The organism is Bacillus sp. SIMBA_026, from assembly GCF_046535335.1.
GTDB classification, from domain to species: Bacteria; Bacillota; Bacilli; order Bacillales; family Bacillaceae; genus Bacillus; species Bacillus velezensis.
Genome location: NZ_JAWRWX010000003.1, coordinates 230,686 through 343,742, shown reverse-complemented (window position 1 = coordinate 343,742; position 113,057 = coordinate 230,686). Strand labels below are relative to the sequence as shown.

The window sequence follows — 113,057 nt, the reverse complement described above, 5'->3', positions numbered from 1 at the left end:
ACGCCACTCCTTCTCTCATTTTTTAATCTATACATACTATGTAAAGAAATAACTGCAGCTTGGACTGGTATTATGATGAACCGGCACATTTTAGGGCAATTTTGATTTATCGATACAAACAGATTCTGGATGCTTGAATGATTTTGACGATTATAATAAGCAGCGTAAAAAGGGAGACTGCGAAAAAGGATGCTGCGCGCTGCAGCATCCTTCTGTACCAACTTTTTGTGTTTTTGACTTTTAGTTTGCTTGCTGTGTTTGTTTTACTGGTTCTTTGCTAAAAAGTCCGACAATGTTCCACAAGATAATTGCAGCAGCTATGATCAAACGAGCCGTACTGACTTCTTGGTTAGTAAACAATTTATAGCCATATATTGATCCCAATGCTGCTATGCAAAAAATATTGAACCATTTACTCCAACGCAATTAGAAAACTCCTTATAAAATGATTACATTTCCAAACAATGTATTATAATATTAACAAAATTTTTCAATATTTAACCTTAAATCATTCTTAATTGGTTTTCCTGATCATTTTCTCTAATCGTCATTCGATCTTTTGGAGTTTTGATCGTTTTTTTGTTACAGGCTAGACCCAGACATCATTTTCAGCTGTTTGATCAGTTATTTCCTGCCCGGTATTCACAACACCTTTAGGTTCTGCAAGCAAAATGTGACACTCTGATTCTGCATAAGGTTTATGTTCAACATTTTTCGGAATGACAAACATTTCACCTTCATTTAATTTTACTTCTCCATCACGAAATTCAATGATTAAATTACCCTTAATGACAATGAAGACTTCATCTGTTTCGTCATGCTTATGCCAAACAAAATCCCCTTGTACCTTAACAAGTTTAAATTGATAATCATTCATTTCAGCGATTACTTTTGGAGACCATTGATCTTGGAACGCAGCTAATTTCTCTTGAAAATTAATCGGTCTATATTCCATTCTTTCCCCTTCCCGTGTAAAACTCAATCATTTAACTAGTCCCAAATTAAAGGCCTGTCCACTTCAGCAGTTCTGAGATAGTCTAAAAGCTGACCGGTATGTACGGACTCATGGTAAGCGATTCTTAATAACATGTCTCCTAGTTCGCGAATATATCCAACATCAGACCTGTCAATCTTTATATTTGTTAAATCTGTTTCGTTTAACGATTTGATGAATGTCAAAAACTCGGCCCGATACGGTTTTGCAAATTCTAATTCTTCGGTTACTGTGGTAAACGTTTTTGATTCATATGGGTTTTTAGATTCCTCTGAAGACTCATTCATTTGTTTTAGTAAAATGTGATGATAAAGAAATTCCGCTTCTAATACATGTCTTATCATTTCCTTACACGACATTGCTTCAGAATCCGGGCGCCAGTCCATTTTTTCCTCAGGTATAGCTGTCCATAACTTGATGCTTCGCCGTCTTACTTCTTCAAAATTTAAAATAATAAGGTCAATCGTATTCAAGTGTTTTCCCCCTTTTATTTTTAAATAATTCTCCTTCTTCCCGGAAAAAACCTCTTTAAATAAAAAACGTATTCTTTCCCGACTCGCTGGATTGGTAATTTAAGATAAGAAGATATTCATTCATCCATACAATAGACTCTGGCTGAACATATACTGAATGATAGTTTTCATCAGAAAGGAGAAATCAGCTTTGGCAAAATATCGGATCATGACCTTTGACGGGGGCGGTACCTTAGGTGCTCTAAGTTTACAACTATTGAACAGACTGGCTGAAGAAAATCCAGCATTAATAAGCCGAACCCATGTATTTGCGGGAAATTCAATCGGTTCATTTACTGCCCTTGCATTAGCAAGCGGAAGATCTCCGAAGGAAACACTTCAGTATTTTGAGGATGAAATCCTGCCCGCATTCAGCACTTCCCGGCCGGGCGGACCTGTTTTCAATCAACAATTACCATATTCCGGTTTTATTAAAGCGGTACGAAACTTTTTCCCGCCAGGCCTTCGTCTTAAAGATGTAAGAAAACGAATTGTTGTCCCTTCATTCAAATTATACTCCCCCGCACTGGATCGTTGGACGCCCGTATTATTTCACAACTTTCCCGGCTCTCCCTATTTAAATGAGAAAGTGAGTGATGTCATACTGCGGAGCAGCGGTGCCCCCGCGACGCAGCGAGCCTATCAAAACTACGTGGACGGATATGTAGTGGCAACGAACCCAAGTACGGCCAGTATCGCGTTTGCGGTTGGTAAAGCCAACGTGCCATTGGATCAAATTGCGGCGCTATCCATCGGTACAGGTGAAGCCCCGACTCGGTTAAGAAGAGATACGAGGGGGTGGGGAATGGTAAGTGCGGATAACATACGTCCCGAAAATCTGAAGAACCTTCCTCCAAATTGGGGAGTCCTTTTGGACAGGTCGCCTAATGAACCTTTACTGCCATTTCTTCAGATGATCGCCGGCGGAAATGGCTACTATGAATCCATGGTCAGCGCGAACCTTCTGGGAGACCGCTTTTTCCGGTTAGATCCGCGGATTCCTAACTTCTCCAAAACAGACCCTTCCGTGGTTCCCGCTGTCATTGAAATTGCAAACAAAACCAACTTACAGCCTGCGAATACATTTATAGAGAAAAACTGGAACGACAGCCACTAAGGAAATTCACATCTTAAAACAATGAACAAAAAATACCAAGGGACTCAAAACCCTTGGTATTTTTAATGCGGCTGAGAGGATTTGGACATTCACGGGTTATTCACACGCTGGGATACTGTTTCATTTGAAGCTGAATCGGTCTTCGGTTTTTGCTCTTTTTTTATTTTCACCGTTTCAGGCAGTAAGAAAGTAAATATTGCCGCTCCCAACAAAATAATAATTGAGAAATAAAAAGAAAGATCATAGTTACCCATTTTACTATAGAGAAAACCTGGTACATAAGCTCCCAGCGCTGATCCTATCTGATGGCTCAGGAATAACCAGCCTAAAATAAAACCAACTGAATATTGTTTAAAATATTGCGTGGCTAACATTTGAGTAGGAGCTACAGTTGCAAAATCAACTAGTCCAAACAGGGTGGCAAAAATAAGTAATATGACCGGATGATGACTATATAACAGGATACAAATTGATAATGCGCGTATGACATATAAAAGAATAAGCATCTTTTTACTGCTCCAACGGTCTGCCGCAATTCCTGAGATAATGATCCCCAATATATTAAAACCCGCCAATACACTAACTGCAGCACTGGTTACACTTGTTGAAAATCCATGGTCATGAGAAAAAGGGATAAGGTGAGTATCCATCAGCCCTGTAGTTGTAAAACCGCATATAGCAAAAGGTAATATTAAAAACCAGAATTGTTTCTTGCAAAACACTGCCCAAACAGAAAAGCGGGCCGTATGCTGTTCACTTTCAGCTTCTGCTTTCATAAAACCGCCCATAGGAGATAGCCCCATCTCGCCGGGATGATTCCGTAAAAATAACAGTATGACAGGAAACACAATAACCATTAAAAGCAGACCCAAAATCACTACAGTTAACTTCCAGTTAAACCATTGAATCAAAATGAGAGAGCCGGGAACAAGAAGCATCTGACCCGCGCCAAACCCTGCCTCCATAATTCCAAAAGCAAGTCCGCGTTTTTCATTAAACCAATTTGTAACAACAACTGTTGCGGCTACATTGGATGCCCCTCCAACACCGACTGAGATAACAATTCCGTAAAGGATAAATAATTGCCATGGATGATTTACAAAAGAAGTCAATACAAAGCTAATCCCGACTACGAAAGTGCTGACTGACAAAATCATTCGGGGGCCTAATTTATCAACCAGCCTCCCTATTATGGGCTGAGATATGCCATATATGATAAAACTCAGAGTGGAAATAAGCGAGATTGTTCCTCTATTCATAGAAAAATCTTTTTCCCATGGTTCAACAAAAGCTCCGAATGCAAGACGCGCGCCTTGAACTGCTAAAAAGGTGAAAAAAGTGACAAACACAATAATCCATGCATAGTGATATTTTACTCTCATCTACCTCCCCCCACTTTTATTTATAATTCCAAATCCCAGCGCTCTTCTATTAAATTTGATCCCCATAAACGTTTTTCTTCATGAATTTCTGTAATTTCGAATCCATTCTTTTTATACAATGGCCGGGCTGTTGACATGTCTCTTACCGTCCAAAGAAATATACGCTCGTATCCATTTTCTTTACAATATTGAACAAGTGCCTTAATCAGACGGCTGCCGACACCTTTTCTTTGAAAAGACGGATCGACTAAGAACCACCTTAACTGTCCTGTTTTTTCATCGTCATTCACTAAGCCGATACAACCCGCAAATTGATTCCCGCTTTCTGCCACCCATATTTTTTCAATATCAGCTTTAAACGTATCGTGAAGATAGGATAAAAATGTTTCATCCCAGCCATGGGATTCGGCATAAAATAATCGCTGTTTCTCAATTATGTTTTTGACATCCTCTGAAGTATAATAGTCTCTTATTGAAATCGGAGATTCTTTATCATAAAAAGAATGCTGCAAAATGTTTTGAATGGTTTCCATTGAATGTACAAGTTTTTCTTGTTCCTCTTTGTCTATGCATTCAAGGATATATTCAACTTGCTGATTCGCTTTTTTCTCCAGACTTTTATAAATACTTTCCCCTGATGCGGTTACGTAAAGGAAATGATTGCGTCCGTCTTCTCTGCATTTTTGCTTGTATATGAAGCCTTCTTCTTCGAATTTTCTGACGATTCTGCTCACATATCCTCTGTCCAAGTCTAACCTTTCTTGAATGATTTTTGCTGTACAATCGGCCGTATTATAAATTTCGTATAAAATCCTTGTTTCTGTTAAAGAGAATGGACTGTCATAAATATGTTCATTTAGAAAGCCTAAAATATCTGTATAAAATCTATTAAATTGTCTGAATGCCAAAACACGTTTTGTTTCCAAATTGATGAACCTCCTCCAAAAGATTGACTTAAGCAACTTTTTTCCATCGTAACCGAAACAGTTGCTTAAGTCAACTATTAATTTTCATCCCCTTTCAATTTGATGATTTTCTTACCGTAAAAAACACATTGAAAATAAACGACACTGCTACATCGGAAAACAGCTGCGTACCGCGATAAATTCTTTTTGCCGTCAATATGGACATACAAAAAGTCGCTTCCCATTACGTAAGAAAAGCGACTTTTTAGATTTGATTTTCAAGTTCCTTTTACAAATTTTGAAAAGACCATTGACTATTCAGTTGAACTGTATTAAGTTTAACTATATAGTCAGACTGAATAGAGGATGAGGATATGAAACATAAATTATTACCGCTGTCTGAAACCATGCATTATATTTTATTAGCTCTGCGTGAGCCGCTTCATGGCTATGCCGCCATGCAGAAGATCGAAAAGATGAGTAACGGAACTGTTATTTTAGCGGCCGGCACATTATACGGCGCGATTGAAAACTTGAATAAGCATGGCTGGATTGAACCTGTCGGAGAGTCGGGCCGGAGAAAAGTTTATATGATAACTACGGAAGGAAGCGCCATTTTGAAAATGGAACAAAACAGGTTACTGCATATTTTATCCCTGCACGAAGGAAGTGAATCGAATGAAGAAATTTAAGATGTTTTTTGATATTGAAAAAGAGGAGCAATGGCTGAACGAGCAATTACAAAAAGGCTATCGCTGTACAAATATCAGCGGATTAGGAATATACACTTTCGAAAAAACCGACAAGAAATATGTGATGCGACTGGATTATCAAGATTATTTATCAAAGAAAAAGTTCAAAGACTACAAAGAGATCTATGATGACTTCGGCTGGAGTTATATAAACAGCCCATGGCTTAGCGGAACTCGGTATTGGCAAAAAGAAGATGATGATCAAAATGAAATCTTCTCGGATCGCCAATCAAAGAGTAGTTATTATAAAAGATTAATGAGTTATTCATCTTGTTTTGGTTTACTTTGCTTATTTTATTCTTATTTGATTTACAAGGATTCAGGTTTGTATTTAGCTGAAGGTCTGTGGAGTATGGAAGGCGCAATGTTTTGGAAAGCATTTTTATTTGAAACTCCATTTGCCCTTTTAAGGTCGCTTCCCGCTCTTATGGCTGTTATCTTCGGCATCAGTTACTATAAAGCGTATCGAAAATATTCAATGTTAAAGGAACAATAACACGGGGAAGTTACATTCAAGAAGTAATCGAGGATCATGTATTTGCCGAATCCGGGCGCTTTAACGGAAAAAAAAGCGCCCTGAATTTGCTGATAAATCAGATGACTCACCTTGTTAATGATACATACTTATTTACAATGGCTTGAGCGAGACAAGCTGATGAATCAACAAAGGTAAGTTCGCTTCTTTTTTGATCCGTGACCATATTTAAATCCGTACATGCAATGATAACCGTATCAACCTTTTCTGCTAAGTCACGGTGTAATTCATCATATAATGTACCAGCCTCATCGATTTGACCTTGTTTAATCTTTTCTATTATGTGATCGACATAGATTTGCCAACTATCTTGATGTAAAAAATCATAACCTTCTCTGTTTAACGCTTCTTGAAATATTCCAGATTGAACCGTAGGAACGGTGGCTAAAAGAGCTGCTTTTTTTGAACCTTTAGATATTTTTTTTATGGTTTCATCAACCATGTTTAGTAAAGGGACTGAAAGCGATTTTTTTATTTGATTAAAATAGATATGTGCGGTATTACATGGGATTGCAATAAAATCAACACCCGTTTTTTCAAGCTTTACAGCCCCCTCAATAATTGCCTTTTCCATGTCCGTATGATTGAGAGGTTTATTCATATAGAAAGGAGTCGGACAAGAATAAATCATCATATGAGGGAAATCCATATCATGTACTGCTCCATATATTTTTTGGCACTCGTCTACTACCTTATCTACAAATGGCCCAGTAGATTTTGGCCCCATTCCTGCCAGTATTCCAATCATAATTGTCCTCCTCTGTGAAAATTGTACGAATACGATCACGATGAGTTATTCTTGTGTTACTCACCTGAATCTGCTCTCATTTCTTTTTGGCTGTCTTCTCCTATTTTATCATTTCATTAATTGAATTATGGTTAAAAATCGGTGATTAAATTGTGCCCATATAGATTAGTAAACGTGTCGTTGAAGTCAAGGCATGAACTCCTAAAGGAGATTTAATAACTCATTTTCAACGAAAAACTGATCTCTGTTAATTAGTCGAGATTCCAAGATATACACGGACAAATTGATCTTTCCTTTTTTGGGAATCCCACAGGTTCCCTCTTATTTTGATGTTGTTTTTTAAAAAAGTTATTGACACCAATAAATGACCATGTTATCATTAAAAATTTGATATCTCACTCCATATATGGTAACCTTAAGTTAAGTTCCCATATATGGAGGTGGATTATATGTTTCAAATTGGCGATAACATTGTTTATCCAATGCACGGAGCAGGTACAATTGAAGCCATAGAAGAAAAACAATTCTTGGAGGAAAAACAACAGTATTATGTCATAAGAATGTCAATCAGTAATATGACAGTTATGATTCCAACGCGTAAAATATTGAGTTCAAGTATACGGCCAGTTACTGATATACGTGCATTAAAACACATTATACACATTTTTCAGCATGGTGAATCAGATAGGTTACTGCCATGGAAGCAAAGGTATGTAGTAAACACGAACAAAATAAAAACGGGTGAAATACAAGAAGGCGCTGAAGTTGTACGTGATTTAATGCGAATGAAGAAAGAAAAAGCACTTAATTCAAGCGAAAAAAAAATGTTGGATCATGCATATGAATTTTTGATTAGTGAACTGGAAGTCATTAAAGGAATCACTGAAAAACAAATAAAAAGTTTCTGCTAAGGTTAATTTTAAATAATGGTTTGCATTCCAAAAAGCACCCACGAGTTTTCGGAATATTACGATTAAAATATTTCGAAGACGCTTAACTTCATCAACTTACTTTTAGAACATTAACCTCTTTTATTATTCCTACAATCTAATCTGTTTTATTTTTTTCTTCAACGAACACTTGAATTCTCGATGAAATAGTCACTTGATTTTTGTAATCCTGATTCACACTGGCACGGACAAGGAGCCGTAAGGATGGAAGAGAGGCAGGGCTTTCATTGTTTTAGGTCTAAGTGATTATTTCCGGAAGAAAAAACAACCACTTCCCTCTTTATCTTTAAGAATTTCTTACATCTGCTTCCACAGTGAATAGCAGTTGTTTATCTTCTTTTCATAAAAGAGATATGCGAATTGTAACAAAGAATAACATACAGTTATATTGAGAACATAAAAACAAATCATTTATATATATTCCACATATCGTCAATCCGGTATGTTATACTGTAAACAATCCTTTGAGGTTTTAAACCTTTTTCTTACCTTGTAGCAACTGTCCCTACTCGAACGTTGAGTAGGGTTTTTTTATTCAGTATGATACAGAGAACATAAAAAAACAGGCCCTATATAAAGAGCCTGTTTGTATAAACGATTGAAGATTAAGCAGTTTTTTGAACGTTAGCAGCTTGAGCTCCACGAGCACCTTGCTCAACGTCAAACGTTACTTTTTGACCTTCGTCTAAAGATTTGAATCCGTCACTTTGGATTGCAGAAAAGTGTACGAATACATCGTCTCCATTTTCACGTTCGATAAATCCAAAACCTTTTTCTGCATTAAACCATTTAACTGTACCTTGTTCCATTTTTGTTGCCTCCTAGTGTGTTACACATTGTATTACTATCCTTGCCCAAAGTATCATCAAGACGAAAAGTCGATATTCATACTATCCTTTACACGAACAAAAATAATTCTCCTTTATCATATCACGAAACGGAAATAACTGCAAATTAATAATGTGTTCATTCATGTTTTATTTGTTAAACCTGTCGATACCAGTGCAAAATAAGATGCCTATTAATAGCTATGGTTTGAAAACACCGTGAAAATGAATCACGAGTGCCTTCAAACCCAGTACTTCATATTGATTGTTAAAGGTTTCTTTAAAAAGCTCAGCTGTTTCTTGTTCAAGTACAAGATATTCTTGGCTGTTCACTGGTATATCTTTGTTTCTGCACATGTTTCCAAACGATCACTCAGGTATACCCCTATTTTAACGGCATTAACTTGTCATGTTTGTTCCTCAAACAATCAAAGTTTACGGTCTAAATAAACTGATTCACATAGGGGAGCATGGAGAGAGTTTGGCCAGATAAAGAGCTGGGTATAATCTTCATACGCTTTTTGTATCCCGGCTGTCCATTGCTAATAAAGATTTAATCGAGATGGAGATCAGTTTCTGACCTTCAATAATTTTACACAGGATTAGGAAAGATACTTATTATACATGGAGTATGACAGCTGGGACTTCAAAGGCAATAAAACGTTTTCTATACGCAGATTAAGAACATCAGGGAAGGGGAAGCTTTTAAAAATGAATGAACAAAACCTAAGGACTTTGAGAAAACTGGTTACCCCTTATGAAAAGTCCGATTTACAAAAAAGTATTTATCAAATCATTAACACATTGGTACCATTTTTCCTGTTATGGTGTTTGGCCTATAAGAGCTTGTCGATTTCTTATATCCTTACATTAGCGATTTCTGTCGTTGCAGCAGGTTTTTTAGTGAGAACCTTCATTATCTTTCATGATTGCTGCCACTATTCCTTTTTTAAGAACCGAAAGGCGAATCGAATCCTTGGAACAATTACAGGAATTCTGACTCTGCATCCGTTTGATCATTGGGCACACGATCATTCTGTTCATCATGCGACAAGCAGCAACCTGGACAAACGCGGTACGGGCGATATTTGGGTACTGACTGTTGAGGAATATAAAGAAGCCTCAACTAAGAAAAAAATAATGTACCGTTTGTACAGAAATCCGTTTGTTATGTTTATTATCGGACCGATTTACGTCTTCGGGATTACCAATCGTTTTAATCGTAAAGGGGCAAAACGCAAAGAACGGATGAATACATATGTAACCAACCTGGGGATCGTCGCTTTGGCAGCACTTTTATGTTGGGCTATCGGCTGGCAAAACTTTCTGCTGGTCCAGACGCCAATTTTTATGATATCGGGATCCCTCGGAATTTGGATGTTTTATATTCAGCATACGTTTGAGGATTCATATTTCGAAGAAGATGAGCATTGGGAATATGTAAAAGCAGCCGTTGAAGGAAGCTCTTTTTATAAGCTTCCAAAAGTCATGCAATGGTTAACAGGCAATATCGGTTTCCATCATGTTCATCATTTAAGCCCAAGAGTCCCAAACTATAAGCTTGAAATCGTGCATAATAACACTGAACCATTGCAAAACGTTCCGACCATCACACTGGCAACAAGTATTAAGTCGTTAAAGTTCCGCCTATGGGATGAAGAAGGCAAAAAATTTGTTGGTTTTACCCACTTAAAAAAAACTTCTAAAAGCCAGGTATCAGCTCGGGTAAGAACGGATTAAATAAACGCCTATAATCGATGATAATGGGCAGTGTATCTTGCATAATAAAAGTGCAGACTCGCGCAAAGATTTTGTGCAGAGGTCAGCACTTTTTTAATGCCACATGCACTTACAACAAAAAAATACCAAGGGTGTCAAAACCCTTGGTATCATTAGGATGCGGCCGAGAGGACTTGAATCTCCACACGGTTATTCACCCGCTGGGCTCTCAATAAAGTGATTCTTTATTATGAATTACAAAAGCCTATAATATCAGCATTTGTTTATTTTGGTTATGAGTGTTTACTTCGATTTATTTTTTTGGGGTAAAAATGGAGTAGGTTTTCATTTCAAGACAGTTAATGTCTTGTTACTGGTGACATGTCTATTAGAGTAACCGCCTAACTTAATTACATTTCAACATTTTTTATAAGAACAATTGAAATGGCTAGTTCTCCATGTTTTATAATGAACTCCGGCTTGATGATGTTTTTCTATGATTTGATCTAGCTTTTTATCTTTCCATTTTTTAATCAGCAGAACTCGCGGTTTGTAACACCTCATTATTGCCTTTCAAAATCCTTTGCATAAACGATCTCAACTTTTTGACTGCTTTCTTCGTATTCCCCTTAAAATTTAATAATCACTTTCCCTTTTGGCCGTCCATTTGCGACTAGTTCTAGCGCTTCATTTACGTTGTCTATGGTAAATTGTGTTGGATGAATTGCTGGAACAATGTTGTTTTCTTCAATGATTTTGGTAATCTCTTTAAGTTGTGCGCCGTCAGAACGAACGAAGATAAAATGGTATTCCACGTTTTGTTTCTTGGCTTTGCGATCATACTTTGCACCAGCAAGGGAAAATAGCATTTGTTTCCACGATGGGAAATTTCGGTCTTTTCCGAAACGTTTATTTGGTCCTGTACGGAGAGAGAGCAATCTTCCGCCCGGTTTGATGATACTCAATTCACTGTCAAATTCTTTAGGTCCCAGTGTATCAATCACGTAATCCACATCAGACAACAAGTCAACATAGTTTTCTGTTGAATAATCCAAATATTGGTCGACACCCATTTCTAAAGTGCGTTCGCGCGCTTCTGAGCTGCCGCTGACAATGACATTTAAGCCCATTGCCTTTGCGATTGGTACAGCCATTTGCCCAAAGCTGCCTGATCCACCTGGAATGAAAACAGATTTACCTGACTGTGCCTCAAGTTCTTCATGCAGGCCTTGATACGCTGTGAGTCCAGCCAGTGGTGCAGCAGCGGCTTCCACATAAGACAAATTTTTTGGCATGGGTGCAATTGCGGCAGCGTCAATTGCGGCATATTCCGCAAAAGCACCAATTTTTTCGAGGGGGAGACGTGTATAGATGGCGTCTCCTACGTGAAATTCCGCCACATTTTTTCCGACTTTTTCGATAACTCCTGTCAATTCATTACCAAGCGTTAATGGGAATTCATAATCTTGAATCAGTTTCACGCTGCCTGTAATAATTAACATTTCGAGCGGATTGACTGCCGCAGCTTTGACCTTGACCAAGACTTCGTTATCATCGATTTCTGGAATTGGAATGTCATTGATTTGGGCATAGAGATCTTTTGAGTACTTGGTGATCTGAGCTGCTTTCATGAGTGTTTTCATTTTTTTATCAGCACCTCTGTCATATTATATTTATTGGGTTTTTACCTTTTTATATAATCGTTTAGGTGGAGGGGAATCTTACTTTTAGCGAAGTCTGACTTCCAATTTTATGATTAACCCTGCACCTAAACAGTAGTTATTTTTAGAACGATCATTCTCAAATAATTAAATTTTATACAACCGATACTGTGAATAAATGTTTCTCATCTTCCTAGTGTTATTAATATAGAGCATCGTTATATAGGTTTAATAACTTGAAATATTACATCTCTAGAATCGGATAGATTTGATCTCTTAATTGAAATTCATAGTTTCCGTCTACAACTCCTACTACTTGATTACTGTCATAAAGCTCCATCATAAAACTCGCCACTTGCTCAACTGTGTGGTACATCGGGATATTTGCTTTGTAATCATATTCTTTCGTATCAGATGCAGTTTTCATGAATTCTGTTTCCGTGATTGCTGGTGCTAAAACTTTCACCTTCATTTTCGCACCTTTGCGTTCCAGTTCTTTTGCAAGCCCTTCTGTAAATGCACTAACAAAGTATTTAGATGCAGAATAAGTAATACTGCCAACAGCAATTGCATATCCGAGTGCTGATGATACGTTAATTAACTGAGTTCCCTCTACATCCGTATAATCACGTACAAATAGTGTAGAAAGAATCGTTAAGGATTCTACGTTTACACGTAGCATGGTTTCCACTTTATCTAAATTCTGATCCGTGACAGAAGAAGATTCACCAAGCCCGGCATTATTAATCCAAGTCTCAATTTGATATTCCTTTAAATTGTCATACAGTGTGTATGCCTGAGCTGTGACAGATAAGTCACTTGTACGAATAATAACATCCAAATCAGGATTAATATTCTGAATAGCTGATTTAAGCTCTTCTAATTTATCCAATCTTCTAGCTACAATAATTAAGTTTTTGCCGCGAGCAGCAAACGCTAGGGCAGTTTTATATCCTATACCTGAGCTTGCTCCTGTAATAACTGTGTACTTCATATTATTCTCTCCTCGAAAACAAATTTTCTAATTAGTTAATCCATATAACAAAATAGATTCAGTCTAGTGTCGACAAAGTCAAATTAATAATGTTTTCTAATTTTTCCTTATCATTTGTCGTTTTTGCTAACACTCGCACCCCTACGAGTGAATTATGAATGAATTGAGAAAGCCCTTTAATGTCATAGTGTTTAGGAATTTCCCCTTTTTCTTGACCATGTTTGAGCAGATCAAATAATAAGGATTCCGCATTTATAAAAATCTCTGTAATTTTCTTAGCAACTTCTTCATCTATTAGGGATAATTCAACAGCTGCATTAACAGCTAAACACCCTTTTGGCTGATTTTGTTTTGGATATATAACCATTTCAAATAATTTTCGTATAGCCTGCTTAACCGTTAATTCTGTTTTCACTTCATTCTTCATTCGGCCTTCTATTATTTCTACATACTGACTTAAGGCTCGCATAAATAAAGTATGTTTGTCGCCAAATGTATCATAAATACTTCTGCGGTGAATGCCCATATGGTCCACCAAGTCTTGCATGGATGTTTTTTCATAACCCTGTTCCCAGAAAAGATCCATTGCTTTTCTTAATGCTTTTTTTTCATCAAATTCTTTATTTCTAGCCATGTAATCCCACCTTAGAATGTATTACCTCTTTATTCTGAGAAAGGCCTGAGAATCATTGATGCATTCATCCCTCCCTCATTCTTAAATAATTAAAGAACGATTATTCTCATTTGAGTAGCAAAACAGTTAGATTTAACGTGTTTCGAGTATATCAGATTTTAGAACGATCGGTAAAGAATTTAGAATTAAATCATGTGTTTTATATGTCTATGTATGGCTACTACCTGAATTTTAACGAATATCGCTCCTTTTTATTTTTCATCAAATCATTTCTTTAATGTCATTGACGGCAGGTCATAGAGCATACTGGTGTGTTTTCGAAAATACCCCTCATTTCAGTTAAGTCCCCCGCTGGAACATTCACACTTTGGACACGAAATAGGAACTGTAGAAGCGTTTCCCGGATTTTCAAACTAAAGTGTATTAAACAATACGGAGGATTACACTGGGTAACACAGTCAAATAAAAAAGCTCTAACTAATCCAAAAGGTTGCTAGTCAGAGCTTTTTATACATATTTTTTTGGTCCAACTCACTAAGCACCTACTCTATCATCAGCAACGTGAAAAGGAGCTTTGATAACAGGGGCATCATTTGTTAAAACCACTCCTGCGATGCTGTCCAATAAAATGACTGTAAACAAAGTCCGGCTGATTTTCATTAATAATCTCCCTTTTTTTATTTTTTCGTCTCGCTTTAATCTCAGTCGATAATATTCATTGGAACGTGATAAATCCCCTTTTTCATAAAAATAATCAGCTACTCTGATTGCAAAGTTTTCAATGTCTCCGTAGATTCTTAGAAACAAAGGGTACCATTAGCGATGACACTAATGGTACCCCTTTGTTTCTACTCAATCACTTATTCAGCTTCTCCAACAACTGTAAAGCGTTCATTTATATGTTTTGGATTTTCGATTTCATCCAATACTGCAATTGCATAGTCTGCATAGCTGATATAACTTTCGCCTTTCGAATTCACAAGAAGATGATCTTTTCCTGACTGATAAAATCCAGTTCTTTTCCCGTCTGGGTCAAATACCGCTGAAGGACTGATAAATGTCCAGTTAATATCAGAAGTTTCCTTTAGTTCTTGCAAGTTACGACCTTGCCCTTTAGCTGTTGGAATAAAAATCTCCGGGAAATCAGGTGTATCCATTACACTGACAGTTTTATTTTCGTCAACATAAAGACTCCCTGCTCCGCCTACAATTACAGCTCTTGTACCCGTTCCTTTTAATGCCCTAATTAATGCCCGGCCAGCATCTACATGTGCCTGTTCTTCTCCTAATGGAGCACCGAAGGCATTAACTATTACATCTAACTTTTTTAGATCATCCGATGTAAGATCAATTATATTTTTTTCAATGATTGAAATCTTTTCCTCTTTAAGTTTTGCAGCATCTCTTACAATTGCAGTTACTTCATGTCCCCTGCTTACCGCTTCTTTCAAGATAAGACTTCCAGCTTTTCCGGTTGCACCAATGATTCCAATTTTCAATTTAAATTCCTCCTAATCATTCAAAATTTTAAATGTAACCATATTGATTACATGTAATAATTTTAGTTACACCTTATTTATTTGTCAATACTTTTATCATCTTGTTAATTGAGCATATTAGAGTAAAAGAACTTGTAATACATTCAGTTACAAGTGTACTATAAAGAGTGTAAAGTAATTAGGATGGTGAAGAAATCATGTCTATTAGCAGCCGTTTTGCTGTAGGAATTCATATATTGGCTCTTATTGAAATAAATGAAGACGGAATTAGCACTTCTGAATTTTTAGCTGGAAGTGTAAATACAAATCCCGCCTTCATAAGAAAAATTATGGGGATGCTGAAAAAAGCAGGTTTAGTAAATGTTCGGCCAGGTATTGCAGGGGCTGAATTAGCGAAGGATCTAACTGAAATCACCTTACTTGATGTTTATAGAGCAGTTAATGTTGTTCAAGATAAAGAATTGTTTAGTATACATGAAAATCCCAATCCTCAATGTCCTGTAGGCCGGAACATTCAAAGTACAATTGGTCCAATATTTGAAATCGCCCAATCTGCCTTGGAAAAAGCTCTTGGGCATATCACAATTGAGGATGTGGTAAAGGATATTATTGAAAAAGAAAAATTGATCAATAATTGTTAAATGATTCACAGAAAATCTTTTATCAGACTGGGGATAAAAAAATGGCTTTTCATGAACAAAAAAAGAGCAGACATAAAGTCTGCTCCTTTTGATGAAAGATTTAGATTACGGTAAGGGATATAAATATGCTCATGATACAGAGGAAAAATTAACGACAATGCAGACGATGCCAGATTCTTTAATAGGGCGTTGAGTATTACTATCCAACAACTCAAGGTTCAGAAGCTAAGTTCAAACAAAGACTCGAGGAAATCTCGGATTGGTATAAAAGAAACCGCAAATCTTAGTTTGAATGAATATGTTCTGTATATAAAAATAATGAGGTATGGAGTGAATTGATAATGAATTATGATGAAATTAAAGATTACTGCCTAACCTTTCCAAACTCTTATGAAGACCATCCTTTCGGAGATGGTTGGACTGCAATTCGTCACAAAGGGAATAAGAAAATATTTGCACTTATCTTCACTCGCGACGAACACTTATGTGTCAACCTTAAATGCGAACCTGAAAGGGCTGATTTTCTACGTGGTCTTTTTGAAGAAATCAAGCCCGGATACCATATGAACAAGGAGCATTGGAATACTCTTACCTTAGATGAGGGACTCCCAGAGCACCAAATCCATGACATGGTAAAGTACAGCTTTGAACTGACAAAACCAAAAAGTAAAAAGGAAACATAACATCGAAGGATAGAACGCTCATTATAGATATTCATCCGGTGCAATGGTACAGAGGAATATGCAAAAACTTCAAGGCAGCAATGTTTAAATTCGTATTTACGAGATGATTTTTTCGTTATTGTTAGTCCTTTGTTTCTTGACATGGGTTGAACAAATAAAAAAGAGCAGACTCAAAGTCCACTCAATTAATTAAGATGATTGCTCATTTCATCCAGACATCTATAAAAAATGAAAGGTGACGATGATATGCCACAAAGGTCATTTAGCGTTTAATTAATACTGATAACTCACCTTCAAACACTTTTTCCTCTTTCTGATTATAGGTAGATAACAATACAGTAAGTATCCCCGTCTGGCTTTTATTTGGTTTTTTATCAATAACCTTAACAATAGTGTGCAGTTTATCATTAGGGTAAACGGGTGCTAGGAATTTTATATTATTCATTCCTGTCCCAGCAATAATATCGTCTTCATGACGCCCTTCTTCAATCCAAAGCTTAAAAGTAATAGATAACGTTTGTATTCCAGAAGCAATAATTCCATTAAATCTGCCCATTTTTGCTTTTTCTTCATTTAAATGCATGTATTGTGGGTCATACACTTCTGCAAAATTCATTATATTCTCTTTTGTTAATTCAAAAGATTTAGTTTGAAAAACCTGCCCGATGGTGAATTCATCCAATTTCATAAATAAATCTCCTTGAATCTAAACTTTATTATTAAATCTACGTAGCATTTTAACATACTGGCTCTCACACAACAACTTAACGGTAAAACAATTGTTCCCCTATCAGGAATGAACAAGCACATTGTTTTTGTTTCCTTGCCTTTAACCTCTTTATAATCAGGTGTTTTCTTATAAAGACCAAGGCGGTCGCCATCACCATCACCCGGCATATGTGCCATTTCCTCATAAGAATCTCCAAGCTTCTCATAATAAGAATAAGCAGTAAGCTTGCGAGAACTTTCTTCTGGCTGATAAAACGCAAGTTGAATATACTTCCCGTCATCATATACACAAATTATGGCGTTATCTCTTTTGTACTCATCTGAATCTGCTCGCATTTCTTTTCTGACTTTCTTCTCCTGCTTCATCACTTCATTAATCATTATCATATTTACTACCGCCGCACGCAGTCAGCAGAAGGATGAAGGTGACTGACAAATCATACGACCTACTATAAGTAAGTGGACAGTAACAGATAAATTTCTATAAACAAAAAAACACCAAGGGTGTCAAAACCCTTGGTATCATTGATGCGGCCGAGAGGACTTGAACCTCCACGGGTTATTCACCCGCTGGGCCCGCCATCTATATTCATAAAACTATTGCTCAGTTGTCAGCATTTGAAGTAAATTACGAATTTCCTTGTTATAACTTTTAATTTCTTCTTCATTACAACCGGTTTTATCAAATACTGCATTAGGTATCATTGTGACTTTTTCTTTAAACTCATTCCCTTCAGTTGTTAACGTAATAATTACACTTCGTTCATCCTCTTTTGAACGCTCTCTTATAATAAGACCTCGCTCCTCAAGTCGTTTTAAAACTGGAGTTAATGTTCCGGAGTCTAGATATAATTCTTCGCCTAAACCTTTAACAGATATTTTTTCCTTCTCCCATAAAACAAGAAGAACCAAATACTGTGATTAGCGTACAAGTTCTCGTTTTCTGCTTTGGACCCCATATAGAAAATAAAAAGCCAGCTCTCCTTCGGGAGAAGAACTGGCATAACAAAGCTTCTTGCTTCTTATTTTGCTGTATTGCTCGGACCTTTTAATTTCTCTTCGTTCTTGCGTCAATGTTTTATTATTAGGACACAACCAATAAAATAATGACGATCGAAATAGCAACACTGCTTTTGCAAAGCAGTAAGCCCTCCAGAATATAAAAGAGCTGCAGTCATTGCTGCTCGGATAATCCCAGCTTATTCTGAGTCTGTATTTCGAGTAGCCGGTCAATTAAATGGATGTTTTTTTCATTCCTTTTCTGTTTGTTCCATTTTCCACCACAGTGCATCTTTTGGATTTTCAACAGCTTCTTGAAACTCAGCTTTAGAAGCAACTGTTGGGTAAGAACCTTTTAAAGATTTACCTGAAGTATCTTTAAATAAGGTTAACACAACTATTAAGCCAATTAAACTAACTGCTAATAAATAGAAACCCGGCGCCAAATTGTTTCTTGTCACATGGGTTAACCAAGAAGCAACTAAAGGTGTTGTTCCACCAAAAATAGAAACTGATAAGTTGAATGTCCAGGATAATGTACGATATCTAATGTCAGTATGGAACAACGTAGGTAAAGATCCTGGCATAGTGCCTTCGTATACAGATAATACAATACCTAACATTAAAAGTCCTATAAATAAGAATGTTATATTCCCCATATTAAGAAATTGAAAAGAGATAATCGAAAATACAATTCCTAATACTAATCCAATTGATATAACTTTTTTATTTCCTAATTTATCTCCTAGTTTACCGAAAGTTAAAGCGAACGGTACCATAATAATCAATACAATTGCTGTAACCGGTGTACTTATATTATCACTTATACCAAGGTTCTCATCTAAATAAGAAGGCATATAACCTAACAATAGGTAATTGGTTATATTGAAAAACGCCACAAATACGATACATAAAAAGATATCTTTTTTATATGTTTTAATGACTTCTAATAAACCGGGTTGTTGTTCTTGGTTTTCAGAGATGTCATTTTCAAAGATTGGTGATTCATCTAAATGACTTCTCAAATATAAACCAAATAATCCTATTGGAATACTTAAGAAGAAAGGAATTCTCCATCCCCAACTATTCATTTGAACATCAGATAAAGTCCAGAAAAGTACTGTAACTAAAACAGAAGCTACTATATAACCAGATAATGTGCCGATTTCTAAACCGCTGCCTAACCTGATACGCTTATTATCTGGAGAAGATTCTGCGATATATACCATTGCACCAGCGTACTCTCCACCCACAGAAAAACCTTGCAGAATACGAGCTAAGAGTAATAATATAGGGGCCCATACACCAATCTGATCATAGGTAGGAAGCACACCAATTATTAAAGTAGATAAAGCCATCATTAAAATAGTAATTGTTAATACTATTTTCCGACCAAATTTGTCACCAACTTTACCAAAAATAATTCCGCCTACCGGTCTAAGCAAAAAGGCAATTGCAAATGTAGCAAAAGTAAATATTAACTTTAATTCATCGTTTTGAACTGGACTGAAAAAGTTTTTACTAATAATAACTGCCAAATAAGAATATAAAGCAAAATCAAACCATTCCATCGCGTTTCCTATCCCTGTAGCAAACACGCTTTTCTTCGCTTTTTGAATGTCTACAACGTTAATTTTTTTCTTGTTAAACTTCATTTAATAATATCGACTCCTTAATTATCAAATCCACATTATACAAGCGCATAAACGGTCCAAGCATACAGTCCCAGAATGTATAGCGTAATGCTTCTCTAAAAGTCTGGGGGTTTCTGTTTCACCTGATGGAGAGCTAACGGCATAGTGGATGATTGGTTCAACTGTACCTTAAAAGACTAGACTAATATCCATATCAGCGCCAAATAACATTGTAAAACCAGGAAAGAAGGATGAAATTCAGTTTTTTCGCTGGTTTCCTTAATTTATTTTTGCCGATTGGACTAAAAATAATACAAAAAGCAACAAAAAGAGAAACATCCAACAGATAATACCAGCCAAAGCGGTTAGTGATATATCCGTGGGCTGTGGTTGGTATTTTCTGCAGAATATTTGGAGAAATGATTCCCCTTAATACAGCTCTATTGTGAATATTATCACAATCGAAAAAAAACTTTTATTTCTTCAAAGTGTCCTAAACCTTTATTTTAGTTCTTCCATTACGTCTTCCAATATGTTTATTATAAGATTGAGGTCGTTCCTAAGAATTATTTACTGATTCTATCTTTATTACCCCACAATCAGGTGAAACAAAACACTATAAACGTAGCATACCTTTTTAAAATCTGACAAGCCCAACAGGGTGATAGAAACCTGGCTAAAGCCAAGCTAGTCAATGGATAGAAGAAATTTTTTGTTTTTCCCAAGGAATAACCGTCTGTGTTTAATCCAGCCCAATTAGAAAGAAAAAGAGCAGGAGTAATCCTGCTCTTTCATTCAAAACTTTAAATTGCATGAAGAATGTCGTATACCTTTCGACTTTCTTTACCTATTAATCAGTATACAGACTACAACAGAAATAAGTAGTACCGGGTATGAAATAATGGATGCATTTAAACAGGCCAATCACCGACAATTGAATTTATTACATGACACCTAACAAAATTATTTTTTAAATCCAGCTGGAAATAAAGAAACATTTCTTAGGTAATGATTTTATTTTTGATCAATGATTAAATTACCCCCAATGACAATAAAGACTAATAATTACTAAAAATTATAATAAATCCCAATATTCCTTATCTTAATTATTGTTTAACTAATTGGTGATTGTAACAGTAAACTCATATTTATGAAAAGTTATACCATCCGAAAATTTTCCGACTCAAGTCTGTTTAACCAGTTGTGAACCAATGAATTAAATACATCGGTTTGTTCTATTTGCAGGTTGTGACCAGCCATATCAAGCACTGCAAAAGTTGCCCTTGGGTAATCTTCTAGTAGTCGCCACGCATCGTGGTATCCGACTCCATTGTCCTGACGCCCTGTGATAATTAGCGTGGGATACTCAAGTTTAGATGAAATATCGAAGGTAAACCCGTATCCATTTTGACGGATGTTGTTTACGAATTCATAATTTGTTTGTTTAGAAGGAAGTAAAATTTCATCTCGAAACCTCTCCCATTCAGTTTTTCCTTGCACAATCCCCATAGAGCAAAATTCATCCGCCTCCTCTGAAGACAATTGTGACACTACCTAAAATCACTGCAGCCAATAGACACCGGCTGATTTTCATCAATCATCTCCCCTTTTTTAATTTTCGTAGAGAGCATTAAGCTTCCTCGTTCATGAAAATAATCAGCGACTTCAATCGAAAAATTTTCAACATCATCAAACATTTTCCTCGAATTCTTGGTTTTCTTCCTTGCTTAGCAGCACTTTCTCTGCTTTTGCAAATTGGAGTTTGAGGCATTAGTAGCTACCTATAAATGATGAAAATATTTATGCGATGTCTACTGCAGATGACTTACTTTAGGTAAGTGGGCAGTTTGTGGGCAGTAGATCATTTAAAAATAAGCACAAAAAAATACCAAGGATCTCTCTATTACCCTTGGTATCATTGATGCTGTCGAGAGGACTTGAACCTCCACGGATTATTCACCCGCTGGGCCCTCATTAAAGTGGAAGTATATTGTCAGTTACAAAAGCCCGTCATTTCAAGCATTTGAAGTCATTCATCACACTCATTTACACCATTTTATATTCATTTTGGGCACAAAATGGACACTGTTTTTACACGAAAGAAACCACCGAATAATTTTATTAGCTATCCATACGTTACTGTATCATATCTCAATACGCTTTACTTCTGCATAAGACTGCCCCACATTTTGATGGATACACTAAAAATCAAAGCAAATGATATTCCCAACTATAAAGAAACCCGTTTAAACTCAAAAAGATATGTTTAAACGGGTTTATAGAGCTTACCACTGTTGAGCAGTAGGTGTAACAAATACATCATTTATCAATACATCAGAAGGCTGATCGACAACAAAAGCAATTGTCTTCGCGACATGGTCTACATCAATAGCTACTTCATCCAGGTTATTCAATACACCTTTCACGTCGCTGTCTGTGACAGTATCCTGCCAATTAGTAGCTATAACACCAGGGGAAACCATGGATGCCTGTATGTTATACTTAACAGATACCTCTTTGCGCAAGCTTTCAGTTATTGCCTTCACAGCAAACTTTGTTGCGCTATAGACACCATGCCCCTTTCCTACTGCATGTCCTGCAATAGATCCAACATTTATGATTTGTCCTTTTCCTTGCTGTTTCATATGCGGCAGTACTGCTGCAATACCGTACAGAGTACCTTTCAGGTTTAAGTCAATCATTTTTTCCCACTCATCTACATGCGCATTGTCCCACATGGAAAACAACATGAGACCAGCGCAGTTGATTAGCGTGTCAACTCTATCGAATTTTTCAATAGCATAGTCGATTAAGGCTTGGACGTCTTCTTTATTGGTAGCGTCCGTTGCTTTGTATACAGCAATCCCGTTATTACTTGAAATACGATTTACAATCTGCTGAAGCTTATTTTCACTTCTTGCAGCCAATACAACCTTTGCACCATGTTCAGCAAGATAGCTTGCTGTTGCCTCACCTATTCCGCTTGATGCACCTGTAATGACAACAACCTTATCTTCAATATATGACATGACAAAAAAACTCCTTTTTGTACGTGATTCCTTATTTTCACAAACCCGTTTATCCGTGTAAATGAAATACCTTACCAATCACTTTCCATTCTCCATTAACTTTAAGCAACTGATGATAGTCTGTGTAGGACTCTCCGTAAGCATCGTTTTCTAGGCTAATACGAGCTGTGGCAATTGTGCCTTCTACATCTAAAATGTCGATTCTTGACTTGAGATCTGGCGCGGCGCCTGCTTCATCAACAAAATCCCATAAATTCTTAATGGTGCCTCCGAGAAAACCATTAGAATTATATCCATACATTGTCGCATCTTCGTGGAAAGCTGGCTGCATAACTTCTTTCTTTCCAGTCACAAGTCCTTCTACATACTTGCCGATCACCTCAACTATTTGGTTATAATCCTTGATTGGTGTTTTACTCATTTTCTATTCCTCCTTATGTTATAGATTGGAATGAATTAAAAACGGAAACCGTCAGTATACTGTTTTGGTACAGATGTCTCTTTTCTCAATTGTTTAGCAGCTTCAAGAGTCCAGTAAGGATTTCTTAGCATACCTCTGCCAACAGCGATAAGATCTGCTTCTTCATTACCGATGATCGCATTAGCTAATTTTGGATCATCGAGTCTTCCTACAGCGATTACTGGAACTTGTAACGCTTCTTTGATTCTTCTTGCAAGTGGAGCTTGGTAAGCTGCGTGTGTTCCTGGTCGTCCCCAAGCAGCAATCTGTCCTTCACCACCAGAAGAGATATCAAACATATCCACTCCTGCTTCTTGATAGGCTTTAGCGAATTCGATGCTTTCTTCTATGCCATATCCGCCCTCAACATATTCTTTTGCAGAGATACGCATTAGTAATGGCATTTCGGCAGGCATTTCTTCTTTAGCAGTCTGGATGATTTCTCGACCAAATTTAGTCAAGTCTTTACCATATTCATCATCTCTTTTGTTTGTAAGTGGAGAATGGAACTGATGAATCAAATAGCCATGCGCCCCATGGATTTCGATCGTATCAAAACCAGCTTTGATTGCACGTCTTACCGCTAAACGGAATTTTTCTACCATTCCTTTCACTTCTTCGGTTGAAAGCGCTCTTGGTGTTTTAGATTTCTCATCAAAAGGGATTGCGGAAGGTGCAACCGGTACATCTGCATCTTCAGCTTTACGACCAGCATGCGCAATCTGGATCCCCACTTTAGCTCCATGCTTATGAATAGCTTCGACAATTCTTGCAAGTGCCGGGATTTGTTCATCGGACCACAAACCTAAGTCATAGTCGGAAATTCTTCCATCAGGTTCTACATCGGTCATTTCAATCATGATAAACCCAGTTCCACCAACTGCACGGCTTACGTAGTGCAAATAATGCCAATCAGTTGCAACACCGTCTTTCTTGTCGACAGAGTACATACACATCGGAGACATGACAACGCGGTTCTTCAGCTCCAAATTCTTAATTTTAAAAGTACTAAATAGATCTTGCATGTTTAAACATCCTTTCTCCCTAAAATAAATGTATGTGTCATACATATAAAATAACATATGCATGCATCATGCATACAATTTATCTCTAAATCGTTAAAAAGTCAAATCAAAGAGCTTTTAAAATTTCAAGCCCTTTGACAGATAAAGCTGTTTATAGTTCATTTATTAGCTCTTTCACTATTGTATCCAAGTTATGCGTTTTTAAATGCTTTTGTAAGATCTCATGGAAAACCTGAAGACTTTTCTGAAGTTTATTTTCCCCCAGTTCCGTCAATCTGGTATAGGTGCCCCTACGATCATCTGAACAAATATGTTTCTCTAAGGCACCACAACTGTTGGCCTCCATGTTCCCCACCAGTCTGGAAAGAGCACTTTGGCTTAAACCTATCTTTTCCTGCAACTGTTGCAGCCTAAGGCTTTTGTCCGGTGACTTAGAAAGATAATAAAGAACATAGAACTCTTTAATCGAAAGGCTGAATTCAGCCTGTAATATGCTTTCCAATTCCTTTTTTATTGTATTTTGTATAGTATCCAGCGATAACCACTGATCCATGAACTCATTTGTATTCATAACTTAACTTCCCACCAGTCGCTCAAGTATATTCTTTTTTAAGTATATGACAAGCAGACTTTTTACTCAAATCATTAATTATATGTATGCAGCAAGCATATATTTTGATACATTTGTATTTACATGGGATATTGGAAACAAATGAAGGAAAATCTAACTTTAAGTTCTTCTTGGGAAGGTATGCTAAATTCATTTGAAATGAGGGATTAATTTGAGCAAGGTATTCATTATTGGAGCGAACGGGAAAGTTGGTAAAAATCTAGTCAATGTCTTGAACGAAAAAAAGGAACATGATGTAGCCGTCGGATTAAGGAAAGAAGAGCAATTTTCTTACTTTGAGGATAAAAGTGTCCAACCAATTCACCTAAATTTAGAAGACGATATAGAAACAATAACCGAAGCCATCAAAGGGTTTGATGTTGTTGTCTTCACAGCAGGATCTGGCGGACATACAGGTCCAGATAAAACACTTATGATCGATTTAGATGGAGCAGCAAAGGCTGTTGAGGCAGCTGAAAAAAATGCCGTAAAGCAATTCATTATGGTCAGCAGCATTGATTCAGACCGGCGGGATTATTGGAAACCAGAGAGTATGAAACCTTACTTTATTGCGAAACATTATGCTGATAGAATTGTTAAAGAAAGTAATCTGAACTACACCATCTTACGACCAGGTGTTCTTTCTGACGAAAGAGGAACTGGAAAGATAACCACTGACCCTGCTGGTTCAGAGACCTCTCGTATATCCCGAGAAGATGTGGCACGCGTTATAGAAGCATCAATTGGAAACGAGAGAGCATACAGAAAAATCGTAACGCTTTTAGAAGGAGACACACCCATAGAATCATTGTACAAATGATTTAAAATACTTGGGAAAAAGGGCCTTATGCTGGGCTCTCTTTTTCTGATGATATAAATAAATGATTATCTCAAATTCTTTTAATACTATACACTAATTTCAACCTTGGTTGGCTTAATATAAACTTTCAAGGGGATTTTGTTATGAAAACTACCTGTTCTTTAGAAACGCTATATTATCTTACAACTGAACAGAAATCACTTCTCTCGAGATGCTATCCATTGTGGGTGAATTGTCTAATAACAAGCAGGGATTTTGCTAACAAGCTAAAGGTAACAAAAGCTTGTTTTGAAGAAATCATCACGGTTTACGATTCTCTTGTATAGTTTACCAATTCTGATAATACGTAAGATAGGCTAAATTCTGAAAGTCCGTAAGACAGAAAAAGCAGAAATAAGGATATGCTTAAAACCATTTCAAACTTTCTAAGGAGGAAAAGTTATGGAGGACATTAACATTTACACAGTGCTGCTTGTCATTTGTTTTGGTTTTTTAGCTGCGTTTATTGATTCTGTTGTAGGAGGAGGCGGATTAATCGCATTACCTACATTGTTATTCTTAGGATTGACCCCAGCTCAGGCTGTTGCTACAAACAAATTAGCTGGAACAATAGGATCATTAACAAGTACATTTATGTTTTACCGTTCTGGAAAGATTGACTTCAAATCCATTTCCAAGTTATTCCCACTCGTTTTCATCGGTTCTATGGCCGGGGCATGGACAGTCCATTTAATGGACCCCGAATTGCTTAAACCTTTAATGCTGGTTATGCTGGCAGCTGTCGCAGTTTATACCATCCTTAAAAAGGATTGGGGAAGTATCTCAACCTATAAAAAACTATCTGTCCGCCATTTTATTATTTTTATCCTTTTAATTTTTGCAATCGGTTTTTACGATGGATTTCTCGGACCAGGAACAGGTTCATTTTTAATGTTTGCTTTCTTAATGATCGGATTTGATTTTTTAAAAGCAGCAGGCAATGCAAAGTTTTTGAATTTCGGCAGTAATATTGCTGGCTTGCTGATGTTTATGTACCTAGGGCAAGTCAACTATACATATGGTTTGCTAATGGGACTTGCACAAATTGCTGGCGCAGTTTGTGGCTCAAAGTTTGCAATTAGAAGAGGTAGTAGTTATGTGCGTACTTTATTCATTGTGGTAACCTGCTTGCTGTTAGTTAAAAATGTGTATGATTATATTCATTGAAAGTCTCTCGTTACTCAATAAAAGAGGCTTTCTCTTTCAAAAAGGCAACGCCCCTTTTTTTAATACAAGGTCTTCTAATTGCACTTATTTTGAAAAATACGCCATAGACCTTTCATTTGCGTACTGAATAATTTACGACAAAGCAAGCAACCTCTAAATCCTTCAATATGGTTGAAGAAGGACACTATTTCAGTATTTCGTTCAAATAAAAGAGGAAGGGTTCTAATCCCCCTACCTCTTTATGCACCAACTCGGTCTGCTGCAATATTGAAACCACCATTTGAAGCATTGTCTGTATCTGAAAAGTGAGTAAATGCTAAGATGCTACTTAACACCATTACTGTCAATAGAATTCGGCTGATCTTCATTTATAATCTCTCCTTTCTTTATTTTTCATCTCGCCTCAATACTAATACGATAATACTCATTTGATAGCTCTAAATTCCCCCGATGATGAAAATAATGCCCAATTTCGGTTGCAAAATTTTCAACGTCAGCAAACATTTTTCTGTCTGTAAGATAAGAAAATGCTTCATTAATTAAATGATATTCACCATTAGAAAAATAAAGTCCTTCCAAAATTTTAAACTTTGCTATGTATTCCTTATCCTTATTCTTTTCAGCTACCTCTTTACCCTGCAAGTAATACTCCTGAGCAACATTAAAATTATTTCTTTTCGCCTCAACATGAGCCATAGCAAATAAAGCTTTCGTTAAAAAGTGGCAAAGTTAAGAGATTACCTCTAAACCATAAAAAAATGAAGTTTTGGAGACCTGAAGAATTCAAAAAATTTATTAGTTTCATTCCTGACGATCAACTATTGTTTAAAACATTTTATACAACAGCTTACCTGACAGGATTAAGATGCGGCGAAATGTTAGCTTTGCAATGGAACGATATAGACCCCTACATAATGGAACTGGATATTCGAAAGTCAGCCACTCTTATAAAAGGTGAATTTATTGTTACTAAACCAAAAACAAGGAATGGCTTCCGGCGTATAAGTATAAACCAAAAATTATTACATCTATTAGAACATTGGAAACGACACCAAAAAGAATTATTCAAATCATTGATGATTCCTCATTCAGAAAACACTTATGTATTTCAATATAAGGATACACCATCATCAAAGGATATTTTCAGCCGAAAGATAAAATATTTTTGCAGAGACACCGACCTAGAGCCAATCAGATTACATGATTTTCGACACTCACATGTTGCTCTTTTAATAAATCAAGGTGAAGACTACATCACAATAAAAGAACGTCTAGGTCACGCTTCAGTGAAAACAACGATTGACGTATATGGCCATTTATATCCTAACAAACAGAAAGAAATGGCTAACAAATTAGACGACTTACTATAAGTTAGTGGACACTTTTGGTCACAAAACACATTTTTTTAAAAGAAATAAAAAATACCAAGGGAGTCAAAACCCTTGGTATCATTGATGCGGCCGAGAGGACTTGAACCTCCACGGGTTATTCACCCACTAGGCCCTCAACCTAGCGCGTCTGCCATTCCGCCACGACCGCGTGCTATGAAGCTGTCTTTCCACTAAGCATATAAGCTAGTGATGATGATCAGCACTTTGAAAAGAAAGTGCGGGTGAAGGGACTCGAACCCCCACGTCGTAAGACACTAGATCCTAAGTCTAGCGCGTCTGCCAATTCCGCCACACCCGCGTGACAAGTGGTGAGCCATGAAGGACTCGAACCTTCGACCCTCTGATTAAAAGTCAGATGCTCTACCAACTGAGCTAATGGCTCGCTCTAAAAGTGATTCAAAATTTTTAAATAAAATGGCTGGGCTAGCTGGATTCGAACCAACGCATGACGGAGTCAAAGTCCGTTGCCTTACCGCTTGGCTATAGCCCAACGAAGGTAAATGGTGACCCGTACGGGATTCGAACCCGTGTTACCGCCGTGAAAGGGCGGTGTCTTAACCGCTTGACCAACGGGCCGTCTGGTTGAGAACTTATCTGGCGGAGAAGGAGGGATTTGAACCCTCGCGCCGCTTACGCGACCTACACCCTTAGCAGGGGCGCCTCTTCAGCCACTTGAGTACTTCTCCATATGGCTCCACAGGCAGGATTCGAACCTGCGACCGATCGGTTAACAGCCGATAGCTCTACCACTGAGCTACTGTGGAATAATCAGACTTTCTTCATTATAAATGATGCGACATATTGTGTCAAGAAGCAACATTTATTTTTTTTGAGAAAGTATCGTTGTCTCTCAACGACTTTTATAATTTAACATAGAACATTAAAGTGAGTCAAGCCTTTTTAAAAAATTCTTTTGATTTTCCCTCTGCATTTTCCGCAGGCATATCTTTCCGGGTTCATTGCCCGCTTCTTTATATACTGTTGGCCGCAGGCCGCGCATCTATACATATATGTTTTCTTTTGTGTCTTTTTGGTTTGCAGCGGCGTGCAGAATCTCGGCGCTCCGACTTTCTGAAGCAGTTCTCTGAAGTCCTTGTCTCTGTGCTTGTACCCTTTTCCTTCAAGGTGAAGGTGGTAATGGCACAGCTCGTGTTTAATGATTCCTTCCAGCTCGCTCTGACCGTGTTCGAGAAGATATTTTCGGTTTAATTCGATGTTATGGGAAGACAGCATGTACCGCCCGCCTGTCGTTTTCAGCCGGTCATTGAAAAAGGCCCGGTGACGGAACGGCTTTCCGAAATCTTGTGCAGAGATGTCTTCCGTCAGCTTTTGAAGTTGTTCGTTATCCATATGTGCACCCCGCTTTAAAAACATTGAACGGGACAATTCACCGTTCGCATACAATGAGTTAAAACCGACCTCTAACTAAAAGCTGAGGAGGAATGAGCCATGCCGAATTGGCTGATGAAACAAATGCAAAAAGCGTTTTTAGAAAAGGACAATTACCAAATCAAACTGCTGAACCAGTGCTGGTATTTCTACAGAAAAAAACACTGCTCGTAAGCAGTGCTTTTATTTTACCATAGACAGCGACACTCTGCCTTTTTGCACGTCCACGCCTTCGACCCATACGGTGACGATGTCCCCGACCGATACGATGTCGAGAGGATGTTTGACGTATTGATTGCTCAGTTTTGAAATGTGCACAAGCCCGTCCTGCTTGACGCCGATATCGACGAAAGCGCCGAAGTCTACAACGTTGCGGACGGTGCCCTGCAATTCCATTCCTTCCTTTAAATCCTCAAGCTGCAGAACGTCTTTTTTCAGCAAAGGCTTCGGCACTTCGTCACGAGGATCTCGCTCCGGCCTTGTCAGCTGCCCGCAAATATCCGCAAGCGTAATTTCCCCTATACCAAGCTCTTCAGCCGTTTCAGACAGTTGCAGTGCGCTTATTTTCTCTTTTGCGTCCGCGCTTCCGATCTGATCCGCAGTGAGCTGCAGTTTTTTGAGCAGCGCCTTTGTCTCTTTATAGCTTTCCGGGTGTATCCCGGTGCGGTCGAGCGGCTCCGGTCCCCCAGGCACTCTCAAAAAGCCGATGCACTGTTCATATGTTTTTGCGCCGAGACGCGGGATTTCTTTCAGCTCTTTGCGATTTGTAAATTTTCCGAGCTCTTCCCTTTTTTTAACGATATTACCGGCAACGGTTTTGGATAACCCGGCTACATATTGAAGCAGCGCGGCTGATGCTGTATTGACATTCACCCCGACTTGGTTGACGACGGTCTCTACGACAAAACGGAGTGATTCATTTAAATGCTTTTGGCTGACATCATGCTGGTATTGCCCGACGCCGACGGATTTAGGATCAATTTTTACAAGCTCGGCCAGCGGGTCCTGCAACCTCCGCGCGATGGAGACGGCGCTGCGCTCTTCGACCTGAAAATCCGGAAATTCTTCACGGGCGATTTCTGACGCGGAATACACGCTTGCTCCGGCCTCATTGACGATGACATAATAAATGTCCCGCTCTGTTTCTTTCAGCACATCAACGACGAATTGCTCTGTCTCCCGTGATGCCGTGCCGTTTCCGATCGCCACAACCTCGACTTCGTACCGGTCCAGCAATTCTTTGATTTTTTTCCGGGCTTCCGCTGTCTTTTTTACGGGAGCGTGCGGGTAAATGACGTCGATTTTCAGCACCTTTCCCGTCTCATCAACAACTGCCAGTTTGCACCCCGTACGGAAGGCCGGATCGACGCCGAGCACAACTTTCCCCTTCATCGGCGGCTGCAGCAGGAGCTTACGCAGGTTTTCAGCGAAAATATGAATCGCCTGCGCGTCTGCTTTTTCTGACAGCTCTTTGCGGATATCGCGCTCAATAGCCGGCTGGATCAGACGTTTGTAACTGTCCTCAATGGCTTCTTTCAGCGTTTCTTTCACAGGCGTTTCACGGTGTTTGATGATTTGCTTTTCTAAATAAGCTTTTATCTGATCGGCGGGCGGTTCGATCGCAATCTTTAAAATGCCTTCTTTTTCACCGCGGTTCATCGCAAGTACTCTGTGAGGAACGACCTTTTGGATCGGCTCTTCGTACTCGTAGTACATTTCATAGACGTTTTTCTCGTCATCTGCGGCTGACTTGCCTGTTGCGGAAGTGAGAATTCCTTTTTTATACGTTTCCTGGCGAATCCACTTTCTGAAATGAGGATCATCCGAGATTTGTTCGGCTATGATGTGCTTCGCGCCTTCGATGGCTTCCTCTCTTGAAGCGACTTCTTTTTCTGCACTGATATATTGATCAGCGATGTCGTGAAGGCGGTTTTCTTTCGGGAGAGAAAGTATATAGTCCGCAAGCGGTTCAAGGCCTTTGCTTTTGGCGACGGTGGCTTTTGTTTTCCGTTTTTGTTTGAAGGGACGGTATAAATCCTCGACTTCCTGAAGCTTGACCGCTTGTTCGATTTTTTGCTTCAGCCCTTCCGTCAGCTTGTCCTGCTCAGAGATCAATCTGATGACTTCTTCTTTCCGCTGCGTCAGGTTTTGTATGTATTGCCACCGCTCGGAGATTGCCTGAATCTGCACCTCGTCCATTGAGCCGGTCTGCTCTTTTCGGTACCGCGCAATAAACGGGACGGTATTGCCGTCTTCCAGCAGGCGGATGACACTTTCGACATGTTTTTGGGATAACGCTGTTTCTTCAGCAATTTGTTTTTTCAAAAGGGCTAACGTTTCCATATCACAAAAGCCTCCATCTCTTCATTCTTTCTCTAGTGTATCAAAAAACGGCGGAACATAAAAAAAGCAGCCTTACGATAAAAGCTGCCCTAGAATATAGGTCAAATCATCACGTCTGGATGTTGTGTACGGATGAAGTGATTTTGATATATCTTCTATTGAGTGTCCCTGCTTTAAGCAGGTGCGGATATGCGGAACCTCAAGCCCATCCGTGTAGATGATGAACCTCGCCCCTTTTTCGTATGATGACGTATACGTTTTGTATCTTTGCGGTTTGCCTGAGAGGTAACCCGAAATCGGCAGCGGATGAAAGACTTCGCCTGATGGGGAGTGCAGGAAGAAACGGACATTGCCGATCGAGCAGTATGTCAATTCCCTTTTGATGAAATTGATTTTTAAGATGGAGGCAGTCGCCCCTCTTTTGTTTTTCATCGCTTGATTGCAGCGCTCAATGATGCTCTCCACATCCTCATCCGCATACGTTTCCACGATGTCTTTAATGGCTGACGAGGATTCGTTGGCAAGAGATCCGCTGCCGAGACCGTCCGCTACCGCGCAAACTAATTCTTCTTCATTCGCCTTCATAAAAAAGCTGTCGCCGCATATGGACTTGCCTTCTTTATTTAATTGGTATACAAGAGTTTGAACATGTTCATTTTCTTCAACCTGAATCATTACATTAGCTCCATGGAGGGATCTCCAATCAAGGCCTCTCTCAGTTTTTTCACCGCTTTCCGCTGCAGGCGCGAGACGTGCATTTGAGATATTCCGAGAATGTCCCCTGTTTCTTTTTGGCTTTTATTTTGCACAAATGTTAGATCGATAATCTGTTTTTCGCGGTCGGACAGCACATGAAGCACGCTTTTGAGCATCATCTGCTGGTTGACGCGTTCGTATCCTTCCTCCTGCGACCCGACGATATCTAAAATTGTGACGGTGCTTCCGTCCGCATCCGCTTCGATGCTGTGATCGACAGACAGCGCCTGATAGCTTTTTCCCATCTCCATCGTTTCAAGCACTTCCTCTTCTGACACATCGAGAAAGGCTGCGATTTCTTCGACTTTCGGCGACCGCTGCGTCTCTGTCGTCAGCTGATCCACCGCCATTTTAATGCGCGGCCCGAGTTCTTTAATCCGTCTCGGGACGTGTACGCTCCATGTTTTATCTCTGAGGAAGCGTTTGATCTCGCCGATGATGGTCGGAATCGCAAATGCTTCAAAGGATTTGCCGACCTCGGGATCATACCGTTTAATGGCTCCGAGAAGTCCGATCATCCCGACCTGGCGGAGATCTTCATGAAAGCTTTTTCCTTTTGAATATTTCTTTGCCAGCATTTCGACGAGATTGGTATACACCTCGACGAGTGTTTCCTGGGCTTCTTTATTATCATGTGTTTGAAAGTCGCGTATGAGCCGATCAACTTCATCTTTAGTTAGTTTCGTAGTTTTTGATGGTTGTGCCATGATCAACTCGCTCCCCATTTAAATACTTTGTCATCGCCACGGTTACGCCAGAGTTGCTTTGAACTTTGACTTCATCCATGAGCGTTTCCATTAAATACAGACCGAGCCCTCCTTCTGACAATTGATCGACTGTGTGCGAAGGTGTGTACGGCCCGAGATCCTGCTGCTTCTGATCAAAATCAAAGCTGTCTCCCTGATCGGCGACAATGACCTCCAGCCGATCCTCAAACACACCGAACCGCACGGATACTTCTCCCTTATTTTCATCATTGTATGCATGCTGGACAGCGTTTGTACAAGCTTCGCTGACAGCGATTTTTAAATCTTCAATGTCATCATAGGTATAGCCCATTCTGCTTGCGACACCTGATAACGTAAGCCTGACGATTCCTACATATTCCGGTTCAGCCGGAATTTTCATCTCTATATAATCAACTGATGTACTCATTGCACGCCACCTTCTGACTTTGCCGAAATGTCGATGATGTCCTTAAGCCCCGTAATTTCAAACAGACGGACGAGCCGGTCGGAAAGATTCTCAAGCTTGAGAGAGCCGCCTTCCTTGCTCACCGTTTTAAACACGCCTACAAAAACGCCTAAACCCGTACTGTCCATATAATTTACATCTTTTAAGCAGATTCTCATGTCCTTCCCCTCGTTTGCCAGGGGCATCAGCTTTTCACGAACCACCGGAGCTGAGTATACATCGATTTCTCCAGCGATATTGATTTGTATATCTGAAAGATTCTCCTTCATATCTACCGTTAAATTCATCGTATCACCTCTGAAAGTTATCCTTACTCGTGCTAATGGCTTTTTACCCGTGCTGCTGTTTTTTTAAACCTTTCTTTTCAAAACAATTAACGTAAAATCGTCATGAAGCTGAAAGTCCTGGAGTCTCAGCAGGCTGTCGTAAATATTTTTGACCATATCCTGCGCGGAGCAGTCCATATGTTCTTCCAGCATGCGCTGAATGTCGCTGCGTTCTAAGAAACCGTTTTCGGTACGGCATTCGGTGACGCCGTCAGAAAAAAGAACGATCATGTCTCCTTCGTCCATGTGCTGTTCATATTGGCTGTAATCAAAATCCTGAGAAATTCCCAGCACCAATCCTTTTGCCTCCAGATCATAAAACTTTTTTTCTTTTTCAGAGTAGTAGAAGCCCGGTTCATGCCCCGCAGAGGCATATGTAAATTGGTGATTTTTCGTATTGTAGTTTGCGTAAAACATGGTGATAAACATGCTTGAGTCCACGTTCTGTTCTACAACGCGGTTAAGATTTTTCAGCACTTGGGAGGGGTGAATGCCGGTCTCCGGAAGAGAGTCCATGGCATACTTGATCATCGACATGCACAATGCGGCGGGTATTCCTTTTCCGATGACATCGGCTATCGCGATGTTAATCGATTCCTTGTCTTTGACAAAGTGATAATAGTCCCCGCTCATCTGTTTGGCGGGGACGCTGATTGCCCCGATATCCAGGTCTTCTTCTTCAGGAATTTTTGTGCCAAGCAGCGTCTGCTGAACATTTGCGGCAATTTCAATTTCTGAACGAAGCTCCTGCTGGATATCTCTCAGACTTTGATGTTCCTGATAAGCCATCCCGTAGCCAATCATGACTTCTATTAAAAAATCCAGCGAATGAAAAACATCTTCCGGCAGATCCGGATACAGTTCCTTTACTACTTTTCGGTGGATGCTGATGATCTCCTCCGGAGGAACCTGATGTTCAATCGTTTTTCGGCTGAATTTTTGGGCTTGATATAAAGATGTTTCTGTTAATTCGGCTATATATCGGCTAAGCAGCTGATGATACCGCTGCTCTATAACCTCCCTGAAATCCACGTTCTAACCTCCTACCGAAGCCATTTCACGGCTTGAATCTCTGTTCCTTCCCCTGCAACAGATTGCAGGCTGAATTCGTCCATCAGCCTTTTGACGCCCGGAAGTCCCGCTCCCAGTCCGCCTGACGTTGAAAAGCCGTCTTCCATCACTTTACGGATGTCGGGGATTCCGGGTCCTTTGTCTTCTGCTATAATTTTAAGGCCTTTTTTCCCTCTGTCGTTTACTTGTTCTATGCTGACCTGGCCCTTGCCTGCATATAAGTAAATGTTTCTGGCCAATTCTGAGATAGCCGTCGTGATTCTGGCCTGGTCCACCGTGCCGAAGCCTAATTCCTTCGCAACGTTGCGGCCAAGCTGTCTGGCGGCTACGATATCCCATTCTGTCATGATTTTCACACAGGATTGGTCGTTCATCGCTATTCCCCCAATTCCCGCTTCAATGTCTCAAGCCCTTGCTCTAAATCGAGCGCCGTTTCAATTTCCTCAAGTGAGATTCCGAGTTCAATCAATGTGACCGCCACAGCCGGCTGAATTCCCGTCAATACGACATTTGCGCCCATCAATTTAGACATGGTGATGACATCGCCGAGCACTTTCGCGATAAATGAATCGATCATGTCAACGGATGTCAGGTCAATGACGACCCCGTTTGCGCCGGTTTCATAGATTTTGTTCAGCAGATCTTCTTGAAAATGCAAAGCTGTCTGGTCGTCAAGTTCCCATTGGATGGATACCAATAAGCAGTTATACAGTTTCAGGATCGGGATTTTTGGATGTCTCACAATGTTATTCCCCCAATGAAACGATTTTTCGATTTGTCATTTCAAGCGCTGTTTGAATTCCTTTTTGAAGGGTATTCTTCGTAATAACCTGCGACAAATCAATTCCCAGATTAACGATCGTCTGCGCGATTTCCGGACGGATTCCGACGAGCAGGCATTTCGCGCCGACAAGCCGCACCGCTTCCGATGCCTGGATAATATGGTGCGCCACCATCGTATCAACGACCGGCACGCCCGTGATATCAATTAATACAACCTGTGAACGGTGCTTTACGACGCCGTTTAACAGATTTTCCATAATGTGCTTTGCACGCTCCGTATCAATCGTCCCGACAAGCGGCATGACCGTTACATGCTCAAATACCGGGATCAGCGGAGCCGACAATTCCTGAAGCGCGATTTTTTGCAAAGTAACCGTTTTTTCCCAGGAGATAGAATACTGATTTAAGATCTCCGTGTTGATCGGATTGAAAAAGCTGTCTATTTCCAAAATCAAATCTGCTCTGTCCTGATCGGCCATATTAAGGTCGACCATCGTTTCGTAAAGCAGTTTCCAAAACTCTGACAGGGTGGCTGAAAGAAGTTTCAGTGACAGGCCGAGCTGAACGGCGCGCAGTGCGAGTTCACTGATCTGCTCTTCCGTAGCCTCGTCATTTTTAGTCGATAATAAAAGAATGTCTATATAGTCTTTACAAATATTTTCACATATGTGATTCGTAAGCTGATAGTCTTCCTGATTGCCTACTTCTTTTAGTTTGGCTGTCCAAGTATCAAGCAGTTCATCATGCTGATCAATGATGAACTGATACACTTTCTGATTCGACATGGGTTTCACTGACCTCCCGACACAAAACAACAAATTTTGTTTGATTATCTCTTTATTATAGCGCTTATGTTTTTCGAAAACAAAAAAAGTTGCTCCATATGAGCAACCAAAATATGACTAAAAATCAATGAGTGCCAAACTGATTTGCAAGGCTTCATCAACCTTATCCATCATTTCATCATCCAGATGAGTTATTTTATCCGTTAATCTTTGCTTGTCAATCGTCCGAATTTGCTCCAGCAAAATAACGGAATCTCTTTCAAAACCGTAGCGTTTTGCATCAATTTCGACGTGGGTTGGTAATTTCGCTTTCTGTATTTGGGCTGTTATGGCTGCAACAATAGCAGTCGGGCTAAAGCGATTTCCGATATCATTTTGGATCACTAAAACCGGGCGTACGCCGCCTTGCTCTGAGCCAACAACAGGAGATAAATCAGCAAAATAAACATCGCCGCGCTTTACAATCAAAATGATTATCCTCCGCTGACTAAGCGCTCAACGGTCGTTTCTGCTTCGCACTCAGCATAGTGAGCCTCAGAAGAGATATTCAAGTTGATTTTCGCCATTTCCATATACCCGCGTCTCATCAAATCACGGTTATGGCGAGTTGTCCGTTCGCTGACATACGCTCTCACTGCTTGTGATATCAGTTCGTTTCTGCTTCGTTTCTCCCGCATCGCTACACCATCCAATTCAGCTACTAAGTTTTCAGGCAAGCTGATTTTCATTTCGGTTCTTGCGCTGGATTCAGACAAAAAACATACACCTCCACCAAACTTACGGATACGACCAATACATCCATCCAGACATAATGATACCATTATTCAAACGTCAAGCAAAGCTGTTTTATAAATTCTCTTTTTCCGGATGACGGCTACTTGTTTGTATTATCTTGCAGTAAAGGATTTCTTACTTCCATTATACTCTCATTTTCCAAAAACATACGGGGAACGCGGGAACTAATGGTACAAGGGACCTCGTAATTAATCGTCCCAAGCCGCCCTGCGATTTCATCCATCGTGATCGTTTCTTCCTTCTGGCTGCCGATCAGGGTGACTTTGGTGCCCGGCGGATAAGATTGATCTAATTCGACCATCAATTGATCCATGCAGATTCTTCCCGCGATGTTCATCCGTTTGCCTCCGATCAGCACAGACGTGCCGCTCAGCTTGCGGAGCCACCCGTCCGCATAGCCGATGGGAACCGTTCCGATCCATTGATCCTTCTCTGCCGTATATGTTGCGCCGTAGCTGACGCTTTCCCCTTTGCGGATCTTTTTCACATGGGATAAAACAGAGTGCAGCGCAAAAGCCGGTTTTAATTGAAACGGAATTTCGCTTTGGATGTCAGCAGAAGGACGAAGCCCGTACATACTGATGCCGAAACGAACCGCGTTAAAGAAGCCTTTTTTAAGACGAAGTCCGGCAGCGCTGTTCGCGCAGTGCACCATCAATTCTTTTAAAGGAAGCGGAGCGATCAATTTTTTAAAGCGGTCAAACTGGAAGAGGAAATAATCTCTGTTTTTCTCATCCGCGGTAGCAAAGTGGGTGAATACGCCTTTACAGACTAAACCGGGATTTTGGCTGAGGATTTTTAACACGCTTTGGACTTCTTCCTCCGTTTTGACTCCGAGTCTGTTCATGCCGGTGTCGACTTTCAGATGAAACGGCACTGTTTCACTTCCGAGGTGGCGCGCAGCTTCCTGAAGCCATTCAACAGAATACCCCGTGAGTGTTACGTCATACTCAGCAGCTGCTTGTACATATTCGGGCGGCACGGCGCCAAGCACGAGAATCGGCGCTGTAATGCCCCGTTTTCTCAATGAAATTGCTTCATCCAGTATGGCTACGGCAAGACAAGAGGCACCCGCTTCAAGCGCGGCTTTCCCAACTTCCAAATCTCCGTGGCCGTAAGCGTTCGCCTTTACAACCGCCATGAGATGGACGTTTTGCCCGATGTGTTTTTTCATATGCGTGACATTTTCTTTAATCGCGGACAGGTTGATTTCCGCCCACGTTTCTCTGTAAAAGGATGCTGTGTTCATTCGATACACTTCCTAGCATTATTTTCAATTCATATTGTTATTATCATACTAAAATTATTCTGCAAAGTGAAATGGAATCAAAAAAGAGACCGACAGCGGCGGCCTCTTTTTTGACGTTATTTTGACGACTGTCCCTGCATGCTTTTGGCGGCGGCCACCATTTCATCTTTTGTCAGATCCTGTGATGACAGAAGATAATCCACTCCGTCATATGTCCACGTTAAAGACGTATCAGATAATGCGGCCACCGTGAAGCCGAGATTAACCGGTTCGCCTTTCAGCGTGACGGCAGAGGCGGCTTTTGCGATATGGGCTTTTTCTTGAATAAGGGTGAATGATTTTTCTCCGCCGTAAGTCATGACGATCCGTTTGCCGTCCGCCGTTGAAATATCTTTCTCTTCAAGCTTTTTGACGCCGGCCGGCACTTGAAGCGGTGTTTTGACCGCAAATGAATCAGACGGCTTAGCGCTTGTGGCGACGTCCATCTGGGAAAGCGTCATATTTTTCTTCTCGTCAAAAGAGTCTTTATCAAACGGCTTGTTGAATTCAAAGCTTTTGAATTCGACTTTTACCATCACTTTCCGGTCTGTATCCATGACTTTGACGAGCGACGGGCTCATGTCCTTTTTGTTGAAAGTGATTTCCTGAGTCGGCAGCATTTTGTTGTGCTGATAGTTTGTTTTTGTTTCAAACGTGTACTTTTTATCTTTGGCGGAATAGACGGCGTCTTTGTCATGCTGCACGTCCTTTACAAGTGACTCAAACAAATATACTTGGCTGCTGTTATTCGGCCAGTCGCTTTGGAAGCGGAAGCTCTTATTTAGAGACGGCGTGAGGACAAAGACTCCGTTGGCGTTCCGTAAGATGACTTGATTTTGGTCTTTTTTCGGATTTTCCAAATAGACCCGGTACAGGGAAGGTTTTTTATGCCAGATTTCCACATTGTATACTTGCGGATCACTCCCCGTTTCGATGGTCATTTTGGCTTTCGCTTTGTACGAGGTGTATTCTTTCGCCTTCTTATCTAAACCGTTCACGATATCTTCCTGTGATTTTTGGCCGCAGGCCGAAAGAATAAGGACGGCAAGCAGTCCCGTTAAAAGCAAAACAAAGCTTTTTCTCACCTTTTTTCAACCCCTTCTTCTCAATTGATGTAAAAGGAAGAAATCGCTTGTTTGACTTTAACGGTACGCCCTGAACGGACGGACGCGTACCATAAAAGCCTCAAACAACTTGTCTCCCTTAATGCACTATCAAATATATGAAGGGGTTCCGGCTAATATGCAGACTAGCGTGACAACCTTTCAATCACGACCTGTGCCGCGGCGTATTCTTTTGTATGGGTAATGGAGACGTGAACCGCCGCGCCGTCAAGCTTGGCGCAGGCCAGCACAGGCTTTCCCGCCGTGTCGTTTCCGGTTTCAATATCCTGAAAGCTGAGCTCTTTGCCGATACCTGTGCCGTATGCTTTCGAAAAAGCTTCTTTTGCCGCAAATCTTCCCGCGATAAATTCAATTTTCCTTTTGTCCGACAGCAATGTAAAACGGGCGTATTCAGCCTCCGTCAATATTCTTTGCGGAAACCTCGTCTGCCGGCTGAGCATGTTTTCAATTCTGTGCAGTTCAACGATGTCGATTCCGATTCCGAAAATCATGTGAATTCCTCCTAAAAGTCCGTACTAAAAAACGGTTTATGTCATAAACGTGTTACTATATATGTAACAAATCAGATGCAAAGGGGCTTGCGATGTTTATACGAACGGAAAATTTCCAGACTTTTATCAGACGTTATCCGGCCGTCAGCTGTATCTTGGCGCTGCAGGCGTTCTTGTGGCTGTTTTTCAGTATGCCGCTTCATTCCGTCATGATGTGGTCAGATGCTGTGACCGGCTATAATTACGGCGTTTCCTCGGGAGAATGGTGGCGGCTGGTGACACCGATGTTTTTACACGCGAATTTCACTCACCTTTTGTTTAACTCCATGTCTCTCTTTTTATTCGCGCCCCCGCTTGAGCAGATGCTCGGAAAAGTCCGTTTTCTGATTGTGTACATCGCATCGGGCATCATCGGCAATATCGGCACGTATCTTGCCGAACCGCTTGATTATGTGCATGTCGGCGCATCCGGCGCGATCTTCGGACTTTTCGGCGTGTATGTGTTTTTGACTGTTTTCCGCAAGGAGCTGATCGGCCGGGATCAGTCGAAAATGATTATGACCCTGCTTATCATCGCGGTGCTGTCGACGTTTATCAACTCTAATATTAACATTATGGCGCATTTGTTCGGACTGGCAGGCGGATTTTTGCTTTCCTTTTTATGCGTGCAGCAAAAAAAGCGGCGGTATTAACCGTCCGCTTTTTCATATGAATACCAGCGCCCGATGCGTTCGGCATCTTCCTCGCTGACATCCTTCAGCATGACATGCTCCATGTGGTGAGCTGATTTCACTGCGGTAGCCACAGATGCGAGCCGCCTTCTTTTTTGCAGAAAGGAGCGGCTGACTTCAAACATCTGCATTCTTCTTCTCAGCATAATCGTGGTCGTCTTCCCGATAAGCCTCGTGGTGATCTGAAGCCTGCCGCCGTTTATGCACCATGACGCTGTCCTAAACGAGGCATATCCAAGCACTATTTCGACGGGAAGCACAAGGAGCGATGCATATCCCCACGGTTTAAACAGAATACAAAGCGGGATGATCACGAAAACCGAGAAGATTATGGATCGGAATAAATACCGGCGCAGCGCCCTTTTCGGCAAATGATTCCGATTTTCTTCCAGCACGTAATCCGGTGTGAAACCGTTCAGCATCACTCCGAGCTTTGATTTGCGGATGATCGGAAACAGAATCGTCTGTGCTCCTTCTTTCTCATTCCCCGCACTGCCGGCGCTGACAATCGCAACCGTCGCGTATCCGAATAATTGCCTGATCACATTTTCTTTCATTTTAATGGCTTGGATTTTACGGAGCGGGATCGTCACTTGATGTTTTTCAATAATTCCTCTGGTAATGACCAATTCGTGTTCTTTTTTTTCTATCTTAAAGTTGGCATGCTTGATCATCATACCGGCGATGCTTAACAGCCAGGCGATGAACAATCCTATGAAAATCATCACGGCGTATATGCCGATGCTCGCATGCTTGAGAAAAGAAAACCTGTCATAGAGCCAGTCCATCGGAAGTACTTCATCAATCTGAGAAAAGAGGGCGAATACCGCTGAGATGATGACACCGATTCCCCCGGATGTTGAGGCGGCCATAAGCAGCTCACCTACAGACAGGCGGTAAACGGATTGCACATCTTCCCCGCGCATCGGCTCCTGCTCTGCTTCGGTCTCCCCTCGTTCTTCTTGCTCCGCTTTTTGCTGAAAAACAGCCGCTCTGATCCGTTCCGCCTCTTCCACAGTAATGGCGGATAAGACGGCTTCGGCGTTTTTCCCGTCGCCGGCCGTTTCGATTTGAAGCTTAACAAGCTTAAAAAGCTGCTGAATGATGCCGGCACTCGTATTCATTGATTGAATCCGGTCAATGGAGATGTATCTCTTTTTCGTAAAAAACAAGCCTTCTTCAATTCTGAATTCTCCGTCCTCAATCCGGTATGTAAATTTTCTCCACTCGATCACACTAGCCGTAATCAGCCAGATAAGCAGGACGGCGAGCGCAATGCCTCCGTAAAAGCGGATGAAGTGGTTGGAGTTTACAATATAGACGAGAAAAAATGGCAGAATAATGTTTTTAATGGTTTCGATAATAATATGGAATAAGTTCAAAATCACGGCCGCCGGGTGCAGACGTTTCGGCTCAGACATCATCTTCCGTCACCCTTGCCAGACGGGAAATGGAATCCCTCAGCCGGTCAGCTTCCTCCATATCAAGCGCCGGAATGGAATGAACAGTTGCCGCCGTGGAGATTTTGACTGAGGCCAGACGATACCTTCTGAGGAGCGGGCCTTGTGAAGTATCTACGTGCTGCACCCTCACCATCGGCACAATGACCCGTTTGACAATAAAAATGCCGGATTGAATATCAATTTCATTTTCATGGACTTCATAGCGCCAGATCCTGTGCCTGATTTTCGGTATGGCATAGACGGATATCACTGAACCGAATATCCAAATGATGCCGAGGACTCCGGTGATCCAATACGGCCAATGGAAGAAATGGCTTAAAACAGCTGCTGCTATAACGGCCAGAAGACAGAAAGCGGACAGGATGATTTCCTGAAGACGCCAGACTTTTAAGCCGCTTGGACTGATTCGATTTTTTGGCTGTGCTCTCAACATAGCTACCTCCCATTTTTTATCATACATACAAATACGGCTGATTTGCAAAAAAGATTCACTTTCCGGCATATCAAAAAAAAGCGGACCCCGTAAAAGGGTCCGCTTCCTGTGTTTTAGTATGATTTTTTCTGGCGTCTGTCACCTGAAGAACGGCGGTCGCTTGAGCGTTTTTTATCGTAGGAAGAACGGTTGTTGGTTTTCCCTTTGCCGCCGCGGTAGCCGCCGCCTTGGCCTTCTCTGCGCTTAGAAGTACGCTGGTTTTTATAGCGTTTGCTGACCATCGGCGCTTCATCAGTGAGGCGTACAGGCGTGCTGTCCGGCTCTTTTGTCGCCATTTTAATGGCTGCAGCCACAACTGTCACTGCATCATGATCTTCTAACAATTCCGCAGCTGCCGTCATGTAGAAGTTCAGGTTGTTTTCGCTGATCGCCGTGCGCAGACGGTCAACCGTCATCTGCTGCTGACCTTCTAATGCTTCGTCAAGCGTCGGCTCTTTCATGCGGTCCATTTTGCGTTTTGTCGTTTGTTCGATCGCGCGAAGCATGTTTTTCTCACGCGGTGTGATAAACGTCATCGCCATACCCGTTTTTCCTGCGCGTCCCGTTCTTCCGATACGGTGAACGTAGCTTTCAGGATCTTGAGGCACGTCAAAGTTGTAAACGTGGGTAACGCCTGAGATATCAAGTCCGCGGGCGGCAACGTCAGTCGCTACAAGCACTTCGATCGCACCTTCTTTAAATTTACGAAGCGCAACCATACGTTTCGCCTGCGTTAAGTCGCCGTGAATTCCTTCGGCCGCATATCCGCGAAGGTTCAGGGCTTCAGCAAGCTCATCGACACGGCGTTTCGTACGTCCGAATACGATCGCAAGTTCCGGAGACTGAATGTCAAGAAGACGAGTCAGGGTATCGAATTTTTTGCGCTCCTGCACTTCCAAGTAGAACTGCTGAATGTTGGACACAGTCATTTCTTTCGCTTTTACTTTTACGTGTTCCGGCTCAGTCATGAAACGCTCTGCGATCCGTTTGATCGGCGCAGGCATTGTTGCTGAGAATAAGAGCGTTTGGTGCTCGCTCGGTACATTTGAGAGAATGGATTCAATATCATCAATGAATCCCATGTTCAGCATTTCATCAGCCTCATCCATGACAACCGTATTCACGTTGTTTAAACGGATCGTACGGCGGTTGATATGGTCAAGAAGACGCCCCGGCGTACCTACGATGATATGCGGGTTTTTCTTCAATGCGCGGATCTGACGTCCGATATCCTGTCCGCCATAAATAGGCAGCACTTTCGCACGCTTATCTTGTCCGATTTTATATAACTCTTCAGATACTTGAATGGCTAATTCACGGGTTGGCGCGATTACGATTGCTTGAATATTAGGAGACTCGGGGTTCATTTTTTCAACAAGGGGTATACCAAACGCAGCTGTTTTACCTGTACCTGTTTGCGCTTGTCCAATGACGTCTTTATTTGAAAGTCCGAGCGGAATCGTTTGTGCCTGAATCGGCGTTGCTTCTTCAAACCCCATACGATTAATTGCCTTCATGAGATCAGAACTTAATTGAAAATCTTGAAACGTTATAGTCAAATTATTCAAACTCCTTCTAATTGCTGTTTCAGTAATGTCGTGATTTACCACTAAAAACCGCCCTTTCATCCAAAGGACAGGATCATACGTATACAAAGCCCGAATTACTTTACGTTTAATCTTACCATTACACTATGTGTTTTTCAATAAGGCGAGATGGTCAGGCGGCCGGAAGCGGCCTGACCGGATTCTTCCCGCGAACGAGGCCGGCCCCCGCGCCGGACGGGATTTCCCAGCCGGCGGTCTTTCTTTTTCATACGGACAGAATTATTTCACCCTGAATTAGTTTCTTCATTTTTGTATATTTTTATAATGCTGATCAGTATTTTTTCAGTTCTTCTCTAATAAATCTTTAACGATTTCTTCGAGCTTCATACCTCTCGATGCTTTAAACAGAAGGAGATCGCCGGAAGCGGCCATTTCCTGTATGGCGTGAAGCAGTTCTTTTTTGTCAAGATAATGGCTGACGCGCCCTTCTTCAAAATGCCGGCGCGCTCCGTCAGCGATGAATGCGCCGAGTGTGCCGTAAGTAAATACATGGTCGATTTCCGCCGGATTGACCGCAGCTCCGCATTCTTCGTGGAATGCTTTTTCTTCATCACCAAGTTCAAGCATATCACCGAGCACGAGCATTTTCTTCCGATAGCCTTTCATCGTTTCGATTAATTCTACCGCCGCTTTCATTGACGTCGGGCTCGCATTATACGCGTCGTTTACGATCGAGATGCCGTTGTCCGTTTTGACCAGTTCCAATCTCATCCCCGTCACCTTCAGGCGGCTCAGTCCCAGAGCGGCATTTTCCGGCGTAATGCCGAAATAGATGCCGGCGGCGTATGCGGCCATGGCATTCATGACATTATGTCTGCCGAGAACGGGAATAAAGAAAGAACGGTCGATCCCGTCGATATTAAAGTACGTGCCTTCTTCCGCCTGTTTTATTTCTTTCAGGCGGAGATCGTTGTCCGCGCCTGCGCCGTATGTCGTTGTCCGGCAAGTGTACGCCTTTTGGCGGAGCAGCGGCTCATCCCCGAAATAAAACAGAACGCCGTCTTCCCGAAGTCCGTTTATAATTTCAAGTTTCGCCTCCGCAATTCCTTCTCTTGAGCCTAAATCCTGCATGTGGGATTCGCCGATATTGGTAATGACGGCAGCTTCCGGTTCAGCAAGACGGCTCAGAAAATCAATTTCGCCCCTCGCGCTCATTCCCATTTCTAAAACGGCGATTTCTGTATCTTCAGGCATGGCAAGCACAGTCAGCGGCAGACCGATATGATTGTTGAAATTGCCGGCGGTTTTGTGAACGCGGTACTGAGTGCCGAGAACGGCGTGAAGCATGTCTTTCGTTGTCGTTTTTCCGTTGCTTCCGGTCACCCCGATAACCCGTGTGCCGAGCTCTTTTAAATAAGCTTTTGCCAATGTTTGCAGCGCCTCCAGCGTGTCATCGACCAGGATGACAGCACGCTCTTCCGGCGGATTCGGTTCAGAGCGGTCCCACAATACCGCGGAAACGCCTTTTTCGAATGCTTGCGGCACAAAGGTGTGGCCGTTAAAATGCTCGCCTTTTAAAGGAATGAACAGCTGATTTTTTTCCAAAGTCCGCGTATCGGTTGCGGCGCCCTCAATCATTGTTTGTTCAAATACGGGATTTGTCAGTGTGCCTTTGACCATGTCTGCGATTCGCTTTACAGTTCGCTTTATCAAAGGTGGCACCTCGCTTTCTGAAAATGTTGTCTGTTACGGGAAAAGACACTGCCCCTTCAGGCAGTGTCCGTCTTCATTAAAATGTATGTTTAATCAGCTGTTTTTCGGCATGGCGTTCTTTTGCCAGCTCAACCAGCTGTTCGATCAGATCACTGTAATCTACGCCTGCTTCTTTCCAAAGCAGCGGGAACATGCTGAATGGCGTAAAGCCCGGCATTGTGTTCACTTCGTTAATGAGCACTTGACCGTCATTGGTCAGGAAGAAATCGGCGCGGACAAGGCCTGATCCGTCAATCGCTTTGAAGGCTTTAATCGCCATTTCGCTGATTTCCGCATATTGTTCATCCGTCACTTGCGCGGGAATCATTAAATCCGTGTCGCCGTCTTCATATTTCGCCTTGTAATCGTAAAAGTCGGTTTTCGGCGCGATTTCACCGACGGCGGAGCATTTCGGTTCGTCATTTCCGAGTACGCCGATTTCGATTTCTCTTCCGGCGATTCCTTCTTCCACCACAATTTTCCGGTCATACTCAAAAGCCAGTTCGAAGGCTTTTTCAAGCTCTTCACGGTTTCGGCATTTGCTGATTCCGACGCTTGACCCGAGGTTCGCCGGTTTGACGAAGCACGGATATCCCAGCTCCTCTTCAACCTGCTGTAAGCAGCTGTCCGGCGTCTGTTTCCAGTCCTTTTTTAAGAAAGCGGCGTACTTCGCCTGCGGAAGCCCCGCTTGAGCGAACAAATGCTTCATGATGACTTTATCCATGCCGGCTGATGATGCAAGCACTCCGTTGCCGACATAAGGAACGTTCAGCAATTCCAGCAGACCCTGAATGGTGCCGTCTTCACCGTTCGGTCCGTGCAGAAGCGGAAATACGACATCGATCGGCGCCTTTTCGTCAGGCGACGCTTCAGGAAACATTTCCCGGTTCAATGCTGATAGAGCAAAACTTTCACCGTTTTGTTCCAGCTGAAGCATTTTCACGTTGGAAACCGGCTCAGTCAGCAGCGGGCCTCTTTGCCATTCTCCTTTTTCAGTGATGTAAATCGGATGTATATCAAACTTCTCAGTATTAAGCGCTTTTGTTACAGCTAATGCTGTCTGCAGCGATACATTGTGTTCGGCTGACTTTCCGCCGTACACCAATCCTAGACTTGTTTTCAATGGATATTCCCCCCACAACAATTCATCTTTACTATCTTATCACTTTCCTCAGAAAATGATCTAATTATTTTTGGGCATTCTGAATATGAAAGCATTTGTATGTAATTCCTTTTTATTTTATATTAAAATGGCATGGAAAAGGAGATGTGTCATATGAAAAAAATCAGTACAACAGAACAATTTAATGAACTTATTCAATCCGACAAGGAAATCATCGTGAAATTTTTCGCTGACTGGTGCCCTGACTGCACGCGCATGAATATGTTCATCGGCGATATTTTGGAAGAATATAATCAAAATGATTGGTATGAGCTGAACAGAGACGAGCTCCCTGAGCTTGCCGACAAATATCAGGTAATGGGCATCCCGAGCCTTCTGATCTTTAAAAACGGCGAAAAGAAAGCGCATCTTCACAGTGCAAACGCGAAAACGCCCGAAGAAGTCACAGAGTTTTTATCACAGCATATTTAATTCGTTTCACGATCTTTGTTTATGACTTCAGGCTCTACATGAACATGGACATGAGTCACATCATGTTCATGTTTTATTGCATATTCGACTGCATCGGCTACTTCATGGCCTTCTTTCACAGACAGTCCAGGATCTACCGTGATGACCATTTCCACATGTACCGTGCTCCCCAAATACCTTGCTTTCACATCCTTCAGCCTGCTGACCTCTTTTATTTCTTTCACCGTGTGTTTATACGGCTCCAAATCTTTCAGATCAAACCCGTCCGTCAATGAGTGGGAAGCATCTTTGAAGATGTCCCATGCCGTCTTACAGATGATGATCCCGATCAGAAAAGCAATGACCGGATCAATCCACGGCAGATGAAGCCGGGCCGTTAAGACGCCTATAAACGCCCCAATACTGACATAGGCGTCAGAACGGCTGTCTTTCGCCGCCGCATGAAGCGCAGAACTTTTAACCCGATCCGCAAGACGGCTGTTATACACATACATGCCGTACATTACAATCGCGCTTCCGAGCGCCGTCCATGCCGCAATGAAGCTCGGCTCGGCCTTCGTTCCGCTGACAATCGCCTTTGCTCCTCCGATCAGCACTTCAATACCGACCGCCATCATAATAAAAGACGCAATTAATGAAGAAATTGTTTCAGCCCGATAATGTCCGTAGGCATGATCAGTGTCAGCGGGGCGCTGGGAAATCCGGAGCCCGACCAGCACAGCCAGTGATGCGACAATATCCGTGGCATTATTTAACCCGTCCGCTCTGAGCGCTTCAGAATGATAAATAAGACCGATCACCAGTTTGACGGCGGCAAGGATGAGGTACGCGGCGATATTAAGAATCGCGCCTTTCTCACCCCGTTTTAAGTTTGCCGTTTGATCATTCATGTAAGGACTCCTCCATTCTCATTCATAGTATGGATGGAAAAGCGGAAAAATAGCAGCTTTGATCTGTCAGAATCAAATCAATTCGACAGCATTATTCCCCGGGAAACTTTTTGTCGAAAAATTGGCGGTATTTTTCCTTTACATATGAATATGCCCATTGTATACTTTCATTAATTGATAATGATTCTCAATATCATTTGATTAGGAGGGTAATCATGAGGTCTTCTCCTCAGCTCAGATCATCAGTTGAAGGACGAAAAAAACATCTGATCCATTTGTTGATCAATAACGGAATATACAAAAAGTCGGAACGGCATTTATATGAATTATCGCTCGGAGAATTAGAAAGCGAATACAAATATGTAAGGAAGGTGCGGACTTATGGCGAAACGTAAAATAAAAACATACGAACAGCTGATAAAAGAAAACAAGGCGGCCATTATGAATAATCAAAAGCTGATGAATGTGATCTATGACAGAATTGACCGCAAGCATCAAAAACTGCTTCGGCACAACAGCCATACATAAAAAGAGCCTTTTTCAGGCTCTTTTTTTTATTGCTCAAAGGCTTCCGCCGCTAATTTGCCGATGACCGCATCGTCCATCGGCGGATTGTGAAGGCCGGCCCGGGCATCCCGATAATACCGCTGAAGCGGATTGTTTCGCTCAAGGCTTTTTGCGCCGGTGATTCTCATTGCTTTATCAACAACAGAAAGGACGGCATTTGTCACAATATGTTTTGCGGCGCCGAGCTCGCTTTTGATGAAAGGGCGGCGTTTTGGGTCATCATACATTTGCGCCGCCGTGAAGAGAAACTGTCTCGCTTTTAACAATTCAAGCTCCATTTCCCCGACACGCTGCTGAACGGCCGGCACGTCTTTAATCGGTCCGTTCAGGCTGTTCGGCGAATATTCGGATGCAAACCGGACGGTATAGTCCCTTGCCGCTTGAGCGATACCCAGATAAGCAGCGGGAATGTGAAGCAGCCAGCCATTCACTTTCGCCGCTCTCGGCCCGCTGATAAGCTCCACAAGCCGCTCGTCACTGACCGTGACATGATCTAAAAGGAGATCATGGCTTCCGGTCGCCTTCATGGCAATCATATCCCATGTTTCTTCGACCGAGACGCCTGCCTGATCTTTATGAATGAGAAAAACACCGGTCGTTTGTTTTTCTTCAATCCATGCCGTCACAAGCATATAATCTAAAGTCAGCGAAAGGGTTGTAAAGGTTTTTCGGCCGTTCAGCACCCATTTTCCGTCTTTTTTGACAGCGGAAGTGCCCGGTCTTCCTCCCCTCGTCGGACTGCCGGTCTGCCGTTCCGTCGCTGCCCTGTTCAAGACAGCTCCCTTTTTCACCTCTTCTGTGATAAATGAAAAGACATCTTCATCCCAGCTGTTTCCTTCTCCGAGCTCACCCATGACGGATAAATGCCAGCCGATTCCGAGAGCAACGGCCGCGTCTCCCCGCGCCAGCCGTTCCTGAAACAGCACCATATCATAAACGGAAATGCCTGCGCCGCCGAATGCCTCAGGTACCGTTAATGCCGTATATCCTGCGTCGCGCAGTCTTTGAATTTTCTCCGCGGGAAAACGGCCCGCCTCATCATCAAGCGCGGCTGTTTTTTGAAATTCGTCTGCAAGCAGGCCGATTTTTTCCATCCATTCCCTCTGCCGTTCATTCTGTATCCATAAAGACACTGGAATCCCCCCATTATAATTCCGATAAAGTTAATAAGTATTATAGAGATTCAAGTCTCGTTTCGCAACTGTGAGGCTGTACAAAAAAAACGCGCTATTCCATGGAATAGCGCGTTCAGACTGCTTCCGGGCCGCGGTCCTGCTTGAGCCCGAGATAAATCAGCATATATGTGAGATAACCCATCGTCATCACAAGCCCGCCAAAGAAAAAGCTTGAAAAAATCGGCTCTTCAAACGCGGTAACCGCCGCAAGCACGATCCAGCTTGCATACAGGTAGATGATGAAATAACGGAATCCCGTCTTCAATTTATATAAGAGAAACAGCCCCACTGTAGAAAACAATCCCAGCGCAAGTCTGAAATAAACAAGATGTTCGAATTGGAACATGAATGACACAAAGGAAAAACCAAGCAATAACACAATCGGTAATGCGGTAATAAAATTTCTCAAGTGAGCACCTCCGTCATTACCTTTATTATAAATCAAAATAGCATAAATTATTGATTTATCGTGATCTTTTTCACAAAAATGTCATTCCTTTACTTTATACCCGAACATCGCGTTTGCAAAAGCTCCACCAAGCGACGGCTAAGAAGAATACGATATGGATAATGATAATGCCTGCGGAAAATAACGGCGTCATTCCCGCAAACAGCGGTTTCGCCCCGCTCATATATTGCGTCAGGTCAGTATTTGCGAACAGCAGAAAACTTCCCCATTTGTTTCGGAAGAGCGACATAATCGTCACGAGTGATTTTGCGCCGTACAGCACGATAAATGACAAAATGACGGCCGTTGCGCTGTTTCGGAATACAGAAGAACACAACAAGCCAAAACATGCCATCGCAAACGCCTCGACCCAGTTCGTGCCGATTACTTTCAGGGTGTTCATAAGAAGCGTCCCTGATTCAGATGTCACCGACACACCGAAGAAAGCCATGCCGAACAGCAGAGACAGAATATAGTACGCCGCATACAGGTACAAGCTGACCAAAAATACGGTAATGAGTTTAGATACAAAAATCCGCTCCCGCTTTACCGGGCGGATTAACAGAAATTTGATCGTTTTCTTATCAAATTCAGCGGAAATGATCGTTGCCGCGATCACGATTGTTAACGCCTCAAGCAGAATATTCAGCCCGGGCGCGTACGCCATATAGCCGATGAAATTCTCATCCGTTCCGGAACTGATGACAAGCCGTTTAATGACAAGCGCCATAATAAATTGGAGAACGGCCATCAGAATCAGCGCCACTAATGAGACTTTTCGGTTAAAGAGCTTCATATGCTCATTCGCTGTCAATTTAAACATTCGTCTCCCCCTCCTCTTGAAGCGCCGTCGTCACTTTCATGAATTCATCCTCCAGCGATTCCGCATACGGCATGATGGAATACACGAGAAAGTCTTGTCCGACGAGCGCACGGTTTAATGCCGGGATGTCCTTCTTCGCTACGGTGACGGTAATGCTCCCGCCGTTTTTCTCCGGAACAAACTGCTGTTGGGACAGCCATTCGAATGCTTCATCAGCCGGCTGAATGTCGAGGATGGCTTTTTCTTCTTTTTCCTCAGCGCCGCGCAGAACAACCTCTGTTTTGATCTCACCTTTTTGAATGATGATGACACGGTCGCAAAGGTCCTCCACTTCACGCAATAAATGCGTCGCAAAAAGGATGCTCGTCCCTTCAAGCTCCGCGAGTTCCTTTAAGTGATCGCGGAAATCCTTCATTCCGCCGGGATCAAGCCCGTTTGTCGGTTCATCTAAAATGAGCAGATTCGGACGGTGAAGAATGGCCTGCGCAATCCCGAGACGCTGACGCATACCAAGGGAATACGTTTTAACTTTGTCATGAACGGCATTGGTGAGCCCGACCCGCTCGATGACTTCCTGAAGCCTGTCCTCTTTGATGTTTTTGTGCATGTTGGCAAAGTGCTTCAGGTTTTCCCACCCCGTCAGGTACGGGTAGAATTCAGGATTTTCCACGATCGCTCCGACGGATTCAAGCGCTTTTTCGAAATCAGCATCGTGCTGAAAGCCGTTAATTGTAATCGTGCCGCTGTTTTTCTTTAAAAGGCCGACGATGATTCGGATAAGTGTGGTTTTTCCCGACCCGTTCGGACCGAGCAAACCGATGATCTCGCCCTGCCTGACATCCATGCTGATGTTTTTTAAAATGTGCTTTTTGCCTATTGTTTTGTCAAGGCCTTCAATATGTAAAATCGGCTCAGTCATACAGCCTTCCTCCTTTTTCACAAAAAATAAACAGTGCCCGTACATAGGCACTGTCTGCATTATAACATTAGTCATATATTCGTGAAGAGCCGGAGCCGACGTTATGTCTTATCCGGGACCGGTCCGTTTTTTTCCTTCTCTTCATTATTGACGACATCCAGAATATCAAGCAGGAACACAAAAATCGGAATTCCGATAATCAAGCCCCAGATACCGAAGAAATGTTCCGAGAAAATCAGAACCGTAAAGGTAAAAAAGATCGGCAGTTCCGTTTTCGCTGACATCAGTTTCGGATTAAGGAAGTACGTCTCAATCGCATGGATGACGAAAATGACCAGCACGATGTAGATGACATACGCTGCGCCGCCCGTCGTATACGCGATGATGCTGAGCGGAATGAGCGAAATCACCACACCCGCCACGGGAATGAGCCCGAGGAAAAAGACCATGATTGAAAGGCCGAACAGCTGCGGAAAATGCAGAATCGCCAATGCGATCAAGGTGAGGATACAGTTCACCAGCGCGATAATAAATTGGGCTTCAAGCACTTTGCCGAATGTTCTCGCAAATTTGCTGCCGAAATAAGCAAGTTCGTAGTAAAAAACAGACAGCTTGCTATGCTGAAATTTTTTCATAAACTCCGTGAGCCGCTTTTTCTCGAACAGGAAAAACATGCTGAGAATCAGTGACATCACGACCTGCAAACCGAAAGTGCTGATATCGGCCAAGTATGTATACAGTACATTAAAACCTTCTTTTACATAGGAACCGATATTGATATCGCCGAACACGCTCGATATCTCATCATAAAACGGAATGACATCGGGATGATACGCGATGTGCTTGATCTGCTTAATCAGCTGTTCAATCTGCTTGGCAACAATCGGGTAAAAGACAAAGCCTCCGACAGTCGCTCCGACAGCCAGCGCAATATATAAAACGGTGATGACCACCCTCTGGCTGATCCGGAAAAAATGGTTCAACACGTGCCGGATGACAGTCTCCAGCCGATCCATCAGAAAAGTAAAAATAAACGTAAGCAAAATCAAATTAATCATACTTCGGAATACAACTAACACCCCAGTCAAAACAAGAAAAACGGAAAAACGTCTGACACCCGGATGCTGAAAAAATTTAAAAATAGCCGCCATTTATACACTCCTGCTAGGACAAAAAGCCCTTAGATTTCATCTTTCACTCTCTAATTGTAAATTATATAACAAAATGACGCTAAGGTCTTTGTCCACCTCCTAATAAATTTAAACAAATTTATCTTTTTTACTCATGAAGGCCGAAAAAAAGAACGGCATGCCCGATGCATGCCGTTCCTTTCCTTTTATACCGCCGCTTTCATTTCTTTTACGGCCTGTGTGCTTTTCGTTTCGTCAAACTCATTTTCGCTCTTGGCTACGATGATGGTGGCGATTCCGTTTCCGATCAGGTTGACGATCGCCCTTCCTTCACTCATAAAGCGGTCGACGCCGAGGAGGAGCGCCAGTCCCTCCAGCGGGATAACCTGAAGCGCCGATAAAGTGGAGGCGAGTACGATAAATCCGCTTCCGGTTACGCCCGCCGCGCCTTTTGATGTCAGCATCAGCACGAGAATGATTGTAACCTGCTGGCCGATGGTAAGGTCAACGCCGAACACCTGCGCCAGAAAAACCGTCGCCATGGAAAGATAAATCGAGGTGCCGTCCAGGTTAAAAGAATATCCCGTCGGAATGACAAGGCCGACAACCGATTTGGAACAGCCGTAGCGCTCCATTTTATCCATCATCCGCGGAAGGACGGACTCAGAAGAGCTTGTGCCGAGAACGATGAGCAGCTCATCTTTAATAAAACGGAGATAGTTCCACAAGCTGAAACCGAATAGTTTGCAAATGATATTCAAAGCGACAAATACAAACAGGAACATCGTAACGTATACAGACAGCATCAGACTCGCCAGCGGCTTGATGGAATCAAGGCCGAAGTGCCCGATCGTATAGGCCATGGCCCCGAATGCGCCGATCGGCGCCGCGCGCATGATGTAGCCGATGATTTTGAAAAAAACGTGCGACAGTTTATCAAAGAAATCAATAATGCTTTTGCCTCGTTCACCGAGCGCCGCCAGGCCGACACCGAATAAAACAGAAAAGAATAAGACCTGAAGAATGTCGCCTTTTGCGAAAGCGTCAACCATATTTGACGGAACGATGTGAGTGATAAACTCAATCCAGTCAATCCCCTGTCCCCCGTTTTGAGTGTACTGAGAGACATCCCCTTTTTCAAGCTTGCTGTAATCAAGGCCCTCACCGGGTTTCATGATATTGACGACCAGAAGTCCGATAATAAGGGCGATGGTGGTCACGACTTCAAAATAAATAAATGCTTTTCCCCCGACTTTGCCGACTTTTTTCATGTCTCCCATCTTGGCGATGCCAAGCACGATCGTCAGGAATATGATCGGTGCGATAATCATTTTTACCGCATTGATAAATGTATCGCCGAGCGGCTTCATCTGCTTCCCGGCCTCTGGCCATACGAGTCCGACAATGACGCCGATGATCACCGCCGTGATGACCTGCACCGTAAGATTTTTGAAAATTTTCATCCCTACTCCCCCTTGCCTCTCGCTGCGTCTATACGAAAATGATAGCGTTTTCATACAAAGAGGGGAAGCTTATGATCATAACGGACATTTTGGTCTTTTTGGTCTCGGCTAGCGGACGAATTTGTAGCGGTTAACCGGCCGGCCCACCCCCCCGTATTGAATGTCGAGCTTAATCTGGCCGTCTTTCTCAAGAAAATCAAGATAACGCCGCGCCGTCACCCTTGCGATCCCGAGCGCTTTGGCAGCTTCTTCAGCTGAAAGCGGCTCCATCTGCTGTTTCATATAGGTCAAAATTTCATTCATCGTAAAATGATTTAACCCCTTCGGCAGATCCCGGGACGGACTTTGCGGAATTTTAAGCAGCATGTCAAGCTGCTCTTGCGACATGGTGTCATGCTCTTCAATTTTCCGTTTATATTGTTTATAGTTTTCGAGCGCCTGTCTCATCCGCTCCAGCTTAAACGGCTTCAAAATATAGTCGGCCGCACCGTTTTGCAGCATAAGCTGGATTGTTTCTTTGTCTTTTGCGGCCGAGACGATGATGACGTCCACTTCGAGCTTTTGTTTTCTGATTTCCTGGAGCGTTTTAATTCCGTCTTTTTTCGGCATGTATACGTCTAATACCACGAGCCCGGGGTGCAGATCTTTTATAAGCCTGATTCCCTCGTCTCCGTCAGCGGCCGTGGCGATGACGCTGAACCCCGAAACACCGGTGATAAATTCTTTATTCACCTCCTGTACCATCGGATCATCTTCAATAAGCAGCACCTTGATGTCCATCGAATGATTCCTCCCCCTTCATCGGAAATAAAATAGAAAATGCCGTTCCCTGTCCCTGCCGTGTGTCGACTTCAATGACGCCCATCCCTTTGTCGACGATTTGTTTGACGAGGTACAAGCCGTATCCCGTTCCTCCCGTTTTATTGACGGTAAACCCTTTGTCATAAAGGCGCGGGATGTGCTGATCGGAAATCCCGCTTCCGTTGTCTTCTATTAATATAGCAAGCACCTCATCATTTTGCTCGATACTGATGTCAATATGTTTGTCCTCCGTGTCCGCTGTTTCGAATGCGCCGAACGCATTTTCAATTAAATTGCCGAGCAGGACGACGATGTCATGCTGGTCGACATGCTCCGGAAATGCCGAGAAACTGCTGTTTTCATCAATTTTCACAGAAATGCCGAGCTCTTTTCCTCTTTTGATTTTGCTTAACAACAGCCCCGCCGCAGCGTCATTCTGAATGGCCTGATGAAGAAAATCGGTGACGCTTTCTTGTTCTGACGATTCCTTAAAAGCAAGCTGGAGCGCTTTTTCTGATTTTCCGAGCTGAATCAGTCCCGCGATGGTGTGAAGCTTGTTCATATGTTCATGATTTTGAACTCTGAGCGCATCGACAAAATTTTTCACACCGGTCAGTTCTTCCGCCATTTTCGCCGCTTCCGTCCTGTCCTGAAAAATGGCGACGGCTCCGATGACCTTCTTTTTCATGACGATCGGAATTCTGCTGCTCATGATCACCTTTCCGCTGACTTGGATTTCTTCATTATATACCGCTCGGTTCCGCTCGACGATCTCAGGGAGGCGGGAATCTTTTAACACGTCCCAGATCAGCCTGCCATCGGTCTCTTGTCTGACATTGAATATCTGCTTTGCTTTTTCATTAAAAATGGTGATGTGATGCTGGTTATCGATCGCGATGACGCCCTCATTCATTGAATGAAACGTAGCGGTCCGTTCCTCATACATTCTCACGATCTCATGGGGCTCCAGCCAAAACATTTGTTTTTTGATGTGGCGGGCCAGTAAAAAGGAGCCGGCCAGTCCGAACCCGAGCGCCAGCAGAACGATAAACAGTATTTCATGTTTCAGCTGAAGAAGAATTTCACCGAATCCGGGCAGCGTTTTACCGGCCAGAACGACGCCAATCTGATTCAAATCCCGGTCTTTGATGGGATAAAAAGCGCGGACGGCGGTGCCGATCTCTCCCTTTGCTTCGGAAAAATAAATGTGCTCGGCGAACGCCGCGGCTTCGTCCTCACCCCTTGAACGCTTTCCGATCATTGTGCTGACGGGATGTGAATAGCGGATATGATCCATATCCATGACGACGATGTAGTCCGCTTCATTGATGATCCTTATTTCTTCGACCGCATGGCGCACGTCTTCCCTTTGTTTTTTCTGCTCGAGGGCGCGTTTGACATCGGTCATCTCAGATACCGTCCGCGCGGTATTCATCAGCCGTTTTTTCAGCTCGCGCTCCTCTGTATGCTGAATATTGCCGATCAGCACGATGCCGACGATCAAAAAGGTAAAAAGCACGACGATATACGAAAGTATGGTGATTTTCCAGCGGATGGTGAGCTTTTTTTTCGTCATTGGCCTCTTCCTTTCCGTCTCTTTACGAAAACGGCCCGCCCGATTATGCTTGTTATAGAAAATGGCGGAGGGGGTTTTCGATGAAAAGCTTGCTGACTTGTCTCAGCCTGATGGTACTCGGTATCGGAACCGCTTTATTCATCGGCTTTCATGATCATTTCTCAACGGAAGAACCGTATTATGATGACGAACAGGAAGGCCTGAAAGATCAAATCGTTTTCAAATTCAGCCATGTCGTTGCTGAAAACACGCCTAAAGGGCGGGCGGCGAATAAGTTTGCCGACCTTGTCTATCAAAAGTCCGGCGGCACCATTAAAGTAGAGGTGTTTCCAAACGGGAGCCTCTATTCAGATAATGAAGAAATAAACGCCCTCCAAAACGGGGATGTGCAATTCATCGCTCCCTCCACCTCAAAGCTCGGATCACTGTCTCCCGAATGGGGTGTTTTGGATCTGCCGTACGCGTTTACAAACTATAAAGCCGTGCAAGAAGGCCTCAACGGCAAAATCGGCACACGCCTGTTCGCTTCATTAGAAAAGCATCATTTGAAAGGACTGGCGTACTGGACGAACGGATTTAAGCAGCTTACGTCAAATAAAGGACCGATCTTCACTCCGGACGATTTGAAAGGACAGGCGCTCAGGATCATGCCGAGCAGCGTGATCGAAGACCAATACCGTCTGCTCGGCGCGCACCCGCGGCAGGATTCCTTTAATTCCACGTTTCAGCTCTTGGAAAGCAATCTTGTAGACGGAGAAGAAAATACGATTTCAAATATCTATTCTAAAAAATTTTATAATGTTCAAGATTATTTGACAATCAGCAATCACGGGTACCTCGGTTATGCCGTGATGACCGACGAGCATTTCTGGAATTCACAGACAGAAAAAACGAGAACCATCTTAACGGAGGCGATGAGAGAAACGACGGAATGGAACGAAGCCTCCGCTGAGAAAATGAATAAAGACCAGCTTGAAGAGATAAAGAAGAATTCATCCATTCATATTCATGTGCTGAGCAAAGCGGAAAAGAACACATGGATGAAACGCCTCGACCCGATTTACGGACAATATGAACAGGTAATCGGCCGCGGGCTTGTGCAGGATTTGTTATCCTTGCGCCGCGAGCCTTAGCAGGACCAATACGCCCATCTCCGTTTCATCCCTTTTCCCGCCGGGGAAGTAAATAGGGACAGAGCAAAAAAAGGAGATGGAGACATGTTTACACATACGAAAAAACTGCAGCATCCGGCTAAACCGGATCGTCCTGACCCGCTGTTCGCAAAAAAGATGCAGGAAATTTTAGGGGGACAATACGGGGAAATATCCGTCGCCATGCAATATTTGTTCCAAGGATGGAATACACGGGGCAATGAAAAATATAAGGATCTTCTGATGGATACCGCGACGGAAGAAATCGGCCATGTCGAAATGATCGCGACGATGATTGCGAGACTGTTAGAAGACGCCCCGCTGGCAGAGCAGGAAAAAGCGGCTGATGATCCGGTCATCGGGTCCATTTTAGGCGGGATGAATCCGCATCATGCAATTGTCTCAGGACTCGGCGCAATGCCGGAGAGCAGCACGGGCGTTCCGTGGAGCGCAGGCTATATCGTCGCAAGCGGAAACCTTCTGGCAGACTTCCGCGCCAATCTGAACGCCGAATCACAAGGAAGGCTTCAAGTCGCACGCCTGTATGAAATGACCGATGATAAAGGCGTGAAAGATATGCTCAGCTTTTTATTGGCCCGTGATACCATGCATCAAAACCAATGGCTTGCGGCCATTAAAGAATTAGAAGAACAAGAAGGTCCGATCGTTCCTTCCACATTCCCGAAGGCGCTGGAAAAACAGTCATTCTCCCATAAGCTTATTCATTTCTCAGATGGCGGAGAAAGCGCTGAACAAAATTGGCTGAAGGAAACAGCGCCGGACGGAGAACCATTTGAATACGAAAAGGAACCGAAAGCGCACGGCGAAATAGCTAAGCTGGATCCCGTCCCGCCGTATGTCCACAACACGCTTCCCGGCCGCGAGTAAAGACACAAGCCCAAAACAAACTGTTTTGGGCTTTCATTATGCCTTCTGAACCGTCCAGTCCGGTTCGTACCGGATGTCCGGGTGATGTAACAGCTCATGAATGAAAGGTTCATCCTCTTCGTACAGCATCACTTCTATTGAAAGAATCGCAGCCTTCTGCTCGTTTTCTTCGTATATGCGGTCATGTGCGTTCTCCATAAAATCATCATAGGCCTGTCTGTTCTCCCAAACGCTGATGATCTCTGCGATGAACAGGCCGTCTGCGTTTTTCCGCCAGCCGCCGGCCTGTTTGACGAAGCCATTTACACATGATAATGCTCCCCACCTTGACTGTGCTTGTGCAAATGCTTCAGCGTTTGCAGCGTCTGTTTCACATACAATCTTCTTGATCAGCATGACCGTTCCTCTGTGATGACTGTTTTCGCATGCGTATGCTCAACACAGAGATTCACGGTTCTGACGTATGAGCGGGTGCGGTGAATCGTGCCTTTCGGGATGAGCAGGCTGTCATTTGCTTTGAGCACTGCGGTTTCTTTGTCCTTAAAATCGATCAGCAGCTCACCTTCCAGAACGATGAACCATTCATCTGAGTCAGGGTGATGGTGCCAGTCATATTCTCCCGTAAACACTGCGAGGCGCACACAGTGGTCATTGATCTCCGCGATTGAAAAATTGTCGTGTTTTTCTTTGACTTTATTGGCGATAGCGAGCAAATTCAGCAGTTCAGACACGAGTGAAAAACCCCTTTTTCATTTTATTGTATCGCAAAGGCGGCTCAGATCAAGATTTCCCCAAAATAAAAAGCGATCCAGCTGGTGCGCCGGATCGCTTTTGATCTGCAGGTTGTCTGCCTTTTATGCTTTTATTAGCTGCTTCGTCTGTTTCCGCCTTTTTGGCCGATTTCCTTATAAAAATCTTTGTCATGATTTTTGCTTGTTGCTTCTCCGCCTTTTTGGCCGATTTCTTGATAGAAATCCTTGTCATGGTTATTGCTAGTGGCTTCTCCGCCTTTTTCACCGATTTCCTGATAGAATTCTTTGTCGTGATTTTTGCTAGTGGCTTCTCCGCCTTTTTCACCGATTTCCTGATAGAATTCTTTGTCGTGATTTTTGCTTGTGGCTTCTCCGCCTTTTTGACCAATTTCCTGATAGAATTCTTTGTCATGGTTATTGCTTGTCGCTTCTCCGCCTTTTTTACCTGCTTCTTCTCTGCTCATTTTGTTATTATCTTGTGCCATTTTTGAATTCCTCCTTTAATTGGTGTTGGTTGTTGGTTTCCCGATTTCAGAACTGCTAAACAAAGAAAACACATTGAATGTGTTTTCGGGTGGTTTTTTATCATTCTGTATCGTCCAGGCGTTTTAGAATCCGGCGTTTTTTATAAAGCATGATGCCTGTTTCCGCGATGCTTTCTAAAGCTGAACGGTTGGCGGCCGCGCCGAAGATGATGCCCGCGACCGGAACCATTTGCAGCAGTTTTTTCGCAGCGAACGTATCGCGGTAGCTGTAAACGACTTCCCGCCAGCCTTGGATTTGCGAGGCGACGCGCTGATAGGCGCTGTCGTTTTGATCATATTGCCGTAAATCTTGCAGGATCGCTTTTTTTCCGATGACGTCACTGGATGCAAGCTGGAGCAATTTGACGATAAACACGCGTTCTTTTTTGTCTTTCGGATCAAAGCCGTAAGCAACCGCGATATCCTGCAGCGTCTTTAAGGACAGGCCGAGCATCGCCGGAATGTCTGCCGCCAGCGTGAATACGCCGCCGACTCCCGTTGCGGCTCCCTGCACCGTCGCGGCCTTTACGCTTGTACGCGCTATGGCTTCTGCGATTTCGTCCATGACGGCAAGCGGCGCATTGCGGATGTCGCGAAGCGTTTGACATGTACCATGCGGCAGCCGTTTTTGAAACTTTTTCATGATGCGCTTTTCTGATGTCAGGTACTGTCCGCCTGACTGAATAAACGTTCCCGTTTCATCGAGAATGAGTCCGATTTTCCTCTGAATAAATTGCGGTGTCAGCTTGTCCAAAAGCTGAAACGGCAAGCGGGTGAATGTTTGCCAGAACATCACCCTCTGCTGCGCCTTTTCCCATTTTTGAATGTCTCTCAGTTGTCTTTCCAGGTCTGTCCGCTCTTCTGTCACCCGTCCTGCACGTCCTTTCTGATTTCTTTGTTCATAGTATACCTTTATGGCGTTTTCTTTTTACACCCGGCCGGATTTTTTATCCGGAAAACATTCCATTGTTTAATTTTCTTCAAATTCTATATATTGTATAATTCTGAATAATACGATTGAAGGAGAATGTTGAATGCAATGGATTTATTTAAGTTTAGCGATCATTTTTGAAGTATTGGGTACGGTCAGCATGAAATTATCAAATGGATTTACAAAACTTGTCCCAAGTGTTTTATTATTATTGTTTTATATCGGCAGCCTTTGTTTTCTTACTTTGACTTTAAAGTATATAAGTGTCTCCATCGCGTATGCGGTCTGGTCGGGAATGGGGATCGTGCTGATTTCCGCGATCGGAATTTTTTTCTTTCATGAACAGTTCTCTGTCATAAAAGCTGTCTCTGTTCTTCTGATCATCATCGGTGTTGTTTCCTTAAACTTTATTTCTGAAAGTGAAACGTCATCAAACGGCATCAGCGTTCATACGGACAGAAACAGATGATGAAAGGGTTAAAGGTTCTCTTCCTCATCACAGATATTGGATTTATCGTTTATTGGATTGTTACTTTTTTTGAGTGGATTCCAAAAAACATGGTGTTTAAAGATTATGATAACGCCATGATAATGGCCTGGAACTGGTCATTCTTTCCCTTAGATATTTTCATTTCGATAACCGGGCTGTACAGCTTGTTTCTTTATAAACGGAAACATGCGTTATGGCGCTCTTTCGCATTAATATCACTTGTGCTGACCTTTTGTTCAGGCCTGCAAGCGATTGCCTTTTGGGTATTTATCGGTGATTTTGATTTTATGTGGTGGGCATTCAATCTGTACTTGCTTCTTTATCCTTTATATTTTATTCGGAAATTGCTGGTCTCTCGTAAAAATAGCTGTCATTCTTTTTGATGAGGCGGTTTTCTTTTTCTTCAGGCGGGAAACACTTTTCATAAAGGAGTGATAGACATGCCTTGGTCTATGAAGGATTATCCGCAATCATTGAAGAATCTCGAGGAACCTGTGAAGAAAAAAGCGATCGAAATCGCGAATGCGATGACAGATGAGGGTTATGAAGAAGGACGGGCCATTCCCATTGCGACAAGTCAGGCGAAAGAGTGGAAAAAAAACGCTTCTAAAGAAGAAATTGATCAGCTGATGAAACACGATGATGAAACGAAACGCGGAAATTGAATCGGTTAAAGGAAAAACCCCGCTCTCAAGAGAACGAGGTTTTTCTGATTATAAACCGTAATAATAAGATAGTGTGGTGACTGAAACGTAGCCTGTCGCTCCTGCATACGTGACTTTCAGCCATTTATTGGAATTCGTGTAGTGGCCTTGAACATATTCTCCGGTTACCCAAGAACCTGTAATTTTTTTACCGCTTGAGAATGTTGTGATCGTTGAACAGCTGACCTTAGAGCATGAGCGCATATTAGCACCGTAAATACCGACTGTGCCCCCGCTGGCTAAAATGGAAACGTCCGGTTCAGCTTTAGGTTTGAAAGCTGCTGCTGATGCAGAGCCGCCAAAAGCGAATAAAGAAACAGCAAAAATCATGGCTAAAGAAATGATCGACAAACGACGTACCAAGAAAATTCCCCCTCTTTTATCATATGGCTGGAAAGCTTTCCTGACGTTATTATACTTTTTTGCCCGGGAGACTGAAATAAGTCTAATGCTCCAACTTCTTTTCTCGCAAGTGACCATGCCGATTCTTTATTTGATAAATAACAGCGGTTTATTGGACTGGAATCACTGATATATCGTTGATTCAAACGTTTATTCAGAGCGGCCGGAGTTTTTCCGGAGGTCATTTGAATGGTACAGAAAGGTTTTATCTTCCAATGGAAAGAAACATTATTATTCTATTTACCCGGGAAAACGGAGGAAATACAGCGTCTTTTTCTCAGGATCAGTTGGGCGGACAGAAAGTTGTGAAGTGATATGAGCAAGTGTCCTCTTTTCATCTTTTTAAAAGAACGCTCAACGCATCCGCGCATGATGGACGCGGAAACACGCTTTGCGAACGGCATCGCTTCTTTCCCGGAACGATGCCGTTTTCATTTTCGGACCTTTCTTCGGCGGGATACATATCATAGATAAAACAGGGCATCAATGTGCCGGTTTATTGAACATAAAGAACTTGACATCTCATAATAGCGGATTTATGATGTAGATAAAATAATTTGCATCTAGGAAACTTTTTGTTATTTAGCTAAAAATCTATCGGAATTTAGGTGAGACATAATGAGCAAAGACATCTCAGCACAATCACTGCAAGCAAAAGCCGTGCAGGATGCACTTGACGGCAAAAGCAAGGGATTCAAGCGGCTTCTGCCTTTCTTAGGCCCAGCCTTTATCGCGGCGATTGCCTACATTGATCCGGGAAACTTCGCTACGAATATCTCAGCTGGTTCGAAATTTGGGTATATGCTGCTGTGGGTCATCCTCTTTTCAAACTTGATGGCTTTTTTAATCCAAGTTCTTTCCGCGAAGCTCGGCATTGCCACGGGTAAAAACCTTCCGGAAATCGCCAGAGACCGGTATCCGAAATGGGTATCAGCCGGGCTGTGGATACAGGGTGAACTGGTGATTATGGCAACTGATCTGGCAGAATTTATCGGGGCGGCGCTCGGACTCAACCTGCTGTTCGGCATACCGATGGTTGAAGCGGCCATTATCGCGGCGATCGGATCATTCGCGATTTTAGAGCTGCAGCGCCGGGGTTACCGGGCGCTGGAAGCGGGCATCGCCGGACTTCTGTTTGTCGTGGTGATCGCCTTCGCTCTGCAAACCTTCTTTGCCAAACCTGACGCCGCTTCCGTTCTCGAAGGGCTGTTTATCCCGAAAATTGACGGAATGGACAGTGTGCTTCTGGCAACCGGGATACTCGGCGCAACCGTGATGCCGCATGCCATTTACTTACATTCCGCACTGACACAGCGCCGTGTCGTCGGAAAAACGGATAGTGAGCGGAAAAAGATTTTTAGATTCGAGACGATTGACATTCTCATCGCGATGGTGATCGCCGGGGCGATTAACGCAAGCATGCTCATCGTCGCTGCCGCGCTTTTCTTCAAGAACGGGCTGTATGTAGAAGATTTAGACGTAGCTTATCAACAATTCGGCCACTATATCGGACCGGCTTCAGCCATTCTCTTCGGGATCGGGCTGCTGGCCGCAGGGCTTTCGAGCTCTTCTGTCGGCACATTGTCAGGCGATATTATCATGCAGGGCTTCATCCGTTACCGTATCCCGCTTTATTTGCGGCGTTTCATTACCATCATTCCGCCGATGATCATCATTATCTCGGGGGTCAACGCCACAGAAGCGCTCGTATGGAGCCAGGTCGTTCTTTCATTCGGCATCTCCTTTGCGCTCGTGCCGCTGATTATGTTTACAAGCAATAAACGCCTGATGGGCGCCCTGACGAACCGAAAATGGGTGACGGCTCTCGCCTGGCTGATTGCGGTTTTGGTGATCGCGCTTAATCTGTTTGTGATCTACGATTCATTCCGTTAGAAAAAAACCGGCCATAGCGGCCGGTTTTTCTTTTGACGCCGGGTGCCGTTCGTATCTTTTTCCGGGCGTTTTTGGTATGATAGAAGAAAAATCGGAGTTTTGCTTATGTCAGTATTTATCCTTTTTTATCTGTGGATTGTGCCGATTGTCATCGGCATCTTCTGTTCTCTTATTGCTTATCGGACAACGGGTAAGAAACGTCTGATTCCCGGCTTTTTCATGATCGCATTAAGCATCGTTTCCTTAATCACGGGGCTTTGGATCGGCGGGGTGAACTATCATGTGTTCATCGGGGGCATGTTTTTATTCGGTACGTTATTGGCCGGCTCCGCCTTCCCGTTTTTCTTCGCTCTTTCACGCAAACGAAAATAAACAGGCATGCCGCCTGTTTATTTTTATTCATTAACCCTAAATTATAAAACCGCTCCGATAATGTGATTCCGCCTCAATCAGCCTGTACATGTGTTATATAGGCTCCAGCCCATGTCCCATCATCGAAACTGCAGCCAAAATGAATCCTGCTAAAGAAGATTTTGAATTATAAGAAAAATACTGTATTAAAATCCTATTTACCCCAAAAATACCTATTGATAGAATGGTATCTGAGAGGGGAAAATGTTCAAAGCGGATCATATCGGTCCCGCCTAATACATAGTCTTTCATTTCTCTCTACACTACATTTCTAAAGGAGGATTTCCCATTAAACACGCAGCTAAAGGCATTCTGTTTGCCGCATCTTTAGCCCTTGTAACTACTGCTTTTGTCCCCGCATCCTTAGCTAAAGAAAATCATAATAATACTGCCAATGCCACTGAAACGGCCAAATCATTTTTTTATCAGACTGATACGCAATTTTCCTACGGACTTAAAGCACAAAGCGATGCATCTGTGTCAAAACCAGTCAAAGATGTAATCAGAGAAGTGCTGAAAAATAAAACAAAATTATTCAATCTTGTTGAAAAATTAGCAGGAAAGAAAATAAGAAATGAACTCGAATCCGTTTTCAATGAACACATAGAACCGGTTTTAAAGAAAATGCTGAACGAGTATGTCGCCTTAAGCTGGGCTGACGTGGAAAAGAATCTTTATCTTTCACTTAAAAAGTCCGGACTTTCTGACAGCCAGGCTAAAAACCTCGCTCAATTGACAACTTTAGCAATGAAAGCATTTTAAAATCATTCATAAATGATCGTCAGGAAAATACGTATGAAGTAATGCAAAGTGCTGTTAGATTCACTCTAATAGCACTTTTTCATTGGAGATGTCACATGACTGTCTTTTTTACTGTTCTGCTCACTTTCTTATGCTGCCTTGTGATTTCATCTCTTATTTTTATGATTCTATTAAAAAAAGAGATCGTGGATACACCGCCAAACCGCTTAGCTCATGCAGCATTCATAGGGCTTATTGGATTCTCCCTGTTCTTCGCTATAACTGTACCCAGCCTAGTTATTTATTTTACAGCTATAACTGTAAATCATTTTTTCGGAGAATATATCATCTATGGTTCACTTTCAGACTTATACATATTTTCTGTCGTCGTCAGTATTTTAGCTTTAGTTTATATGCTAATCCTTACGGCAATTGTAAAAGGAATGACTCATGTTTTGACATTGCCTGCTTGGTCAGCCTATATCCTTGAATTCATTTTTGCATGGGCTGCTGTTTACTTCTCGATTCAATACGTTTCCAATCATATCATTGAGAACATATCTATATTTCAAAGTGGAGAAATTCTTCTTTCTTTGTTCATCACTTTCTTATTTTCGGGATTGGATATCCTTTTCACTAATTTGGATAAGATCACAAAAGAGAAATTAGGCTAAGGGGGTAACAAATATGAGGATCATGACATATATATCCTATTTTTCTATTTCTTTAGTTTTGCAGGTGATATGGCTGCTGTTAATAAAAAGAACCTCTAATATATCTCTGATAGATATGATTACGGTGTCCTTTTTATTCACTCTCTTTATGTTCATCTTGGATCAAATTTTCAAAAAAAAGCGGACAAATTAGGGACTGTTTTCTTAATAATCCTCGGGCTTCTCTTTCGTTTTGAAATGATTCCGGACCTGGAGATGTTACGGTGAGCCAATCATTAATGAATAACACTAGCCTCTGTAAAACACTTCTCCTTTTATATAACCTCCTGACATTTCCGTCATATATTCAAATGAAAAAACTGCAATAGAGAGTAATGAAACATGATATTGTTTATTGGCAAGTTCATGTTGCTCTTTTTACTCTGTTCGCTGGCATATTATTTGTTTAAAATTGTTTATTACAATATAGGGAAGAACATTGCGCTTAAAACCCCGAAAGGGACAAAGACAAACCGGACGGCACATGTGTTTGTCAAAAATGGAACTACACTGAATGAGGGAGATTACTTTATGATCGCTGTTGTGACCGCTCTCTGGCTGTTCTTGAGATGAATTGCACTGGTCCTTCACGAGTTTTTTGATCAGCCATCGCCCGCCAGTCGTGGCTTTTCACAATCTCCGTTTTCGTTTAGGACGGCTATATGCAAGCCAAGTCGCTCAACAAACAAAAAAAATAAACAGGCATGCAGCCTGTTTATCAAGGTCGAAATCTTCTCGATAGCTCCTTTGTTTTTCCTTGAATTATTGAAGAAAGGCTTAAAAATGGACGGCGTCTTTCTCATGCATGCATCGTTCAAGAAAACACTTCACAGCAAAACGGAAAAGTGAACGCAATACAAGTAACGCTTAAGAACCTTATGAGGCTGCGTATGTTGATTACTGGATAAGAAAAAGAAATCCCCCAGTCTTAAAAGATGGAGGTCAAAAATTGGAGAATACTTAAATATTTATAGCTTTTTCAGCGATGTGGAAAGTTCCAGAATCACTCATTTCAGCAGTATAAACATTTGTTACACTTAATAATCCAGTGAAAAGAATAGCGATTAAAGCGGAGCTGATTATAACCTTTTTCATTATATAGCCTCCGTAACCTTAAGTATTTGTGTTTGGGCGTGTATGGTTTTCTTTAAAAAGTTTCTTCCCTCTGCATAGTTTCTCTTCTCAAAATGAAAGTCACCTAATTTTTCAGTCAGCTCTGCGAAATCAGACCAAAGGCGTTTCCCTTCTAAGTAGCCTAAGCTTTGTTTCACTGCTGTTTCATTATATTCTTCGTATAATGAATTAATGATTTTTAATTTAGCCAAATATTCTTCTTCATTAGAAGTCCGAGCACGATTTAGAGCCGTTTCATAAAAGAAACGTGCTTCCTTGGCTTTATCACATTGGTACAGGACATTCGCCATCATATATAATGATCTCACTCCATACACTGTATCAATATGTTCTTTCACGTCTATTGCCTTTTTGAAATTCTCTTCAGCAGCAATCAAATTTTTCCCTCTTAAATAAACTAAGCCTAAGTTATGAAAGATCACTCCGATAATTCTTTTCACTTTTTCCTCATCCAAGCCACGGGCGATACTTAATGCTTCCCGATAATATGATTCTGCCTCCGTCAGCCTGTACATATCGTACATGTTAGCACCGACCATCATATTACAGCCAATCACTTTCACTTTGTATAGTTGACTTTTTTCAAACAATTGCTTGGCTTTTTTTAAATGATTGAGGGAAACAAAGTGCTGATCAATTTGATAATAGGCATCAGCTATTTTGTAATGAAATTCAGCTTGCTCCATTTCATCTGATACAGCATTCAACTCTCTCTCTGCTTTGCGATAATAGCTTATCGCTTCAACATACTCTTTATGATCAAATTCATACATTCCACGAAAAAACAATGAGTAATATTTCAAGAGGCCTGTAAGTCTTTTTTGTGGTTTTTCTATTTTTTCAAGCAGTTCGTCGACTGTAGGGCGATCTCTATATCTGTCTTCCGGCTCCAAGGAATCTAACATCAATTGGTGACGAAAGCACATCAATGAATAAAAGACAAGCAAATCCTGATCCTCTTCCATCTCCTCTATTTCCTGTTCTACTTCAGCCTTTAAAATCTCAGCATCAGGCACACTGAACTGGCGAATCATTTTGTACCATTCATTGATCTTGACACCAACTTGGGACGACGGCAAAACTTGATCCATATATACCTCTCCCTCTAATCACTATTTTTGTAATATTATAACTATTTGAACAAAAAGTGAAAACGAAAAAAAACCGCAATTCTCTTTTGCGTCATAATCACTTTGATTAACTTGTTTTTAAACAAGCCTCAGGTAAATTATAACTCAACATTAAATACTGTATAAAAATACTATTTACCCAAAAAATACCTATTGATAGAATGGTATCTGAAGGAGGTGGAAAAATATTCAAAGCGGAGAATATAGGACTATCCTAAATACATAGTCTTGCATTCCGCTGGCAGATTACATTCCTAAGGGAGGGTTTTTCATTAAACCCGTAGCTAATGGTATTCTATTTGCCACATCTTTAGCTCTTGTAACTACTTCTTTTGTCCCCACATCCTTAGCTGAAGAAAACCGTGATATTACTACTAATGCCACTGGAATTACCAAACCAATTTTTTATAATAATTGATAAGCCGTTTCCCTTTTAGCTTGAACTGGTTTTAAAGAAGCTATTAAACGAATATGTTTCCTTGAGTTGTACTGACATGGAGAGGATATTTATCTTTCACTTAAAAAGTCTGGACTTTCTGACAAGGCTAAAAGCCTCGCTCATTGGACAACGTTAGCGATGAAACATTTTATTATTATTCATAAATTATTAGGAGGAAAATATATATGAAGAAGAAAGTAATTCCTGTAGTTTTAAGCGCAACTCTACTTACATCATTCTTGGGTACTTCAGGTGCTTTAGCAGCTGAAAACAGAACCGCAACTCCTGTACCGGTAACGAAAACTGCACCAGGAACTATTCCAACTGGAATGCCTGGCACTATTCCAACCAAAGCGGCTCTCAATGGTGACTACCAAACCCAAGGTGTAGTTTCATGGTCCTATAAGGCTTTCAGAGCTGCCTGCCGTTCAGGTGGATGGCTTTTATCAAAAGCCTTAAAGCCATTCTCCCCTAAAGCTGCGGCATGGATTAGAAAAAATTCTAAAAAGGTTGCCGACATTATGGATAAAGGTGAAAATTGGGGTGTAAAACAATTTACAAAAGCTTTTAAAGCTATCGGAGCTCCTACAGATGTAGCTACCACTTTAGCTAAATTCATTGTTGCTTTGATTTAACATATTTAAAATTTAAAGTGCTGTTAGACTCACTCTAATAGCACTTTTTCATTGGAGGTTAACATGGCTATCTTTATTACCGTATTGCTCACCATACTATGCTGTCTTGTTATTTCATCTCTTATTTTTATGATTCTATTAAAAAAGGAGATTGTGGATACACCACCCAACCACTTAGCTCATGCAGCATTCATAGGGCTTATTGGATTCTCCCTGTTCTTCGCTATAACTGTACCTAGCCTAGTTATTTATTTTGTAGCTATAACTGTAAATCATTTTTTCGGAGAGTATATCATCTATGGTTCACTTTCAGACTTATACATATTTTCTGTCGTCGTAAGTATTTTAGCTTTAATTTATATGCTAATCCTTATGGCAATTGTAAAAGGAATTACTCATATTTTTAAATTACCTACTTGGTTAGCCTATATACTTGAATTCATTTTTGCATGGGCTGCTGTTTACTTCTCAATTAAATATGTTTCCAATAATATCATTGAAAACATATCTATATTTCAAGGTGGAGAAATTCTTCTTTCATTCTTCATAACTTTCTTATTTTCGGGCCTGGATATACTTTTTACTAATTTGGATAAGATCTCAAAAGAGAAATTAGGCTAATAAAAAGAAAAGCAGGCAATTTAGAGCCTGCTTTTTTATTTCCATTTTAACATTTCTCCAAGCCTTGCTTTCGTTTTCGGCCCGTAAATGCCGTCAGCAGTCAATCCATACATGGACTGGAACCGTTTGACTGCATTTGCTGTTTTCGACCCGTATGCACCATCTATTCCGTTATTCTTCGCCCCTTTGTCCGGATAGTAATAAAGAGCCGCCAAAGCTGTCTGTATCTGTTTCACGGACGTTCCCTTAGTTAAGGGGCTTGTCACTTTAAAAACGCCTGAAGGCAGCGTGTAAGATGATTTTTTGCCTTTTGTTGGGGGCTGGCCGAATCCGTCAGCTTTAATACTTGGCCGACTTTGATAAAATTCGGATTCTTGATGCCGTTCAACCTTTGCAGGGTGGCCATGCTCACGCCGTTTTTCTGTGCAATGACAGAAAGAGCATCGCCTTTCTTGACGGTGTACGTCGCCCCGCTGGTCTTAGTTCCTGTTTTTGCTGATAAGGGCTGGGCGATGCTGATGTGCGAACCACGTTTGTTATGAACTGTCCTGGTCCTTCTTAAGTTTTTTATCAGCCATCGCTCGCCAGCTGTGGTTATTCACAATCTCCGTTTCCGTTTAGGACGGCTATATGCAAGCCAAGTCGCCTCAACAAACAAAAAAATAAACAGGCATGCTGCCTGTTTATTTTTTTGTAAGCGCCGGCTTTTTTAAAACAGCCGTTTTAAGCTTTTCTTGAGTGACGGCATTTCGATTTTTTGGTTTTCAAAGAAGTTTTTCAGCATGTATTTGCTGAAGCCCTTCGCTTGGCCGTAAGTGATTTTCCCCGGAAGCGGCGGCTCGTCGCCGATGACGGCGTCAATGACGACCGGCTCGTTTGAGTTGAGCGCTTCGTGGAAGGCGGGAGCCAATTCCTCGTGTTTTGTCACTTTGATGCCTTTTGCTCCGCAGCTTTCTGCAAAAGCGGCGTAATCCATATTTTGCAGCTGGGTGACGTAGTCAATGTTGCCTTTGACCCGCTGTTCATATTCAATCATGCCTAAATTTTCGTTGTTTAAAACGACAACCGTAATCGGCAGTTTGTATTTAACAGCCGTCGGCAGATCCTGCATTACCATCGAAAATCCGCCGTCTCCGCAAATGGCGATAGACTGCCGCTCAGGTTCGGCAAGGCTTGCGGCAATCGCTCCCGGAAGCCCGCATCCCATCGTGGCGAGCCAGCTTGAGACGATAAAGTCCTGCTTTTTCATTTTAAAATGGCGGGCCATCCACACCGTAACCGTTCCGACATCCACTGACAGGACGGCGTCCTCTGCGGCCGCATCCTGAAGCCGGGCAATCACCTGCTGCGGCTTGAGCGGATGAGTCGCTTCGGTTTCATCCTTTTCGATTTCCTTCCACCAATGCTTCATGTGCTCGGTGCAGGCGTCCAAAAATCTTCTGTCTTCTTTATATTCAATGTATTCCGTCAGCTCTTTCAGCCCCAGAGCCGCATCACTGACGATTCCCGCATTGACGGGATAGCGCTTGCCGATTTTCGCCGGATCCGAATCAAGCTGAATGGCAGGCGTATCATCCGGGAGATAATCCCTGTACGGGAACGATGTGCCGAGCATGATCAGCAGATCGCATTCCTCCATGGCTTCGTAGGCGGGCTTTGTGCCGATTTGCCCGAGATTCCCGAGAAAGTGGGGATGGCTGTCAGGCACGACGCCTTTTGCCGGAAGAGTAATCACAATCGGAGCGGCCGCTTTATCGGCGAATGCGAGCAGCTCCTCTTTTGCCGATTTTAACCCTTGGCCGGCGAGAATGACCGGTTTTTTTGCGTTGTTAATATATTGCGCGCATGTCACGAGATGTTCTTTTTTCGGCTCTATATCGGCTTTGAGGTATATCGGCGATGTATAAACCGGCTCCCGTTTGATTTTTTGCGCGAATAAATCATCAGAAACGGTTAAAACGGCAACGCCTTTTTTGCTGTAAGCCGTGCGGATCGCCTGATTCAGAAGATCGGGCAGCGCTTCTGCCGTATGTACTTGCTGGTTGAACACCGCCACGTCCTCAAACATTTGCTCTAATTTGATTTCCTGAAAGCTGTCACGGCCGATTTCATCGGAAGCCACCTGTCCCGCAATCGCCAGCACCGGAACGCCGTCCGCTTTGGCGTCGTATAAACCGTTCAGCAGATGAACGGCCCCCGGTCCTGCGATTGAAAGGCAGACACCGATCTGCCCGGTCAGTTTTGCCTCAGCCGCGGCAGCCAGGGCTGCGACTTCTTCGTGCCGGGTTTGGATGAATGTCAGGTTATTTCGTTCATGTCTCAGTTCTTCGATAAATTCATTAATGCTGTCTCCGGGAATGCCGTATATATGACCGACTCCCCATTGTTCAAGCAGCTCCGTCATTACGTGTCCTGCTGTTTTACTTGGCATACTGCATCCTCCTTTTACCTGTATTCATCCCCTTTTTCATACGGGTTGAAACACGGGCTATACTCTCAGCTTTTTTCTCAGCCGATCAAGGATGGATAACAGATTCCGGTCTTTAAGGACTGCCTTATGATTTGCCGCCCCATTGAGTCCGTCTTTTATTTGCCGTTTTCTGTTCGGCACCATGAACAGCGGCAGCCGATTAGGACAAAACCAGCGTAAAGCGGCGGTTTCCGGCCCGTTCATCAGCGGTGCTCCTCCATTAATGGCTCCGATGAAAACGTGCTGTGTATCTTCAAATGCCGGCCTTTCATACTCAATGATGACAAAAGCGCCTTGTGCCATGTCGCCCTCCTTTACAAAAAAGACCGCGGCACTAAGGCCTGCGGTCTTTACCATTACTTTTTAAAATGATACGGCAGTGTGGCGACGATGATGTCCTTCTTCCAAAACAGCCGGACGCGGAGCAAGAAGGCTGATTGGTTGTGAAGGATGGTCTGCCAGCGTTTTTTCGTAATGAATTGCGGAAACAGCACCATCACGGAGAACTGTTCTTTTTTCGCTTTCTGTTCGACCGTTTCCAGAAATTTATCAAACGGGTGAACCAGACTGCGGTATGAGGAATGCAGGGTGACGAGGCGGACGCCGTTATGAAGCTCTTCCCAGCGCTTTTCCACCTTTTTTTCGTGTTCTCTGTCAAAGGAAACATGAACCGCAATGACCTGATCCGATAATGATTTCGCATACTGAATCGATTTTTGGACGACGGTGGTGACACCGGCGACAGGCACGATGACGACGGTTCCCTTGATTTCCTCAGGCTGCTGATCAACGACCCGCAGCTGTTCGCCGACCGCGGTGTAGTGATTTTTAATGACGAAAAACAGCATGACGACAGCAGGCATGAATAACAGCACCGGCCAGACAAGATTGAACTTTGTCGCGAATAAAATACACAGCACCATAAATGAAATGGCGGCGCCGCATGAGTTGATCAGCATTTTTACCGCCCAGCCCTTCGGCTTCTGCCTGATCCACTTGATGCACATTCCCGTTTGCGACAGCGTAAACGGAATGAACACGCCGACAGCATAAAGCGGAATTAAATGTTCCGTGCGGCCGCCGAATAAAAGAATGAGCAAGATGGACGCGATACCGAGAAAGATGATTCCGTTTGAAAATCCTAATCGGTCGCCCCGTACCGTAAACATTCTCGGCATATACTGATCGCTCGCTAAATTAAACGCCAGCTGCGGAAAAGCGGAAAAGCCCGTATTCGCCGCAAGCACGAGAATCAAGGATGTAACGCCTTGAATGAAATAATACACCGTATGGCGGCCGAAAGTTTCCGCGGCGATTTGTGAAATAACGGTCTCGTTAGGCTTCGGTCCCGTGCCGTAGCCGTACGCCAGCACCGTAATCCCCGTAAATAAGATCGCCAGCAGAATCCCCATCATGGCCAGAGTGCGGGCCGCGTTTTTCGCCGGAGGATTTTTAAAGGCAGGGATCGCGTTTGAAATGGCTTCAACACCGGTCAGTGCCGAACAGCCGGATGAAAAGGCCTTCAGCAGCAAAAACAGCGTGATGCCCGCCACGGGTGTGCCGATCGGCGTGTGTTCGGCCGGATGAACCTGGCCCGTCATAAGCTTAAACAGTCCGACGACGATCAAAAGGACAAGCGCCGCCACAAACAGATAGACGGGATACGCCAAAATGGACGCCGACTCTGACAGTCCTCTCAAATTTAAAATCATAATCAGAATCACAAGCAAAACAGCAATGAGCAAATGATGCGGGTGCAAAGCCGGAAATGCCGATGTAATGGCGTCAGTTCCGGCAGAAATGCTTACCGCCACCGTCAGAATATAATCAACAAGCAATGAGCCGCCCGCAATCAGGCCCGGCTTCTCACCAAGGTTTTCTTTTGAAACCATATAAGCGCCTCCGCCTTGCGGATAAGCGTAAATAATCTGTCTGTAGGACAGAATCAAAGCAAGCAGCAAAATGAGAACGCCGGCTGCGATCGGAATGGAATACCAAAACGCGGCCGCGCTTACCGCAGCCAAAATGATCAGAATCTGTTCCGTTCCGTAAGCAACTGATGACAGCGCGTCTGAAGAAAGCATGGCGAGCGCCTTGAGTTTCGTGAGTTTCTGCTCTCCGGCCGCCTGTGATTTCAGCGGTTTCCCAATCAAAAATCTTTTGATTGAATGGTACATTTGTTGTCTTCCCCTTTTTTTCATTTTCCGTTTGATTTACAAACTCTTACTGCTATGATGTCTCCGAATGCTGATTGCATGCCTTATTTCAGCACAGCAAAAAGACACAGAGGCAAACGGATGCCCCTGCGCCATAATCGTGCACAGGTTTCATTCATCTCCTCTCATGAACGCTTACGAGGTTAGCTGTCGGATTCGGGCTTATGAGAGTTGGCCCTACCTGAAAAAGGATTCACCCCAAGCGGCATGACGCGCCGCAAATTGGTTCCCCCGCTCTGATTACAGATTAAGCGATATAGATTATAAAAGAGATCATACTCCCGTCCCGTTCAGTTGTAAAGGGGCTTTTATGCTGTTTCAAAAATAAAAAAATCACCGCCAAAAATGGAAATAAAAATACAAAAAAAGAGGCCTGTTAACGGCCTCTTTTTCCTTCATTACTCTTCGCTTTTTTCATTATCCGTTTTTCTTTTTTTCCTTCTTGCCGTCAGCCAGATCAGACCGGCCGCAATGATCATAAGCGCCGCGAAAACAGCGATATACGTGACGTTCAGTGCTGCGGAACGGCTCTTCGTATCAGCCGCCGGACTGCTGTCATCGGACTTGATTTGCTGATGGTTCGAAAACAGCTGCTGGCCGGCTGTTTCGTTAATGACGGTTGCCGCATCGCTTGTGCTGTCTAAAAAGCTGATCAGCTCTTTTGTGACAGACGCGCCGCTTCCTGATAACGGAGCAAAAACAGCAATACTGCTGTCTGAGTCCCAAGGTGATTTCTGGGTAAACGCGACTTGTTTCGTTGTCTCATTCAGCATCTGAAACGAAGAAACATCGTAAGCTCCGCTGCGGTCTGACGGCACGAGAAGCTTAGAGGCGTTTGATTTCAAAAGCGGAATTTGCGGCAGGCCACCGATAAACACAACATTCCGGCCTTTGGCATCCGCTTCCTTCATGTCTGATGCCGTCTTTACGGTAAAGCCGTTTCCGAATGAATCCGCCACCAGAGAAAGTTCTTTCAGTGTCTGCATGTTTACGTCATCCGGGATGACGATCACTGTTTTCTCTTTCCCGCCGCCCGCAAACGGGAGCGGCCATTGCCCGAAATCCGCTTTCTGCGCCGCATCGCTTACCGGATACGTCAGCGTGCTGCTTTTATCAATATAGACCCATTTGTTTTCGTCACGGTCGATACACGGATTGTTATGTTTCAAACCTGATGTGACAAATTGCAGATCAATGTACCTGCTGCTTCGCAAAAGCTTCGGATCAATCGGGATTGAGACGTGGTAAAAGCCGTCTTTATCTTTATTGCCGAGATCATCAAGACGCACCGCATTCGGCTGTCCGTTGACCATGACATTCAGTTCCGCTCTCTCAGCGTTATCATCTGAATCCGCCGTCTTCCGGACTGATTCCGACGTCTTTAATGTAAGTGAAAGCTTGACCTTACCGTCTTTATCAACAGCGGCCGCCGCAGGGTAAAAGAAGTGCTCTGACGCCGTTTTGTTTGATCCGACCGTTACATTTCCCGCGCCGAAGTCCTCTAGTGTCAGTTTATTGCCTGTCTTTTCCGCAGCGGGCTGAAGGCGGCCGATTGTCAAAGTATCTCCGCCCAGCTGGCCTGAATAAGCGCTGTCTGTGATGACGCGGATTTTATCCGCCAGCGTTTTGTCTGATTGCGCCGTGACAAACAGGACGGGCTGCCGTTTGTCCCCTGATGTCAGAACCCGTTCAGCGAGAAGAAGTTTGTTGTCTTCCGCTTTGATGTTCCCTCGTTCGAAAAGCTCTTTTATTTTCCCATTCCAATGCTGATCAGCGCCGATGACAATTGACGGATTGCTGATTTTGCCGGCGTCGGATTCTTTTACATAGGATACCTTCAGCCTGCTGTCTGCCGTTTTCAGATATGCTTCTGTTTTGACTGCGGCTTCAGCTTCCGCCGAGGTCGGTTTGTCAGGAAGGATAATATCGGTTTCTTCACCCGTATTGCCTGATTGGGCAAACGGATACGGGAAATGGCCGAGATCCGCTCCCTTTGACTTGCTTGCTTCTGAAAGCACAAGGCGGCTGTCCGGATAAATTTTTATCCAGTTGCCTGACGTATCCTGCCTGACGCAGACGCCCTCTTTTAACACGCCGTAAAATCGTAATGATACATTGTGATAGCCTTGGGCGGATTGGCTTTTGCTGAGATTGAGCTTCACCGTTTTCCGCTTGGAACTGCCGTCAAGCTTTATGGATTTGACGGGTTCATCATCAATGGCGATGGTTAAAGAAGACGGGGCAATTAATAAGTTTGACGCCTCGTAATCAATCAGAAGCGACTGATCGGTATTCGAAGCTCCCGCAGGAATCTGATAGGTCAGCTCTGCGCTGTCTTTCGCCCCGTACAGTGTCATCAGATCGCCGGTCAGCGCCTGCTGCTCTTTTGCGCCGGCGCTTGTTCCGAGGGCGGAACCGTCCGTTTTCAGTTCCCGGGCCGCGGCCGCCTGCCCGTTATACATCAATAGCAAAAGGCCAGTTATCAATATGATCGCTTTTTTCAAAAAGGTCACCCGCTTTTATTTTGATTGTATCGCTCCGTTTTGTACCACTTGACTTCCTGCTTGAACAAGCGGTGCTTAATCTCTGTGAATAATGACCAGATGACGAGCACGATCCAAGCCTGGGAGTAAGTAAAGTACATCAGAAATACGATAAAGAAGTTTTGTTTGTTCATTTCTGTTTTTTCAATGCTTAAAGTAATCATGACCTCAGTCATAAACAGGAAAAAGGCCAGTATCCACAAAATCATCGCCAAAAACCCGACTGCCAGATGCAGATCGTAAAAAAGATTGATGATAAAAATCGTGTTTGACATGATCACACCGAAGAAAAACAAAAAATACGTAAAAAAGAAATAAAACAGATCGAAGATGATCCGCTTGCGTTTCAGCTTAAAAAATTGGGATAAAAACTTGAGGACGACGTATTGGTTGCCGCGCGCCCATCTTGTCCGCTGACGCCACCAGACCTTCCATGTCTCAGGCTCCTGCTCCCATGTCACAGCCGCCGGGAAAAAGCGGATATGATAGCCGAGATTATACACGCGGATGGTCAGCTCTGTATCCTCCGCCAGCGCCTTATCATCCCAGCCGCCGAGCTGTTCGATAATGCTCCGCCTGATCGCGAAGTTCGTTCCCGGGATGGTGGCGATTTTGAACCATTTCCATCTGCCGCCCTGCGCCATCCACTGAAAACAGATGGTTTCAATATTGATAAACTTCGTCAGGATCGTTTTGGCCGCATTGATGACACGGAATTTCCCGACAACCGCTCCCGCTTTCTCATCATTCATCAGACCGAGAACCAGGTAGTACACCGCCATTTTTTCCGGCGTATTGTCTGCATCATACACGCAGATCACGTCTCCGTTCGATTCCGCGAACCCTGAGTTCAGCGCCGAAGATTTTCCTTTTCCGGCGTTCGGGGGCTTTGTGATGACCATTTTAATAAAGTCATACTGACGGGAAAATTCATTGACGATGTCTCCCGTCCGGTCGGAGGAATTATCGTTAACGACGATGATCTCAAGCCTGTCTTTCGGATAATACAGGTTCACCATCGCCTTCAGCGTCTGCCTGATGACGACCTCCTCGTTATGCGCGGGGATGAGCACGCTGACCCTCGGGAGCTCCCCCATCTTTGCGCGCCATTTCGGAATGTTCCGTTCGAAGGTCATATAATGCCTGAATCCGCCCTGCATCAGAAACATGTGATAGAGAAGCATCACCCATATTAAACTTAATGAGATAAAAAACAGAATGTTACTCAAGGGTTCTTCTCTCCTTAAAGATTCGTTTTTTTAATGTGGCGCGCAAATATAGAACGTAGCAGGCGAACATGATGATAAACAATAACACCACGCCGGAGAGAATCCAAAGCGCTTTTTCCAGAGGCGTCTGCTGATGGTGATTGAAAAAGGCCGTTATCGGATGAATCTTGTTTTCCACATGAATGGTTCCGTCTCCGTCCGTTTTGATCCTGACGCTGTCCGACGTTACCGTTTGCTTCGTTTTCTTCAGATCGAGCCACTCGCCGCCGGGAATCCGCTCCATCTGATTGACGAGCTCGGGGAGGTATTTCATGCCGAGATACGGATGGTAGAAACCGCCCGCCGTTCCGCCGCCGAAATCAATCATCTGCGAAATATGATTCTCCATATCTCCGAGCGGATTTTCCTTTGAGTTATCGGCATAACCGATTGTTTCAGGGTACAGCGTCATCCCGTCCAGCATAGCCGGCTTTGAGACGAACGGAGGGGCGCCCGAGGTTTTCCACGTCGTGCCGCTGAGCTGCACTTGTCCGAAAATGCTGGAGAAATAAGAAGATGCGATTTTGTAGCCTTCTTCAGACATCGTATAGTGCGGCGCTTCGAATGACAGCGGGTAAAGGCCGAGCTCTGTCAGATCGTCAATCGCCTGCTCCAGCTTCGTTCTCGTGTAGATGTTTTCTTTTTCACGGAAAGGCTTCACATACGCCCGGTACGCTTTTTCATTCGGAAAATCCTGTTCCTTTTCAAGCTTGACCGGAGTATCATCCGCATTTTCTGACGTAATCGGCTGATCCGCTTTGGCATCCCAAAATTCAAAGCCTTCTCCCGTTTCGCTGTATCGGTATGCGTGCGTGTAGCCGTGAATAATGATGCTGCCGCCCATTTGCTGAAGTTTTTTCAGGACGCTGACCATTTTCGGTTTATCCGCCAGGTATACTTTTTCTCCGTTTTCCGGATTGAGATAGACCGGAATGACCGCCAGAATAAACGGAATGTGTCTTTTATGCAGGTAAGAGCCCGCTTCGTAAAGCAATGTTTCATCTGACATCGGACTGATGTCCTCAAGCCGCAAATAAAGGAGGATGCCGTCCTCTGATTCTCCGAAAGCGCTGCGCAGCGCTTTCGCCGTCAGAAACGAATCATTTAACAGGCTCGTCACACCGAAATAATAGTCAGAGCGCGCCGTTTTCCACATAAAAGGGCGGGTGCTGCCGTCACCGGACCGGTATGTATAAAGGGACTTCCCTTTTACTCCCGATACGCCGAGCACGGACATCCCTTTTTCAAGCGGCATGTCTGTTTTTTCTTTTTTGCCGTAAATGCGGTATACCGTTTCTTTTTCTGTCAGGGACAACCCCGCAAATTGGCGGAACTGTCCGGCGTTATAGCCGATGCTGATAAGCTGCTGCGGCATGCTGCTGATCAGTGACACAAATGATGTGCTGAGCTTTTTTTTCGTGACGCCGTAATAGATGACGCGCCGATTCTTTTTGAGGTCCGCGGCTGTGATGTCTCCGTCGCTTTTCACGGTGACGGCTGATGAGAAATGGCCCGCGGTCAGATCAAGCATTTTGACCTCAGCGGTTTCTTTGCAGTCCGTGCTTGTATAAATAATGAGAATGCCGTCCTTTTTGTCTTTTGCTTCCGCCGTAAGGGGAACATAAACCGCCGAAATCATGAAGAGCGCCGAGAGTAAGAGACGTATCCATTTAGAGTTCATTCATCATCATCTCGTTTTCCAGTTCATTTAAAAATTGCTCGGCCGTTTGTAAATCCTTTCGGTACGCCAAGTAACATACACGGAAGGTGATGGAGACGTATTTACCGTTTTGCAGCCGGTACGTATCCAATTCCTTTTTCAGCTTCGCCAGAACGGCCGGCATGTTTTCTTCAGGCGTATGGGTCAGCACGATGCCGAACCGTTCGGCGGACGGCCTGAATTTTTTGTCTGTTTCCCGAACGCTTGACCGGATTTGGCGGCTGATAAATGCCAGCAGACGGTCGGTCTCTTTTTCTCCGTAGAGGGATTTGAATTCCTTGAAATAATGCATGTGCAGCAGCAAAAAGACGAAGGAATTGCCGTAGCGTTCCGCCCGCTTGATTTCCTCAGAAAGCTCCAGCTTCATCCGCAGATGGTTGTCAAAGCCGGTCACCCTGTCGACGGCGACAAAGCTCGTAATCTCTTCACGCAGCTGTTTCACTGAGCGCTCAAGCCCCTTCGCCAACTCGTGAATCCTTCCCGCTATGTAAGAAAAGAGCAGCAGCGCAATCCCCCAAATGACCAGCACCTGCAGACTTTCGGCACCGGCAGACGCCATAAAGCCCCCGGTCTGAAACCACAGGAGCAGGCTGCCGAGAACAAATAAGACGAGTAAGGTGATGACGAGCGCGTAGATTGCCCCGAACCATATGCCGGCTCCCGTGACAAGCAATGTGATGCAGGTTATCAGAAGCCCTGCGGATTGCTGAGACGCATAGTAAATAAAAAAAGACAGCAGCACCAGCATAACTGCTGTGTAGCTGCACAGTTTTTGTGATTCATTGAATGATATTTTCATTAAACAATTTCCTTTCAGCCAGAAGCGGCAGCAGGTTATCGAAAGAATGTGTATCGCCCCCGCTCATATAACCGCCGTAATCAGGTTTCAGCGTGTCCAGCGTTTCAAATGAAGTCATTCTTTCATAAAGCGGCTTGATGACAGCCGGATCAGCTTTTTGTTCTGCTAAAAAAAGAACGGCCAGGGCGTAAACGGACGGTGATTCGTACTGAACCGCCGGCTCCTTCGTGTCTGCGCTGTACCGTCCGTACAGCTGTCCGCGCGACTTAAATTCCTCTATCATCCATTTTGACAGCACGGCGGCTTTGTCATCGCCCCGCTTCAGATTCACGGCGGCGTACAGCTGGTCGATGACATTCACTTCGCTGTCATATTTGTATTCCTTTGTTTCAGTATTGAACGATTTCGGCAGAAAACCATTTTTCAGGGGCGCAAGATTGAGAACATCAAGGTTCCGGTTTTCCGTTTTCTCATCGATAATCCCCTTTTCTCTGAGCATCTGTAAGGCGCCGGGGTCGACATAGGACAGCGTCACGGTCTTTGATGCGGCATTTGAAGCGGCATCATAATAATCCGTAAAATACCCGTCATTCGTATTGTATTTTTCCAGCGCCTTCCCGATCTGCACCGCTGTTTTCCCGTATTCACTGTTTCCCCACAGGATTCCGGCCTCATTCAGACAGTTCATGATTCTGAAATCATCAATTAAGGCATTGGCGCCGCTCGCTTTATTCCCGTCAATCTTCCACGACACGAGCCCGTTTTTCGTCAGAAACGAATCGGTGAGAAGCTGATATTGCGCTTGAAACTGCCGTTCATCTTTCCTGTTCAGCAAAAATGCCATCCATAGTCCGAGAGACTCAGATAAATATTCCGGCTCACCGGATATGTTCGTCCGGATCATCCCCCGCCCGTTCATCAATTTATGATAAATAAAATGCTCTGCGGGCTGAAGCGGTCCGGACGGTTCGGCCGCCGCCTGTTTTTCAGTGCCGGCCTCCGCGCACCCCGCCGTCAGCACGATCGAAATCAAAAGGATCATCAGACGAAAAACGAATTGCTTCACAGTCCATCCTCCTATTTTATAAATCCTTTTTTAGACCCATATCTTATTTTTTCACAAAGTATTTTTACTATATAGGAAACGATAAAAGAATACTAGCATTTTTTCACATTGGAAAATTTTAAATGGGAGCGCCGCCTGCTCACCTTTTCCCTCTTCGTCTGGATCGTATTCCCATTACAGTTAAAAACACAACAAAAGGCAGCATTTCTTTACAAATGCTGCCTTTCACTGATCTATTTATCCAGGCCGAGTTTTTTCAGCTGTTCTGCCAGCGCGTTGTTCATCGGCTCCTCTTTGTTTTGACTTTTCATATAAGAGTTGATGTCCCGCTTGGATGCGCGTCCGGATTTATCTTTCGCCTTGCGCTTTTCAAAGACGGACAGTTTCTCCCGGTGGCCGCATACACATGCGAAGGTTTGGCCTTCACCCTGGCCGCGAAGCTCCATTTTCTTATGACAGTTCGGGCAGCGGGCGTTTGTTTTTCTTGCCAGCGTTTTCCGGCTGCCGCATTCCCGATCCTGACACACGAGCATCGTGCCGCGTTTGCCGTTGACTTTAAGCATCATTTTACCGCAATCAGGGCAGGCGGTGCCTGAAATGTTGTCATGTCTGAAAGTCTGGCTGCTGTTTTTGATTTCCTTCACCGTTTTGCCCGCATATGTTTTCATGTCTTTAATGAACACGTCGGATTTCAGTTTACCCGCTGCGATGGCGGAGAGCTTTTGCTCCCACTCAGCGGTTAAGGCCGGTGATTTTAAATCTTCCGGGACGAGCTGTAAGAGCTGCTTCCCTTTTGACGTGATGAAAATATCTTTTTCTTTTTTCTCGATTAAGAAACTATTGAACAGTTTTTCAATGATATCAGCGCGGGTGGCGACTGTTCCGAGTCCGCCGGTTTCACCCAATGTTTTCACAAGGTTCTTCTCTTCTCCCTGCATAAAGGCGCTTGGGTTCTCCATTGCGGATAACAGCGTGCCTTCATTAAAGCGCGCCGGCGGTTTCGTCTGTCCGCTCGTTTCTTTCAATGATGAGACAGTGAGGCGCTGACCCTGCTGAAGATCCGGGAGCGTCTGGTCTTTGTCTTCCTCATGATCGTCGTCATCCTCGTACATATCATACACGGCTTTCCAGCCAGGCGATTGAACCGTTTTCCCTTTTGCGGTAAATGTTTCGCCGCCGATATCGGCTGTGACCTTTGTTTCTTCGTATTCGAACGCCGGCATTAACACGGCGAGAAAACGTTTGGCGATCAGATCGTAAAGCTTTCGTTCTTTGTCGCTGAGGCTTGAAAGGATCAGCGGCTCCTCTGTCGGAATAATGGCATGGTGATCCGATACTTTCGCATCATTGACGAATCCTTTATGCGCTTTGACGCCCCGCTTCAGTATTTGATTGACGTATTGCGCGTACGGCTTAACTTCCATGCCGTTTAAACGGTCTTTTAAAGTCGGCACGATGTCTGCGGAAAGGAATCTGGAATCCGTCCGCGGGTAAGTGACAAGCTTATGCTGTTCATACAGCTTTTGAAGCACGGACAGCGTTTCTTTTGCGGAGAAACCGAAGCGCTTATGAGCGTCCCGCTGCAATTCCGTCAAGTCGTAAAGACCGGGTGCGAAGCTTTTCTTCGCCGTTTTTTTCAATTCTGAAATGACTGCCGGCTTTCCTTGCAGGTCTTTTGCCAAACGGCCGGTCACCGTCTGATCGAATGTTCTAGTCTGCTTTGTTTTTTTATCCTGCCATGTCAGCGTCATCTGTTCAGCCGCCGCGCGGAGACCGTAATAAGGAACGGGTTTGAACGCCTGAATGTCCGCTTCACGCTTGGCGATCATCGCCAGTGTCGGAGTCTGGACGCGTCCGCATGACAGCTGCGCGTTAAATTTTGTCGTCAGCGCGCGGGTCGCGTTGATGCCGACGATCCAATCCGCTTCCGCTCTGGCAACCGCGGAATGATACAGGTTTTCGTACTCTTTGCCGCTGCGGAGCTTTTGAAATCCTTCTTTAATCGCCTTATCCGTCACAGAGGAAATCCACAGCCGCTTAATCGGTTTGCGGACGTTTGCCTTTTCGATAATCCAGCGGGCCACTAGCTCCCCTTCCCGTCCTGCGTCTGTAGCGATTACGATCTGGCTGACGTCTTTTCGGACAAGCTGAGCTTTGACCGCATTGAACTGTTTTCCTGTTTTTTTAATGACGACGAGCTTCAAAGGCTCCGGAATAATCGGCAGATCCTCAAGCCGCCATGATTGAAATTCTTTGCCGTATCCTTCAGGGTCAGCGAGCGTTACCAGATGCCCGAGCGCCCATGTGACGATGTAGCGGTCGCCTTCAAGATATCCGTTTCCTTTTTTATGACACTTCAGCACGCGGGCCAAGTCCCGGCCGACTGAAGGTTTTTCAGCTAATACAACTGTTTTTGACATGCTTTTCACTTCTCTTTCTTTCACAATCATCCTGTTATTATAACAGACTTCCTCACGCTCTCTCTAATCGAGGACGTTTTTTGTGTCAATTTCTGAGAAAATGACGTGGGTCACGGTTTGGGCATACGGAGAGGTGCGGTTGATGAAGTGTTCGATCGTTTCCAGGCTGTCCGCGTTCATCTTCAGCATATAACACGCCGCCCCGGCGACCCGAAAACAAAATTCAATGTTGGGAATGGATTGAATGTAGGTTTTGAATTGATCGTATTTTCCGTTTTTCACCGTCGCTTCGACAATGCAGGAGACGGGAAGCCCGATCTTTTTTTGATCAATCTCCAATGTATAGCGCTTAATAACGCCGAAAGATTCAAGCTGTCTGACACGCTCTGTGACGGACGGGGCTGACAATTTGATTTTTCTGCCAAGCTCCCGCATAGACAGGCGGCTGTCCCGCTGCAGCTCTTTAATGATGCTCAGATCAACATTATCTAGTTTCATGACTGTAGTCCTTCCTTACCCTTTTGGCTATATTATCAAGAGAAATCCGAAAAATGACAAGGACAACAGGCTGAATTAATAAAGGTTTTTTAGGAACTGACGCGAAATGGTCATATTAGGACTGCCCTTTGCTTATAGTATAGAGGAAAAAAGATGTCCGACAGGAGGGAGCTGTATGTTACACACGCCGATCGGCAGACTTCGCACGATGGGGTTTATTGAAGGAATGTCGCTTTTGGTGCTGCTGTTTATCGCGATGCCGCTGAAGTATTGGGCTCATCATCCGCTCGCCGTCACCATTGCCGGTTCCATTCACGGCGGTTTGTTTATCATTTATCTGGCGGTGCTGGCGTATGCGGCGTTTACTGTCAAATGGCATGTGAAATGGTCAGCTGCCGGTTTTATCGCGGCCTTTATTCCGTTCGGTAATTTTATTTATGATCGCGGCCTGAGAAATTATCAATAAAAAAGCTCCTCTGCAGAAGAGGAGCTTTTTTCATGCGTTACATCCATTTCGTCACCCAGGCGATATAATAAGCGCCGGGGATGAATACGAGCTGGGCGAGAAGCGTCCCCGCCACCCTTGATGTCACCATCGTCAATGATGTCCATTTTAAGGAGACGTAGCTGCGCTTACCCTTCGCCACATCGTCTGCCAGTACGGAGACTTTCGGGTCAACAAATACAGCCAACAGCATAGTCGCAACTCCGTTGATTAAGCCTGATGCCATCACGGCGGTCGTGCTGTGCTCAGGCGCCAGAAGGCCGGCGTACAGAGCGGACAGAACACCGATCGTGTAAATAGACGTAATGACCATATTAATGACAAACAAGCGTTTCGGGATCATTCGGAATTGAAGCCCTTTTAAATAGGAGACTGACGGCCGTCTGATATAAGAACGCGCATGCTTCAGCCCGTTCAATGAAAATCCTTTTTTAAATACCTGTATGACGGAGCCTCCTCCGTCCGCCAAGTGTATAATCGCCCGGGTGAATAACGCGACAAATGTCGGCAAAAGACAGATACCGAGTATCGTTCCGACCGTGGAGCCGAATATTAAAAATCGAAACTGGGCGCCCACAAGAGACAGGGCGTTTGATCCGGCGGCATCAATCAGATGTCCGGTAAACGGCTGCTGAACCATGTTTGACATGCGCGACACGATGACCATGACATTAAATAATGACAGCGCGGACGCGATAAATCCGACTCTCGCGCCGGAAAGCCGTGTTGCATAGGCAAGCGTTTCAATCGAATGTATCAGCAGCAGAAAACAGAAGATAAACAGTACTTGTGAAGTAATAACGTGCAATGTATGATTCCTCCAAATTTTTTCTACTGATTAGACTCTGCAGACTGCGGCGAGGTTTCAGCCGTGTACATAAAAAAACCGCCCGGATGTCCGGCGCGGTTTTTGTCTTATTCTTTTCTTACGCAAATAAATAATATATGTTGCCCGCCTTAGCCCGCGGGTGATTCGTATAAACAGTTCCGACAGAATCATTCTTCGAAAGTAAACACCATGGAAGTTCTTGAACACAAGACAACGAAAGCCCTACCTCTCAATCGTCACTGCGGCTCCGAAGCCGCGCCGGTGTGAATTGTAAAACAAAAAGTCTTTTTTCCATCTCTTCGTTAGGGGCGAATGTCAGAAGGAAAAGAATAAGCTCAGCTTTTTTTCAAGCTGTCCGTTGAAGCCTGAAGCTTCTATATCAAAACAGAAAAAAGAAGTTTACTTTCTTTTTTATTTGCATGTTGTCACTTAGCAATTAAGTATAACAGATTGCCCCTGAATAATCAAATGATTTATTAAAGTTCCAGCTCGGCCGGCGTTTTTTCACCCGCGTTCATGAGCTTGATCTGCTTCGGTTCAATTTCCAGAATCACAAGGTTCGGATCGTCTTTTCCGTCAAACCAGCGTTCCAGTTTCGGATCCCACAGCTTTTCTTTTAAATCGGCTGAGTTGTTCAGTTTGGCGGTTCCGGCCACTTCCACATAAGCGTCACCGAATCCTTCACAGTCATACCCTAACAGAATATGAACATTCGGATTGTTTTCAATTTCTTCCGCTTTATGAGTGTCTTTGCTCGTCGGCGTGTAAATCGTTAAGCCGTCATGGAAAAATGTCATGTAGCGTGAATGCGGTTTGCCTTGCTCTACCGTTGCAAGCGAACCGACTTTATGATGATCCAGTACTTCAAGCACTTTTTCTTTGATTTCATTTTGATTCATGAAGAATCACTCCTTTTTAACGTCTCCGCTTTTACTTTTCCACATTGGGGAGACATTTAAACCAAGAAATGTGCTCTTCTGCCGATCTTCGCTCCATTCCCGCTTCAGCATGCTGTAGTTCACCGTGTCATGATAGGCGCCCTGTACGAAAATGCCTTCTCTCGTCAGTCCTTCTTTCTGAAATCCGAGCCGTTCCGCCACCGCCCTGCTTTTCGTGTTTTTTTCAGCCGCGCTGATCATGATGCGGTTCAGGCCGAGATCCTGAAATGCATGGGTGATGACCGCCCGGCAGCTTGCGATGATAATGCCGAATCCTTCATGCTCTCGATCCAGCCAGTAGCCGATCTCGGCTTTTTGATTGGCTGTATCAACATTATGGATGCTGATCATGCCGCAAAACCGGCCCTTCACAAAAATTCCGGCGTCAAACCCATTCTCTTCTGCGTATTTATAGCGCCATTCGGGGATGATCACATCGCGGTACGTATCGATATCAGCCAGTTCTTCCGCCCAGCTGAGCCATTCGCTGAGATGGTTTTGATTTCGCTTCATAACAGAATACAATTCGTCCGTATCTTCTTTGGCAAGCAATCTGATCGTCAGATGTTCCCGGATTTGACAGGAAAACACGACCGCACCTTCTTTCCTTTATTAGCCATTATACAGATAAATTCATTTTTTTCCATACAAAAAAAGATGAGGCGTGCAGCCTCATCCTTAAATGCGCGGGTCGGTGAAAACATCGTGATCATCCGTGCTTGGCGATGACATTTCCGTAATGACCGCCCCTTCTTCTCCCGCTTGAAACCAATGCTTCGTATCCGGCGGAATGGTGTATTGTCCGCCCGGCTCAAGCACAATCTCATGCCAGACGGTGTAGTATTCCTTGTCTTCTTCCGGCGGGAGGACGCTTGGGTTCTCTGTCTTTTCGCCTTCCACGTAGAGATACACCTTCCCCCAGCGGCAGCGGAATGTCTCTTGTTTTCCCTTCTCGCTGCCGACCGGTGGATGGCGGTGTTCCGGACACGTCTGGCGCGGGAAGAGCACCAATTCTTTCGAACAGTAGCGGTCTGTATTCACGTAAATAAACAGCTGAAGCCCGGTTTCCTTAAGCTTGCCTAAGCCGTAATCCATGATTTGAATGTCTTCGACTTCATCATCAGTCAGAACGATTCCCGCTTTTTGATAGTATGCATTCACGTCATGTTTCGATATCGTCATGCTCCAGCCCCCTTATGTGGTTACAAATCCGCCGCCATTGACATGCAGCGTCTGCCCGGTCATATAAGATGATTCATCTGAGGCCAAGAGCACATAGCAGCCGACATGTTCAACAGGCTGGCCTGCCCGGCCCATCGGCGTAGTCTGACCGAAGGAAGCGACTGTTTCTTCTGAGAATGTCGCCGGAATAAGCGGTGTCCAGATCGGTCCCGGCGCCACGGCGTTGACACGGATACCGTCGTTGACGAGCGCTTGCGCCATGGATCTCGTAAAACCGTTAATCGCGCCTTTCGTAGCCGTGTAGTCAATCAGCTGCGGATTGCCTGTGTAAGGATTAATGGATGTCGTATTGATGATCGCGCTGCCCGGCTTCATGTAATCAATCGCTTTTTTAGTCAAATAAAATTGTGAGTAAAAGTTTGTTTTAAAGGTTCTGTGAAGCTGCTCGCTTGTGATGTCTTTAATGCTTTCTTTCGGATGCTGTTCTGCGGCGTTATTCACGAGAACATCAAGACGCCCGAATTCTTCAACCGTTTTTTCAACGGCTTCATTGCAAAAGTCTTCCTCACCGACATCGCCGGGGATTAACAGACATTTTACGCCTTCTTCTTCCACTCGTTTTTTTGTATCTTCCGCATCACCGTGTTCATCAAAATAGACGATCGCGACATTTGCGCCTTCCTTCGCGTAAGCAACCGCTACGGCGCGTCCGATACCGCTGTCGCCCCCTGTGATAAGTGCGGTTTTTCCTTTTAATTTATCAGCGCCTTTATATTCTTTGTATTCATAAACAGGCGCCGGATTCATTTCGTTCTCAATGCCCGGCTGGCGATTTTGTGATTCCGCCGGGAATTCCTTCGGATAGTTTTCCATGTCAAGTTCCTCCTTCTTGTTCGATCTCATATTTCTTGTCTACCTCGGCTGTCCTCCGGATAAACATGATTGAGACAGTTCAAAACGTTTTCGGAGAAAAATGTTTCACATGGAACGCAAGAAAAAAACCCGGCTGGCAGCCGGGTTTTTGTTTTCAATTATGAACGGACCGCTTGTTTGCGGAGCACGTCTTTTCTCACTTTTCCAAGGTTGTTTTTCGGAAGTTCGCTGACGAACTCAATGTCCGGAATTTTAAAGGCGGCAAGACGTTCTTGAAGGAATCGGGTCACTTCTTCTTCTGTCAGACCTTCTCTGCCGTTTGTCACGATGAACGCTTTCGGTTTTTCGCCGTAGAGCGGATCAGGGATACCGACAACCGCCGTTTCGAGAATGCCCGGCACTTGCTGAATGACCTCTTCAATCTGGTCGGGATAAATATTGTCGCCGCCGTAGATGATGACATCTTTATAACGTCCGGTGATAAAGATAAATCCGTCTTCATCCACATAGCCGGAATCGCCGGTATGGAACCAGCCGTCTTTCAGCACTTTTCGTGTCGCTTCTTCGTTACCTTCGTAGCCTTTGAATAAAAACGGACTTTTCACAACGACTTCTCCGATTGAACCTTGCGGAAGGAATTCACCTGTTTCCGGATCTACAACGCGGACGTCCACTTCTTCCATCGGTTTACCCGCGGAAGCGGCTTTATCCATTCCCATTTGCGGATTCCAAGAGCTGATGCCCCACGCTTCCGTGCTTCCGTATCCGTGCATGAGCGGAATGCCGATGTCGAGATACTGCTGGATCAGACTGCTTGGCACCTTTGTTCCTCCCGTCATCATATAAACGATAGAAGACATGTCAGTCTGATGCGTTTCCCATGCTTTCAGCAGGTATGTGAAATAGACTGGCAGCGCCATGATGGTTTGAATTTTTTCTTTTTCGATGAGCTTCAGGTTTTCCACAGGGTCCTGATTGTCTGTCATAATGAATGTCGTTCCGCTCATCGTGCCGACCATCTGGCAGATAATCGCGCTCGTATGGTAATTCGGATGGCATGCTAAGAAGCGGACATGCTGCATTCTCCCCGTGTATGCCAATGTCGCGTTTACGTAGTTGTATATGCCGCCGTGAGTGATCATGCAGCGTTTCGGATTGCCGGTTGTACCTGAGGTAAACATCAGCAATGCCGTATCGTTTTCAGACACCGTTTCGACGTCCGGTGTTTCGCCGGAGCCTGTCAATAAAGCGTCAAACTCAGGCGTTGTCTCCGCAGCTGTTCCTGTTACGACCTTCAGTTTAAGAGAAGATGTAAGCGCAGGAAGCACTTCTTCCATGATCTCTTTAAATTCAGTGCCGTAAAAAACAGCTTTCGGTTCACAGGCAGCTAAAATGCCTTTCATTTCGTAAGGTGTTAATTGCCAGCTGACCGGCACAACAACCGCGCCGATTTCGAGTGCCGCAAACATGACAATGGATGCCGCGTGGCCGTTTTTGCAAAGCATCGCCACTCTGTCGCCTTTTTTTATTCCTTTATCAAGAAGCGCTTGTGCAAGCTGGTTGATTCGTTTTCGATATTCCGCGTAGGTCAGGGTATGCGTACCGCTTTTTACAGCTTCGATCTCTTCGCTATTTGAAATGTCATGCAGAATCAGATGCTGTAATGTCTCCATATTTTCATCTCCCATAATGATAAATCACAAAAAAACTCTGTCAGATTTTCTTTCTCACGCAACCCATTTTAAACCAAAAAATATAACTTGTAAAACTATTTTGTTTTAGAACTATTCCATCGGTGAATGATACAATAGTCCCGTGTTTTTAGTTTCTTCCCTTCCCCTTACCCTCATACATGCACAAAAAAACACACCCCACATGAGGTGTGCGCTTCCTGTTTACCGCCGTCCTTTCTCCTGAATAAAATGATAAAACAGCTTGTTTAAACGTTTGTATAAATCGGCTTCATCCTCCGTCTGGAAGGCTTTTATACTGTCTTCAGACTCGATGATGGCCGAACTGACCGCACTTAGTATTTCCGACCCTTCAGCGGGCATATCAGCCGGCGCCATCATCACCAAAGCGCGGTCGACGGTCAGGGAATTTCCGTCCATGCCTTTGACACTGCATGGAGCTGTCAAATCATAAATTTTGAAAAAAGGCGTGACAATTTCTTCATTTTTGAGATGGTACAGGGCCATCGCCGTTCCCGGAATGCCGAGTCCGCCCTGTCGTTCACGCTCAGCAAGGCACTGTGCGGTTTTTCGGGCATTATGAACCAATCCTTCTTGCTCCAGCATGGCAAACAAATGATCTAAAAACAGTTCGTACTCCGTGTTTGAATCAATCGATTTGATCGAAAAGTTCCGCAGCACGCTTTGGATAACCGCCGCGTAATGCGCCATACGGCCGGCCGCTTCCAGCATATCAGGCGTCTCCGGCTGCTTCTCTTCTCTTTTACCGTTTCTTTTTTTGTCAAGAATCAGCGGAATCTTTCTTTTGATGTACTGCTTGACCTGATCAGCGTCTTCTTCGTTTAAAAGCGGACTGACCATGACGTAATCAATGTTTTCATACGGGATCGGAACGGTGGATACGATCATGTCATACGCGGTGATGTCTCGATCCTTCAGTTCGATGAGGGAAGACATATCAAAGGAACGGATTTCCGGAAGCTCTTTTTTCAGCCTGGACGCGAGCATTTTGGACGATCCGATGCCGCTTGAACAGACGATCAGCGCTTTGATCTTCGCTTCTTCCCGTTTGATTTCCAGAGCGGAGCCGAAGTGAAGAACGATGAAAGCGATCTCATCATCAGAGAAAAGAAGCCCCGGAAAGAATTTTTCCATTCCTTCTTCTACGGCCATGTACAGCAGAAAGTAGTCGCGTTTAATTTGCTCAGTCATCGGATTGTACATGTCGATATTTTCTTTTACCCGGTTGATCGCAGGCTCCAGATGGGCGATTAAACCGTCGTATAAAGAACCGTTTTCCGTCAGATCAATTTTAATTTTTTCAGAAATGAAGCCGATCAGCTGCTTCGTTTGCAAGGCCGTTTCAACCTCTATGTCTTCCGGTTTGAATTCCGTTTTGTATTTGCGGTTGGCGCTCCGCAAATGAATGGTGATATATCCGATCTCAGCTTCCGGAATTGAAACGCCGAACGCTTTTTCAAGCTCTTTCGCCATTTCCAGCGCAGAGCCGTACTCCTTCGTCTGCTGCAGCGCTTTTAGTTCCGAATCCTCCATCGTGATGGTTTCTCCGAGCCTGATCCTGTCCATCGCAAAGGTTAAATGAACCGCAAGCGCCATGTATGAGCTGTCAGATAAGGCGATCGCGATTTTTTCCTTGAGCTGAATCAAGAGCCGGTCCATTTTCAAAAGTTCCGCTTTATTTACGACGCCGAACATTTTTTCAGCATCGTCCGGTTTTCCTTTAATATTCAATTCAACCGCTTCCAAAAAGCTCTGAATATCAAGGCGGTTGACGATGAGATTGCCGACGATTTTCCGTTTCGCATTTTCCGGCCCCGTCAGCTGAATGCCGAAGCCCCTTTTTCGGATCAGCGTCAAGCCGAAGGGCGCAATCCAAGTCTCCAGCTCATCCAGGTCATAGCTGATCGTCGCGTTTGTCACTTGCAGTTCGTTCGCCAGACTGTAGAGCTTAATCGGCTCTTGAGACTCTAATAGTGAACATAGAATTAAAAGTTTCCGCTCCTCAGCGCTGTATTCATACTGTTCATAGGACAGGTTTGACAGGAGTTTATGTTTGTCCTCCGGGTTTCCTACCGCTTTCAGTCCTTTGCCGGGCTGTTTATCAAGTGCCAGACCGAATGATTCCATCATCGGTTTGATTGTTTTTAACTCGCGGTGAACGGTTCTTGTGCTGACTTGTAAAGCTTCCGCCAGTTCATGCACTGTCTCGTACCGGTTCTGCAGTAAAAGATGTTTCATTAATTTTTGTTCTCTCGCTGTCATATACATGAAACGCGCCTCCAGATTTTCTAGTTGTGAGAAGTATGGCATATGGGGAGTGCTGCCGGGGAAAGTGGTGTAAGTTATAATATAAAACGCTTTCAATGATTATTCAACCATTTTCAAATGGCAATTTGGCACTGGGCCGTGTGACAGTATTGAAAAAGAAAAATGTGTCAGATAATATGCCATGACGCTTGTTACTCTTGATCCGCACGGCTATACTTCAAAGTGACCTTACTTGTTTTTAGACATTGCACACCACATAAACAAACGCCCGGAAGATAGCTTCCGGGCGTTTGTTCTGTTTATGGAATATCGCAGCCTTGGACACCGGTATAAATCCGGAACCACTGATCATGGCTGAGTTTGTACGCGGATGCACGCACCGCGGCGGAAATGCGGTTCTCTTTTCCGCTGCCGACAATCGGCATGATGTCTGCCGGATGGGTGAACAGCCATGCGTACATGACTTCGTCAATGGAAGCGGCGCCGATTTCTTTCTGTACGGAACGAAGCGCGGCACGGATTCGGACGTCCTTATCTGATTGTCCGGTAAAGACGCTCCCGCCCGCAAGCGGTGACCACGCCATCGGCGGAATGCGTTTTTCCTGACAGAAATCCAGCGTGCCGTCATGAATATTTTCCAGCTCGTACGCCGAGATTTCAATTTGGTTTGTGATAAGCGGATCATCCAAATAGGATTCGAGCATTCTGTACTGGTGCGCTTTAAAGTTCGACACCCCGAAATATCTGACCTTTCCCGAGCTTTTCAGCGCGTGAAACGCTTCAGCCACAGCCTCCGGGTCCATAAGCGGGTCCGGTCTGTGAATGAGCAGCACGTCCAGATAATCCGTATTCAGATTCAAAAGCGACCGCTCCGCCGACGCTAAAATGTGAGACTTCGATGTATTATAATGATGCGACTTGTTTCCGGGCCGTTCCGGTGATTCAATGACAATCCCGCATTTTGTGACGATTTCGATTCGCTCCCTTATTGAAGGTGAAAGGGACAAAGCGCCGCCGAAGAGCTTTTCACACGTATAACCGCCGTATATATCGGCATGGTCGAAGGTGGTGATGCCTTGGCTGATACACCATTCAATCAGATGCAGCAGCTCTCCGTCTGAAACATTCCATTCGTTCAGACGCCAAAGCCCGTGTATCACTCTTGAAAATTCCAGGTCTTCAGCCAATTGAATGCGCTGCATGTGAAATCCCCCTTTTTTCTTAGAGCCTCTTGTATCTCTGTTTTCAGGAATTGCCCATGCTGTTTCATTCTGCTTCGGCAGCCGATTTTCCTTTCAGCCCGCAAAAATCGTCATTTAATGATTCTGAAACTGCTTTTTCGCTTTTTCAACGACGTAATGGCTTCCGCCGCGTTTTTTGACGTCTTGAATCATCATCGCGATCAAAAGGTCTTTCTTTTTATAATCGTAACCGACAAACCAGCCGTTTTCTTTGCCGTCTTTATCTTCTTTAGACGTTTTCAGCTCGGCTGTACCGGTTTTTCCGGCTACGGTAATGCCGCTGACGGCCGGCTGATATGCAGAGCCGCGCGGATCTTCAACGACGCCTCTCAGCCCTTTTGTGATTTCTTCGGCATTGGCTTTCGATACCACTTGCTTATGCCAGATTTGCGGCGTTTTTTCTCCGTCTTTGATCAATGTCGGTTTGACTAGATTTCCGTCTGTTACAAATGCGGTATAGTCAGCCGCTAAGTGCAGCGGAGACATCATCATCTGCCCCTGGCCGTAGCCCGTATCTCCGAGAAGGATCTCGGAATCAAGCTTGCCGTTAGCGATTGAAGACTTTTCAATCGGAAATTGGTACGGAATCTCTTCATCAAAGCCAAATGTTTTTAATCCTTTTGTAAACGCGTCCGCTCCGGCATCTATGGCATTTTGCGCAAAGTAGATGTTGTCCGATGTGATCAGCGCGTTTTCGAGATCCACTTCATTCAGGCGCTCTGATACGCGTGTGACATGGTAACCGCCCCAGCTTGAATCTTTCTGCCACTCTTTTCCGGTGATTTTTTTCTTTTCCGACGCTTTCAATGTGCCGTTTGTCAGGCCGACTGCCGCGGCAATCGGTTTAATCGTTGATCCCGGCGCATAAAGTTTGTTGAATTTCGCTGAAAACGGATTGTTTTTATCTTCATTCAGCTTTTTCCATTCTTTTCCGCTCCAGCCGAAAATAAAGCCGTTCGGGTCATAAGACGGTGCGCTGACGAGCGCGAGTGTCTCTCCCGTTTGCGGTTCGAGGGCGACTGCCGCTCCGCTGTCATCTTTCATAGAATCATACAGCTTCGTCTGCGTTTTCATGTCAATCGTTACATGAATATCCTGCCCGCTTTCGGCTTTCTTTTCAGCAATGACCTCACCTGTTTGCGGGACGTAAATTTTCCAGCCGGCCGTGCCGCGCAGCTTGTCTTCATATACATTCTCAAGGCCGGCGATGCCGATTTTGGAAGTATCGCTGTATTGGCCGTCTTTCGCTTTTTTCAGCTGCTCCGCTGTGATGGTTTTAATATAGCCGGTCAGATGGGCCGCTTTTTCGCCGTACGGATAGTAGCGGGAGCTGACTTTCGTTTTCGTCACGCCGTCTAATGCGAGCAGGCTTTTGACCTTGCTTTCATCATCCGGTCTGATTTTTTGAATCGGGACATAGGAGTCGTCTTTTACCCAGCCCTGGTTCAGTTTGCTTTTGATATCGTCTTCAGAAAGGTCCAGTTTTTCAGACAGTTTTTTGATCACGCTGTCTTTATCCTTGCCGAGTTTTCCAGGGATAATGCCGATTTCCGGCACCTCGGTATTCACGGCGAGACCTTTTCCGTCTTTGTCGTAAATTTGTCCGCGCTTCGGTTCCTCATTTGCGATCTGCACGGTTTTGTCATCGGAAAGCTGTTTGAAAATAAAAGAAGGATTCCAGTCGATGTTCCATGATTCTCCATCGTCTGTTTTTTCTTTTTTCAGGACGGCCGTGTTTTCAAAAGCGACCTTCCCTGCTTTTGTATCCATGCTGACCTTATAATCGATGTGCTGGAGGTCATCTTTTTTCTTGTCGTCTTCGTCCTGTTTTTCGGCAGTGACTTTCAGATTTTTAACCCCTGCTTGTTCATAAATTGTTTCATATCGTTTTACAAAATCCTTTTTGGATAGCTTTTTCTTTTCATCCTGGGTGAGACTTTGGTACATCTTATCGTAATGACCGCTGTTCCAGTCTTTTACAAAATCTTTCATTCTGTCTTCGGCCGATTCCGTTTTCGAGCAGCCGATCAAACCTATGATTCCTGCGAGTAAAAGTAATAGGTATAACCCTTTTTTCACTGTCTATTCCCCTGCCTTCCAACTGTTATTTTCTCCTAAACCAAATCAGGCTGGCAAGGATTTTTTTCTCATAGTGTTTAAAATTTTTTTGTTTTTCCGGCCGTCACGGGCCATATTCTTATACAATGTATCTATTAAAAAAGGGGGAATTTCAGATGATCAGAGAAGCAGCCATGCTTTATGTAAAAGAAGGTCTTGAGGGGGAATTCGAAGAGGCATTCCGCCGGGCGGAGCCGATTATCGCGGGCATGAAAGGTTATCTGTCCCATTCCTTATCCAAATGTATGGAAAAGACGCATAAATATTTGCTGCTTGTGGAATGGGAGACATTAGAAGATCATACAAAAGGCTTTCGCGGATCGCCGGAATATCAGGAATGGAAAGCCTTACTGCACCGTTTTTATTCACCATTTCCCGTTGTGGAGCATTTTCAGGATCTATCAGACTCAGATCGCGTGAAGCGTAAAACCGATTAAGGAGATTGACCATACAAAAACGGCGGTATAGATATTGAATTTCCCGGAGCCGTCGTTTTCTTTCCGTTTTTCCTCCAGCCCCTGAATGAACATGACCGCACCGAGAAACACGAGCATAACCGGCTGTATGACAGAGGTATGTTCCGCATACGTAAATGCGGCGGCCGCAAGTATAATAATCAGCATCGCGAGTGACAGTTTTAAGGCGCGCAGCAAAGCAATCCATCCTTTCTGTTATCATTTTTTGAACACAATTCTATTTCTGTCTTTATCCCCCATTATTCTAGCGTATTTTTTGCGCGGATAGAACGAAAGTCGGACAATTTTAAGTTTGTTTTAAGGAGCACGAAAAGCGCGCTCCCGATGAAAAGGAGCACGCGGTTATGAGCGGGCGAGGCTTCCGTATCCGAGCCCCCGCAGGACGCATGCCATGACTTCATATCCCTTGCTGTTGGGGTGTACGCGGTCATGAGAGAGATATTCATTCATTTTTCCTTTGAAAGCGCTGTGGACGTCGGCGATTTTGACGTGCGGCGCCGATGCGAGTGTGCTGAGGTGCGCATTATAAGAGGATATCCATTTTTCTGCAATGGAGATGCCCGGGAAAGGATTGTATAAATTAAAGACGCGGATCTCATAAGGAGACGGGTGCGGCCCTTTTAAGGCAGCGATCTTGGCTATCATCTTTTCAAAGTTCTCATGGCAGTGACTGGACACGCTGGTGAACACCGAAGCGTCCGATGTTTGCTGATATGCCTGAACTGAATCGATCAAATCGTTGCCGCAGCCTGTAATCGTAATCATATCAGCAGCCTGAATCCGCCTCTGAATGTACGGCAAGGACATAAGCCCGAGAATTTCTCCCGTCTCAAGGCCTGATTTGGCAAAGATGGATACGTCGGTTCTTGTCTGTAAATCTTCTGCCATCATACGCCCGAACCGCTGGACAAAACCGGCGGAAAACGGCCCGGATCCCCTTCCCGTCGTCAAAGAATCCCCCAGCGCCGTATAAACAAGTCCCATTTACTTTCCTCCACTCGTTACTATCGATATTGTAATGTACGCGAGTGAAGAAAAATTGGCTCGGTCAATAACCCAATTTCTCAGAAATATGCTGTGCGGCGTTTTTGACCTTTTCGGTTAAATACGGCAGCCTGTCCTCTGAAAACCGGGCTTCGAAGCCGGCGATGCTGATTCCGGCAGCCACCTTACCTTCGTGATTGAAAATCGGCGCCCCGATCGCCGCCGTGTAATCTTCTAATTCCGAATAGCTGATCGTATAACCTGATTGTAAGGATCTTTCAATAGATTGAAGCAGTTCAGCCCGATCCGTCATCGTGCCTGAGGCGATTGCGGCAAGCTTTGTCTTCTGAATGTATGTGTCAATCTCCTCTTTTGGCAGAAACGATAGAATGCTTCTGGCGCACGCTCCCGCGTACAGCGGCGACCGGCGGCCGATTGCCGTATACAGGCGGACGGTTTGGGTGCCTTCAATTTTCTCGACGTAAATAGCTTCATCCCCGTCCCTCATGATCAGCTGAACGGCCTCATCCACTTCGCCGCACAGCTCTTCCATAATCGGTTTGGCTATTTTCCTGATGTCCAGACGTTCAGAGACGAGCTGGCCGAATTGTAAAAAGATCAGACCAAGCTGATAACGGCCGTCCGCCGCCCGGGTGAGAAACCCCGTTTCCTCCAGTGAGCTTGCCATCCGGTGAACCGAGGTCTTCGGCATTTCCGATAGAGAAACCAGTTCATTTAAGCTCAGGCTCGGTTCAGTCAGAAACAAATGAAGCAGTTCCATTGATTTGATGACGGTTTTGTTTAAGTTTTCCATGGTCTTTAGCCCCTTTGTCAGATCAGCCATTCCATTTTGAGCCTTGCTTTCAGCTCCTTCAGCTGCTGTTCCTTCTCCAAAAGCAGCATTTCCGCTTCCTCCAGCGAAACGGCCCGGAACGTGATATGTTCCCCCGGCATCGTTTGGGCGACGAGAGGAAGATCGGCGGATATGATATGCGCCATCCGCGGATAGCCCCCCGTCGTCTGTCTGTCAGCCAGCAGAATAATCGGATTGCCGTCCGGAGGCACCTGCACCGTTCCGAACGTCACGGCCTCAGATACCATCTCCAGCGGCTCCCGCAATTCAAGCGGAGCGCCCTTCAGCCGGTAGCCCATTCGGTCGGATTGAGGCGTGACCGTATATGACTCTTGATAAAAACGCAATTTTGCTTCTTCTGTAAAAGCGTGAAATTGAGCGCCTTCAAGCACTCGTATGACCGGATTTTTTTTCAGCGGCAGAAACCCTCTGCTGCTGACAGACCAATCAGGCGCTGAGAAACCATGCTGTCCGAAAGAATCGCTCAGACGGTACGCGATTGATTCCGAACACGGCGTCATACGGCCGAGCGGCAGCTCATCATCTTTTTGCAGCGCTCTTCCGCAAAAGCCGCCGATCCCCGCTCTGACATACGTGCTTTTGCTTTCCATGACGGCGGGCACGTCAAATCCCCCCGCGACGGCGAGATATGCGCGGCTCCCCATCTTGCACGGCCCGAATGAAACGACACTGTTTTCCTTTATCAAAACCGGTTTCCACAGAGGAGCGGGCTCCCCATTAATATGAAGGGTAAAATCAGCTCCCGTGACGGCAATAACCGCAGGTTCTGAAAATTCAAAGGAAGGCCCGGGCCCCATGAGCGTAATTTCCAGTCCCGCCTCTTTTTCTTGATTTCCGGCAAGAAGATTGGCGATGCGCAGAGAGATCGTATCCATTGCGCCGCTTCCCAGCACACCGTATTTCTGATAACCCGTGCGTCCCGTGTCCTGAACCGTCGTCAAGAGACCGGGCTTTATCACTTTCATACTCATTCGGCTCCCTCCTTGATGCAGCTGTATTCCTCTGCCGTGATCCGGACGAATTTCACCGTATCGCCCGCTCTCAAAAGACTCGGCGGATGTTCTTCCGGCCTGAAAAGCCGGAGCGGGGTGCTGCCGATCAGCTGCCAGCCGCCGGGAGTGGATATCGGATACACACCGGTCTGCATTCCCGCGATTCCTACTGAACCGGCCGGGATGGACGGCCTTGGTGACGCCTTTCTCGGCGCTCTGATCCGCTCAGACATTCCTCCTAAAAACGGAAATCCCGGCGCAAATCCGAGCATATAAACGAGATATTCGCCTTCAGTATGAATGCGGATGACGTCTTCCGGGGTCAGATCGTTCATCTCAGCGACCTCTTCTAAATCGGGACCGAAATCACCGCCGTAGCAAACGGGGATTTCCATCACCCGGCGCTCTTCCTGGCGGTCGGTCATTATATGGCTGAGACGTTCTGTCACTTCTTTCTTGACCAGGGCAAAAGGAGAAACGCCTTTTTTTATGTTTGAGACGGCATACATATCATAAAAGATCGTTAGGCTTGTGAATGCCGGAATACATTCAACGAAGCCCGGAAACGGCCGTTCTTCCATACAGGCTGCCGCCGCATGCACCCGGCTGTTGACCTCTTCGCTGATGTGCCCGCCAAAGCGGATGATAACGGCGGAATCACCGTACGGCTGTATATCAAGCGCTGTATTTCCGCTATACTGCATCATTGTCATCACCTCGTTGTATTCTTTCTCACTTACAGGACAGCAAGCGATTCATTTCGTATATCGGTGATCAGCATGTGCCCCGGTGAATGTGTTATCACAATATCAGGCTTTGCTTCCATGATCACCGCCTGGGGTGTAACGCCGCAAGCCCAGAATACGGGAACTTCACCTTCCCGCACCGTTACGGCATCTCCGAAATCCGGCTGTTGCAAATCGCTGATACCGATGCTTTGCGGATTTCCGATGCGGACGGGGGCGCCGTGCACGGCGGGAAAACGTGACGTGACCTGCGCCGCGCGGACTGCAAGCCTTTCCGGAATCGGTCTCATGCTGACGACCATCTTTCCCGAAAACGGGCCGGCGGGAACACAGTCAATATTTGTTTTATACATGGGAACGTTCACGCCTTCATCAATATGCCTGATTGGAATGTGCTGATTAATAAGGGCTTGCTCGAATGAAAAACTGCAGCCGATCAAAAACCCGACATCATCATCCCTCCAATACGGCGTAATATCCGTTACCTCTTCAGTAAGCACGCCATGCCGATAAATCCTGTATTTCGGCAAATCCGTCCGGATATCAGCTCCCTGCGCAGCTATTGCCGGAACGGGTGAACCCGCATCCGTCACGTCAAGCACCGGACAAGGCTTTTGATTGCGCTGGCAGAATAAGAGAAAATCAAAGGCAAGATCCTTTTGCAAAACGACGAGATTGGCTTGTGCGTAAGAAGCGGCCATCCCCGCCGTCGGCCCGGTCATCTGCCCCTTTCTGATCAGCTGTCTGACTTCTTCGGGGCTCATGTCACTCATATGGTTTTTCATATCATCAGCTCCATAGCTGCGGCATTTGCGTGAATAATGTATAGATGCCCATAACCGCCATGACAACCACTACGATCGCCCCTGCAATCGTGAGCCAGATCGGATGCTTGTAATCGCCGACGATTTTTTTCTTATAAGCGCCCAACAGAATCATCGCTAATGCAAGCGGCAGAATTAAGCCGTTAAGCGAACCGACCGCGACCAAAATTTTAGCAGGCTGGCCGATCGTAACAAAAATAAGAGTGGATACGATGATAAAACCGATAATTACGCCATGTGAGTGCTTTTCGATTTTTGTTGAAAATGATTTGAAAAATGATACCGATGTATAGGCGGCGCCGATGACAGACGTGATAGCGGCAGACCACATGATGACGCCGAAAATTTTATAGCCTACATTTCCCGCCGCAAGCCGGAATACAGAAGCCGCCGGATTATCAGGATCAATGCTCAGGCCCTTTGAGACGACGCCGAGCACGGCGAGAAACAGGGCAATCCGCATAACAGATGTAATCAATACGCCTGTGATGGAGCTTTTCGTGACCTGAGGAATGACTTCTTTCCCTTGGATGCCTGAATCAAGCAAACGGTGGCCTCCGGCAAATGTAATGTACCCGCCGACTGTGCCGCCGACAAGCGTCACGATCGCCAGCACACTGATATGATCAGGCATAAAAGTTTTCACAACGGCGTGTCCGACGGGCGGAGCCGTCGTTACGGCAACATACACCGTCAATACGATCATGACGATTCCGGCGATCTGCATAAAACGGTCCATGACTTTTCCGGCTTCCTTTATGACAAAAATCAGCACCGCGACCGCTGCGCTGATTAAAGCGCCGATCTCCGGTTTGATTCCGAATAATACTTGAAGACCGAGACCCGCGCCGCCGATGTTTCCGATATTAAACGCAAGTCCGCCGAGCATGACCAGAAAAGCAATGGCATAACCGGCGCCCGGAAGCACCATATTGGCAATCTCTTGGCCGCGTTTTCCGGAAACCGCGATAATCCGCCATACATTGGTTTGCGCGAAAATGTCCAAAATAATAGAAATTAAAATGATAAAGCCGAAGCTTGCCGCCAATGTATTGGTAAACGTTGCCGTTTGCGTCAGAAAGCCGGGCCCGATTGATGATGTCGCCATCAAAAATGTCGCGCCTAAAAGAATCGACCATTTGCCGGAAGCCTTTCCGGCTGTTTTTTTCTTTTGCTCCATGCTGTCTTCCTCCCTCTGCTGCTCAGTCTTTTGCAAGCGCGCTGATTTGAATGTCTGCCGCTTTTAATTCTTTTTTGATTGTTTTTGCGAATGTGAGGGCGTGGGCTCCGTCTCCGTGAATGCAGACCGTGTCCGCTTTCAGGCTTACAGCTTGTCCCTTACGTGATGTCACCGTGCTGTCTTTCACCATTTGAATCACTTGACCGACCGCTTTTTTGTCATCCTGAATCAGCGCATCCGGCTCTGAACGCGGCGTCAGCGTGCCGTCTTCCTGATAGGTGCGGTCCGCAAACACTTCGCTTGCCGTCCTCAGTCCGATTCGATCTCCCGCTTTAATCAGCTCGCTTCCGGAAAGCCCGAAAAGAATAAGCCCGGGATCAAAATGACAGACCGCCTGAGCGATGGCTTCTGACAGGCCGGGATTGACGGCGGCCATATTATATAAAGCACCGTGCGGCTTCACATGCTGCATCTCGACACCTTCTGCTTTTAAAAACCCTGACAGCGCGCCGATTTGGTACAGCGTCAGATCATACGCTTCCTCGGGTGTAATCGCGATCTGCCGCCGCCCGAATCCCTGCAGATCGAACAGCCCGGGATGAGCGCCGATTTTCACGCCTTTTTCCGCCGCAAGCGCAACCGTTTTGCGCATCACGCTGGGATCACCCGCATGAAAGCCGCAGGCGATGTTTGCAGATGTCACATAATCCAAAATCTCTTCATCCAGTCCGATTTTATAAGCACCGAAACTCTCTCCTAAATCACAATTGATGTCAATCTGAAACATAAGATCCCTCCTGTATTGTAAACGTTTTATATTATTATCATTCCGCTATTCGGAATGACTATTCCGAATTGTTGAATTTCTCTTCATTATATTTAATTCTGACAGGTTTGAACATCCTTTTGTCAGAAAACCTACCATGGACCTAGTCATAAATCTGACAAAACAAAAAAAAAGAGAGCCTCATACTGAGACTCTCTCTTTTTTCTATTATAACACCCAGTGGCGGATCGCTTTGGCAACCCCGTTTTCCGTGTTGACATCAGTCACCCAGTCAGCTGTTTCTTTCACAATGTCCTGCGCATTCCCCATGGCGACGCCGACACCCGCTTTTTCAATCATGGCAATGTCATTCAGACTGTCACCCATGGCCATCACATTTTCCATCGTGAAGCCGAGTTTTTCCGATACCTTCGCCAGCGCAGCCGCTTTGTTGATACCGAGGGCATTGACTTCGATGTTGATCGGGCTGGAGTTTGTGATCTCGAGCTCCTTGTATTCCTTGAGCTCTTTCAGCACCTCATTCCGCACTTCGTCATCCTCGATTTCGAATCCGAACTTGAGCCACTGATGATCCGTAATCGTTTCCGGGAATTCCCCTCTCCACACTCTATCGACGGTAGAGGCCCAGAAATTCGTGTTGTGCTTATTCCTCAGATCCCATAATTTTTGAATATGATCGGTATGAAGAAGCTTGCGCTCAACCAGCTCAAAGTTGGAATCCCAGATTTCGCTGCCGTTTGCCGTGATTAAAAAGGATGACAGCTCGAGAGACTCAGCCAGTTCGCGGCAGGTCATCAGCGTGCGTCCTGTGCTGATGACGACGTGAATTCCTTTCGCCTCCGCTTCCTTGATCGCCCGCCGGTTTTCCTCCGGGATGAGCTGCTCGTCATTGAGCAGGGTTCCGTCCATATCAATCGCGATCAGTTTAATATCTGCGTCTTCTCTTTGTATCGGCATATATGTACCTCACTTTTTATAATGTAGTCGTCTCTATTTTAATACATATGACCCACAGGAACAAAAAACCGCTTCCTGCGTTTGGCGGGGAGAACGTTGAGGAAAAGAAATATTGAGGTGATAGAGGATGAAAGAAAGAAAACAAAAGAACAAACCGAATGAAAATCCTGAACATCATGATTTAACCGATCCGATTCCGCTGGAAGAGCTGAAGGAAAACGCCAATGACGAAAAACACAAACATGACCAAAGGGACAATTCACAGAGTGAAAGAGATTATGATACAAAATAACACGCTTGTCCGAAAGCCGCCGATGGAGGCGGCTTTTTTTACGATGGCTGGATAAATATGCTGAGCTCAGCTTCCGCCACAGGCTTCCCGGCAACGGACGCTTTCGCCCGGCCGAACACAAAACCGCGCCTGATTCGCGTGACCTCAAACAAAAGATCCAGACGGTCTCCCGGCAAAGCGGCACCTAACCTTTCCGCTTTCTTCACCGCGGATAAGAGACCGAGGCTGTCACCGCCGGTAATTCCCGCGCAAGCCGCCGTTTGGGCCATTGCTTCAACGACGAGCGAAAATGGCATCTCTCTTTGGGATTCAGTTATAAACCAGTCATTTTCACTGATGTTTTTGTAAGCAGCCGCCCATTTTCCGGCTTCACTGTTCGTCGTGCCGTCAATCAAAAGAAACGGAAAACGATGGGGCAATAGCTTCTGATTCATCACGCAGCCTCCTTTCCCTCTTATTATAACGCAAGAAAAAACCCGCGTCCCCCGACGCGGGTTCATTTTTATTGATTGAGCTTTTTGAGCACGATGCCGTGCAGCGGTTCATGCGGCTGAATACCGCAAATGTCTTGAAGAACGCGGCTCGTGCCTTTTTCCGCGATAAGCTTTTGCAGCTCAACCGCTTCCGGATCATCCTGATAGTCAAAGCGCAGGGCGGCGGCGATGCCTTCTGCCAGCGCGTTCGGTTCTTTTATTTTTTTGGCCGGCCCTACTAATCTGTCATTCGCTCCGAGTTTTCTGAGCGGTGATCTGGCGACCCTCGTCACATCATCCGTGATGTATTCATTTTCAAAGCGGCCGATGATTTTTTTCATGTACTGCTCGTGTTCGGATTGCTTAAAGCCGTACGCTTTCACCAAGTACTCGCCCGTTTCTGAAAGTGCATCGTACACGACACGCCGGATTTCCGGATGGCCGATGGCCTCTTTGACGGTTTTTAATCCGCGCTGATAGCCGACGTACGCCGTAACGGCATGACCGGTATTGACGGTAAACAGCTTTCTCTCGATGAAAGGCGTAAGATCATCCGTAAACAACGCGCCTTCCAGTACCGGCTGACCGCCGGCAAAGCCGGTTCTGTCTATGACCCATTCAAAAAACGGTTCTACGGATACTTTCAGCGGATCTTCATGGTGCTGAATCGGCACGATCCGATCTACCGCAGAATCCGGGAAGCCGACCGTCCGGTTCACGAGTTCCCGCTCCGCTTCCGTCAAATGTCCGAAAACTTCTTTTTTCAGAAAACTGCTGCCGCCGATCATATTTTCACAGGCAATGATATTGAGAGGCTCAGAGGACGTTCTGCGCTTCAGCCCTTCCGCGATGGACGGGGCGATGAGTCTGAGAACGTTCGGGCCCACCGCCGTCGTAATGATCGCCGCTTCATTGATCAGCCCGTACAGCTCTTGTTCTTGCACCGCGCTGTTGATCGCTGAAACAGGGCCGATGATTTCTGTCTGCCGGCCGCCGTCGGCAAGCTCCACGGTATATTCCTTCTTTTCATTGAGAAGGCTGACCATCGTTTCATTCACATCAGCGAAAACTACTTCATAGCCGGAATGATGGAGCAGGGCGCCGATAAAGCCCCGCCCGATGTTTCCCGCTCCGAAATGAAGGGCAATCATGTCAGTTCACCTCGCTGAAAATAGCGGCCAGTTCTTCTTCCGTCTTTGCACTGATCAGCCGTTCGATGTTTTCTTCCTCTGAGCAGATGATGGCGATGTTTGACAGGATGTCTAAGTGTTCATTGTTTTTTCCGGCGATACCGAAAACGACCTTTGCCGTATTGCCTTCACCGTATTCCACACCATCCGGAATCTGGATGACGGAAATGCCTGAATGAAGCACCTCATCCTTTGCATCTTCCGTGCCGTGCGGGATCGCGATGAAATTCCCCATAAACGTGGATGATGTTTCTTCACGTTCGAACATTTTTTCCACATAGCCGTTCTTCACGTAGCCGTTATCAATCAATGTCTGTCCCGCGAGACGGATGGCATCCTCTTTTGAGTTCACCGTCTGGTTCAGTTTGATGTTCGCTTTAGCCAATACTTCCATGATGAAGATCCCTCTTTCTGTTTGATTAGTTTTTAAGCTTTTCAATCAGTTCATCGTATTTCGGGCTGTTCAAGAAATTATCAACCGAAATGTGCACCGCCTGCGGCAGCTTCGCTTTCGCGCGGTCAGTCAGGTCCTTATGCGTAATGACGATATCCGCGTCATTCGGCAGATTATTGATCGACGTATTTGTCACATCGATATCCAGGTCTGCTTTTTTCACTTTGTTTCTTAAAATGGAGGCGCCCATTGCGCTCGATCCCATACCCGCGTCACACGCGAAGATAATGCGGCTGACTTGGTCAGCGGAAATATCAGCGGCGCTGTTTTCCGGCTCTTCCTCTTTGTCTGCCAATGCGGCCGCCGCTTCGCTTTTCCTGCCTTTCATTTCCTGCATTTTTTCCGCCGCGGCTGTCAAATCTTCTTCGCCTGCTTTAGACGATTTCAGAATAAGCGCCGAGACGATAAACGATACGGCCGCGGCAACGATGACGCCCGCCAGCACGCCGAGATAGCTTCCTTTCGGCGTCAGCGCCAAAATGGCGATGATGCTTCCCGGAGATGATGCGGCGACAAGACCCGCGTTAAAGATCGAGAATGTAAGCAGTCCGCTCGCTCCCCCGGCGATCGCCGCGAGGATCAGCATCGGTTTCATTAAAATGTAAGGGAAATAGATTTCATGAATCCCCCCGAAGAAATGAATGATCGCCGCTCCCGGAGCCGTCGATCTTGAAGAGCCTTTCCCAAAGAACATATATGCCAGTAAAATACCGAGTCCCGGCCCGGGGTTCGCTTCCACTAAGAACAGAATGGATTTACCCGCTTTGGCGGCCTGCTCGATTCCGATCGGACTTAAAATGCCGTGGTTGATCGCGTTATTCAGGAACAGGACTTTCGCCGGCTCTACGAAAACGCTTGCAATCGGCAGCAAATTCGCGTGGACAATGACTTCCACACCTGCCGCCAGCAATTTGTTAAGAGACAGGACAACTGGGCCGATCGCATAAAATGCGATAATCGTCAGCACAGCTCCGATAATTCCCGCCGTGAAGTTGTTGATCAGCATTTCAAAACCCTGTCTGACTTTATCTTTAAACACACGGTCTAATTGTTTAATGAGATAACCGCCCAAAGGCCCCATAATCATTGCCCCTAAGAACATCGGAATGTCCGCTCCGACAATGACTCCGATGGCGGCCGTCGCTCCGACGACTCCCCCGCGGTGATCGTAAATCATTTTTCCGCCCGTATATGCGATTAAAAGCGGCAGTAGATACGTAATCATCGGGCTTACCAATGTATTCAGCTGCGGATTCGGAAACCATCCCGCTGGAATAAACAGCGCGGTGATAATTCCCCATGCGATAAATGCACCGATATTCGGCATGATCATACCGCTTAAATAACTGCCGAACCGCTGTATCTTCACTTTCATGCCAGCTTGCTGTTCTTGCTGCATGTTCATTCCCTCCCTGTTTGCTTGCCTTCAGATGAAAATAAATAAGACACGGGGTTTCTCTCTCCCCTGTGTCTTCATTATAAAACGCTTACAATCCCCATTCAATGAAAAGTAAAGAGGAGTTTGGCACAGAGACTGTGACAACTCCTTAACAAAAAAAAGACACCTCATCAAAGGTGTCTTACCGCTTTCTGTATATAATGTGTCCTTTAGTGACGACGAGTTTGGCAATGAGCCGCTCACTGACAATAAACACCGGATACGCACATACGAGCGCGAAAATGGCGGCCGGTACATACCGCGCTGCCGGAAACATCGGCATGACGGCGGTTCTGGCCATCTGCACAAGATAAATCAAAAGCACCGTGATCGCAATGGCCGCAGCCATAATCGGAGCGGATACTTTATATTCACGCAATTTCACATGGCAATGCCCGCACTGAAACTGGCATGGGATCATGGATGATCTGACCATGTCGCCTGTAATCGGCTTGCCGCAGTTCGGGCAGGTCGTTTCTTTCATGTTTATTCCTCCATTCAACTCTTCTATTATAACAGAGTCTGACTACGTCTTTTACATTTGTGATTGTTCAACATTTTTTCACATATTTTATCATCAGACTCTTGTGTGCATTTGTGAAAACATCTACTCTTAGAGGGAGGTTCATCACTCATTCGCATAAAAAGGAGGATGCAGAATTGCTTCCGATTCACAGACAGCAAACCTTGCTTGAATGGCTGAAAGAAGAGGGCGCGCTGAAAATTTCTGACTTAAGCGAGAGATTCGGCGTCTCCGAGATGACCGTGTACAGAGACGTCAATCAGCTGGCGGATGCAAACCGGATTATCCGGACACCCGGCGGCATTACGCTCCCTACCGCTTCAGAAGGAAGCGCCAATCAATGCGGCTATTGCCTGCGGCCGATTCAGCATTCGTATTCTGTTCAGCTTATTACCGTTTCACAAGCCGTTGAGCAGATGTGCTGCATTCATTGCGCGATTTTGCGGTATGAGGATAAAAAGGAAGAAGTGTCCCATGTCATTTGTAAAGATTTTCTCCTCCAGACGACGCTGACGGCCGCTTCCGCATACTTTTTAGTCCATGCCGATATTGACCTTCACTGCTGCCGGCCTCAGGCGATTCCCTTCTCAACGCTTGATTACGCAGAACGGTTTCAAAAAGGATTCGGCGGGGTCATTTGCACCTTTGACGAGGCGGCGGACATCATCTTACACGACAGGCAGAAGGGATGCACCTGCAGCAAGACATAACAACAACCAACCGGAAGGCGGTGTCATCATCCATGAGACAGAACAAACGCTGGCTCATCTTTTTGCTGTTCCTTGTTTTGATTCCGAAAACAAGCTTCGCCCACGCCTACATCACAAACTCAAATCCGGGTGAGAACAGCGAATTAAAACAAGCGCCGAAGCAGATTGAAATTGAGTTTAATGAACAGATTGAAGAAGGCTTCCACTCCATTAAGGTCTATAATTCATCCGGCGAACGGGTTGATGCGGGCAAAACGGTGATTCAAAAAAATAATGCCCGCATCATGACCGCGGCATTGAAAAAAAAGCTGCCGCATGATATTTACAGAGCGGAGTGGAACGCGGTATCGGCCGACGGACATCCGGTATCCGGCGTCATCCCTTTCAGTATCGGAAAAGCCGGCGGAGAACTTCAGGAGCAGACATCATCGCAAGCGGCGCTTCATCCCGAAGCGGCCATCGACCGCGGTATTTTGTACACCGCTCTCTCCCTGTTTATCGGCACGGCTTTTTTCCATCTGTTTTGGTACAGAAATAATAAAGATTCATCAAAAGCAAAACGAACTGTAAAGCTGCTCGTGATTTCTTTATGTTTAACGGGGCTCGCGCTTATCTGCCAGCTCCCGATCCAGACGAAAGAAAACGCGGGCGGCGCTTGGAGCGCCGCGTTTCAGCCGGACTATGTAAAAGAAACGCTTCTGAAAACAGCAGGCGGGTACGTCTGGATGATCCAGATCAGCTTATTTATCCTGCTCGCCCTGTCCATGATCCCGCTGTTGAAGAAGAAAGCATTCCGGTCATTTGCGTACTGGACGGCGCCGCTGTTATTCTTCTTCGCTTCGCTTTTGGCAAAAGCATTCGCCGGGCATGCGGCGGTTATCGACGAAAAAGCGGTCGGCATCGCGATGGACTTTCTCCATTTATCGGCCGCGTCTGTATGGATGGGCGGTATCGCCGCGCTTGTGCTGCTTCTTTCATCAGAGTGGAGAAAACCCGATAAAACCATTGCTTGGGAAACGGTCAGACGGTTTTCTCCTTGGGCGTTCGCCTCTGTCGGTGTGCTGTTATTTTCAGGCGTGCTGAACGGATTTTTCATTATCCGCACGTTTGATTCACTCTTTCACACCGCTTACGGTAAGACGCTCCTTTTGAAAATCGGACTGTTTGTCATCATGCTTGTGCTCGGCGCCGTTCACGTATGGATGACGAAGTTCAGCAGAAAAAGGAGCATCAGCGCAACGATAAAGGCCGAATGGGCACTAGGCATTGCGGTGTTATTTACAACCGCCGTCTTCACAAGCCTGCCCAGTCCGCCGCCGCCTGCGCCATTGCCTTTTAACGGCTCAGAAACGATCGGAAACGGGGAAACCCTGTCCTTGCACATTACGCCGAACCAGCCGGGTAAAAATGAATTTCAAGTCATTGTCACCGATCACAACGGCAGCTTGGTAAAAGACATTCAGCAATTTACGGTCACTGTTTACCAGACGGGCTTCAGCGGCAAACAGCATGAAAGCACCTTTGATTTGAAGAAGACGAAGGAAGGCACATTTGAAGCCGCCAACCTGTCCATCACCGAAAAGGGAAACTGGAAGATCAAAGTCCACGGGCTGACAAACGATTTTAATGAAATCAACCAAATATTCTCAACGACAAACTAAGGAGTGTATCTCATGTTGAAAAAAAAGGCTTTATTATTCATATCCGCCGTGACCCTGTCACTCGTCGGTTTTACGGCGACAGCAAGCGCCCACGTCTCAGTCAAACCCGCGGAATCCGC

The 113,057-nt window shown here is 44.5% G+C and carries 123 protein-coding genes, 7 tRNA genes, 8 pseudogenes and 1 riboswitch (1 of these 139 running past the window's edge); of the genes and pseudogenes, 34 read left to right on the top strand and 104 right to left on the bottom strand.

The window, feature by feature from the left end; translation table 11 throughout:
• Positions 1–240: 240 nt before the first annotated feature.
• From SB847_RS17955 to SB847_RS17945, 3 genes are all read right to left on the bottom strand, one after another.
• Positions 241–426: a hypothetical protein gene (locus tag SB847_RS17955; protein WP_017419203.1), complete on the bottom strand. Its 186-nt coding sequence runs from the start codon at positions 424–426 to the stop codon at positions 241–243.
• Positions 427–589: 163 nt separating this feature from the next.
• Positions 590–955 carry a cupin domain-containing protein gene (locus SB847_RS17950; RefSeq protein WP_094296413.1) on the bottom strand — a complete coding sequence of 122 codons (366 nt, stop codon included), beginning with the start codon at positions 953–955 and terminating at the stop codon, positions 590–592.
• A gap of 35 nt (positions 956–990) precedes the next feature.
• Complete coding sequence (locus SB847_RS17945; protein WP_007609648.1) at positions 991–1,467, bottom strand: DinB family protein; 477 nt, start codon at positions 1,465–1,467, stop codon at positions 991–993.
• Between the two features lie 190 nt (positions 1,468–1,657).
• Between SB847_RS17945 and cotR the strand changes: the two genes are divergently transcribed.
• A complete protein-coding gene (cotR, locus tag SB847_RS17940; protein WP_032873043.1) occupies positions 1,658–2,623 on the top strand; it encodes a sporulation hydrolase CotR in 966 nt (321 codons plus the stop codon).
• Between the two features lie 89 nt (positions 2,624–2,712).
• Here cotR and SB847_RS17935 read toward each other — a convergent pair whose 3' ends face one another.
• Together SB847_RS17935 and SB847_RS17930 are read right to left on the bottom strand one after the other, a co-directional pair.
• Positions 2,713–4,005: an MFS transporter gene (locus SB847_RS17935; protein ID WP_410578239.1), complete on the bottom strand. Its 1,293-nt coding sequence runs from the start codon at positions 4,003–4,005 to the stop codon at positions 2,713–2,715.
• A gap of 20 nt (positions 4,006–4,025) precedes the next feature.
• The gene (locus SB847_RS17930) at positions 4,026–4,931 is read right to left on the bottom strand and encodes a bifunctional helix-turn-helix transcriptional regulator/GNAT family N-acetyltransferase (protein ID WP_410578237.1); all 906 of its coding nucleotides are present in this window, start codon (positions 4,929–4,931) and stop codon (positions 4,026–4,028) included.
• Between the two features lie 353 nt (positions 4,932–5,284).
• On the opposite strand from SB847_RS17930, the gene SB847_RS17925 reads away from it, so the two are divergent.
• Both SB847_RS17925 and SB847_RS17920 read left to right on the top strand, forming a co-directional pair.
• The gene (locus SB847_RS17925) at positions 5,285–5,602 is read left to right on the top strand and encodes a PadR family transcriptional regulator (RefSeq protein WP_202729430.1); all 318 of its coding nucleotides are present in this window, start codon (positions 5,285–5,287) and stop codon (positions 5,600–5,602) included.
• Positions 5,589–6,158 carry a DUF2812 domain-containing protein gene (locus tag SB847_RS17920; protein WP_410578235.1) on the top strand — a complete coding sequence of 190 codons (570 nt, stop codon included), beginning with the start codon at positions 5,589–5,591 and terminating at the stop codon, positions 6,156–6,158. The genes SB847_RS17925 and SB847_RS17920 overlap by 14 nt, the downstream gene beginning before the upstream one ends.
• 106 nt (positions 6,159–6,264) lie before the next feature.
• Here the strand turns inward: SB847_RS17920 and SB847_RS17915 are convergent, their stop codons facing one another.
• A complete protein-coding gene (locus tag SB847_RS17915) occupies positions 6,265–6,945 on the bottom strand; it encodes an aspartate/glutamate racemase family protein (RefSeq protein ID WP_326150535.1) in 681 nt (226 codons plus the stop codon).
• Positions 6,946–7,394: 449 nt separating this feature from the next.
• Here SB847_RS17915 and SB847_RS17910 point away from each other — a divergent pair, with 449 nt between their 5' ends.
• Positions 7,395–7,856 carry a CarD family transcriptional regulator gene (locus SB847_RS17910; RefSeq protein ID WP_095061564.1) on the top strand — a complete coding sequence of 154 codons (462 nt, stop codon included), beginning with the start codon at positions 7,395–7,397 and terminating at the stop codon, positions 7,854–7,856.
• A 644-nt stretch (positions 7,857–8,500) separates the two neighbouring features.
• Here the strand turns inward: SB847_RS17910 and cspC are convergent.
• Both cspC and SB847_RS17900 read right to left on the bottom strand, forming a co-directional pair.
• Positions 8,501–8,704: a cold shock protein CspC gene (cspC, locus tag SB847_RS17905; protein WP_003156143.1), complete on the bottom strand. Its 204-nt coding sequence runs from the start codon at positions 8,702–8,704 to the stop codon at positions 8,501–8,503.
• Between the two features lie 446 nt (positions 8,705–9,150).
• Positions 9,151–9,249 carry a molecular chaperone TorD family protein gene (locus tag SB847_RS17900; protein ID WP_410578284.1) on the bottom strand — a complete coding sequence of 33 codons (99 nt, stop codon included), beginning with the start codon at positions 9,247–9,249 and terminating at the stop codon, positions 9,151–9,153.
• A gap of 184 nt (positions 9,250–9,433) precedes the next feature.
• On the opposite strand from SB847_RS17900, the gene desA reads away from it, so the two are divergent.
• The gene (gene desA, locus SB847_RS17895) at positions 9,434–10,462 is read left to right on the top strand and encodes a Delta(5) desaturase DesA (RefSeq protein WP_410578233.1); all 1,029 of its coding nucleotides are present in this window, start codon (positions 9,434–9,436) and stop codon (positions 10,460–10,462) included.
• Positions 10,463–11,070: 608 nt separating this feature from the next.
• On the opposite strand, the gene SB847_RS17890 is transcribed toward desA, so the two are convergent.
• From SB847_RS17890 to SB847_RS17870, 5 genes are all read right to left on the bottom strand, one after another.
• A complete protein-coding gene (locus SB847_RS17890) occupies positions 11,071–12,084 on the bottom strand; it encodes an NADP-dependent oxidoreductase (protein WP_410578231.1) in 1,014 nt (337 codons plus the stop codon).
• A gap of 262 nt (positions 12,085–12,346) precedes the next feature.
• Positions 12,347–13,096, bottom strand: coding sequence for an SDR family NAD(P)-dependent oxidoreductase (locus SB847_RS17885; RefSeq protein WP_101670034.1), 750 nt, complete (start codon positions 13,094–13,096; stop codon positions 12,347–12,349).
• Positions 13,097–13,154: 58 nt separating this feature from the next.
• Positions 13,155–13,730: a TetR/AcrR family transcriptional regulator gene (locus SB847_RS17880; RefSeq protein WP_101670033.1), complete on the bottom strand. Its 576-nt coding sequence runs from the start codon at positions 13,728–13,730 to the stop codon at positions 13,155–13,157.
• A 534-nt stretch (positions 13,731–14,264) separates the two neighbouring features.
• Positions 14,265–14,390, bottom strand: a complete 126-nt coding sequence (locus SB847_RS17875) for a hypothetical protein (RefSeq protein WP_410578229.1) — start codon at positions 14,388–14,390, stop codon at positions 14,265–14,267.
• A 200-nt stretch (positions 14,391–14,590) separates the two neighbouring features.
• On the bottom strand, positions 14,591–15,229 hold the full coding sequence (locus tag SB847_RS17870; RefSeq protein WP_014416975.1) for an NAD(P)-dependent oxidoreductase: 639 nt from the start codon (positions 15,227–15,229) through the stop codon (positions 14,591–14,593).
• A 197-nt stretch (positions 15,230–15,426) separates the two neighbouring features.
• Here SB847_RS17870 and SB847_RS17865 point away from each other — a divergent pair, with 197 nt between their 5' ends.
• From SB847_RS17865 to SB847_RS17855, 3 genes are all read left to right on the top strand, one after another.
• Complete coding sequence (locus tag SB847_RS17865; RefSeq protein WP_038457041.1) at positions 15,427–15,870, top strand: Rrf2 family transcriptional regulator; 444 nt, start codon at positions 15,427–15,429, stop codon at positions 15,868–15,870.
• 91 nt (positions 15,871–15,961) lie between these two features.
• On the top strand, positions 15,962–16,063 hold the full coding sequence (locus SB847_RS17860) for a hypothetical protein (RefSeq protein ID WP_225307344.1): 102 nt from the start codon (positions 15,962–15,964) through the stop codon (positions 16,061–16,063).
• Positions 16,064–16,211: 148 nt separating this feature from the next.
• Complete coding sequence (locus SB847_RS17855) at positions 16,212–16,553, top strand: MmcQ/YjbR family DNA-binding protein (RefSeq protein ID WP_015239219.1); 342 nt, start codon at positions 16,212–16,214, stop codon at positions 16,551–16,553.
• Between the two features lie 262 nt (positions 16,554–16,815).
• On the opposite strand, the gene SB847_RS17850 is transcribed toward SB847_RS17855, so the two are convergent.
• The 11 genes and pseudogenes from SB847_RS17850 to SB847_RS17800 form a co-directional block, all read right to left on the bottom strand.
• The gene (locus tag SB847_RS17850) at positions 16,816–17,241 is read right to left on the bottom strand and encodes a MaoC family dehydratase (protein WP_007609622.1); all 426 of its coding nucleotides are present in this window, start codon (positions 17,239–17,241) and stop codon (positions 16,816–16,818) included.
• Between the two features lie 125 nt (positions 17,242–17,366).
• Positions 17,367–17,718 (bottom strand): annotated as a pseudogene (locus tag SB847_RS17845) (cystatin-like fold lipoprotein); the annotation flags it as partial.
• A gap of 161 nt (positions 17,719–17,879) precedes the next feature.
• Entirely contained in the window at positions 17,880–18,194 is a 315-nt protein-coding gene (locus SB847_RS17840) for a MarR family winged helix-turn-helix transcriptional regulator (RefSeq protein WP_076851403.1), read from the bottom strand.
• A 338-nt stretch (positions 18,195–18,532) separates the two neighbouring features.
• A complete protein-coding gene (locus SB847_RS17835; protein WP_032873021.1) occupies positions 18,533–19,936 on the bottom strand; it encodes an MFS transporter in 1,404 nt (467 codons plus the stop codon).
• Between the two features lie 38 nt (positions 19,937–19,974).
• A pseudogene (locus SB847_RS17830) lies at positions 19,975–20,377 on the bottom strand (BCCT family transporter); the annotation flags it as partial.
• 696 nt (positions 20,378–21,073) lie between these two features.
• Positions 21,074–21,469 (bottom strand): annotated as a pseudogene (locus tag SB847_RS17825) (alpha/beta fold hydrolase); the annotation flags it as partial.
• A pseudogene (locus tag SB847_RS17820) lies at positions 21,466–21,621 on the bottom strand (tetratricopeptide repeat protein); the annotation flags it as partial. The pseudogenes SB847_RS17825 and SB847_RS17820, both read right to left, overlap by 4 nt.
• A 579-nt stretch (positions 21,622–22,200) precedes the next feature.
• Positions 22,201–22,944, bottom strand: coding sequence for an SDR family oxidoreductase (locus tag SB847_RS17815; RefSeq protein ID WP_410578226.1), 744 nt, complete (start codon positions 22,942–22,944; stop codon positions 22,201–22,203).
• A gap of 49 nt (positions 22,945–22,993) precedes the next feature.
• The gene (locus SB847_RS17810; protein WP_101670027.1) at positions 22,994–23,365 is read right to left on the bottom strand and encodes a nuclear transport factor 2 family protein; all 372 of its coding nucleotides are present in this window, start codon (positions 23,363–23,365) and stop codon (positions 22,994–22,996) included.
• Between the two features lie 35 nt (positions 23,366–23,400).
• Positions 23,401–24,429 (bottom strand): NADH:flavin oxidoreductase/NADH oxidase, encoded by a 1,029-nt coding sequence (locus SB847_RS17805; RefSeq protein ID WP_410578224.1) that lies wholly within the window; start codon positions 24,427–24,429, stop codon positions 23,401–23,403.
• Positions 24,430–24,580: 151 nt separating this feature from the next.
• Positions 24,581–25,000, bottom strand: a complete 420-nt coding sequence (locus SB847_RS17800) for a MarR family winged helix-turn-helix transcriptional regulator (RefSeq protein ID WP_101670025.1) — start codon at positions 24,998–25,000, stop codon at positions 24,581–24,583.
• A gap of 211 nt (positions 25,001–25,211) precedes the next feature.
• On the opposite strand from SB847_RS17800, the gene SB847_RS17795 reads away from it, so the two are divergent.
• Together SB847_RS17795 and SB847_RS17790 are read left to right on the top strand one after the other, a co-directional pair.
• The gene (locus tag SB847_RS17795; protein ID WP_410578222.1) at positions 25,212–25,859 is read left to right on the top strand and encodes an SDR family oxidoreductase; all 648 of its coding nucleotides are present in this window, start codon (positions 25,212–25,214) and stop codon (positions 25,857–25,859) included.
• A 441-nt stretch (positions 25,860–26,300) separates the two neighbouring features.
• Positions 26,301–27,065 carry a TSUP family transporter gene (locus SB847_RS17790; protein ID WP_167559272.1) on the top strand — a complete coding sequence of 255 codons (765 nt, stop codon included), beginning with the start codon at positions 26,301–26,303 and terminating at the stop codon, positions 27,063–27,065.
• A 239-nt stretch (positions 27,066–27,304) separates the two neighbouring features.
• Here the strand turns inward: SB847_RS17790 and SB847_RS17785 are convergent, their stop codons facing one another.
• Together SB847_RS17785 and SB847_RS22600 are read right to left on the bottom strand one after the other, a co-directional pair.
• Positions 27,305–27,433: a phosphatase gene (locus SB847_RS17785; RefSeq protein WP_410578286.1), complete on the bottom strand. Its 129-nt coding sequence runs from the start codon at positions 27,431–27,433 to the stop codon at positions 27,305–27,307.
• A 25-nt stretch (positions 27,434–27,458) separates the two neighbouring features.
• On the bottom strand, positions 27,459–27,707 hold the full coding sequence (locus tag SB847_RS22600; protein WP_486304278.1) for a hypothetical protein: 249 nt from the start codon (positions 27,705–27,707) through the stop codon (positions 27,459–27,461).
• A gap of 86 nt (positions 27,708–27,793) precedes the next feature.
• Between SB847_RS22600 and SB847_RS17775 the strand changes: the two are divergent.
• Positions 27,794–28,435: pseudogene (locus tag SB847_RS17775) on the top strand (site-specific integrase); the annotation flags it as partial.
• Between the two features lie 85 nt (positions 28,436–28,520).
• Here SB847_RS17775 and SB847_RS17770 read toward each other — a convergent pair.
• From SB847_RS17770 to SB847_RS17735, 8 genes are all read right to left on the bottom strand, one after another.
• Positions 28,521–28,604 (bottom strand) — tRNA-Leu (locus SB847_RS17770).
• A gap of 68 nt (positions 28,605–28,672) precedes the next feature.
• Positions 28,673–28,754: transfer RNA gene (locus SB847_RS17765), tRNA-Leu, on the bottom strand.
• Between the two features lie 8 nt (positions 28,755–28,762).
• Positions 28,763–28,838: transfer RNA gene (locus SB847_RS17760), tRNA-Lys, on the bottom strand.
• Positions 28,839–28,871: 33 nt separating this feature from the next.
• Positions 28,872–28,946, bottom strand: a tRNA-Gln gene (locus tag SB847_RS17755).
• 11 nt (positions 28,947–28,957) lie between these two features.
• Positions 28,958–29,032 (bottom strand) — tRNA-Glu (locus SB847_RS17750).
• Positions 29,033–29,051: 19 nt separating this feature from the next.
• A tRNA-Ser gene (locus tag SB847_RS17745) sits at positions 29,052–29,142 on the bottom strand.
• A gap of 3 nt (positions 29,143–29,145) precedes the next feature.
• Positions 29,146–29,220 (bottom strand) — tRNA-Asn (locus SB847_RS17740).
• Positions 29,221–29,356: 136 nt separating this feature from the next.
• Positions 29,357–29,806: a SprT family protein gene (locus tag SB847_RS17735; RefSeq protein WP_202735240.1), complete on the bottom strand. Its 450-nt coding sequence runs from the start codon at positions 29,804–29,806 to the stop codon at positions 29,357–29,359.
• A gap of 99 nt (positions 29,807–29,905) precedes the next feature.
• On the opposite strand from SB847_RS17735, the gene cmpA reads away from it, so the two are divergent.
• Positions 29,906–30,019 (top strand): cortex morphogenetic protein CmpA, encoded by a 114-nt coding sequence (gene cmpA / locus SB847_RS17730; RefSeq protein ID WP_003156164.1) that lies wholly within the window; start codon positions 29,906–29,908, stop codon positions 30,017–30,019.
• 9 nt (positions 30,020–30,028) lie between these two features.
• Here the strand turns inward: cmpA and SB847_RS17725 are convergent, their stop codons facing one another.
• From SB847_RS17725 to acpS, 14 genes are all read right to left on the bottom strand, one after another.
• A complete protein-coding gene (locus tag SB847_RS17725; protein WP_410578220.1) occupies positions 30,029–32,188 on the bottom strand; it encodes a Tex family protein in 2,160 nt (719 codons plus the stop codon).
• Between the two features lie 72 nt (positions 32,189–32,260).
• Complete coding sequence (rsbX, locus tag SB847_RS17720; RefSeq protein WP_007410234.1) at positions 32,261–32,863, bottom strand: phosphoserine phosphatase RsbX; 603 nt, start codon at positions 32,861–32,863, stop codon at positions 32,261–32,263.
• Complete coding sequence (sigB, locus tag SB847_RS17715; protein WP_032873003.1) at positions 32,863–33,651, bottom strand: RNA polymerase sigma factor SigB; 789 nt, start codon at positions 33,649–33,651, stop codon at positions 32,863–32,865. Before sigB ends, rsbX begins: the two co-directional genes overlap by 1 nt.
• Positions 33,617–34,099: an anti-sigma B factor RsbW gene (gene rsbW, locus SB847_RS17710; RefSeq protein ID WP_007609591.1), complete on the bottom strand. Its 483-nt coding sequence runs from the start codon at positions 34,097–34,099 to the stop codon at positions 33,617–33,619. Before rsbW ends, sigB begins: the two co-directional genes overlap by 35 nt.
• The gene (gene rsbV, locus SB847_RS17705; RefSeq protein WP_003156176.1) at positions 34,096–34,425 is read right to left on the bottom strand and encodes an anti-sigma factor antagonist RsbV; all 330 of its coding nucleotides are present in this window, start codon (positions 34,423–34,425) and stop codon (positions 34,096–34,098) included. The genes rsbW and rsbV overlap by 4 nt, the downstream gene beginning before the upstream one ends.
• A 63-nt stretch (positions 34,426–34,488) precedes the next feature.
• Positions 34,489–35,496 carry a PP2C family protein-serine/threonine phosphatase gene (locus SB847_RS17700; RefSeq protein ID WP_007609589.1) on the bottom strand — a complete coding sequence of 336 codons (1,008 nt, stop codon included), beginning with the start codon at positions 35,494–35,496 and terminating at the stop codon, positions 34,489–34,491.
• Between the two features lie 11 nt (positions 35,497–35,507).
• Complete coding sequence (rsbT, locus tag SB847_RS17695) at positions 35,508–35,909, bottom strand: serine/threonine-protein kinase RsbT (RefSeq protein WP_224181989.1); 402 nt, start codon at positions 35,907–35,909, stop codon at positions 35,508–35,510.
• Between the two features lie 2 nt (positions 35,910–35,911).
• Positions 35,912–36,277: an RsbT antagonist protein RsbS gene (gene rsbS, locus SB847_RS17690; protein ID WP_007609584.1), complete on the bottom strand. Its 366-nt coding sequence runs from the start codon at positions 36,275–36,277 to the stop codon at positions 35,912–35,914.
• A 4-nt stretch (positions 36,278–36,281) separates the two neighbouring features.
• Complete coding sequence (locus tag SB847_RS17685) at positions 36,282–37,103, bottom strand: STAS domain-containing protein (protein WP_003156182.1); 822 nt, start codon at positions 37,101–37,103, stop codon at positions 36,282–36,284.
• Between the two features lie 117 nt (positions 37,104–37,220).
• A complete protein-coding gene (ndoA, locus tag SB847_RS17680; RefSeq protein WP_003156187.1) occupies positions 37,221–37,571 on the bottom strand; it encodes a type II toxin-antitoxin system endoribonuclease NdoA in 351 nt (116 codons plus the stop codon).
• A 5-nt stretch (positions 37,572–37,576) separates the two neighbouring features.
• Positions 37,577–37,858, bottom strand: coding sequence for a type II toxin-antitoxin system antitoxin EndoAI (endB, locus tag SB847_RS17675; protein ID WP_003156188.1), 282 nt, complete (start codon positions 37,856–37,858; stop codon positions 37,577–37,579).
• 119 nt (positions 37,859–37,977) lie between these two features.
• Entirely contained in the window at positions 37,978–39,147 is a 1,170-nt protein-coding gene (alr, locus tag SB847_RS17670; protein WP_202735237.1) for an alanine racemase, read from the bottom strand.
• 116 nt (positions 39,148–39,263) lie between these two features.
• Entirely contained in the window at positions 39,264–40,271 is a 1,008-nt protein-coding gene (locus SB847_RS17665) for a LolA family protein (RefSeq protein ID WP_007410230.1), read from the bottom strand.
• 164 nt (positions 40,272–40,435) lie between these two features.
• Complete coding sequence (gene acpS, locus SB847_RS17660; RefSeq protein WP_410578216.1) at positions 40,436–40,801, bottom strand: holo-ACP synthase; 366 nt, start codon at positions 40,799–40,801, stop codon at positions 40,436–40,438.
• A gap of 92 nt (positions 40,802–40,893) precedes the next feature.
• On the opposite strand from acpS, the gene SB847_RS17655 reads away from it, so the two are divergent.
• Positions 40,894–41,493: a rhomboid family intramembrane serine protease gene (locus SB847_RS17655; RefSeq protein WP_003156193.1), complete on the top strand. Its 600-nt coding sequence runs from the start codon at positions 40,894–40,896 to the stop codon at positions 41,491–41,493.
• Here the strand turns inward: SB847_RS17655 and SB847_RS17650 are convergent.
• The 5 genes from SB847_RS17650 to SB847_RS17630 form a co-directional block, all read right to left on the bottom strand.
• Complete coding sequence (locus SB847_RS17650; protein WP_410578214.1) at positions 41,490–42,956, bottom strand: PH domain-containing protein; 1,467 nt, start codon at positions 42,954–42,956, stop codon at positions 41,490–41,492. The two genes, SB847_RS17655 and SB847_RS17650, sit on opposite strands and share 4 nt — an antisense overlap.
• Positions 42,946–43,425: a PH domain-containing protein gene (locus SB847_RS17645; protein WP_007410226.1), complete on the bottom strand. Its 480-nt coding sequence runs from the start codon at positions 43,423–43,425 to the stop codon at positions 42,946–42,948. The genes SB847_RS17650 and SB847_RS17645 overlap by 11 nt, the downstream gene beginning before the upstream one ends.
• 116 nt (positions 43,426–43,541) lie before the next feature.
• Entirely contained in the window at positions 43,542–45,026 is a 1,485-nt protein-coding gene (gene cshA / locus SB847_RS17640) for a degradosome RNA helicase CshA (protein ID WP_032872993.1), read from the bottom strand.
• 330 nt (positions 45,027–45,356) lie between these two features.
• Positions 45,357–46,727 carry a UDP-N-acetylmuramoyl-tripeptide--D-alanyl-D-alanine ligase gene (locus SB847_RS17635; protein WP_105938069.1) on the bottom strand — a complete coding sequence of 457 codons (1,371 nt, stop codon included), beginning with the start codon at positions 46,725–46,727 and terminating at the stop codon, positions 45,357–45,359.
• 76 nt (positions 46,728–46,803) lie between these two features.
• Positions 46,804–47,889, bottom strand: a complete 1,086-nt coding sequence (locus SB847_RS17630; protein WP_003156199.1) for a D-alanine--D-alanine ligase — start codon at positions 47,887–47,889, stop codon at positions 46,804–46,806.
• Between the two features lie 153 nt (positions 47,890–48,042).
• Here SB847_RS17630 and SB847_RS17625 point away from each other — a divergent pair, with 153 nt between their 5' ends.
• The gene (locus SB847_RS17625; protein WP_003156200.1) at positions 48,043–48,360 is read left to right on the top strand and encodes a thioredoxin family protein; all 318 of its coding nucleotides are present in this window, start codon (positions 48,043–48,045) and stop codon (positions 48,358–48,360) included.
• Here SB847_RS17625 and SB847_RS17620 read toward each other — a convergent pair.
• The gene (locus SB847_RS17620) at positions 48,357–49,250 is read right to left on the bottom strand and encodes a cation diffusion facilitator family transporter (protein ID WP_410578212.1); all 894 of its coding nucleotides are present in this window, start codon (positions 49,248–49,250) and stop codon (positions 48,357–48,359) included. The two genes, SB847_RS17625 and SB847_RS17620, sit on opposite strands and share 4 nt — an antisense overlap.
• 215 nt (positions 49,251–49,465) lie before the next feature.
• Between SB847_RS17620 and SB847_RS17615 the strand changes: the two genes are divergently transcribed.
• Together SB847_RS17615 and fbpB are read left to right on the top strand one after the other, a co-directional pair.
• Positions 49,466–49,645 (top strand): Fur-regulated basic protein FbpA, encoded by a 180-nt coding sequence (locus tag SB847_RS17615; protein WP_032872984.1) that lies wholly within the window; start codon positions 49,466–49,468, stop codon positions 49,643–49,645.
• On the top strand, positions 49,632–49,778 hold the full coding sequence (gene fbpB / locus SB847_RS17610) for a Fur-regulated basic protein FbpB (protein ID WP_003156206.1): 147 nt from the start codon (positions 49,632–49,634) through the stop codon (positions 49,776–49,778). The genes SB847_RS17615 and fbpB overlap by 14 nt, the downstream gene beginning before the upstream one ends.
• A 26-nt stretch (positions 49,779–49,804) precedes the next feature.
• On the opposite strand, the gene SB847_RS17605 is transcribed toward fbpB, so the two are convergent.
• The 8 genes from SB847_RS17605 to dctS all read right to left on the bottom strand — a co-directional run bounded on the left by SB847_RS17605 (position 49,805) and on the right by dctS (position 58,152).
• Positions 49,805–50,950 (bottom strand): acyl-CoA dehydrogenase family protein, encoded by a 1,146-nt coding sequence (locus SB847_RS17605; protein ID WP_410578209.1) that lies wholly within the window; start codon positions 50,948–50,950, stop codon positions 49,805–49,807.
• Between the two features lie 115 nt (positions 50,951–51,065).
• On the bottom strand, positions 51,066–51,401 hold the full coding sequence (locus SB847_RS17600) for a hypothetical protein (RefSeq protein WP_032872980.1): 336 nt from the start codon (positions 51,399–51,401) through the stop codon (positions 51,066–51,068).
• A 94-nt stretch (positions 51,402–51,495) separates the two neighbouring features.
• Positions 51,496–52,263 carry an ABC transporter permease gene (locus SB847_RS17595; RefSeq protein WP_410578207.1) on the bottom strand — a complete coding sequence of 256 codons (768 nt, stop codon included), beginning with the start codon at positions 52,261–52,263 and terminating at the stop codon, positions 51,496–51,498.
• Positions 52,256–53,182, bottom strand: coding sequence for an ABC transporter ATP-binding protein (locus tag SB847_RS17590; protein WP_410578205.1), 927 nt, complete (start codon positions 53,180–53,182; stop codon positions 52,256–52,258). Before SB847_RS17590 ends, SB847_RS17595 begins: the two co-directional genes overlap by 8 nt.
• Before the next feature lie 101 nt (positions 53,183–53,283).
• Complete coding sequence (locus SB847_RS17585; RefSeq protein ID WP_007410215.1) at positions 53,284–54,333, bottom strand: AI-2E family transporter; 1,050 nt, start codon at positions 54,331–54,333, stop codon at positions 53,284–53,286.
• Between the two features lie 185 nt (positions 54,334–54,518).
• Positions 54,519–55,775, bottom strand: coding sequence for a C4-dicarboxylate transporter DctP (gene dctP, locus SB847_RS17580; protein WP_029326214.1), 1,257 nt, complete (start codon positions 55,773–55,775; stop codon positions 54,519–54,521).
• Between the two features lie 108 nt (positions 55,776–55,883).
• Positions 55,884–56,555: a response regulator gene (locus SB847_RS17575; RefSeq protein WP_410578203.1), complete on the bottom strand. Its 672-nt coding sequence runs from the start codon at positions 56,553–56,555 to the stop codon at positions 55,884–55,886.
• Positions 56,530–58,152, bottom strand: coding sequence for a two-component system sensor histidine kinase DctS (dctS, locus tag SB847_RS17570; RefSeq protein WP_014416956.1), 1,623 nt, complete (start codon positions 58,150–58,152; stop codon positions 56,530–56,532). Before dctS ends, SB847_RS17575 begins: the two co-directional genes overlap by 26 nt.
• A gap of 80 nt (positions 58,153–58,232) precedes the next feature.
• Between dctS and SB847_RS17565 the strand changes: the two genes are divergently transcribed.
• Together SB847_RS17565 and SB847_RS17560 are read left to right on the top strand one after the other, a co-directional pair.
• Positions 58,233–59,285, top strand: coding sequence for a TRAP transporter substrate-binding protein (locus SB847_RS17565; protein WP_059368279.1), 1,053 nt, complete (start codon positions 58,233–58,235; stop codon positions 59,283–59,285).
• An 84-nt stretch (positions 59,286–59,369) separates the two neighbouring features.
• Positions 59,370–60,191: a manganese catalase gene (locus SB847_RS17560; protein WP_012116856.1), complete on the top strand. Its 822-nt coding sequence runs from the start codon at positions 59,370–59,372 to the stop codon at positions 60,189–60,191.
• Between the two features lie 36 nt (positions 60,192–60,227).
• Here SB847_RS17560 and SB847_RS17555 read toward each other — a convergent pair whose 3' ends face one another.
• The 4 genes from SB847_RS17555 to SB847_RS17540 all read right to left on the bottom strand — a co-directional run bounded on the left by SB847_RS17555 (position 60,228) and on the right by SB847_RS17540 (position 62,335).
• Positions 60,228–60,587, bottom strand: a complete 360-nt coding sequence (locus SB847_RS17555) for a DUF4937 domain-containing protein (RefSeq protein WP_410578201.1) — start codon at positions 60,585–60,587, stop codon at positions 60,228–60,230.
• Entirely contained in the window at positions 60,581–60,922 is a 342-nt protein-coding gene (locus SB847_RS17550) for a cupin domain-containing protein (RefSeq protein WP_326156636.1), read from the bottom strand. The genes SB847_RS17555 and SB847_RS17550 overlap by 7 nt, the downstream gene beginning before the upstream one ends.
• Positions 60,923–61,056: 134 nt before the next feature.
• On the bottom strand, positions 61,057–61,428 hold the full coding sequence (gene gsiB, locus SB847_RS17545; RefSeq protein ID WP_007609544.1) for a glucose starvation-inducible protein GsiB: 372 nt from the start codon (positions 61,426–61,428) through the stop codon (positions 61,057–61,059).
• A 100-nt stretch (positions 61,429–61,528) separates the two neighbouring features.
• Positions 61,529–62,335 (bottom strand): EcsC family protein, encoded by an 807-nt coding sequence (locus SB847_RS17540; RefSeq protein WP_410578199.1) that lies wholly within the window; start codon positions 62,333–62,335, stop codon positions 61,529–61,531.
• A 166-nt stretch (positions 62,336–62,501) separates the two neighbouring features.
• Here SB847_RS17540 and SB847_RS17535 point away from each other — a divergent pair, with 166 nt between their 5' ends.
• From SB847_RS17535 to SB847_RS17525, 3 genes and pseudogenes are all read left to right on the top strand, one after another.
• Positions 62,502–62,867: a DMT family transporter gene (locus SB847_RS17535; RefSeq protein WP_310527377.1), complete on the top strand. Its 366-nt coding sequence runs from the start codon at positions 62,502–62,504 to the stop codon at positions 62,865–62,867.
• The gene (locus SB847_RS17530) at positions 62,864–63,271 is read left to right on the top strand and encodes a DUF5360 family protein (protein ID WP_032872965.1); all 408 of its coding nucleotides are present in this window, start codon (positions 62,864–62,866) and stop codon (positions 63,269–63,271) included. Before SB847_RS17535 ends, SB847_RS17530 begins: the two co-directional genes overlap by 4 nt.
• Before the next feature lie 57 nt (positions 63,272–63,328).
• Positions 63,329–63,544 (top strand): annotated as a pseudogene (locus SB847_RS17525) (DUF2188 domain-containing protein); the annotation flags it as partial.
• A 57-nt stretch (positions 63,545–63,601) separates the two neighbouring features.
• Here SB847_RS17525 and SB847_RS17520 read toward each other — a convergent pair.
• On the bottom strand, positions 63,602–63,955 hold the full coding sequence (locus tag SB847_RS17520) for a hypothetical protein (RefSeq protein ID WP_007410203.1): 354 nt from the start codon (positions 63,953–63,955) through the stop codon (positions 63,602–63,604).
• A gap of 654 nt (positions 63,956–64,609) precedes the next feature.
• On the opposite strand from SB847_RS17520, the gene SB847_RS17515 reads away from it, so the two are divergent.
• Both SB847_RS17515 and SB847_RS17510 read left to right on the top strand, forming a co-directional pair.
• Positions 64,610–65,887 (top strand): Nramp family divalent metal transporter, encoded by a 1,278-nt coding sequence (locus SB847_RS17515; protein ID WP_088005335.1) that lies wholly within the window; start codon positions 64,610–64,612, stop codon positions 65,885–65,887.
• Positions 65,888–65,992: 105 nt separating this feature from the next.
• Positions 65,993–66,259 carry a hypothetical protein gene (locus SB847_RS17510; protein ID WP_007609521.1) on the top strand — a complete coding sequence of 89 codons (267 nt, stop codon included), beginning with the start codon at positions 65,993–65,995 and terminating at the stop codon, positions 66,257–66,259.
• Positions 66,260–66,352: 93 nt separating this feature from the next.
• Here SB847_RS17510 and SB847_RS17505 read toward each other — a convergent pair whose 3' ends face one another.
• Positions 66,353–66,520, bottom strand: a complete 168-nt coding sequence (locus tag SB847_RS17505; protein ID WP_410564689.1) for a hypothetical protein — start codon at positions 66,518–66,520, stop codon at positions 66,353–66,355.
• 288 nt (positions 66,521–66,808) lie between these two features.
• Between SB847_RS17505 and SB847_RS17500 the strand changes: the two genes are divergently transcribed.
• The 3 genes from SB847_RS17500 (at position 66,809) to SB847_RS17490 (ending at position 68,325) form a co-directional block, all read left to right on the top strand.
• Positions 66,809–67,060, top strand: a complete 252-nt coding sequence (locus SB847_RS17500; protein WP_410564687.1) for a hypothetical protein — start codon at positions 66,809–66,811, stop codon at positions 67,058–67,060.
• Between the two features lie 95 nt (positions 67,061–67,155).
• Positions 67,156–67,713, top strand: coding sequence for a hypothetical protein (locus SB847_RS17495; RefSeq protein ID WP_410564685.1), 558 nt, complete (start codon positions 67,156–67,158; stop codon positions 67,711–67,713).
• 381 nt (positions 67,714–68,094) lie between these two features.
• Positions 68,095–68,325, top strand: coding sequence for a hypothetical protein (locus tag SB847_RS17490; RefSeq protein ID WP_007609513.1), 231 nt, complete (start codon positions 68,095–68,097; stop codon positions 68,323–68,325).
• A 387-nt stretch (positions 68,326–68,712) separates the two neighbouring features.
• Here SB847_RS17490 and SB847_RS17485 read toward each other — a convergent pair whose 3' ends face one another.
• Both SB847_RS17485 and SB847_RS17480 read right to left on the bottom strand, forming a co-directional pair.
• On the bottom strand, positions 68,713–68,847 hold the full coding sequence (locus SB847_RS17485) for a hypothetical protein (RefSeq protein WP_255322095.1): 135 nt from the start codon (positions 68,845–68,847) through the stop codon (positions 68,713–68,715).
• Complete coding sequence (locus SB847_RS17480; protein ID WP_032872953.1) at positions 68,847–69,977, bottom strand: Rap family tetratricopeptide repeat protein; 1,131 nt, start codon at positions 69,975–69,977, stop codon at positions 68,847–68,849. The genes SB847_RS17485 and SB847_RS17480 overlap by 1 nt, the downstream gene beginning before the upstream one ends.
• A gap of 663 nt (positions 69,978–70,640) precedes the next feature.
• Between SB847_RS17480 and SB847_RS17475 the strand changes: the two genes are divergently transcribed.
• Positions 70,641–71,090: a hypothetical protein gene (locus SB847_RS17475; protein ID WP_049589365.1), complete on the top strand. Its 450-nt coding sequence runs from the start codon at positions 70,641–70,643 to the stop codon at positions 71,088–71,090.
• A 63-nt stretch (positions 71,091–71,153) separates the two neighbouring features.
• The gene (locus SB847_RS17470) at positions 71,154–71,711 is read left to right on the top strand and encodes a hypothetical protein (RefSeq protein ID WP_032872951.1); all 558 of its coding nucleotides are present in this window, start codon (positions 71,154–71,156) and stop codon (positions 71,709–71,711) included.
• A 35-nt stretch (positions 71,712–71,746) separates the two neighbouring features.
• On the opposite strand, the pseudogene SB847_RS17465 reads toward SB847_RS17470, so the two are convergent.
• From SB847_RS17465 to lrpC, 11 genes and pseudogenes are all read right to left on the bottom strand, one after another.
• A pseudogene (locus SB847_RS17465) lies at positions 71,747–72,007 on the bottom strand (peptidoglycan-binding domain-containing protein); the annotation flags it as partial.
• A 413-nt stretch (positions 72,008–72,420) separates the two neighbouring features.
• Positions 72,421–74,142, bottom strand: a complete 1,722-nt coding sequence (locus SB847_RS17460; protein ID WP_014304370.1) for a pyruvate oxidase — start codon at positions 74,140–74,142, stop codon at positions 72,421–72,423.
• Positions 74,143–74,199: 57 nt separating this feature from the next.
• A pseudogene (locus SB847_RS17455) lies at positions 74,200–74,457 on the bottom strand (DNA mismatch repair protein MutT); the annotation flags it as partial.
• An 80-nt stretch (positions 74,458–74,537) separates the two neighbouring features.
• On the bottom strand, positions 74,538–76,358 hold the full coding sequence (locus SB847_RS17450) for an APC family permease (RefSeq protein ID WP_410564680.1): 1,821 nt from the start codon (positions 76,356–76,358) through the stop codon (positions 74,538–74,540).
• Between the two features lie 156 nt (positions 76,359–76,514).
• Positions 76,515–76,661: riboswitch (cyclic di-AMP (ydaO/yuaA leader) on the bottom strand.
• Positions 76,662–76,795: 134 nt separating this feature from the next.
• Positions 76,796–78,901 carry a cellulose biosynthesis cyclic di-GMP-binding regulatory protein BcsB gene (locus SB847_RS17445; protein ID WP_410578196.1) on the bottom strand — a complete coding sequence of 702 codons (2,106 nt, stop codon included), beginning with the start codon at positions 78,899–78,901 and terminating at the stop codon, positions 76,796–76,798.
• A 5-nt stretch (positions 78,902–78,906) separates the two neighbouring features.
• On the bottom strand, positions 78,907–80,169 hold the full coding sequence (locus SB847_RS17440) for a glycosyltransferase family 2 protein (protein ID WP_410578194.1): 1,263 nt from the start codon (positions 80,167–80,169) through the stop codon (positions 78,907–78,909).
• Positions 80,162–81,889: a DUF2334 domain-containing protein gene (locus SB847_RS17435; RefSeq protein WP_410564674.1), complete on the bottom strand. Its 1,728-nt coding sequence runs from the start codon at positions 81,887–81,889 to the stop codon at positions 80,162–80,164. Before SB847_RS17435 ends, SB847_RS17440 begins: the two co-directional genes overlap by 8 nt.
• Positions 81,879–82,727 carry a diguanylate cyclase domain-containing protein gene (locus tag SB847_RS17430; RefSeq protein WP_014416937.1) on the bottom strand — a complete coding sequence of 283 codons (849 nt, stop codon included), beginning with the start codon at positions 82,725–82,727 and terminating at the stop codon, positions 81,879–81,881. The genes SB847_RS17435 and SB847_RS17430 overlap by 11 nt, the downstream gene beginning before the upstream one ends.
• Positions 82,708–83,793 (bottom strand): lipoprotein YdaJ, encoded by a 1,086-nt coding sequence (locus SB847_RS17425; protein WP_410564672.1) that lies wholly within the window; start codon positions 83,791–83,793, stop codon positions 82,708–82,710. The genes SB847_RS17430 and SB847_RS17425 overlap by 20 nt, the downstream gene beginning before the upstream one ends.
• Before the next feature lie 233 nt (positions 83,794–84,026).
• Positions 84,027–86,213, bottom strand: a complete 2,187-nt coding sequence (locus tag SB847_RS17420) for a DNA topoisomerase III (RefSeq protein ID WP_410564670.1) — start codon at positions 86,211–86,213, stop codon at positions 84,027–84,029.
• A gap of 63 nt (positions 86,214–86,276) precedes the next feature.
• Entirely contained in the window at positions 86,277–86,711 is a 435-nt protein-coding gene (lrpC, locus tag SB847_RS17415; RefSeq protein ID WP_285980209.1) for a transcriptional regulator LrpC, read from the bottom strand.
• A 175-nt stretch (positions 86,712–86,886) separates the two neighbouring features.
• Between lrpC and SB847_RS17410 the strand changes: the two genes are divergently transcribed.
• Positions 86,887–87,177, top strand: coding sequence for a DUF3817 domain-containing protein (locus SB847_RS17410; RefSeq protein ID WP_003156265.1), 291 nt, complete (start codon positions 86,887–86,889; stop codon positions 87,175–87,177).
• Between the two features lie 37 nt (positions 87,178–87,214).
• Here SB847_RS17410 and amj read toward each other — a convergent pair whose 3' ends face one another.
• The 9 genes from amj to SB847_RS17365 form a co-directional block, all read right to left on the bottom strand.
• Positions 87,215–88,024, bottom strand: a complete 810-nt coding sequence (gene amj, locus SB847_RS17405) for a lipid II flippase Amj (RefSeq protein WP_410578192.1) — start codon at positions 88,022–88,024, stop codon at positions 87,215–87,217.
• Between the two features lie 497 nt (positions 88,025–88,521).
• A complete protein-coding gene (locus SB847_RS17400) occupies positions 88,522–88,944 on the bottom strand; it encodes a pyridoxamine 5'-phosphate oxidase family protein (protein WP_003156270.1) in 423 nt (140 codons plus the stop codon).
• 6 nt (positions 88,945–88,950) lie between these two features.
• A complete protein-coding gene (locus SB847_RS17395) occupies positions 88,951–89,574 on the bottom strand; it encodes a GNAT family N-acetyltransferase (RefSeq protein WP_410578190.1) in 624 nt (207 codons plus the stop codon).
• An 87-nt stretch (positions 89,575–89,661) separates the two neighbouring features.
• A complete protein-coding gene (locus SB847_RS17390; RefSeq protein WP_082998985.1) occupies positions 89,662–90,165 on the bottom strand; it encodes a D-lyxose/D-mannose family sugar isomerase in 504 nt (167 codons plus the stop codon).
• Between the two features lie 12 nt (positions 90,166–90,177).
• Positions 90,178–91,038, bottom strand: coding sequence for an SDR family oxidoreductase (locus tag SB847_RS17385; protein ID WP_410578188.1), 861 nt, complete (start codon positions 91,036–91,038; stop codon positions 90,178–90,180).
• Between the two features lie 158 nt (positions 91,039–91,196).
• On the bottom strand, positions 91,197–92,711 hold the full coding sequence (locus tag SB847_RS17380) for a class I adenylate-forming enzyme family protein (protein WP_266121982.1): 1,515 nt from the start codon (positions 92,709–92,711) through the stop codon (positions 91,197–91,199).
• Between the two features lie 222 nt (positions 92,712–92,933).
• Positions 92,934–95,018, bottom strand: a complete 2,085-nt coding sequence (locus SB847_RS17375; RefSeq protein WP_410578186.1) for a BglG family transcription antiterminator — start codon at positions 95,016–95,018, stop codon at positions 92,934–92,936.
• A gap of 299 nt (positions 95,019–95,317) precedes the next feature.
• A complete protein-coding gene (locus SB847_RS17370; protein WP_410564657.1) occupies positions 95,318–96,220 on the bottom strand; it encodes an aldo/keto reductase in 903 nt (300 codons plus the stop codon).
• A gap of 114 nt (positions 96,221–96,334) precedes the next feature.
• A complete protein-coding gene (locus SB847_RS17365) occupies positions 96,335–98,338 on the bottom strand; it encodes a penicillin-binding transpeptidase domain-containing protein (RefSeq protein WP_038463613.1) in 2,004 nt (667 codons plus the stop codon).
• 155 nt (positions 98,339–98,493) lie between these two features.
• On the opposite strand from SB847_RS17365, the gene SB847_RS17360 reads away from it, so the two are divergent.
• Complete coding sequence (locus SB847_RS17360; RefSeq protein ID WP_003156282.1) at positions 98,494–98,814, top strand: antibiotic biosynthesis monooxygenase family protein; 321 nt, start codon at positions 98,494–98,496, stop codon at positions 98,812–98,814.
• Here SB847_RS17360 and SB847_RS17355 read toward each other — a convergent pair.
• The 9 genes from SB847_RS17355 to SB847_RS17315 form a co-directional block, all read right to left on the bottom strand.
• On the bottom strand, positions 98,785–99,000 hold the full coding sequence (locus tag SB847_RS17355; RefSeq protein ID WP_369719110.1) for a YczI family protein: 216 nt from the start codon (positions 98,998–99,000) through the stop codon (positions 98,785–98,787). The genes SB847_RS17360 and SB847_RS17355 overlap by 30 nt on opposite strands.
• 195 nt (positions 99,001–99,195) lie before the next feature.
• Positions 99,196–99,837, bottom strand: a complete 642-nt coding sequence (gene lipC, locus SB847_RS17350; protein ID WP_007609458.1) for a spore germination lipase LipC — start codon at positions 99,835–99,837, stop codon at positions 99,196–99,198.
• Between the two features lie 64 nt (positions 99,838–99,901).
• The gene (locus SB847_RS17345) at positions 99,902–100,651 is read right to left on the bottom strand and encodes an IclR family transcriptional regulator (RefSeq protein WP_045206794.1); all 750 of its coding nucleotides are present in this window, start codon (positions 100,649–100,651) and stop codon (positions 99,902–99,904) included.
• Positions 100,652–100,668: 17 nt separating this feature from the next.
• A complete protein-coding gene (locus tag SB847_RS17340; protein ID WP_342019362.1) occupies positions 100,669–101,676 on the bottom strand; it encodes a 5-oxoprolinase subunit C family protein in 1,008 nt (335 codons plus the stop codon).
• Between the two features lie 2 nt (positions 101,677–101,678).
• Positions 101,679–102,410 (bottom strand): 5-oxoprolinase subunit PxpB, encoded by a 732-nt coding sequence (pxpB, locus tag SB847_RS17335; RefSeq protein ID WP_410564653.1) that lies wholly within the window; start codon positions 102,408–102,410, stop codon positions 101,679–101,681.
• A 29-nt stretch (positions 102,411–102,439) separates the two neighbouring features.
• Positions 102,440–103,234, bottom strand: a complete 795-nt coding sequence (locus SB847_RS17330) for a putative hydro-lyase (protein WP_410564651.1) — start codon at positions 103,232–103,234, stop codon at positions 102,440–102,442.
• Positions 103,235–103,238: 4 nt separating this feature from the next.
• Positions 103,239–104,453, bottom strand: a complete 1,215-nt coding sequence (locus SB847_RS17325) for an NRAMP family divalent metal transporter (RefSeq protein WP_224182015.1) — start codon at positions 104,451–104,453, stop codon at positions 103,239–103,241.
• 22 nt (positions 104,454–104,475) lie between these two features.
• Positions 104,476–105,240, bottom strand: coding sequence for a 5-oxoprolinase subunit PxpA (locus tag SB847_RS17320; protein ID WP_007609444.1), 765 nt, complete (start codon positions 105,238–105,240; stop codon positions 104,476–104,478).
• Positions 105,241–105,447: 207 nt separating this feature from the next.
• On the bottom strand, positions 105,448–106,197 hold the full coding sequence (locus SB847_RS17315; RefSeq protein ID WP_003156292.1) for a Cof-type HAD-IIB family hydrolase: 750 nt from the start codon (positions 106,195–106,197) through the stop codon (positions 105,448–105,450).
• Positions 106,198–106,324: 127 nt separating this feature from the next.
• Between SB847_RS17315 and SB847_RS17310 the strand changes: the two genes are divergently transcribed.
• Positions 106,325–106,489, top strand: coding sequence for a hypothetical protein (locus SB847_RS17310; RefSeq protein WP_003156294.1), 165 nt, complete (start codon positions 106,325–106,327; stop codon positions 106,487–106,489).
• Between the two features lie 38 nt (positions 106,490–106,527).
• Here the strand turns inward: SB847_RS17310 and SB847_RS17305 are convergent, their stop codons facing one another.
• The 5 genes from SB847_RS17305 to SB847_RS17285 form a co-directional block, all read right to left on the bottom strand.
• Positions 106,528–106,923: a 3-hydroxyacyl-ACP dehydratase FabZ family protein gene (locus tag SB847_RS17305; RefSeq protein ID WP_082998978.1), complete on the bottom strand. Its 396-nt coding sequence runs from the start codon at positions 106,921–106,923 to the stop codon at positions 106,528–106,530.
• A gap of 68 nt (positions 106,924–106,991) precedes the next feature.
• Positions 106,992–108,113 carry a mannitol-1-phosphate 5-dehydrogenase gene (locus SB847_RS17300; RefSeq protein WP_410564647.1) on the bottom strand — a complete coding sequence of 374 codons (1,122 nt, stop codon included), beginning with the start codon at positions 108,111–108,113 and terminating at the stop codon, positions 106,992–106,994.
• 1 nt (position 108,114) lies between these two features.
• Positions 108,115–108,546: a PTS mannitol transporter subunit IIA gene (locus SB847_RS17295; protein WP_012116817.1), complete on the bottom strand. Its 432-nt coding sequence runs from the start codon at positions 108,544–108,546 to the stop codon at positions 108,115–108,117.
• A 25-nt stretch (positions 108,547–108,571) separates the two neighbouring features.
• On the bottom strand, positions 108,572–110,011 hold the full coding sequence (locus SB847_RS17290) for a PTS mannitol transporter subunit IIBC (protein ID WP_014720723.1): 1,440 nt from the start codon (positions 110,009–110,011) through the stop codon (positions 108,572–108,574).
• Positions 110,012–110,186: 175 nt separating this feature from the next.
• The gene (locus SB847_RS17285; protein ID WP_003156306.1) at positions 110,187–110,528 is read right to left on the bottom strand and encodes a hypothetical protein; all 342 of its coding nucleotides are present in this window, start codon (positions 110,526–110,528) and stop codon (positions 110,187–110,189) included.
• A gap of 176 nt (positions 110,529–110,704) precedes the next feature.
• Between SB847_RS17285 and SB847_RS17280 the strand changes: the two genes are divergently transcribed.
• The 3 genes in view from SB847_RS17280 to SB847_RS17270 are tightly spaced (at most 32 nt apart) and all read left to right on the top strand, a layout consistent with a single transcriptional unit that may run on beyond the window.
• Positions 110,705–111,277 carry a DeoR family transcriptional regulator gene (locus SB847_RS17280; RefSeq protein WP_410578184.1) on the top strand — a complete coding sequence of 191 codons (573 nt, stop codon included), beginning with the start codon at positions 110,705–110,707 and terminating at the stop codon, positions 111,275–111,277.
• 32 nt (positions 111,278–111,309) lie between these two features.
• On the top strand, positions 111,310–112,938 hold the full coding sequence (locus SB847_RS17275; protein WP_410564643.1) for a copper resistance CopC/CopD family protein: 1,629 nt from the start codon (positions 111,310–111,312) through the stop codon (positions 112,936–112,938).
• A 12-nt stretch (positions 112,939–112,950) separates the two neighbouring features.
• Positions 112,951–113,057 carry the 5' portion of a YcnI family copper-binding membrane protein gene (locus SB847_RS17270; protein ID WP_007410287.1) on the top strand. The gene runs 505 nt beyond the window's last position, so the window shows 107 of its 612 coding nt (coding positions 1–107); it begins with the start codon at positions 112,951–112,953; its stop codon lies beyond the right edge, outside the window.

What these genes read in the sequence shown, in the direction of transcription:
- SB847_RS17560 (WP_012116856.1), top strand. Translation starts at nt 59,370, where the DNA reads ATGTTTACACATACGAAAAAACTGCAGCATCCGGCTAAACCGGATCGT.
- SB847_RS17590 (WP_410578205.1), bottom strand. Translation starts at nt 53,182, where the DNA reads ATGACTGAGCCGATTTTACATATTGAAGGCCTTGACAAAACAATAGGC.
- SB847_RS17315 (WP_003156292.1), bottom strand. Translation starts at nt 106,197, where the DNA reads ATGCCGATACAAAGAGAAGACGCAGATATTAAACTGATCGCGATTGAT.
- SB847_RS17385 (WP_410578188.1), bottom strand. Translation starts at nt 91,038, where the DNA reads ATGGAAAACTATCCGAAGGAATTCCCGGCGGAATCACAAAATCGCCAG.
- SB847_RS17805 (WP_410578224.1), bottom strand. Translation starts at nt 24,429, where the DNA reads ATGCAAGATCTATTTAGTACTTTTAAAATTAAGAATTTGGAGCTGAAG.
- SB847_RS17480 (WP_032872953.1), bottom strand. Translation starts at nt 69,977, where the DNA reads ATGGATCAAGTTTTGCCGTCGTCCCAAGTTGGTGTCAAGATCAATGAA.
- SB847_RS17885 (WP_101670034.1), bottom strand. Translation starts at nt 13,096, where the DNA reads ATGAAGTACACAGTTATTACAGGAGCAAGCTCAGGTATAGGATATAAA.
- SB847_RS17920 (WP_410578235.1), top strand. Translation starts at nt 5,589, where the DNA reads ATGAAGAAATTTAAGATGTTTTTTGATATTGAAAAAGAGGAGCAATGG.
- SB847_RS17585 (WP_007410215.1), bottom strand. Translation starts at nt 54,333, where the DNA reads ATGGCGGCTATTTTTAAATTTTTTCAGCATCCGGGTGTCAGACGTTTT.
- SB847_RS17275 (WP_410564643.1), top strand. Translation starts at nt 111,310, where the DNA reads ATGAGACAGAACAAACGCTGGCTCATCTTTTTGCTGTTCCTTGTTTTG.
- SB847_RS17390 (WP_082998985.1), bottom strand. Translation starts at nt 90,165, where the DNA reads ATGACGATATCGAAACATGACGTGAATGCATACTATCAAAAAGCGGGA.
- SB847_RS17925 (WP_202729430.1), top strand. Translation starts at nt 5,285, where the DNA reads ATGAAACATAAATTATTACCGCTGTCTGAAACCATGCATTATATTTTA.
- SB847_RS17530 (WP_032872965.1), top strand. Translation starts at nt 62,864, where the DNA reads ATGATGAAAGGGTTAAAGGTTCTCTTCCTCATCACAGATATTGGATTT.
- SB847_RS17615 (WP_032872984.1), top strand. Translation starts at nt 49,466, where the DNA reads ATGAGGTCTTCTCCTCAGCTCAGATCATCAGTTGAAGGACGAAAAAAA.
- SB847_RS17555 (WP_410578201.1), bottom strand. Translation starts at nt 60,587, where the DNA reads ATGCTGATCAAGAAGATTGTATGTGAAACAGACGCTGCAAACGCTGAA.
- SB847_RS17835 (WP_032873021.1), bottom strand. Translation starts at nt 19,936, where the DNA reads ATGAAGTTTAACAAGAAAAAAATTAACGTTGTAGACATTCAAAAAGCG.
- SB847_RS17410 (WP_003156265.1), top strand. Translation starts at nt 86,887, where the DNA reads ATGTTACACACGCCGATCGGCAGACTTCGCACGATGGGGTTTATTGAA.
- SB847_RS17865 (WP_038457041.1), top strand. Translation starts at nt 15,427, where the DNA reads ATGTCTATTAGCAGCCGTTTTGCTGTAGGAATTCATATATTGGCTCTT.
- rsbT (WP_224181989.1), bottom strand. Translation starts at nt 35,909, where the DNA reads ATGAACGACCAATCCTGTGTGAAAATCATGACAGAATGGGATATCGTA.
- SB847_RS17495 (WP_410564685.1), top strand. Translation starts at nt 67,156, where the DNA reads ATGACTGTCTTTTTTACTGTTCTGCTCACTTTCTTATGCTGCCTTGTG.
- SB847_RS17810 (WP_101670027.1), bottom strand. Translation starts at nt 23,365, where the DNA reads ATGAGTAAAACACCAATCAAGGATTATAACCAAATAGTTGAGGTGATC.
- rsbV (WP_003156176.1), bottom strand. Translation starts at nt 34,425, where the DNA reads ATGAATTTAACGGTAGATATGAAGGAGAATCTTTCAGATATACAAATC.
- SB847_RS17355 (WP_369719110.1), bottom strand. Translation starts at nt 99,000, where the DNA reads ATGCTGATTATTATACTTGCGGCCGCCGCATTTACGTATGCGGAACAT.
- lipC (WP_007609458.1), bottom strand. Translation starts at nt 99,837, where the DNA reads ATGGGACTTGTTTATACGGCGCTGGGGGATTCTTTGACGACGGGAAGG.
- SB847_RS17860 (WP_225307344.1), top strand. Translation starts at nt 15,962, where the DNA reads ATGAAAGATTTAGATTACGGTAAGGGATATAAATATGCTCATGATACA.
- SB847_RS17300 (WP_410564647.1), bottom strand. Translation starts at nt 108,113, where the DNA reads ATGATTGCCCTTCATTTCGGAGCGGGAAACATCGGGCGGGGCTTTATC.
- SB847_RS17325 (WP_224182015.1), bottom strand. Translation starts at nt 104,453, where the DNA reads ATGGAGCAAAAGAAAAAAACAGCCGGAAAGGCTTCCGGCAAATGGTCG.
- SB847_RS17375 (WP_410578186.1), bottom strand. Translation starts at nt 95,018, where the DNA reads ATGTATATGACAGCGAGAGAACAAAAATTAATGAAACATCTTTTACTG.
- fbpB (WP_003156206.1), top strand. Translation starts at nt 49,632, where the DNA reads ATGGCGAAACGTAAAATAAAAACATACGAACAGCTGATAAAAGAAAAC.
- SB847_RS17430 (WP_014416937.1), bottom strand. Translation starts at nt 82,727, where the DNA reads ATGAAAATATCATTCAATGAATCACAAAAACTGTGCAGCTACACAGCA.
- SB847_RS17295 (WP_012116817.1), bottom strand. Translation starts at nt 108,546, where the DNA reads ATGGAAGTATTGGCTAAAGCGAACATCAAACTGAACCAGACGGTGAAC.
- SB847_RS17800 (WP_101670025.1), bottom strand. Translation starts at nt 25,000, where the DNA reads ATGAATACAAATGAGTTCATGGATCAGTGGTTATCGCTGGATACTATA.
- SB847_RS17340 (WP_342019362.1), bottom strand. Translation starts at nt 101,676, where the DNA reads ATGAAAGTGATAAAGCCCGGTCTCTTGACGACGGTTCAGGACACGGGA.
- SB847_RS17910 (WP_095061564.1), top strand. Translation starts at nt 7,395, where the DNA reads ATGTTTCAAATTGGCGATAACATTGTTTATCCAATGCACGGAGCAGGT.
- SB847_RS17380 (WP_266121982.1), bottom strand. Translation starts at nt 92,711, where the DNA reads ATGGAGACATTACAGCATCTGATTCTGCATGACATTTCAAATAGCGAA.
- SB847_RS17655 (WP_003156193.1), top strand. Translation starts at nt 40,894, where the DNA reads ATGTTTATACGAACGGAAAATTTCCAGACTTTTATCAGACGTTATCCG.
- SB847_RS17475 (WP_049589365.1), top strand. Translation starts at nt 70,641, where the DNA reads ATGAAGAAGAAAGTAATTCCTGTAGTTTTAAGCGCAACTCTACTTACA.
- SB847_RS17790 (WP_167559272.1), top strand. Translation starts at nt 26,301, where the DNA reads ATGGAGGACATTAACATTTACACAGTGCTGCTTGTCATTTGTTTTGGT.
- SB847_RS17330 (WP_410564651.1), bottom strand. Translation starts at nt 103,234, where the DNA reads ATGAAAAACCATATGAGTGACATGAGCCCCGAAGAAGTCAGACAGCTG.
- SB847_RS17785 (WP_410578286.1), bottom strand. Translation starts at nt 27,433, where the DNA reads ATGAAGATCAGCCGAATTCTATTGACAGTAATGGTGTTAAGTAGCATC.
- SB847_RS17875 (WP_410578229.1), bottom strand. Translation starts at nt 14,390, where the DNA reads ATGAAAATCAGCCGGACTTTGTTTACAGTCATTTTATTGGACAGCATC.
- SB847_RS17320 (WP_007609444.1), bottom strand. Translation starts at nt 105,240, where the DNA reads ATGTTTCAGATTGACATCAATTGTGATTTAGGAGAGAGTTTCGGTGCT.
- cspC (WP_003156143.1), bottom strand. Translation starts at nt 8,704, where the DNA reads ATGGAACAAGGTACAGTTAAATGGTTTAATGCAGAAAAAGGTTTTGGA.
- dctS (WP_014416956.1), bottom strand. Translation starts at nt 58,152, where the DNA reads ATGACGAAAAAAAAGCTCACCATCCGCTGGAAAATCACCATACTTTCG.
- SB847_RS17345 (WP_045206794.1), bottom strand. Translation starts at nt 100,651, where the DNA reads ATGGAAAACTTAAACAAAACCGTCATCAAATCAATGGAACTGCTTCAT.
- SB847_RS17650 (WP_410578214.1), bottom strand. Translation starts at nt 42,956, where the DNA reads ATGATGTCTGAGCCGAAACGTCTGCACCCGGCGGCCGTGATTTTGAAC.
- SB847_RS17400 (WP_003156270.1), bottom strand. Translation starts at nt 88,944, where the DNA reads ATGAATCAAAATGAAATCAAAGAAAAAGTGCTTGAAGTACTGGATCAT.
- SB847_RS17305 (WP_082998978.1), bottom strand. Translation starts at nt 106,923, where the DNA reads ATGAATCAGAAGCTATTGCCCCATCGTTTTCCGTTTCTTTTGATTGAC.
- dctP (WP_029326214.1), bottom strand. Translation starts at nt 55,775, where the DNA reads ATGAAAATTTTCAAAAATCTTACGGTGCAGGTCATCACGGCGGTGATC.
- SB847_RS17575 (WP_410578203.1), bottom strand. Translation starts at nt 56,555, where the DNA reads ATGGACATCAAGGTGCTGCTTATTGAAGATGATCCGATGGTACAGGAG.
- SB847_RS17285 (WP_003156306.1), bottom strand. Translation starts at nt 110,528, where the DNA reads ATGAAAGAAACGACCTGCCCGAACTGCGGCAAGCCGATTACAGGCGAC.
- SB847_RS17915 (WP_326150535.1), bottom strand. Translation starts at nt 6,945, where the DNA reads ATGATTGGAATACTGGCAGGAATGGGGCCAAAATCTACTGGGCCATTT.
- SB847_RS17855 (WP_015239219.1), top strand. Translation starts at nt 16,212, where the DNA reads ATGAATTATGATGAAATTAAAGATTACTGCCTAACCTTTCCAAACTCT.
- SB847_RS17725 (WP_410578220.1), bottom strand. Translation starts at nt 32,188, where the DNA reads ATGGAAACGTTAGCCCTTTTGAAAAAACAAATTGCTGAAGAAACAGCG.
- pxpB (WP_410564653.1), bottom strand. Translation starts at nt 102,410, where the DNA reads ATGATGCAGTATAGCGGAAATACAGCGCTTGATATACAGCCGTACGGT.
- SB847_RS17565 (WP_059368279.1), top strand. Translation starts at nt 58,233, where the DNA reads ATGAAAAGCTTGCTGACTTGTCTCAGCCTGATGGTACTCGGTATCGGA.
- SB847_RS17360 (WP_003156282.1), top strand. Translation starts at nt 98,494, where the DNA reads ATGATCAGAGAAGCAGCCATGCTTTATGTAAAAGAAGGTCTTGAGGGG.
- SB847_RS17450 (WP_410564680.1), bottom strand. Translation starts at nt 76,358, where the DNA reads ATGTACCATTCAATCAAAAGATTTTTGATTGGGAAACCGCTGAAATCA.
- desA (WP_410578233.1), top strand. Translation starts at nt 9,434, where the DNA reads ATGAATGAACAAAACCTAAGGACTTTGAGAAAACTGGTTACCCCTTAT.
- SB847_RS17535 (WP_310527377.1), top strand. Translation starts at nt 62,502, where the DNA reads ATGCAATGGATTTATTTAAGTTTAGCGATCATTTTTGAAGTATTGGGT.
- cmpA (WP_003156164.1), top strand. Translation starts at nt 29,906, where the DNA reads ATGCCGAATTGGCTGATGAAACAAATGCAAAAAGCGTTTTTAGAAAAG.
- SB847_RS17880 (WP_101670033.1), bottom strand. Translation starts at nt 13,730, where the DNA reads ATGGCTAGAAATAAAGAATTTGATGAAAAAAAAGCATTAAGAAAAGCA.
- SB847_RS17625 (WP_003156200.1), top strand. Translation starts at nt 48,043, where the DNA reads ATGAAAAAAATCAGTACAACAGAACAATTTAATGAACTTATTCAATCC.
- rsbX (WP_007410234.1), bottom strand. Translation starts at nt 32,863, where the DNA reads ATGATTCAGGTTGAAGAAAATGAACATGTTCAAACTCTTGTATACCAA.
- SB847_RS17510 (WP_007609521.1), top strand. Translation starts at nt 65,993, where the DNA reads ATGTCAGTATTTATCCTTTTTTATCTGTGGATTGTGCCGATTGTCATC.
- SB847_RS17460 (WP_014304370.1), bottom strand. Translation starts at nt 74,142, where the DNA reads ATGCCAAGTAAAACAGCAGGACACGTAATGACGGAGCTGCTTGAACAA.
- SB847_RS17420 (WP_410564670.1), bottom strand. Translation starts at nt 86,213, where the DNA reads ATGTCAAAAACAGTTGTATTAGCTGAAAAACCTTCAGTCGGCCGGGAC.
- gsiB (WP_007609544.1), bottom strand. Translation starts at nt 61,428, where the DNA reads ATGGCACAAGATAATAACAAAATGAGCAGAGAAGAAGCAGGTAAAAAA.
- SB847_RS17735 (WP_202735240.1), bottom strand. Translation starts at nt 29,806, where the DNA reads ATGGATAACGAACAACTTCAAAAGCTGACGGAAGACATCTCTGCACAA.
- SB847_RS17485 (WP_255322095.1), bottom strand. Translation starts at nt 68,847, where the DNA reads ATGAAAAAGGTTATAATCAGCTCCGCTTTAATCGCTATTCTTTTCACT.
- SB847_RS17935 (WP_410578239.1), bottom strand. Translation starts at nt 4,005, where the DNA reads ATGAGAGTAAAATATCACTATGCATGGATTATTGTGTTTGTCACTTTT.
- SB847_RS17370 (WP_410564657.1), bottom strand. Translation starts at nt 96,220, where the DNA reads ATGCAGCGCATTCAATTGGCTGAAGACCTGGAATTTTCAAGAGTGATA.
- rsbW (WP_007609591.1), bottom strand. Translation starts at nt 34,099, where the DNA reads ATGAGTACATCAGTTGATTATATAGAGATGAAAATTCCGGCTGAACCG.
- SB847_RS17490 (WP_007609513.1), top strand. Translation starts at nt 68,095, where the DNA reads ATGATATTGTTTATTGGCAAGTTCATGTTGCTCTTTTTACTCTGTTCG.
- SB847_RS17815 (WP_410578226.1), bottom strand. Translation starts at nt 22,944, where the DNA reads ATGTCATATATTGAAGATAAGGTTGTTGTCATTACAGGTGCATCAAGC.
- alr (WP_202735237.1), bottom strand. Translation starts at nt 39,147, where the DNA reads ATGAACACAGCATCCTTTTACAGAGAAACGTGGGCGGAAATCAACCTG.
- SB847_RS17290 (WP_014720723.1), bottom strand. Translation starts at nt 110,011, where the DNA reads ATGAACATGCAGCAAGAACAGCAAGCTGGCATGAAAGTGAAGATACAG.
- SB847_RS17470 (WP_032872951.1), top strand. Translation starts at nt 71,154, where the DNA reads ATGGCTATCTTTATTACCGTATTGCTCACCATACTATGCTGTCTTGTT.
- acpS (WP_410578216.1), bottom strand. Translation starts at nt 40,801, where the DNA reads ATGATTTTCGGAATCGGAATCGACATCGTTGAACTGCACAGAATTGAA.
- SB847_RS17850 (WP_007609622.1), bottom strand. Translation starts at nt 17,241, where the DNA reads ATGAAATTGGATGAATTCACCATCGGGCAGGTTTTTCAAACTAAATCT.
- SB847_RS17435 (WP_410564674.1), bottom strand. Translation starts at nt 81,889, where the DNA reads ATGAACTCTAAATGGATACGTCTCTTACTCTCGGCGCTCTTCATGATT.
- SB847_RS17890 (WP_410578231.1), bottom strand. Translation starts at nt 12,084, where the DNA reads ATGAAAACACTCATGAAAGCAGCTCAGATCACCAAGTACTCAAAAGAT.
- SB847_RS17310 (WP_003156294.1), top strand. Translation starts at nt 106,325, where the DNA reads ATGAAAGAAAGAAAACAAAAGAACAAACCGAATGAAAATCCTGAACAT.
- SB847_RS17685 (WP_003156182.1), bottom strand. Translation starts at nt 37,103, where the DNA reads ATGTCGAATCAGAAAGTGTATCAGTTCATCATTGATCAGCATGATGAA.
- SB847_RS17505 (WP_410564689.1), bottom strand. Translation starts at nt 66,520, where the DNA reads ATGATCCGCTTTGAACATTTTCCCCTCTCAGATACCATTCTATCAATA.
- SB847_RS17620 (WP_410578212.1), bottom strand. Translation starts at nt 49,250, where the DNA reads ATGAATGATCAAACGGCAAACTTAAAACGGGGTGAGAAAGGCGCGATT.
- lrpC (WP_285980209.1), bottom strand. Translation starts at nt 86,711, where the DNA reads ATGAAACTAGATAATGTTGATCTGAGCATCATTAAAGAGCTGCAGCGG.
- SB847_RS17595 (WP_410578207.1), bottom strand. Translation starts at nt 52,263, where the DNA reads ATGTTTAAATTGACAGCGAATGAGCATATGAAGCTCTTTAACCGAAAA.
- SB847_RS17950 (WP_094296413.1), bottom strand. Translation starts at nt 955, where the DNA reads ATGGAATATAGACCGATTAATTTTCAAGAGAAATTAGCTGCGTTCCAA.
- sigB (WP_032873003.1), bottom strand. Translation starts at nt 33,651, where the DNA reads ATGGCACAACCATCAAAAACTACGAAACTAACTAAAGATGAAGTTGAT.